Below are 107,479 nucleotides of genomic sequence, written 5' to 3' on the forward strand. Positions count from 1 at the left end.
CCCCCTTTCAAGGGCGCCGGGGCAACTCAGTGATGCTTCTCCAGATGGGCCAGCACGTTTTCCAGCCGGTCCACCAGTACCTTGTTAATGCTTTTCTCCAATACCCGGCCGAGTTCATCGTTGACCACCGCTTCCGCCAGTGGCCGGATGCGGGTGATGAATTCCGCCAGGGTGGCTACGTCCTCGCCCTGGGGCAGGCTGTTCTCGCCGTATTTGTCGTCCACCAGATGCTGGATGATCATGCCGATGAAGCGTTCGGCCAGTTTGTCCACCTCATGACGGACCAGGCGCACATGGGTGAGCACGGCATCCAGAGGCACCCCGGCTTCCACCAGTTCCTTGCCGGCGTTGTAGACGCGCGGGTAGGGTACGCGCAGGCGCATGCCCTCGGGAACGATGTAACCCAGGCTGACCGCCTTGGTCATGACTTCCGGGGTGATATCTTCGCCAAAGTCGTCGATCAGGTCCTGATAATCCACGTAGGAGGGCACCTGCGGATTGCGCCAGGAGGTCACCGCCACTTCCAGGCCGAGGATATCGTTGAGATCGCGGCCTTCTTCCCAGGCACTGAGCAAATCACGAATATTGTTCAGGGTGTAACCCCGTTCCAGCAGGGCGCCGATAATCTTCAGGCGAGCCAGATGGACATCGCTATAGATGCCGGTGCGGCCACGTTTCTCCGGCGGCGGTAACAGGCCGCGATCCTGATAGGCGCGCACGTTGCGCACCGTGGAGCCGGCCTCCCGGGCCAACTCGTCGATGGTGAATTCCTGGCGTTTCTCCAGGTCCGCGCTGGTGCCGCCCGCTGGCCGGAAGGCTTGCTGGCGCAGGGAGCGCAGCAGCGCGGCGGGGGTTTTTCGTGATGAGCTCATGGTGGCGATAATAGACTCTATGCCGTGGTGGTGCCAGGGATCCCGGCCTCCCTCAGGGCGTCAGATCCAGCCGCGCCAAGCGCCGCGCCAACGCCGGACTGAAGCGGCCCACCAGACGCATGCCGCTGGCCTCGGCGCTGACCGGCACTTCCGCGCGGTTTTCCTCCACCGCGGAGACAATGGCCGCGGCCACCCGGTCAGGAGTGAAGCCCCGGCGCCGGTAGAAACGCTCCGCTGACGCCCGGCGCCGATCCTGCTCTTCGTCGTTGGCGCCGACAAAACGGGTGCGGCCGGTGATCGGCGTATCGATGATGCCGGGGCAGATGGCGGAGACGCCGATACCCTGGTCCGCCAGTTCCGCGCGCAGGCACTCGGTCAGCATCAGTACCGCTGACTTGCTGGTGGCATAAGCAGGGAGAACTTTTGAGGGCAGGTAGGCGGAAGCCGAGGAGACATTGACGATATGGCCGGCCCTGGCCTGGTCGATCATTTGCCGGGCGAACAGCCGGCAGCCGTGGATCACGCCCCAGAGATTGACGTCCAGCACCTGTTTCCAGTCCTTCACGCTGGTATCCAGCAGCGGCCCGGCCAGTCCGATGCCGGCATTGTTCACCACCACATCCGGGGCGCCCAGTTCCCGTTCCACGTACCGTGCCAGCGCTTCCATGGAGCGGGCATTGGCGACGTCCGCGCGGCGGCCGAGGGCCTGGCCGCCGGCATCGATAATGCGTTGAGCGGTAAGTTCGGCGGCGCCGCCATCAATATCGGTACACAGTACCGTGGCGCCGCGGGCACCGAAGGCCATGGCGGTGGCTTCTCCGATGCCGGAACCGGCTCCGGTGATCACCACCAGTTTGCCGCTGTCCGGTTGCGGGGTCGCGGGTACCCGTGCCCGCCGCAGAGATGGGCTCTCCGGCGCCCCTTCAATGTGGGCGATGAACTCACGCAGGTAGCCAGCGGTGATGTTCGGGCGGGCCTGTAGCGGTCCCCAATGACCGGTATGCATCTCCCGGCGCCACAGCCGTTCGGTCCAGCGCGGCACTTCCTCAAGCAGTTCCGGGCCGACATAGCGGTCGCGCAGTGCCACCAGCAACTGCACGGGCACCCGGGTGTGGCGTTCCCGGGGATGCAGCAGGCACGGCAGCACGTTGGCGCGGTAGAGGGCGATACCGTTGATGCCATCACGGCGCTGGGTGGGGCTCGGCGCCACCCGCAATTGCTCGGTACGTCGCAGCAGATCCGGCCAGGCGCGATCCAGGCCCAGGCGCCATGCCATGGGGGCGAGGCCAGGCAGATGGAAAGCGCCGATGTACCAGCTTTTGGCCAATTGGCCGAAACCGGAAGCCAGGGAAGACCGGCGGCGCAGGCGTTGCCCCATATGGTCCAGGCAGGGCCCCGACAGGCTCGTGAACGAGGCCAGGCGGCGTTCGGCGTCCGTTTCGGTGACCGCCTCCCAGGACTGGATCGATCCCCAGTCGTGGGCCAGCAAATGCACCGGCTTACCGGGGCTGACCGCATCAATCACCGCGAACAGGTCCTCGCGCAGCTCGCTGAGACGGTAGGCGGAGATCGCCGCCGGGGCGGAGGAGGCGCCGGCGCCGCGCACATCGTACGTGACCAGATGCAGGTCCCCCCACAGTGCCTCGGCCAGCTTGTCCCAGGTTTCACTGTTGTCCGGATAGCCGTGCACCATGACCAGAACCGGACCGTCCGGGTTGCCGCCCTGGCGTACCGCCAGGTTGACGCCGTCTCGTACCACGGTTCGATGTTGCCACTGCATCATTGCCTGTCTCCCTGCGGATCGGATTCCTGAAGCAAACGGGCTTCATTGTCGCTCCTGGACTCGCGTGGGTAATTTGCCCCGGCGCCGGAGACCGGGGGCAGTACGCCCGGCCGACCCGTCATTTTGGCCTTAACGGAGCGATGGATGGCCCTGGTGCGGTGGCGCTCCGATTTGGTGCGCCACGATCAGAAAGCCCGGCTCGTGCCCCAGAGTGGGGTGGCGCCCCGCGCTTGCATGCAAGGCGGCTGAGCGGGGCGCTGCGGGGCTGTCAGAAATCCTTCCGGAAGGGCCGCGCGCCATCGCCCGACACCTTCAAAAAAAGCCTCCCGAAGCCCACCGGCATCTGGCCCGGAACCTGCATACACCCTGGTATTCATGTTAACCCGTAGGGGGCAATGTTCATGTACCGTCGCGATTTTTTAAAGGGTATCTCCGCTTTGTCCGTGGGTGTGGGGGCTCTGACTTTCCTCAAGAGCATGCCGGCGATGGCGGCCCGGAATGACACCCTGGTGGTGGTCACCGGGACCACCATCAACAGTCTGGACATACACCGCAGCGGCACTAACCGGCCCAGCTATCAGGTAGCGGTAAACTGCTACGACCGTCTGCTGACCTTCGGCCACAAACAGTTGGAAGACGGTTCTCTCAGCTACGATTACGACAATCTGCAACCGGAGCTGGCTGAATCCTGGGAGGTCTCCGGGGATGGTCGCGTCCTGACGTTCAAGATTCGCGACAACGCTCGTTTCTGGGATGGCAAGCCGGTCACCGCCGAGGATGTGAAATGGTCCTTTGATCGCGCCGTGACGCTCGGTGGTTTCCCCACCGCTCAGATGGCCGCCGGCTCCCTGGAAGAACCGGAGCAGTTCGAGGCGGTGGACGACAAGACTTTCCGCATCCATTTGCCGCACTCGTCCAAATTGACGCTGCCGGACCTGACCACGCCAGTGGCCATCGTCATCAATTCCCAAGCGGCCAAGGCGCACGCCACCGAGCAGGATCCCTGGGCCACGGAATACCTGCATCGTACTCCCGCCGGCTCCGGTGCGTTCAAGGTGGAACGTTGGGATTCCGGGCAGCAGCTGGTCTACAGCCGCAATGACGACTGGGCTTGCGGGCCGGTGCCGAAGATCCAGCGCGTGATTATTCGGGAGATTCCCTCGCAGTCCACCCGCCGCGCCTTGATCGAACGGGGAGACGTGCATTTCTCACAGAATATCCCGGCCAAGGATGCGCGCGAACTGGAGGCGGGCGGTAAGGCAAAGGTGGTCAGCACGCCGATCGAGAACTGTCTGCATGTGCTCTGCACCAATCTCAATTTCGAGCCGTTCCAGGATAAAAAGGTACGTCAGGCCATCGCCTATGCGGTGCCTTACGAAGCGATTTTCAACAATGCCGCCTACGGGCGCGGCGTGCCGATGTGGGGTGGGGATAGCGCCAAACCGGAAAGCATCACCTGGCCACAACCTTTTCCCTACAGCCAGGATCTGGAGAAGGCCAGGGCATTGATGGCGGAATCCAGCCACGCTGACGGTTTCTCCGTGCCACTGTCGTTCGATCTCGGCCAGGCGGACTGGGCTGAACCCACCGCGCTGTTGATCCAGGAAGCGTTGGGCAAGATCGGCATCAAGGTGTCGCTGAACAAGGTGCCGGGCGCCAATTGGCGAACCGTGGCACTAGTGGAGAAGTCACTGCCACTGCATCTGGAAAACTTCGGAGGCTGGTTGAATACGCCGGACTATTACTTCTATTGGGCCTACGTGAAAGGAAACCTGTTCAATTCCTCCAACTACGATAACAAGGAGATCGCGGAACTGGTGGATGAAACCCTGTTCATGGCCCAGGACGATCCCAGCTATGCGCCGAAGATTCGACGCATGATCGAAATCGCCATCGACGATGTGCCGCGCATTCCGCTGTATCAACCCTCGCTGAACGTGGCCATGCAACAGAACACCGGCGGCTACGAGTACTGGTACCACCGTCAGCTGGATGTGCGGCCGCTGACTCTGAAACAGGACTGAATCATGGTGCGTGTGCCCAAGCGCTTGCGGCTGGTGGGTTATCGCCTGCTACAGGCGATTCCGGTGTTGATCGGCATTGTCGTGGTGTCGTTTCTTTTGACCCGGGCGCTGCCCGGAGACCCGGCGGTTTATTTCGCCGGGCCGGCGGCGTCGGCGGAGTCCATCGAACAGATCCGCGTCAGCATGGGGCTGGACCGGTCGCTGCCGGTTCAGTTCCTTGCCTACGTGGGAGATCTGTTGCGTGGGGAGCTGGGGCAGTCCATTTCCACTGGTCAGCCGGTGCTGACCGAGCTGACCAGGCGTCTGCCGGCGTCGTTGGAACTGACCGGGTTCGCGTTACTGTTCTCGATAGCCGTGGCGATGCCATTGGGGATTCTGGCCGCCACCCGTCCCAACTCCTGGATCGACCACCTGTGCCGATTCGTGGTGACCGCCGGGGTATCGCTGCCCACTTTCTTTACCGGGCTGGCTTTGGTGTACCTGTTCTATTTTCTGCTGGGCTGGTCACCGGCGCCGATGGGGCGGCTCGATATTCTCTATTTGTCGCCGCCTCACGTTACTGGCTTCTATGTGATCGATGCGCTGATCGATGCTGATTTCGAGACAGCGCGTGCGGCGCTGGCGCAACTGATTCTGCCGGCGGTGACCCTTGGGTTATTCACTCTGGCGCCGATTGCCCGCATGACCCGGGCTGCCATGTTGCAGGTGCTGGAAGGGGACTTCATTCGCACTGCCCGGGCGGCGGGCCTTTCCAGCAATAAAGTGCTTTACAGCTATGCTTTGCGCAATGCCATTCTGCCGGTGATCACTACTTTGGGCATGGTGTTTTCCTTTGCTCTTGGCGCCAATGTGCTGGTGGAAAAAGTGTTCGCCTGGCCGGGTATCGGTTCCTACGCGGTGGAAGCGCTGGTGGTATCAGACTACGCCGCGGTGCAAGGCTTCGTGTTGTCCATGGCGCTACTGTTCGTGATTCTCAATTTGTTGATCGATGTGACCTACACCCTGGTCGATCCCCGTCTGGGTATGGAGGACTGATCCGATGTCACTTTCCTCGGTGAAGAATTTCACCCGCCATGCCCGTTATGTGATGACGGAAAATCCGGTGACCGCGCTGGCGGCGCTGCTTTTTCTGTTTATTGTCATCGCCGCCGTGGCCGGGCCCGCGCTGGTGCCTTACGACCCGATGGCCACCAACGGCGGCCGCGCGCTGCAGCCGCCATCCTGGAATCACTGGTTCGGTACCGATCATCTCGGTCGTGACGTGTTTTCCCGGGTGGTGGTGGCGACCCGTCTGGATCTGATGATCTCTCTGGCCGCGGTGGCCCTGGCCTTTGTTATCGGCTCCGCCATGGGGGCGGTGGCGGGCTACTTTGGTGGTTGGGCGGACCGCATCACCGGCAGGCTGCTGGATACCATCATGGCGTTTCCGCTGTTCGTGCTCGCCATGGGCGTGGTGGCGGCGGCGGGCAATACCATCGAAAACATCGTCTATGCCACGGCCATCATCAACTTGCCGTTCTACGCACGCATGGCTCGGGCGGAAGTGAATATCCGCCGCAATGCCGGCTTCGTGCAGGCGGCGCGCCTGTCCGGCAATGGCGACTGGCGCATTCTGGCTCAGCATATTTTTCCCAACACTCTGCCGCCGATGATGGTGCAAATCTCGCTCAACATGGGTTGGGCCATTCTCAATGCCGCGGGTCTTTCGTTCATCGGTCTGGGCGTGCGCCCGCCAACACCGGAGTGGGGAATCATGGTGGCGGAAGGTGCCAACTTCATCGTGTCCGGTGAATGGTGGCTGGCTTTCTTCCCCGGGGTGGCACTGATGCTGGCGGTGTTCACGTTTAATCTGCTCGGTGACGGTCTGCGCGATCTGGTCGATCCGCAGCGGCGTACTTGAGGTGAGAATATGAGCATACCGTTATTGGATATAAAAGCGCTCACCGTGGAATTCGGTACCCGTCGCGGCGTGGTGGACGCGGTGCGGCAGGTTTCGGTCACCGTGGCCAAGGGAGAAACCGTCGGCATCGTCGGGGAATCCGGTTCGGGTAAGTCGGTAACCTCTTACGCGGTGATGCGCATCCTTGATCGTGCCGGTCGCATCGCCGGTGGCAGTATCGTGTTCGGTGGTATCAATGTGGGCAAGGCCGATGAGCGCACCATGCGGGATCTGCGTGGCCGTGAGATGTCGATGATCTTCCAGAATCCGCGGGCGGCGCTCAATCCGATCCGTTCGGTGGGCCGTCAAATTGAAGACGTTTTGATCGAACACAGTCTGGCCACCCGCGCCGATGCCAGGGAAAAAGCCATCGACGTGCTCAAGGCGGTACGTATCAACGATCCGGAAAGCCGCTATCACGCCTATCCGTTCGAACTGTCCGGGGGCATGTGTCAGCGGGTGGTGATCGCCATCGCCCTGGCCTGCCGGCCGCGGTTGCTGATCGCCGATGAACCCACTACGGGTCTGGACGTGACCACGCAAAAGGCGGTGATGGATCTGATCCGTGAGCTCACCGCCGAGCGTAATATGTCGACCTTGCTGATTACCCACGACCTTGGTCTCGCCGCCGCTTACTGTGACCGCATCGTGGTGATGGAAAAAGGGCGCGTCGTCGAGGAAGCGGATACCGGCACCTTGTTCGCCAACCCCCGGCATCCCTATACCCGGCGGTTGTTGCAGGCGACACCAAGACTTGATTCAAAGGTGGCGGATCTGTTGCCGGAAGAGGATTCGCGCCGCCGTACACCGAGTACGCGCCCGCCTGGCGAAACGCTGCTGCAAATACAGGATCTGGTCAAGGTATTCCCCGGCAAGGACAAGGGCGATGAGTACCGGGCCGTGGACGGCCTGTCCTTCGAAGTACGCTCCGGTGAAAGCCTGGGGCTGGTGGGCGAAAGCGGCTGTGGCAAGTCCACCACGTCGTCGATGATCATGCGTTTGCTGGACCCCACATCCGGCCACATTCTGTTTAACGGTGAGGACATCGGCGCGGTGCCGGGAAAACGTTTTGCCGGCCATTCGGCCCGTGCCAGTCTGCAGATGGTGTTCCAGGACCCGACCGACAGTCTTAACCCCCGCTGGAGCGCGCGCCGCTCGATCAGTGATCCGCTGATGCGGCTTGCCAGTGTGGGCGGCTCCGCGTTGCGCGCCAAGGTGGAGGCAGTGGCGGAAATGGTGGGGCTGCCGGATCACCTGCTTGACCGCTTTCCCCATCAGCTCTCCGGCGGTCAGAAAGCGCGGGTGGGAATCGCCCGGGCGATTGCCCTGGAACCGAAGCTGCTGATTCTCGACGAGCCGACGGCGGCGCTGGACGTATCGGTGCAGGCAGTGGTGCTCAATCTGCTGGTGGAACTGCGCGAGCGTCTGGGTATGAGCTATCTGTTCATCAGCCACGATCTCAATGTGGTGCGGCTGTTGTGTGAGCGGGTGCTGGTAATGAAAGCGGGGCGGATTGTCGAGCAAGGGTCGGCTGAACACTTACTGGACCGTCCGGAACATCCCTATACCCGTGAGCTGCTTGCCGCTATTCCTCATCCGCCATCCTCCCCGCCCCGGGTTTCTTCGGAGAGCGAGGATTCGGTGATCGCGGCAAGGTGGCCATAGAAGCCCGCTCTGCTGTTAGAGCCTTACTCAACCCCCTTTCCGTGACCTGCGATATCCGTCCCACATACCCCATATGGGGTATGTGCGGCCGCTCTAAACTGTCTAGTCTTGCCCGGTAGCCGGAGGGAGCCCGCGGGGGTCCTTGGGGAGCCGGCTTTTCCAAAGCGTTCTGAAGTACGTCGCGCCGCGTTGCTTTATCCCCGCAGGCGATTGTCGGCCCGACCGTGTATACGGAGGCGGACAATAATGATCCGGAAGAGTTTGGTTGCCGCGGCGGTACTGGCCGGAATTCAAGGCTGTGCTCCAGTACAAGTGGATAATGTGGCCGGACAGGCCACCGTATATGAAGACCCAACCACATCCGGACGGGTACAGGGTGTGGGTATCGAATCACAGGACGTGGTGGCCATGACCGACCAGATGATGCGTGACATGCTCGCCAACCGCATTCTTGCGGCCCGCGACGTGCCGCCACGGATCATCATCGACAACGAGTATATGCGCAACGAAAGCTCGTCGATCATCAATACCAATCTTCTCACTGACCGCCTGCGCGTGGAATTGAACCGGGCCGCCAATGGCCGGTTGATCTTTGTCGGACGTCACTATGCCGACATGGTGGAGAAGGAACGGGCGCTGAAGCGGGATGGTGCCGTGGATGGAGGAACCATCCGCAAGACCCAGGCCACCGCGGGTGCGGATTACCGCCTTGGCGGGCGGGTCGCTTCCCTGGACGCAATGGATCGCAATACCCAGACCCGCTCCCGTTACCATCAGGTTACCTTCGAAATGGTGGACCTGGAGCTGGGCACCATCGTTTGGAGTGGCTCTTACGAAATGCGCAAAGCGGCTCAGGACAATGTGCTCTATCGCTAAACTGATGGCCGCCGGTGTGGCCGTTATGGCTCTCGCGGGCTGCGCCACCGGCCCCACTCAGTATCAGCCGCGAACACTTTCAGTGGCTCAGCAGGAAGTAGTGGACCAAAAGCCTCCATCATTGCGACCGCTGTACCGCGCACTATTTGAAGAAGGCCGCCGCAATGAGGTTCTCAATTTGATGGAAATCGGCGCGGCGGCATTTCATTTGCAGGAATATGATCTGGCCCGCGCCGCGTTCGACCAGGCCATTGTCAACATCGAAAGCGTATACGCGGACAACGATGCCGCACACCGGGCGCGCAGCCTTTGGTACGAGGAAGGAGAAAAGGAATTCAAGGGCGAGCCCTACGAGCGGAGCATGGTGTTCTACTACCGGGGTTTGCTGTTCCTGCGTGAGGGTGATTACGGCAATGCGAGGGCGGCTTTTATGAGTGGGCTATTGCAGGATGCCTTCGCCGAGGAAGAGCAGCACGCCACGGACTTTGCGTCCTTGATCTTCCTGGCGGGCTGGGCGGCGCGCCTGGATGGTAACGGCAGTTTGGCCAAACAGCACTTTGCCGAGTATCGGCGGCTCCGCCCGAATGGCCCCTTGCCGGATGACGACGACAACACCCTTGTCATTGCCGAAACCGGCAGTGCCCCGCGCAAGTTAGCTGACGGTGTTGGACACTATCAATTGGTCTACCGCCGTGGCCGTGAGATACAGACACAGGGTGCTCGCCTTGAAACGGCCGCTGTATCACAGTCGCTTTTCCCGATCGAGGATGTTTTTTTTCAGGCATCAACTCGGGGAGGGCGGACCGTGGACCGCATTATCGAAGGTAAGGTTCAGTTCAAGAAAAGTGCTGAGGCCACGGGTGATGCTCTGACCTCGGTCAGCGACAGCAGCGTGCTGGCCGGGCTCAGCACCAGTGCCGGCGGTGCGGTGGCGGCTGGCTTTCACACCATCACCGCCATCGGCGTGGCGGCGCAAGGATTGTCCGCTCGTTCGCGTACTCGGGCGGACACACGCTATTGGCGTCGGCTTCCCGATCAAATTCATCTGACCACCGTGCTAAGTGATCCTGTCAGCAACGGGTCGCGGATGGTGTTCCTGGATGCCGATGGTGCGCTGATGGTGGATAGAGTCGCCACCATAGCCGTCCATTACGACGGCAAAGGCAATGGCTTTGCCTTCGTCCGATCTACACCAGAAGGGGTCTCACCATGATGCGAACCAGATTGATGAATGCGGTTTGGGCGATGGGCTTGCTGTCTTTAATGGGCGGCTGTCAAAGCCCGGGGATGAGTAAAAAGGAGCTGAGCCAGCGCCTTGAAGAGCCCGGTTTCAATACCGTCGTCTTCGCCGACTACGACCTGAACCGGAACTTCAGCGAAGGGCTGTTCGGCCCGGATAAAGTGTTGCGCCTTTCCAGCGCGGGGCATGGCATTGGACACACGGATACAGGGACCTCTGAAGTCTGGCTGGAGCTGCGCAATCATACCGATCACAACTATGTAGTGGAGGCGAGAACCCGGTTTTTTTCCCAACAAGGCATACCGGTGGATGCCAAACCCGTATGGCAACGTTTGCCGGTACCAGCTAATTCCAGCGCGGTGTACCGGGAAAAATCCGTGGGCACGGAACGGCTGCAATATCGTATTGAAGTGAGGCAGGCACGATGAGCTGCGTTCAGGCTACGGTCTTGATGTTGGCGTTGGCGGGTATTGGCGCCGCGCTAGCACAGGATCATTCCGCCGCGCCGATGATGGCCCCGGCCAGATCCCCGCTGACGGAGCAGGGGTGGAGTGACTTAAGTACGCGGTCGGGTCGCATCAGTGATGCTGACTCTATTGTTGATCAATTCCGCGAGCGGTTTCCCGATCGCCCTCGTATCGCTGTGCTTTGGCACCAGGCGCTGTCCGACCGCGTCAGCGACTGGTATGGCTACCATCGGACCACGTTGGCCATGAGCGGAAAGTCTTCACAAAGCGACGGAAAAAAAAGGACGCAACAACAGGGAAATGTTGCCGCGGGTGTGCAATCGGAAACCCGTGGCGTGCCGGGTGAACGGCAAAAGGAAACCTCTTTCGCCTTACGGGATGGCCTGATCGGAACGTTCCAGTCGGCGGGGGCAAGCATGGTGGATGAGGGACTGGCGCGGCGTCTATCCGATAATGCCTTGGAGGATGGCACCTTCTCGCGCTTGTCTCCGGACCAGTTGCGCCTGCAGATGCGCGCACTGGCGGAATACGCCGACTATGTCCTGGAGTTAACCGCCGGCGATGGCAGTGATCCGGGGTATCGGGTGAGGGTCCTGTCCACGGAAAACGCCACGGTAGTGACAACGTTTTCAACCACGGCGGAACCTCCAGAGAGCGAGAAGGAATCGCATTGGGTGGTGACGTCCAGTGGCTACCAGAAACGTGATATGCCGGTATCACTGAGCCAGATAGGCCGAGAGTTAGCGTTGCTGACCATGGAAAGAATGCGGCCTTGAAAAACGATTACGACAACATTTCCTGAAAGGGCGTTATCATGAGAATGAAAGCCATCCTGCACGTATTGGGGTTCGTGCTTCTGGTTCAATTGACGGGCTGTGCATCATCACTGTCGCCAGCCGGCTCTGGTGCCATTGGCGCGGGGCTGGTGAAGCACAGAGGCTACCCGATGGTGGTTCGGATCAACCCTGGTTCGGTGGCGGAACAAAGTGGACAAATCCTGCTGGGAGATCTGATTCTGGCGGCGGCACCCACACCGGAATCTCAATGGGTCATATTGAAAGGCTACGGTCTTAACCAGGCAATCCATGTGATTCGTGGCGAACCCTATACTCGGGTAAAACTGAAACTGATGAACAATCAGGACTCACAAGAGCGCGAAGTGGTCCTGATACGAGGGCCGGAAGGCCGTGCTTCCGAGTTGACCTATCTTGAAGGGCAAAAGGGGTTGGATACACAAGGTGAGACGGCGGCCCCGGTTAATATCGCCGACCTGGTGATTTCGGATAACTCCGGGCCGTACCTCAGCCCTTATACCTCCGACGGTGTCACTGCAGAATGGGTGAATAAGGCGATCAACACCAAAATGGGGGAGGCCACGGGGTCCGCTGTTGGCGCCGCTGCCGGGGCTTACGCAGGGCGAAAGCTGATGGAGAATGTACCTGGGGGCGGTTTTTTTGGCAGCTTTCTGGGCGGCATGGCAGGGTCGAAAAGCGGTAAGGCGGTTGGCCGTGACGCGGCGATCAAGGCATCCGGGGGGTGGGAGTACATCCGTGCCACATCGGATCAGTCGTTCCACTCGGTCGGTGACATGGCGCGGTGGCTGGTGAATACACATGGCGGTAGTGCCAACTTCAAGGACGTGATTGACGCCGCTTCGCATGTCTATCCGGATCTGCAACCCGCGTTGGCAAGACAGCGATAATTGTTCTTAACTTGCATTCCGGTTGGGAGTGTGCCGGCTCGAATGTACCAGCTCTCTCTTTAAAAAAACCGCCGACGCACGTCGCATCACGTCGGCGGAAAGGCACCAGACCATCAATCCGTTGGAGCCGGCGGTTATCTAAACCGCCATGAAAACAGATTTGGTTTCCAGGTACGCATCCAGGGACTGCCGGCCCATGTCACGACCGAAGCCGGACAGCTTATAGCCACCGAACGGTACCGCGACGTCCAGCATGTTGTGGCAGTTGACCCACACCGTTCCCGCTTTGATTTTCGGTACCAGACGATGCACTCGCGACAGATCGTTGGACCAGATACTGGCGCCAAGCCCGTAGGGGGTATCGTTGGCGCGGCGGGCCACATCGTCCAGATCCTCATACGGTAGCGCCACCACCACCGGACCAAAAATCTCCTCCCGCACGATACGCAGATCGTCATCGGTACTGGCGAATACCGTGGGCTCGACAAAGTAACCGCTGCGACTGGCGCGCGCGCCGCCGGTCACCAGTTCCGCGCCCTGTTCACGACCCAGGTCGATATAACCGCACACCCGGTCCAGTTGTTCACGGGAGACCAGAGGTCCGAGATGGGTTTGCGGATCCAGCCCTGGCCCCATGGGCAGCGCCTTGGCCAGGTCCGCGAGTTCCGCCACCACGTTGTCGTACAGCTTTTTGTGTACGTAAAGGCGTGACCCGGCACAGCACACCTGACCGTGGTTGAAGAAAATCGCCTGGGCGGCGCCCTGGGCGGCCAGGGCCGGATCACAGTCGTCGAGTACGATCATCGGTGATTTACCACCAAGCTCCAGGGTGACCCGGGTCATGTTGTCCATGGCGGCGCGGCCGATCAGCTTGCCCACTTCGGTGGAACCAGTGAAACTCACCTTGCTGACCCCGGGATGAGCCACCAACGGAGCGCCGGCATCCGGACCGTCTCCGGTGATGATGTTCACCACACCATCGGGGAAACCGGCCTCCTGCAGTAGCGTGCCGAGATAAAGTGCGGTGAGCGGCGTCTGCTCGGCGGGTTTGAGAACCACGGTACAACCGGCCGCCAATGCCGGCGCTAACTTCCAGGTGGCGACCAGCAGCGGGAAATTCCAGGGTACCACCGCCGCCACCACGCCGACCGGTTCACGGCGGGTATAGGCGAAAAATTCGCTTTCCGGTGGAGCGAACGGTACCGAAACGTCCAGCGACGCGCCTTCGATCTTGGTGGCCCAGCCGGCCATGTAGCGGAAAAATTCAATACACAGAGTGATGTCCACTGCTTGCGCGATTTGCGCGGACTTGCCGTTGTCGATGGACTCGATCTCGGCCAGCACCTTGGCGTCGCGTTCGATCAAATCCGCCAGTTTGAGCATCAGGTTCTGGCGTTCGGAGGGGCGCATTCTTCCCCACGGGCCGTTTTCAAGGGCTTGCCCGGCGGCGCGTACCGCGCGATCCACATCGGTTTGCCCGGCGGCCGGAACGGTGCCGAGTACGGTTTCATCCGCCGGGTTGATCACCTCCAGACGTTGCCCTTCGACGGCTTCCACCCACTGGTCACCGATCAGCATGCGATGGTGGGTGGCTTCCAGAAAGGTCCGGGTGCGACTCTCAATGGTGTGACCGAATTCCGTCATCATATTCATGGCAAAAGCTCCCCGTGGCCCGGATAAACCGGGCCGTGTTGCTGTGTGAGTGATTGAAAAAAGTGGTATCGAGTTATTTCTTGGGTCTTATCGCGTCGGCGGTTCCTTGAATGAACGCCTTGATCTTCTCCACGTCTTCCGCGCTGAGTTTGCCGGTGAAGTCCGGCATTCCCCGCGACACAAAGGGGCCGTTGAAGACGAACTTGTCGAGATTTTCAATAAAGCTCTTGTCCACATAACCCAGATTGGGAATGTTGCCACCCTTGTCGACACCGGGGACGCCATGGCAGAACACGCAGTTGCTGACGTAAAGGTAAGTGCCTTCTTCCACCAGGGCCGGGTCGTACTTGACGCCGGTAAGAAGATTGCCGAGCTGGTGTTTCGTGAACTCCGGCATCTCCGCTTTGCCATTCAATTTGAAGGTATAAACGGTACCCGGTGTCGTCGTCTCCGAAGCGCGCTGAGTCTGGCCGAATACCCCGCCCCAGCCAGCGGCGATGGTGATGTACTGCTCGCCGTCCACCTGGTAGCTGATTGGCGCGGCAATTACGCCGGTACCCATGGGGGACTGCCACAGTACATCGCCGCTGCCGGCGTCGAACGCCATCAGCCTGGCGTCAGCGGTGCCCTGGAACACCAGGTTTCCGGCGGTGGACAGCGTACCGCCGTTCCAGGGCGCCACATGTTCATAACGCCAGCGCTCCTGCTGCTTGACCGGATCCCAGGCCAGCAGCCGGCCGAACGGTTTGCTGGAAGGTGTCTCGGCATTGATCAACATGCCGGTATTCCAGCCGATGCCGCTCATTGGTTGTCCCGGTTTGTTGCTGCCGTGCTCCTTCCAGTTTTTATCTTCCATCAGATTCAGCGGGATATTCTGCGCCGGAAAATAAGCCAGTCCGGTTTTCGGGCTGTAGGACATGGAATGCCAATTGTGTCCGCCGAAGGGGCCGGGGATAGCGTCAAAGGGTTTGTCCTCGGAGCGGGCTTCGGCGATCTCGATTGGCCGACCGTTCTTGTCATAGCCGGTGGCCCAGTTCACATCGACAAAGTTTTGCGCCGATATGAATTTGCCGTTGGTGCGATCCACGACAAAGAAGAAGCCGTTCTTCGGCGCATGCATGATCACCTTGCGCAGCTTGCCGTCAATTTTAATGTCGGCCAGGATAAGATCCTGGGTTGAGGTGTAGTCCCAGTTGTCCCCTGGTGTTTCCTGGTAGTGCCAGACGTAGTCACCGGTTTCCGGATTGATCGCCACGATGGAGGCCAGGTAAAGGTTGTCGCCGCCGGCGGGGCTGCGTTTGCGATGTACCCAGGGGTTTCCGTTACCGGTACCGATGTACATCAGGTTCAATTCCGGGTCGAACACCATGGAATTCCATACCGTGCCGCCACCGCCAGACTCCCAATACTTACCCTTGGGGTCCCAGGTCTTCGCCGCTTTGGCCATGGCTTCGTTTTCATACGGCTTGGCCGGGTCACCGGGCACGGTGAACCAACGCCATTTTTGCTTACCCGTCTCGGCATCGTAGGCGGTGATGTAACCGCGAACACCGAACTCCGCGCCGCCGTTGCCGATGATCACATTGCCGCGAAAGACGCGCGGTGCCCCGGTAACGGTATAGGGCCGGGAGCGGTCAATGATGGTGTCTTTTTCCCAAAGCTTCTTGCCGCTGTTGGCGTCCAGTGCCACCAGTCGCCCGTCCAGTGAGCCGACGAAAACCTTGCCCTTGTAAACGGCGACGCCGCGGTTCACCACATCGCAGCAGGCCTGGTACGCTTTCTCGCGGGGCACTTCCGGATCATAGCTCCACAGACGTTTGCCAGTCTTGGCGTCAAGAGCGTGCACCACACTCCAGGAGGCGGTTACGTACATGGTGCCATCCACCACGATCGGCGTGGCTTCAATGCCGCGCGTGGAGTTCAGATCGTAGGACCAGGCCAGGCCGAGCTCATCCACGTTCTTGCTGGTGATCTGCGTAAGTGGGCTGAAGCGGGTACCGGCGTAATCAAAACCATGGCTGGGCCAGTCCTTGCCACTGTCGCGGTTGGCGACTATGGAGGCCTCGTCCGGTCCGGCCTGGTCAGCCAGAACCGGCGTCGTGGCAAACAGGGACGACAGTAGTAACAGGGAGGGTATGGACGCCCTCCGGGATGCAAGCATCAAATTCATTTTCAGGTGCTCCTTTTCGTTTTTATCACGCTGCCTGTGAACGCACCGGTGCCGGAGCACCGGTGACGCTACTGATCAGAATGCCTTGAGAATTCTCAGGTTGAAACGATTGTTTTCCTTGAAACCATTTTCAACGGAAAGATCGCGCCCATAATTCGCCAGTAGCTGCACGGAAGGCGTGACGAACCAGCCACTGCCAATGGTCATCTTGGTGGTTCTGGAACGATCATCCTGGTCGGTACCGTTGATTTCGGTTTCCCCGCCGAAGGTGTGGGAAAGCCCGGCACGTAAATCCAGATTTTCACGTAGCTGATAGCGCAGGAAGGTCTGGACCTGGAACAGGGGGTCTTGCTTCAGTGTGTCCTTGTTTGCTCCAAAATCATCATTTTTTCCGTGCACGGTGACATCGGCGGCGATGTCGAGGAACACCTTCTCGGTGAGGCCGGTGATATAGCCCGCCTGCAGAGCGAACTTCCATCGGTTCTCGCCAAGGTTAAGCGCGTCGTCGTGGTCATAGGTGCCAGTAGGCACATAAACAAAAGGCGTAATACCAAAGTAGGTATTGGTTTCAGGTTTGTTCACCAACCAGACCGTGGCGGCGAGAATCAAATCGCCGAGACCATCGGCATCGCCCAGTGACTTGGTGTCGTCCTTCCCTTCCAGGTGGCCGAAGGGAAGCAGGAACTGGGGGTCAACGATGTAATCGCCAATTTTCGTGAAATGAACGCCGCGTAAAATGCCAACATGGGACTCGAGTCCGGCATCAATGGGTACGCGGTCGCCGTCACTGTAGAGGCGGTCGCGATCGGCGTACTGGTAATAGACCATGGCCAGATTGGTACCCGCGGGCAAGGCGGTGTAGTCGCCGGCGTCCACGTCCACGGCGTGGCTCTGGCCCGCCGCTACCGAGAGCGCGCCGACCAGCAGTGACAGGGCGGTCTTTTTCTTCGGTATGATGGGTTTTCGGGAAGCCGCTTTTACATTCTTGTCGTCGTTCATGAAATCGGTTCCTTGTTTCTGTTATTCGATAGAAAGCGTCGCAAAAAATAGAAGTCCTCAAAGGCGGACTGTCACCCTCGCGAACAGCCACCTCGTTGTTGTATTGCAGAGGGCGTGCCATACTTGTTTTTTTGGGAAAAATTAAAAAATACTGTGGATTGTCAGGTGTTTGAGAGACCCTGAAGCAGACCCTGAGTTCGTTGCCGGATAGATGGGTGTATCGTTTTGAAACAGTGGTGAGTACCGGCTGTATAACAACAAAACAGGATTCCGGAGAGCGCTATGCAAATTAACCCGTTCGACTTCGATCACCGTGTTAAAAAAGCCAGGCGATTGTTCGAGGAAGGCCGGGATGTGCCCCCCCAGCTACTGGACGATTCGGTGGTGCGCTCCTGGCAGCGCTCACGTCATCATGGACTGTGTCCCGATGATCGGGTCATCTTTAACGTCGTGTCCCGCACCGACGTGCGCCGCATTGGCGAGCATCATCATCTGTTATTGGATGACGTGGCGCCGGAAATGGAACTGTTGTTTCATTCATTGGGCCGCGCCAACTGGATCTTGGCCTGTATCGAGGCAGGGGGCGTGGTGATTCATGCCCTGGGTAACGAAAACCCGGCCTGTCGCGACCTCGCTCCGGCGCTGCGCGTTGGTGTCAATTTGAATGAATCCGTGGCCGGCACCAATGGTCCGGGATGCGCTCTCGCGGAGGGGCGCCCCTCGGTGGTATGCGGCAGCGAGCATTTTCTCGATGAGGCCCGTGTGTTTGCCTGTGCCGCCGTGCCGGTCCGGGACCCTTATGGTGAACTGGTGGCGGTGTTGGATGCGTCCCGGCGCCATGGCGGCCACCGCATTGGCATTCTGGAGCCGGTGGCGCTGGCCGTGCGGGCGATTGAAAACCGCATGATGCGGCGTATTGGTGGCGAGTTACGGCTGGCGATTCATTATCGCCCGGAACTGACCGATTCACCGATGCGCGGGCTGTTGCACTTTGACGGCGACGGCTGTCTGCTGGGCGCCAACCCGGTGGCCCGCCAGATGCTTGATCTCCCCATGGGGGAAGGTGGCGGCCGGCTGTGTTTCGAGACGCTATTCGAGGGGAGTATGGAGCGCGTCTGGACCGCCGGGAATACGCCGGTGGCTCTGTCCTGTCATGGCGGCTTGCAATTGTTTTGCCGGTTGGAGGGGCGGCCATCGCCGCGCTTTAGCGGCTTTTCTCCGTCGGGTCCGACGCCGGTGGGACAGCCTGACCCGCAAGCGCCTTTCCACGATGATCCCGGGGTTAACGGCTTGTTGCGCCAGGCCCAGCGGGCTTTCCACCATGATCTGCCGGTTCTGTTGCGCGGCGAGACCGGCACCGGCAAAGAGGTGATGGCGCGGTGGCTGCATCGTTCCGGGCCCCGTGCCGAGGGGCCCTTTGTGGCGGTGAACTGCTCGTCGATTCCGGCGGGTTTGATTGAATCCGAGCTGTTTGGTTACGAGGGCGGCGCTTTCACCGGTGCACGCAAGGGGGGCATGCCGGGTAAGTTCGAACAGGCCGACGGTGGCACGCTGTTCCTGGATGAAATTGGTGATATGCCACTGGAGTTGCAGGCGCGTCTTTTGCGGGTATTGCAGGAACGGGAGGTCACCCGGTTGGGGGCTACCCGTGGCACCGCGGTGCAATGTTCATTGATTTGCGCCACCCACCGGGACCTGGAACAAAGGGTGGCGGAAGGGCTGTTCCGTGAAGACCTGTTGTATCGCATTAACGGGTTGCAAATGCCGCTGCCGCCGCTGCGTCAGCGCCAGGATTTCGATGACCTGGTGCGGCACTTGCTGGCCGGGGAAGCACGGGGGGAAGAGCCGCCGGTGTTGTCCGAGGCAGCTTGGCGAGCGCTGCGGGGGCATTGCTGGCCGGGCAATATCCGTGAACTGCAACAGGCGCTGAGATTGGCGGTGGCGTTGTCGGAGGACGGTATTGTAACGGTGGAGCATTTGCCGGCTTCGCTTCGATCGCTGGCCGCGTCCTCATCGACGCGGCCTTCGGGGACCTTGCAACAGGCGGAATGTGAAACGGTGCGAGTGGCGCTGGCGCGACACAAAGGCAATGTTTCCGCCGCCGCGAAGGACCTCGGCATCGCCCGGGCGACGCTATATCGGAAAATGCGGCAGTTCGGCCTGGATTGAGCGAGGACGGATGTAAATCCAGCCTGTTGTTGATACAGAGGCTGACAGGAACAAGGCCTCCGGGTATGAGCTTGCTCAGTATTGGTTGGCAAGCCTGCTTCCCACAGAATGGCTACGAAGCCGCTGTGGGAAGCAGGCTGGCCAGCGAATCGGCCCGGACTGGAAGGGGACCGCTCTGGACAGTGGCCATATAAAAAAGCCGGCGCAGGCCGGCACAAGGCAGGGCCGCCGGGAGGCGGCCAAAAGGGGATTGGATCAGGCAGCGTCGGTAAGAACGTCGCCGAGCAATGCCTCGAACTGCTCCAGATACTGCCGGTTGTCGTGGTCCCACGGGTGGAAACCCGGTTTGAACCAGTCCAGCCAGGCCTTGGCGGTATAGCGGAAGATGCCTTTCTTGCCCAGACTGTGACGCAGCACCGAGCGCCAGCCTTTGGCGTCGAACAGACCGCCGGTAACGCGTACATTATGCGCGTAGAACGGCAGGAACAGGGCAAAGAACACAGCGGTGGAGATCACCAGGGTGGAGGTCCGCAGAGCGTAGGCGGACAGACGATCGTCGGTACCCACGGCCAGCTGATAGACGTCAAAGGCCACTGCTTTGTGCTCGGTTTCTTCCAGGGCATGCCAATTCCAAATAGCCTTGTAGCCGTCGTCCGCACCCTCCATGATTTCCGGCAGGCTGAGCAGCCCGTCGGCGAGAATCGCGGTAAGGTGTTCCAGGGCCACGGTGCCGGCCAGTTGGAAGGACTGAGGCGTGCGCTTCTGGATTTGCTTGAGCAGCGCTTCGACCAGTCGCTCCTGGGCTTTCAGGGGAACGCCGGCGTTGGCCACATGATCGTTGTACTCATCATGTTCACGGCCATGCATGGCTTCCTGGCCGATAAAGGCGGTAACCGCCTTTTTCAGCTCGGGATCCTGAACCAGCTCCCGGTAATTACGGACGCTGTCTATGAAAAAGCGTTCGCCGACCGGAAAAAACAGGCTCATGGTATTAAGAAACTGGCTGACATTGAGGCCGTCACGATGCCAAGTGAGGGCCTTCGCCGGATCCAGCTTGAAACGCAGGTTGCGGCGCGTCGGCAGAATTGAGATGGCCATAATCACGTACCTCTAATGAATGTTACATCACTCGATGATACAGTTGGCCCGGCCATCAGCAAGGCACTTCTAACAGCAGGGTTATGTCGTGACGGACAATAGACAAATCAAGGCAAATTGTTTACTTGATGCGCTGGTGGCGCACTTCCAGCGTACGTTGGCGCCGGAACAGCTGAATGTCTGGCTGGAGCAGGAGCTTGATTACCTGCTGGCCGAAGCCGGCCGGCTGCGTCTGGGAGAGGTAGTGACTCCGGAGCAGGTGATCACCACCGCGCACAAGTACGCGGCCACCATGGAACTGGGTGGCGGGGTGCCGGAACTGGTCGGCGAAATGATGGAGCGCCTGTACCAGAGTGGTACCGACAGTGATCGGTTGATCGGGGAACTGGTGGACGAGGACACCATCACCGCCACCGTGGACAAGCTGCTGGAAGTGCCGCTGTCCCGTCAGGGAATCACCTGGCTCAGCCACAACCCGGTGTTGCTGGCGCTATTGGCCGGCGGCACCCAGCTGGGTGTCAAAACCTGGCTGCATCAGGGGATACCCGAGGCAGTGCGGGGGCTGCTGGGACGCCGTGTGCCGGAGCGTTGGCGGGCCACCGCGGAGCTGCGCCTGCAGGACTGGTTGATGCGGCGGATGGAAGCGTTACTCAGTGATCCCTGGCTTTACAGCGACGAGAATCTGGCCTCGCTTCGGGAACTGATTCTGGAGGGCTGGCGCGAACTGTCCGAGCGACCGGTGGCGGAGCTGCGGGAGTTGCTGAGCAGCGAGGACATTCAGGAACTGTTCGTGATCGGCTATGACTTCTGGCGGCAGTTCCGGCACAGCGACTATTTCACCACTCTGTTGAGCGAGGGCGTGCACACCTTCTTCGACAAATACGGCAACAGTTCCCTGCTGGAGTTGCTTGAGGAAGTGGGGATCGACCGTGAGAGCATGCTGGACGATGCCCGCCGCTTCGCCCCGGGCGTGGTGCGGGTGTTGCGCGATAACGGCATGTTGGAGGCCTGGCTGCGCCGTCATCTGACGCCGTTCTTCGAAGCCCCGGAAACCCTGGCGATATTGGGCGACGAGCCGCCGGCCATCGATTGAACCGAAGCGCGGCCTGGGGACCACTGGGGTCCGCCATGGTCGAACAGCCCGCTTACACGCAACACGCAACACGCCAACACGCTAAAACGGAGCGCCGCCCGGCCGCTTCCCACAGCGACCCTGTAGCGCTTCTGTGGGATGCGTGTTGACACTCGAATCGGAACCGGCCGAATTCATCTCCCCGAACCAGCAGACGCGTCGGGGGCAGCGTGCCAGCGTGTTGCGTGCAGGCGTGTCAGCGACCAGTGGGCCGCCGACCGCGAAATTCGGGTTTAATCCGGATCACGACATCCGTCGTGGCGAAAGGTTGTGCTGATCGCGCAGCATGTCCCGTATTTTGTCTTCCTCAACCGGCCGGCTGATCAGGTAGCCCTGGATGCCGTCGCACCCCATGGCACGTAGAATTTCCAGATGCTGCGTGGTCTCCACTCCTTCCGCCACCACGCTCATGTTAAGGCTGTGCGCCATCTCGATGATGGCGCGGGTGATGGCGGCATCGTCCGCGTTCTGGGTTAAATCGGTGATGAAGGAACGGTCGATCTTCAAGGTGTCCACCGGAAAGCGCTTGAGGTAACTGAGCGAGGAATAACCGGTGCCGAAATCATCCAGCGACAGGCCGATGCCCCGTGAGCGCAGCCGTTCCAGCAAGGCGATATTCTGCTCCAGATCCTCCATGATCAGGCTTTCGGTCAATTCCAGTTCCAGCAGATGGGCGGGCAGGCCGGTGAGTTCGAGGATGCGGTCGATGACGTCGGCCAGATTGCCCTTGCGGAATTGGTGGGCGGACAGGTTCACCGATACCCGGATATCCCCCAGCCCCTGCTTGTGCCACTGGCGCGCCTGGCGGCAGGAGCGCTCCAGCACCAGTTCGCCGATGGCGGAGATCAGGCCGGACTCCTCCGCCAGCGGGATGAACTCCGACGGTGGCAGCAACCCCATGCTCGGGTGTTGCCAGCGCACCAGAGCTTCCACCGAGGACACCGCGTTGCTGGCCAGGTCCATTTTCGGCTGGTAGTGGACCACGAACTCGTTTTTGAAGATGGCCTTGCGCAGGCTGGTTTCCAGCGCCAGTTGCTCCACCGACGCCACCTGCATGCCGCTGCGGTAGAACTGGTAGTTGTTGCCGCCGCTGCGTTTGGCCTGATGCACCGCCATGTCGGCCTGGTTGATCATTGGCTGGGCGTCCATGGCGGTGGACGGGAACAGGCTGATGCCGATGCTGGCGCCCAGCAGCAGCTCGTGGCCGTCGATCAGGAACGGCTTCTTCATAGCGTTGATGATCTTCTGGCACAGAGCGCCGATTTGTGGCTCTCCGCCGCAGTTATCCAGCACCAGGGCGAACTCGTCGCCGCCGACCCGGGCCAGACTCTCCTCTCCGGGGCCGCATTGCGAGATGCGGTCGGCGGCCAGTTTCAGCAGGCGATCGCCGATTTCGTGGCCGAGCGATTCGTTGATCGGCTTGAAGCGGTCCAGGTCGATCATCAGCAGTGCCACCCGGGAGCGGTTGAGACGCCCCAGGGTGAGTGCCTTGTGCAACCGCTCGCGGAACAGAGTGCGATTGGGCAGGCCGGTCAGGCGGTCGTAGTTGGAGAGGAAGCGGACCCGTTCCTCCGCCTCCTTGCGCGAGGTGAGATCGGAAATCATGCCCACGTAGCGGATCACCCGCTGACGTTCATCGAGCACGCTGCTGATCTGCACCCATTCGGGAAAGATCTCGCCGTTGCGCCGGCGCCCGGTGATCTCGCCTTCCCAGAAGCCGTTGCGGCGCAGCCCCAGGCGGATGGTGTGGTAGAGATTGCGGTGGCGGCGGGCATGCTCGCTGTCGGCGATGCTCTTGCCGTTCATCTCTTCCTCGCGATAGCCGGTGATCTGCTCGAAACGGGCGTTGGCGGCGAGGAAGCGGAACTGCCGGTCAAGGATGAAGATGCCTTCCGGCGCATTCTCGAAGACGGTGGCGGCCAGACGTTGCTGTTCCTGGGCTTCGCGCTGAGAGGTGATATCGCGGCGGGTACCGATCATGCGGATGGCCCGGCCATTATCGTCCCACTCCACCACACGGCCGTCGTCTTCCAGCCAGCACCAGTGCCCTTGCTTGTGGCGTAGCCGGTAAATGGCGTGATAGCGATCGGTCTCGCCCTTGAAGTGGGCGACCATGCCGCGGCGGATGGTGGGAAAGTCGTCCGGGTGAACCAGCTGCTTGAGATCACCGAAGAAGTTGCCGAAGTATTCGTTCTCGTAGCCAAGCAGCCGGTCGAAATTGGTGTGGTAGTTGGAACCGGTGTTCAGGTTCCAGTCCCACAGGCCGATATTGCTGGCCTCCAGCGCCAGCTCCAGGCGCTCGCCGGTGGCGGTGAGCTCCCGATTCGCCACTTCCAACGCCCGGGTGCGCTCGCTGACCATGGATTCGAGCCGGTCGTTGGCCTCCTGCAGGCGTCGTCGCGCCTCCTTCCGCTCGCAAATCTCCTCGGCCAGCTTTTCGTTCAGCGCCTCGGCATTGGCACGGGCCCGGTCCAGGTAGTCGATCAGGGCGGTGTTGCTGATCTGCAGGTCCAGGGCACGGTGAGAGGTGCTGTTGATGTAACGGGCGGTGAGAAACAGAAAGCCGGCGATGGCAAGTAAAGTGGTGGCCAGGGCGGGATTGTCCGGTTGTGTCAGCAGCAATTGGGTAAAGGCGGGGGTCAGCAGCAGCGCCTGATAGCTCACCACGGTGAACAGATGGCTGCTGTAGGCGGCCAGCGCCACGATACCCAGACCAATGCCCAGGCAACCCAGGGTCAGCTGTGCATAGAACAGGGACTCGTCCGGGGTGGTGGACTGGAGGTTCAGCAGTAGGCCGCCAAGCCCCAGCAGCAGACCGGAGATCAGGACGAACAGCGAGATGTAACGGCGCAACTGGCGGTGGTCGGTATCCTCGTCCAGGTCCCAGGATTGCAGCCACAGGATGCGCGCCGCTATGAAGGTCAGCGTCAGCGCCGCCCATCCCAGCAGCAATAGCAGGGACACCGGCGTGGCCCAGTAGGCCGCCAGGGTGACCAGCACGGTGGCCGCTTCCAGCATGCTCATGCCACGCAAGCCGGCACTCAAGTGGCGGCACTGGGCACGCATCACCGCATGGCGGGAATGATCCATATGTTGCTGAGTTAACGTAGACACGGACTCGGGTTCCAGGCTCGTGGACGGCCTTTTTGTTTTGCAGTTTACCCACGCCAGTGCGGGAAAGGAAACCACGTAGGGAGCACCGCGCGTGCGATTGATCACGGATGCGTCGATTGCCGCAAAGCCAGCGCCGGCTTTCGCTGGTTCTGATAAACTCCAGGCCCATGGATGACGTAACCACACTTCTTGAAGGCCTCAACCCGGCCCAACGCGACGCGGTCGCCGCGGAAGACCGCCATTTGCTGGTGCTGGCCGGCGCCGGCTCCGGTAAAACCCGGGTGCTGGTGCACCGCATTGCCTGGCAGATCGCCACTGAACAGGCTTCGCCGTTCGGTATTCTCGCGGTCACCTTCACCAATAAGGCGGCGGCGGAAATGCGCGGCCGCATCGAACAGCTGCTGGCCATGCCCGCCGGCGGGATGTGGGTGGGCACCTTCCACGGCATCGCTCACCGTCTGTTGCGCTCGCACTGGCAGGAAGCGCGCCTGCCGCAGAGCTTCGAGATCATCGACGCCGACGATCAGCAGCGGCTGGTGAAGCGGGTGATCCGTGAATTGGGACTGGACGAGCAGCGCTGGCCGGCGCGCCAGGCCACCTGGTTCATCAACGGCCAGAAGGATGAGGGGCTGCGCGCGGCGCACATGGATGTCAGCGGCGGCGATCTGTTCGCCGTGACCATGCAGAAGATCTACCTGGCCTATGAGGAAGCTTGTGAGCGTGCCGGTCTGGTGGACTTCAATGAAATGCTGCTGCGGGTGCTGGAGCTGTTTCGCGACAATGATGACCTGCGCGGCCACTATCAGCGCCGCTTCCGCCATATCCTGGTGGATGAATTCCAGGACACCAACGCCATCCAGTACGCCTGGTTGCGGCTGCTGGCGGATGACCATAACGCGGTCACCATCGTCGGCGACGACGACCAGTCCATCTACGGTTGGCGTGGCGCCAAAATCGAGAACATTCATCGCTTCAGTCGTGACTTCCCGGACACCAGGGTGATCCGCCTGGAGCAGAACTACCGCTCCACCAGCACAATCCTGGAAGCGGCCAACGCGGTGATCGACAACAACCCGGACCGGCTCGGCAAGCAGTTATGGACCGAGGGAGGCAAGGGGGACCCGATTCGCCTCTATGCCGGGTTCAACGAGGTGGACGAAGCCCGTTTTGTCGCCGGCAAAGTGGAAAGCCTGGTGCAGCAGGGTACCAATCGCAATGACATGGCGGTGCTGTACCGTTCCAATGCGCAGTCCCGGGTGTTGGAGGAGGCGTTTCTGCAGGCCGGTATCCCTTATCGTATTTACGGCGGCCAGCGCTTCTTCGAGCGGGCGGAAATCCGTAACGCGCTGGCTTATCTGCGACTGCTTAACAACCGGCAGGCGGATGCCGCCTTCGAGCGGGTGGTGAACACGCCGACCCGGGGCATTGGCAACAAGACCCTGGAAGCGGTGCGCGAGCAGGCCCGCATGCGCGGTATTCCGCTCTGGGACGCGGCGGTGGCCACCGTCAATGAGCGCCTGCTCAGCCCTCGGGCCAGCAACGCCCTGCTGGCGTTCCTGCAATTGGTGGATCAAATGGCGGCCGACACCGAGGCGCTGGATCTGGCGGAAACCACCGAGCATGTGATCGCCGCCAGTGGCCTGCTGGATTTTCATGGTCAGGAGAAAGGCGACAAGGGGCAGCAGCGGGTGGAAAACCTGCAAGAACTGGTGTCCGCCACGCGCCAGTTCGGTGAGGGTGACGAGGAATCCGATCTGGATCCGCTCACCGCCTTCCTCGATCACGCCGCCCTGGAAGCCGGTGACGGTCAGGCGGAGGCATTCGAGGACGCGGTACAGATGATGACACTGCACTCCGCCAAGGGCCTGGAGTTCCCGGTGGTGTTCATCACCGGCCTGGAAGAAGGGTTGTTTCCCCATCAGATGTCCTCGGAGGAGCCCGGCCGGCTGGCCGAGGAGCGGCGGCTCTGTTACGTGGGTCTGACCCGGGCCATGCGCGAGCTGTATCTGACCTACGCCGAGAGCCGGCGCCTGTTCGGCAACGAGACCCTCAACCCGCCCAGTCGTTTTCTGCGCGAGATTCCCGGTGAGTTGGTGGAGGAAGTGCGGGTGCGGGCGGCGGTGAGCCGGCCGGTGGGCCGCCGCGGCACGGTGCGCCAGGAGGAGGCCAACGGTATCGGCCTGGGCGCGCGGGTGGTGCATCCCAAATTCGGAGAGGGTACGGTATTGCACTTCGAGGGGCAGGGGCCCAATGCCCGTCTGCAAATCAACTTCGATGGCGTGGGGACCAAATGGCTGGTCAGCCAGTATGCCCGCCTGGATGTGCTGTAGATGGACTTGCTGTAGCGTGCGGTAGACAGAAGTCCCATAGACAGCGATACCGTAAACAGAAATAAGATTCGTGCCCGATCATGGCGGGCACATACTTACAACAACCCGAAGGGGAGAGACTTACCAATGGACCGTCGCAAATTTGTTTCCGCCCTGGGCCTGGGGCTGGGTGCCGCCGCCTTGGCGGGCTGTGGCCAGGAAGAAAAACCGGCCGTGGCCGAACAGAACGCCACCGCTGGTGGTGAAAAGAAAGCCGAAGCCTTGAAATGGGATCTGGTCACCACCTGGCCGAAGAATTACCCCGGCCTTGGTACCGGAGCCAACCGCTTCGCGGAACGCGTCAATGCCATGTCCGGCGGCCGTCTGACGGTCAAGGTACACGGTGCCGGTGAGTTGGTACCCGCCACCGAGGTGTTTGACGCGGTCCGTTCCGGCAGTGCCCAGATGGGGCACTCCACGCCTTATTACTGGAAGGGCAAGCATCCGGCCACACCCTTTTTTACCACCATTCCCTTTGGTTTGACCGCCTGGGAAATGAACGGCTGGCTCAATTTCGGTGGTGGTCAGGCGCTGTGGGAAGAACTGTACGAGCCGTTCAACCTGCAGCCGCTGGCGTGCGGTAACAGCGGCACGCAAATGGCTGGCTGGTTCAACAAGGAAATCAATTCCGTCGATGACCTCAAGGGGTTGAAGATCCGCATGCCCGGCCTGGCCGGCGAGGTGATCAAGCGCCTGGGTGCGATCCCGGTGCAGATGCCCGGCGGCGAGGTGTTCACCTCCCTGCAGACCGGTGCCCTGGATGCCGCCGACTGGGTTGGTCCCTATAACGACCTGGCCTTCGGTCTCTACAAGGTGGTCAAGTACTACTACTACCCCGGTTGGCAGGAGCCGGGTTCGGCATTGGAGCTGATCATCAACAAGGACGCCTGGAACAGCCTGCCGGAGGACTTGCAGAACATCGTCCGTTCCGCCGCCGAGGCCGAGAACCAGCATATCCTGGACGAGTTCACCGCCCGCAACGCCGATGCGCTCAAGCAACTGGTCAATGAGCACGGGGTGCAGCTGCGCCGCTTGCCGGATGATGTCCTGATGGCGCTGAAGGACACCAGCGATCAGGTGATTGAAGAGGTGATCGCCGGGAATGAGCTGTCACGGCGTATCTATGAGTCCATCGTCGCTTTCCGCGATGCCTCCATGCCCTATCAGGAAATCGCCGAACAGGCCTTGCTCAACAGCCGTACCCTGGTGTTGAAGGACGCCTGACAGGCTGCTCCTACAATTGGAACTATGAAGCCGCTGTGGGAAGCTTGCTTGCAAGCGAATGGCCAACGGCCCGGAGGGCATTCGCGGCCGAGGCCGCTTCCCACGGCGGCTTCGTAGTTATCTCCCAATTCATGTCCCCAAGGCCCGCGCCCCCTTTCCTAGCGAGGCACGGCCCGGGTACGACCGCTGTCGTCGATGGCGACAAAGGTGAAGTGCCCTTCGGTAACCTTGGCCAACTCCCCGGTATCTTCCCGAATCCACACTTCCACCTGGATCTGCATCGAACTGCGGCCGATATCGAGCAGTTGGGTGTAGCAGCTCACCACGGCGCCTACTGGCACCGGGCGCAGGAACGCCATGGAATCCACCGCCACGGTGGCAATGCGCCCCTTGGCGGTGGCGCGGGCGGTTACCGAACCGGCCAGGTCCATCTGGGACACCAGCCAGCCACCGAAAATATCGCCGTTCCAGTTGGCGTTTTGCGGCATGGCAATGGTTTGCAGGGCCAGGGTGCCCTTGGGTTGGGGGATGTCGTCGCTGGGATCGGTCATCTTGTTATCCATATAGCAGGTGAGGCAGCCAGGTCGCCAGTTGAGGGAATAGCGCCAGGATACCGAGCATAATGATTTGGATGAAGACAAAGGGTACCACGCCCCGGTAAATATGGGTGGTACGGACTTCCGGCGGTGCCACTCCTCGCAGATAGAACAAGGCTATGCCGAAGGGCGGCGTCAGGAAGGAGGTTTGCAGGTTGAGGGCGATCATCACCCCCAGCCAGATCGGGTCCAGGCCCATGCCCAGCAGAATCGGCCCGACGATCGGCACCACCACGAAGGTGATCTCGATGAAGTCGAGGATGAAGCCGAGCAGGAAGATGATCACCATCACCATCAGGGTGGCGCCGAGAACACCGCCGGGCAGGGCATCGAACAGATGCTGCACCGCCTCTTCCCCGCCGAAGGCGCGGAACACCATGGTGAACAGGCTGGCGCCGATCATGATCATGAACACCATGGAGGTGAGCCGGGCGGCGCCGTGCACGGTCTCGCGCAAAATGGTGAAATTAAGATGACGGTTGGCGGCGGCCAGGATCAGGGTGCCGAAAGCGCCGACACCGGCTGCCTCGGTGGGCGTGGCCAGTCCGGCCAGGATCGAGCCCAATACGGCGAGAATCAGCAGCAGAGGCGGAATCAGGCCACCCAGCGCCGCCATCAGGCCGGTACGCTCATTGCCGTCGCCATCGTCGCGCTCCAGCGCCGGCACCTGCTCCGGCCGCAACAGGCTCACCGCCGTCATATAGATCAGGTAGAGCACGACCAGCACCAGCCCCGGAATCAGGGCACCGACGAACAGGTCGCCCACCGACACCGTTTCCAGGGCCCAGGCGCCCTGACGCAGTTGCGCCTCCTGGTAGGCGGTGGAAAGCACGTCGCCGAGCAGCACCAGGGCAATGGACGGGGGAATGATCTGGCCCAGGGTCCCGGTGGCGCAAATCAGGCCGGTGGCCAGGGAGGGCTGGTAGCCCCGGCGCAGCATGGTGGGCAACGTCAGCAGGCCCATGGTGACCACGGTGGCGCCGACGATGCCGGTGCTGGCGGCGAGCAAGGCCCCCACCAGAATGATGGAGAAACCCAGGCCGCCCGGCAGCCGCCCGAACAGCAGCCCCATGCTGGCCAGCAGCTTCTCCGCCACCCGCGACTTCTCCAGCATCACGCCCATGAACACGAATAACGGGACGGCGATCAGGGTGGTATTACTGATGATGCCGAACAGTCGGCCGGGCAGGAAGGTCAGGTCGTTTATCGAAACCATGCTGGTGGCCAGGCCGCCGACGGCGAACAACAGGGCGACACCGCCGAGACAGAAGGCCACCGGGTAGCCGCTGAGCAGTACCAGGCCCACGGCCAGGAACATGGAAAGCGGCAGAATCATGTCCATGGATGGGTCTCCTGGTCTTCGCGGTCCACGGGTTGAGGGGCTCCGGCCAGGGTCATGGCATGGCGCAACAGATCCGCCAGCGCCTGGATTCCCAGCAGTACGGGCATCACCAGCAGCAGACTCTTGAGTATGAAGACCAGGGGAAGGCCGCCATTGTCCGATTTCTCCAGCCCCGCCCAGCTGTGCACCACATAGTCCAGGCTCAGCGTGAAAATCGCCACGCAGATGGGCAGCAGCAGAAACAGCGTGCCCAGCAGGTTCACCAACGCTTGCCGGCGCGGACCCCAGTGCTGATAGAGCACGTCCACCCGCACATGCTCGTCCTGGGCCAGAGTGTAACCGGCGCAGAGCATGAAGACGGCGCCATGCAAATAAGTGATGCTTTCCTGCAGAGCGATGTTGCCGATGCCGAGTCCGTAGCGCATTACCACCACCAGCACCATCAGGAATACCATAAGCAGGACGCACCAGGAGACGGCTCTGCCGACGACGCAGGTCAGGTGGTGCAGGGCCCGCTGGAAATGGGCCAGTCTCGGGGAATGGAGGACGGTCACGTTGTTATGTCACTGATCAAGAATTCGGCGGCGATTATACGGATCAGGCCGCCCGGGGTCAGCCAACAATGGACATTTGGTGGCCAATTCCGGCCCGGCGGCCTGCCGGGTATGGCATTAGAGGGTAGTGCAACCGTCACCCGGATGTAATCTTGTTGTCATATACGGAATCTAGCATGCCCCCTGCCTGAAAGAACAAACCGGGGTGGATCAACGCCGGTGCCATGAAACCAGGAGGCTTACTGTGAACGTTAAACTGAAAGCGTCGATTGTTGGGGCCGCCGCTGCTCTGGCTCTCGCCACCGCGCCGGCGACCGCTATCGCCCGCGACACCATCTCCATCGTGGGTTCCTCAACTGTATACCCGTTCGCTACCACCGTTGCCGAGCGTTTCGGCCGTGGCGGCAACCCCACGCCCAAGATCGAGTCCACCGGCTCCGGCGGCGGTCTGAAGCTGTTCTGCCAAGGCGTTGGCACGGATACTCCGGATATCACCAACGCGTCCCGCCGCATGAAGAAGTCCGAGTTCGAACAGTGCCAGAGCAACGGCATCAAGGACATCACCGAAGTGGTTATCGGCTATGACGGTATCGTTATGGCCAACTCCGCCAAAGCCACCCATATCGACCTGACCCTGCGCGACATCTTCCTGGCACTGGCCAAGGAAGTGCCGGATCCCAAGGGTGGCGAGAAGCTGGTGCCGAACCCCTACAAAACCTGGAAGGAAGTGAACTCCTCCCTGCCGGACACCAAGATTGAAGTGCTGGGTCCGCCGCCGACTTCCGGTACCCGTGATGCCTTCAACGAACTGGCTATCGAAGGCGGTTGTAAAACTTTCGACTGGCTGAAGGCCATCAAGGACGAAGACAAAAACAAGTACAAGGCGATCTGCCGCAGCATCCGTGAAGACGGTGCCTATGTGGAAGCCGGCGAAAACGACAACCTGATCGTGCAAAAGCTGGTATCCAACCCGAATGCCCTTGGCGTATTCGGTTACTCCTTCCTGGATCAGAACCGCGGTAAGGTGCAGGGTGCCAAGATCAACGGCGTGGCTCCGGCCATGGAAGTGATCGCCAGCGGCGAGTACCCGGTATCCCGGTCCCTGTACTTCTACGTGAAGAAAGCGCACGTGGGCGTGGTTCCCGGTATCGAGGGCTACATCAAGGAATTCACCAGCGAGCGTGCCTGGGGGCCGGAAGGTTACCTGGTGGACAAAGGCATGATTCCGCTGCCGGATGACAAGCGCGCCGAAATGGCCAAACAGGCCCAGGGCCTGGCCAGCATGACCGGTAGCGAGCTGTAATTCAGGGAGTGCGGATCGCAAGGATGCGTCATCTCGAGCCCGGTGGTCTTGGCCATCGGGCTTTTTCGCCCTCTGGGCAGAAGGCGGTTTGTTGGCCAAAACCCGCGGGTTTTGGCGAGCAAACAATGATCTCGGAGTAGCTGAGCATGCAAACAGGCAATCTGTTGCTGTTGCTGATCGTGATGGTGGCACTGGCCTACTACCTGGGCCATCAGCGGTCACTGGCTTTGGCACGGCCGTTGGGGGGCATCCGTCACCTCCACTCCCTGCCGTTCTATTACGCCATGCGCGCGGCCCTGTGGTGCGCTCTGCCAGCGCTGCTGATATTGGGGGGCTGGCTGGCGTTCGACGATACCATTATCCGCCAGACGGTGATGCAGGGGCTTCCCGAGGCGCTTCGGCCGGACAGTGACGGCGCCCGGGGTCTGTTGCTCAGTCAGATCCAGAACGTCGCCAGCGGCGCGCTGTCCCCCGAGTCGGTGGACCCGGCCATCGCCGCCGCCGCCGAGCGTCTCAACAACCTGCGAACCACCAGTGCCATGGCGTTGACCGTGGTGGTGATCGCGGTGGGGCTGGTCGGCGCCGCCTGGGGCTGGGTGAAAATCGCGCCGCAACTGCGGGCCCGGCAGCAGGTTGAATCGATCCTGCGCGTGATCTTCATGTTGTGTGCCACGGTGGCGATTCTGACTACCGTGGGCATCCTGATGTCCGTGTTGTTCGAGTCGATCCGCTTTTTCCAGAAAGTGTCTCCGGCGGAGTTCCTGTTCGGGCTGCAATGGAGCCCGCAAACCGCATTGCGGGCCGATCAGGTGGCGTCCTCCGGTGCCTTCGGGGCGATTCCGCTGTTCGTCGGCACCCTTTTGATTTCCACCATCGCGTTATTGGTGGCGGTGCCGATCGGATTGATGTCGGCGATCTACCTCGCCGAGTACGCCCCGCCCAAGGTACGTTCGGTGGCCAAACCCATGCTGGAGATTCTCGCTGGTGTGCCGACGGTGGTGTACGGCTTCTTCGCCGCTCTCACGGTGGCGCCCTTTATTCGTGGCGTCGGTGAGAGTATCGGGCTCGACGTGGCCTCGGAATCGGCGCTGGCGGCGGGGCTGGTGATGGGGGTGATGATCATCCCGTTCGTATCCTCCCTGTCCGACGATGTGATCACCGCGGTACCCCAGGTGATGCGTGACGGCTCTCTGGGGCTGGGGGCCACCCGCTCCGAAACCATCCGTAAAGTGGTGTTCCCGGCGGCGCTGCCGGGGATCATGGGCGGCATTCTGCTGGCGGCGTCCCGCGCCATCGGTGAGACCATGATCGTGGTGATGGCCGCTGGTCTGGCCGCCAACCTGACCGCCAACCCGCTGGACGCGGTGACCACCGTCACGGTGCAAATCGTCACCCTGCTCACCGGAGACCAGGAGTTCGACAGCGCCAAGACCCTGGCCGCCTTCGCGTTGGGTCTGATGCTGTTCCTGACCACGTTGTGTCTGAACATTCTGGCGCTGCATATCGTCAAGAAATACCGCGAGCAATACGAATGATCGGGCCCAGGGCACCGCAGTGGAGAATCATCGCATGAGTAAAACCACCGAGCAGGTACGCAAATCCCTGGCCCGCCGATACCGCGCCGAGCGCCGCTTCCGGGCCTACGGGATTATTTCCATCGCCATCGGTCTGGCGGCGTTGGCGATTTTGTTCACCGATATCATCGGCAAGGGGCACAGTGCGTTCTTCGAGCACTACGTCAAGCTGGATATCACCTTCAACGAGCAAACGCTGGACATCGAAAACGCCGGTGATCCGGAGCAACTGAACTACGGCAACTATGACGGCATCGTCCGGGAGGCCCTCAAGGCGCGTTTCCCGGGGGTGACCGAACGTCTCCAGGTACGGGAGCTGAGCGCGTTGATGAGCATCGGCGCCGGCTATGAGTTGCGCGATCTGCTGAGGGAGAACCCTGAGTGGTTGGGTACCACCCAGACCTTGTGGCTGCTGGCGGACGATGACGTGGACCTGTTCCTCAAGGCCGGTGAGAAGGGCCGCGAGGACAGCCGCATGAGCGCGGAGCAGAAAGCCTGGATCACGGAACTGGAAGCGGCCGGCGATACCGAACGTCGCTTCAACGCCTCGTTCTTCTCCAGCGGGGACTCCCGTGAACCGGAGCTGGCGGGGATCTGGAGCGCGGTGGTGGGTTCCTTCTTCACCATGCTGGTGACCCTGTGTCTGTCGTTCCCCATCGGTGTGGCCGCGGCGATCTATCTGGAGGAGTTCGCGCCGAGAAACCGCTTCACCGATTTTATCGAGGTGAACATCAACAACCTGGCGGCGGTGCCCTCGATCATCTTTGGTCTGCTCGGTCTGGCGATCTTCATCAACCTGTTCGGCGTGCCGCGTTCGGTGCCGGTGCTGGGCGGTCTGGTGCTGACGCTGATGACACTGCCGACCATCATCATCACCAGCCGGGCCTCGATCAAAACGGTGCCGCCGTCGATTCGCGAAGCGGCCATGGGGCTGGGGGCCTCGCGCATGCAGGTGGTGTTGCATCACGTGCTGCCGCTGGCCCTGCCCGGCATGCTCACCGGCGCCATTATCGGCATGGCCCAGGCGCTGGGTGAAACCGCGCCGCTGCTGTTGATCGGCATGGTCGCCTTTATCGTCGACATTCCCACCGGCCCGCTGGATGCGTCCACGGTATTGCCGGTGCAGATTTACCTTTGGGCGGACAGCCCCGAGCAGTCCTTCGTGGCCATGACCTCCGCGGCCATCATGGTGTTGCTCGCCTTCCTGATCGCCATGAACACCTTGGCGGTTGTACTGCGTAAACGTCTCGAGCGTCGCTGGTAAGCGCCTCGCTAGCAGAGGAGATGACCGATGGACACCGCTGAGAAACTGGACAAGAACGCTTCCGGTCGGAATCATGCCGAGGAGCCGATGATCGACCTGGAAGAGCAGCCCATGCAGGAAACCCGATACCCGGAACACACCGTAGGCACGCCGTTCGTGGACGACCCGAAAATGCGTTTGCGCGACGTCGACGTGTTCTATGGCGACAACCAGGCGATCCACAAGGTCAGCCTGGACATTGGCAAGAATGAAGTGGTGGCCCTGATCGGTCCGTCCGGTTGTGGCAAATCGACTTTTCTGCGCAGCCTCAACCGTATGAACGACACCATCGATATCTGTCGTGTGACCGGTGAGCTGTTTCTGGAAGACCAGGATCTCTATGATCCGAAAATGGATGTGGTGGAGCTGCGTGCCCGGGTGGGCATGGTGTTCCAGAAGCCCAACCCATTCCCCAAATCCATCTATGACAACGTGGCCTATGGGCCGCGTCTGCATGGTCTGGCCAACAAAAAATACGAGCTCGATGAGATCGTGGAAACCAGTCTGCGCAAGGCCGGCCTGTGGGACGAGGTAAAGGATCGCCTGCACGCGCCGGGCACCGGTCTTTCCGGTGGACAGCAGCAGCGGTTGTGTATCGCCCGCACCATCGCGGTCAGCCCGGAAGTGGTGTTGATGGACGAGCCGTGTTCCGCGCTGGATCCGATCGCCACGGCCAAGATCGAGGAACTGATCGACGAACTGACCGAGTCCTACACCATCGCCATCGTCACCCACTCCATGCAACAGGCGGCGCGGGTGTCCAATCGGACAGCGTATTTCCATCTGGGTCGTCTGATCGAGGTGAATGACACCGAGACCGTGTTCACCAAGCCGGAACACGAGCTTACCGAAGCCTACATCACCGGTCGGTTCGGCTGACGCCCGGACGTTGAGGAGAGTGCCCCATGGATCGCACCTATTTTGGTCAACACAGCTCATCGCAGTTCAACGAGGCGTTGGAATCCATCCGTAACCATTTGATGGAAATGGGTGGTCTGGTGGAGAAGCAGGTCGTGGATGCGCTGGACGCGCTGCTGCGCGCCGACTCCGACCTGGCGGAAAAAGTCATGCAGGCGGAGGACAAAGTCGACAAGCTGGAAATCCAGATCGACGAAGAGTGTGCCCGGGTCCTGGCCCTGCGCCAGCCGGCCGCGTCCGATCTGCGCCTGATCATCGCGGTGACCAAGGCGGTGTCCGATCTCGAGCGGATCGGCGACGAGTCCGCCAAGATCGCCGCCATGGCGCTGCAATTGTCCGAGGAAGGCGAATCGCCGCGCGGCTATGTGGAAGTGCGTCATATCGGTAACCATGTGCGCAACATGCTGCGCGATACCCTGGATGCCTTCGCCCGCTTCGATGCCGACAAGGCTCTGGACGTGGCGGCGGAGGACAACGAGGTGGACCTGGAATACCGCTCGGCCATGCGTTCCCTGGTGACCTTCATGATGGAAGATCCGCGTGCCATTTCCCGCGTGCTCAACATCATCTGGTCGCTGCGGGCGCTGGAGCGCATCGGCGACCATGCCCGCAATATCGCCGAGCAGGTGATCTTCCTGGTGAAGGGCAAGGACGTCCGCCACATCTCCATGGACGAGATGGAAGAGAAGGTCAAAGGCTAAGACGCTGTCACGCAACACGCTTGCACGCGAATGAGGGGGGCGACCTTGCGGTCGCTGCTGATGTTGACCCTGGAGGAGGTTGACAGACGGTGGGGCGTGGCAACGCTATTATTTGCGTGTTGCGTGTTGCGTGTTGCGTGTTGCGTGTTGCGTGTTGCGTGTTGCGTGTTGCGTGTTTAATATATCCGTTATTCCGGATATACGGATTAAGCTATGAACCTGACCGTCACGCAACTATGTAAATGCCTTGCCGATGAGAACCGCCTGCGGCTCATGGCCCTGATGGAAAAGGAGCGGGAAATCTGCGTCTGCGATCTGGTTGCAGCCCTGGACTCGCCCCAATCCACGGTGTCCCGTCATCTGGCACAGCTGCGCCAGTGTGAACTGGTGGTGGCGCGCCGTGAGGGCACCTGGATGCACTACCGGCTCAATCCGGCGCTGCCGGAATGGGCGATCGCCACCCTCGACACCCTGTTGCCGCCCGCCCGGGAGCAACTGGGGATTACCCCCATCGACACGGCATGCTGCTAACCCTTAATTCTGGAGCGCGATCATGGCCATCCCTCTGAAGTTGCTGTTCCTGTGTACTGGCAATTCCTGCCGCTCGATCATCGCCGAAGCCCTGGCGAACCAGCTGGGCGAGGGGCGGATTCGTGCCGCCAGCGCTGGCAGCCGGCCCAGCGGCCAGGTGCATCCCCGTGCCCTGGCGGTGCTGGAACGTCATGGCATCCCGGTGGGCGAGCCCTCCTCCAAATCCATGGACGACTTGGAAGGCGAGCATTTCGACGCCATCGTGACGGTCTGCGACGCCGCCGCTGGCGAGTCGTGCCCGGTCTGGCTGGCGGATACCGCCAAATCCCACTGGGGGATTCCCGATCCGGCCACGGCGCAGGGCGATGACGCTGCCATCGACGCCGTATTCGAGGCCACCTACGAGCGGCTGCGGGGCCGCATCGAGGACCTGGTGGCGCTGGATCTCGAGAATCTGAACGCCCTGGGATTGACCGCGTCCTTGCAGAAAATTCATCGCTCCCACGGTGAACACTGATCATGCTGCTGGCGGTACTGATCTTCATCGCCACCCTGACGCTGGTGATCTGGCAACCCCGGGGGCTGGGTATCGGTTGGAGCGCCGGCGCGGGGGCCCTGGTGGCCCTGCTCACCGGTGTCATTCATCTCGATGACATTCCCGTGGTCTGGGACATCGTCTGGAACGCCACCTTCGCGTTCATCGCCATCATCATCATCAGCCTGATCCTGGACGAAGCCGGGTTCTTCGAATGGGCGGCGCTGCATGTGGCCCGCTGGGGCGGTGGCCATGGTGGCCGGCTGCTGGCGGCGGTGGTGTTGCTCGGTGCCCTGGTGGCGGCGGTGTTCGCCAACGACGGGGCGGCGCTGATTCTGACCCCCATTGTTTTTGAAATGCTGCTGGCGCTGGGATTCGGACCCGCCGCCACCCTGGCGTTCATCATGGCGGCGGGTTTTATCGCCGACACCGCCAGCCTGCCTCTGGTGGTCTCGAATCTGGTCAACATCGTCTCCGTGGACTTCTTCGATATCGGCTTCGGCGAATACGCCACGGTGATGGCGGTGGTGAATCTGGTGTCGGTTTCGGCGTCCCTGTTGGTGCTGTGGTTGTTCTTTCGCCGCGATGTGCCCGCAGGGTATGAGATAGCCAAGCTGCGCCAGCCTCGCGAAGCGATCAAGGACCCCAGAACCTTCCGGGCCGGTTGGTGGGTGCTGGTGCTATTGCTTGGCGGCTTCTTTTTCGCCGAGCCCATGGGAGTGCCGGTGAGCTTGATCGCGGGTATCGGCGCCTTGGTGCTGTTCCTGATTGCCCGTCATGGTCATCACATTTCCACCATGAAAGTACTGCGCGGCGCGCCCTGGAATATCGTGGTGTTCTCTTTGGGCATGTACCTGGTGGTCTACGGCTTGCGTAACGCCGGCCTCACCGATGCCGTCGCCGGGGTGTTGAACCAACTGGCACGGCAGGAGTTGTGGGTCGCCACGCTGGGCACCGGCTATATCGCCGCCGGGCTGTCCTCGATCATGAATAACATGCCCACGGTGCTGGTGGTGGCGTTGTCCATTGACGATAGCCAGGCCGGTGGCCTGGTACGCGAAGCGATGATTTACGCCAACGTCATCGGCAGCGATCTGGGGCCGAAAATAACGCCCATCGGCAGCCTGGCGACGTTGCTGTGGCTGCATGTTCTGGCCCGTAAGGGCATGAAAATCGGTTGGGGTTACTACTGCCGCGTGGGCATTGTCCTGACCCTGCCGGTGTTGACCATCACGCTGCTGGCTCTGGCCGGTTGGTTGGCGGTGCTGTCATAAGCGAGAAATGAAACATGAATGATTTGCCCAATGTGAAAGCGGACCTGTTCCGCATGCCGGACCGGCGGCAACTGGGCGCGGCCAGCACCCATCCGCCGCGCGTGTTGCTGCTGTACGGCTCCCTGCGGGAGCGTTCCTTCAGTCGTCTGGCGGTGGAAGAAGCCGCGCGTCTGCTTGAAGCCATGGGCGCGCAAACCCGCATCTTCGACCCCCGTGGCTTGCCGCTGCCCGATGCGGAACCGGCGGATCACCCCAAGGTGGCGGAGTTGCGCGATCTGGCCCAGTGGTCGGAAGGTATGGTGTGGTGCTCGCCGGAGCGCCACGGCGCCATGACCGGTATCATGAAGGCGCAGATCGACTGGATTCCGCTGGCCCTCGGCGGTGTACGTCCGACCCAGGGCAAGACCCTGGCGGTGATGCAGGTCTGCGGCGGTTCTCAGTCTTTCAATGCGGTGAACCAGTTGCGGGTGCTGGGGCGTTGGATGCGCATGGTGACGATCCCGAATCAGTCCTCGGTGCCGAAGGCCTTTCTCGAGTTCGACGATAATGATCGCATGAAACCGTCATCGTTCTATGACCGCATCGTCGACGTGATGGAAGAGCTGATGAAATTCACCCTGCTGGTGCGTGATCGCGGCGACTACCTCACCGACCGCTATTCCGAGCGCAAGGAAAGTGCCACCGAGGTGTCGGCGCGGGTGAATCAGAGAGCCATGTAGCGTCGACACAGCAATTCAGAGTTGGCTACAAGGCCACTGTGGGAAGCTTGCTTGCAAGCGAATGGCCAACGGCCCGGGGGCATTCGCGGCCAAGGCCGCTTCCCACAGGGGGCGAAAGGATCAGAACTCGGCGCGGCGTCGAACCGTCAGCGCCACCATGATCAGCATCCAACCGTTCAACAGCAATTCGATGGCGATGAACAGACCGATCACCCAAGCGCTGGATTCCGGCCATTCGGAGAAAATCATCCCGGCCAGCACCAGGCCCAGAACACCGGTCAGTGCCGGCAGCCAGGGCGAGATCGCAGCGCTCATCTGCCAGGCCAGCAGCAGACGCAGAATGCCGGTCAGAGCCAGGGCGATGGCGATCAGCAGCGTCAGGGCGCCGGCGGCGGCTTGCGGCTGCGACACCACGTACAGGCCCAGTAGGGTATAGAGCAGGCCGATGGCGAGAAACAACAGACTGCGCGGCAGGCCTGATGCGCGGAACGCCTGAACGATCTGCAGCACGCCGCCGAAGATCAGGATCGCCCCGAACCACAACACGCCAACCAAAGTGAACAACCCGACGGCGCCCAGGCCGAGAGTGCCCAGAATCACGAAAGCAATACCGAGGATCAGCAGCTCTTTCCAATGACGGGCCAGTTGCGCGAGCAGCGCGGAGGCGGGATCGGATGTCATGAGGCAGGTCTCCTAGCCAGGCCAGCGTTGGATGGCAAATCCGCAAGGCCCGCTCCGCGCGGGCCTGTTATCGATGGTAGCCGCTCTTCGGCATGACGCCTAGGGATACCATTGCGGCCGCTGGATCTCCACGTTGCGGCTGTCATCGCCGATCCACAGCTGCCCGTCCTGGATCATGGCCTGCAGGCGCATGCTTCGTTGCGCCAGTCCGGCCAGGGTGGTTTCGCTGTCAGTGGCGACATGACGAACGATGAGGTTATCGAAGCGGCGTACCTTGTTGGCCATGCTTTCCCACCACACTTGCGGCGCGCGCGGACCATAGCAATAGACCAGCACTTGCTCAGCCAGGCCGCAGGCCTTGCGCAGCCGTTTTTCGTCCGGCATGCCCAGCTCGATCCACAGCGCCAGGGTGCCGTCCGGGCTGCGCTGCCAAAGATCCGGCTCTTCGGTACTGGAGATGCCGCGGGTGAAAGCCAGATCCTCGTCGGCGTGCAGGGCGAACGCCATCAGCCTCAGCATCATGCGCGACTCGGTTTCCGAAGGGTGCAGCGCCAGCGTCAGGTCATGGGTGGCGTAATAGTCGCGATCCATATCGGAGACGGTGAGTTCGACTTTGTAGATGGTGGCTTTCAGTGCCATGACGACTCCAGCAAGGGGTTACACCAGTGCCCAGATTCCGAAAACGATGAACAGCGCCGCACTGATGCGGTGGGCCCAGCGTTCCAGGCGTTCGCCGGCCAGGCGGTGGGCGACCCAGATCACCGGCAGGTTGGCGGCGATCATACCGGCAGTGCTGCCCAACAGCACGGGCCAGAATTCCTGAAAGCGCACCGCCAGGGCCACCGTGGCCAGCTGCGTCTTGTCGCCGATCTCGGCGATGAAGAACAACACCAGAGCGGTGAGGAAGGGGCCGAATCGGGGATCCGCTTTGACCTCCTCGTCTTTGTCCGGGATCAGCATCCACAGACCAAGGCCAATAAAACCAGCGCCGAGAATCCAGCGCAGCCATTGTTCCGGAATGTGCGTGCTGAGCCAGTCACCGAACCACACCGACAGTCCGTGATTGATCAGCGTGGCGATGACGACGCCGGCGAGGATCGGCCAGGGTTTGCGAAAGCGGCAAACCAGCGCCAGGGACAACAGCTGCGTCTTGTCGCCGATTTCTCCCAGGGTAACCAGCACAGCGGAGGACAGAAAGGCTTCCATCAGCGCGTCTCCCCGGTGGACAAGGCAAGGCGGATGGCGTGGACCTGCCTGTTCTCAAGGCGCGCACGGCCTCGGGAAACTGGGTGGGTCATGGGTAGGACTCCGGGGGCGGGATGACAAACACGAGAGACACTGTCCACTCATCCCGCCCCGCGGTCTGTCAGCAGACAATGTCTCAGGTCTCGTCAATCCGAGGACACGGCCACCATGCGCATTGAGGCGCAACTGTGTTGATGACCGTCAAGGGCGGGGGGCCCAAGCGACTACTCCCCCAAGACGGCGCTAACCATAGCCGTCTTGGGGGAAGCTGGCAACACTATGACGGGTCAGAACAGCCAGCCGCCGATCAGCCGGTCCGGTGCCAGGGCGCCCAGGCCCGCTCCGACCAGACCCAGGTAAGCGCCCACGGTGAAGCGTTTGTGCCGCTCAATCCGTCGTTGGCGGGCGGCGATCAGTGATAACGCCAGACAGATCAGAATCCAGACCGACAACAAGTGGACCGGACCGAAGGTCCCCAGTATGGGCAGAAAGCTGTGGATGCCGAAGGACGACAAGGCCGTGACCGCCATGGCCAGTATCCAGATCCGGCCAAGCAGCCGGTGTTGGCCGCCTCCCTTTTGTGCCGCCAACTGTACCGCGCCAAAAAGCAGGGCGATTAACGCCGCGACCCAATGGACAGTGATCATGGTGCCCCTCCGGGCAAAAGTATATGCTGTGAACATTAGTTTGAAAGGCAAAGTTCACAGTGTCAACATTGGGTGTGAAAAAATGGAGAGAGGGAGTGCTTACCACCACGGAAACCTGCGTGAAACGTTAATTGAGGAAGGGATCGCGTTGCTGGCGGAGAGTGCTGGCGGTGATATCAGTCTGCGCCAGTTGGCGCGCCGGGTCGGCGTTACCGCCAATGCCACCTACCGTCATTTCGCCAATAAGAACGCGCTGCTGGCGGCGTTGGCGGCGGAGGGGTTCCGGCGTTTGCAGGAGGGGCAGGGGGAGGCCGTGCGCCTTGCCGATCCAGGGCAGGGACTGCGGGAAGCGGGACTGGCCTATCTCCGTTTCGCCTGGCGGCACCCGGCGCTGTTCCGCCTGATGTTCGGCCCCACGCTCAGCCATCAGGGGGATGAAGAGCTGACACGGGTGGCCGCGGCTTCCTTCCGGGCGCTGCGTTCCGCCGTGGCGGTGGCGCGGGGCGTGGACGAGGAGGCCGCTGGCGTGGAAGGCGCCACACTGAGAACCTGGGGCCTGGTACATGGACTGAGCCATCTGATGCTGGACGGCCAGTTCGGGTGGCGGGCCGAGTCGCCGCTGGCGGTGGCGGAACAGGCACTGACGGATGCGGTGGATGGACCACTATAATGGCGGCCCGCCAGGCCCTAACCGGAGACCCCGATGAGCGACGATCGTTTTCTTGATATCGAAACCAAACTGGCCTACCAGGAGGATCTGGTGAATGAGTTGAACCGCATTGTCAGCGGTCAGCAGCGTTCCCTGGATGAGCTGGAAAAGGTGTGCCAGCGTCTGGTGGAGCGGGTGGTGGAACTGAACGAGGAGCTCACCGCCCTGCGCATCCAGGACGCGCCGCCGCCGCATTATTGAGGTGATAAGGCATTCGCTGCCAAGGCAGCTTCCCACAGCGGCTTCGTAGCTCCCGTTGTGGGAAGCTGCCTTGGCAGCGAACGGTTTCAACTTGGGCGCTATTGCGCCAACGCGGTGGGTTTGCTCACCAGCCGCTCCTGCGGGAAATGGCAGGTAAAGACGCTGCCCTTGCCCAGTTCGCTGCGAATCTCCAGCCTTGCCCCATGACGGATTAGCACATGCTTGACGATGGCCAGCCCCAGGCCGGTACCGCCGGTCTGTGTCACCCGGCTGTTGTCGGGCCGGTAGAAGCGCTCGGTCAGGCGCGGAATGTGTTTCGGGTCGATACCGATGCCGTCGTCGGAGACGGAAAAATGGGCGCCTTTGTCGTCCTGCCACCAGCGGATCAGGATATGGCCGCCTTCCGGCGTGTACTTCACCGCGTTGGTGATCAGATTGCCGAAGGCGCTTTCCAGTTCCGCCGGGTTGGCCACCAGCCGGGCGGTCTCCGGTACTTCCAGAACAATCTCATGATGCTTGTCCGGCGCCAGTGCCAGGGCGCTCTCGCGCATGCGCTTGAGCATGCCATGCACGGTTACCGCCTGGTGAGTATTGTCGGTATTGGTGCTTTCCAGCCGCGACAGCAGCAGCAAGTCATGCACCAGGGCTTCCATGCGTTGGGACTGGTTGGCCATTTGTGACAGCGCCCGGCGTAACCGGGTTTGTTCTTCCGGCACGGTGTCCTGCAGTGTTTCCAGATAGCCCTTGAGTACGGTCAGCGGCGTTTTCAGCTCATGGCTGACGTTGGCGACGAAATCCTTTCGCATCTCTTCCAGGTGATGCAACCGGGTGACATCGCGGGCCAGGATCAACTGATCACCGACGCCGAACTCGGTGATACGGAATTGCAGGATACGGTTGTCGTCCACCGGCCCGGGGATTTCCAGCGGTTCACGAAAATCGCCCCGGGACAGGTATTCGGTGAAGCGGGGGTGGCGGATCAGGTTGGTGAGCGGCTGGCCGAGATCCTTTTCCTCGTTCAGGCCCATCAGCCGGTGCGCGGCGTGATTCCAGTATTCCAGGTAACCATGGCTGTCGATCAGCACCACCGCGTCTTCCAGCGCATTCACCGATTGCTGGGCGCGAAGAATGATGCCCTGCAGGTTCTCCTGCGCGCGCCTCTCCTGCTGAAACAGGTGTTCCAGCCGGGTATAGAACTCGCCCCACAGCCCGACGCTGTCCGGCGGTTCGGTATGCTCTTCGCGGATCAGCCAGGTGTAGAGGGCAAACAGCTGGCGGGTGCTCCAGATGATGTAGCCGAGCAGGCCCACCACCAGGGGCCAGACGTTCTGTACCGCCAAGGCCGCCACCAGCGACAGCGCGATCAGAACAATGATGCGGTTTACTTCCTTGGCCAGACTGCTTTTCATTGGCCGTTGCTTCCTCTCTGGGCCGTGGCGGAGGGAGAGGCCCGTTCCAGCCGGCGCGATCCGTGCCAGGGCCGTATCAGGACACCTGGGCGGATTTTACCGAAAAGCGATAACCAGTGCCCCGCACGGTCTGAATGAAACCATCAAAGCCATGGGGTGCCAAGGCTTTGCGCAGCCGGCGAATGTGCACATCAATGGTACGGTCCTCCACGTACACATTGGCGCCCCAGACCTGATCCAGCAACTGGGTTCGGGAATAGGCCCGTTCCTGATGGCTCATGAAGAACTCAAGCAGGCGGTATTCGGTGGGGCCCATGTCCACGGGGGTGCCGTGGGCGCTGATGCGATGGCTGACCGGATCCAGACACAGGCCCTGGACGTCGATTTCCTTCTCACCGGCGGCGGCGGAGGAGCGGCGCAGTACCGCCCGGATACGCGCGATCAGTTCGCGGGTGGAGAAGGGCTTGGTGACGTAATCGTCGGCGCCCACGTCCAGTCCCTGGATCTTGTTATCTTCCTCACTTTTGGCGGTGAGCATGATGATTGGCACTTCGCTGGTGTTGTCGTCCCGTTTCAGGCGACGAGCCAGTTCGATACCGCTTATCGAGGGCAGCATCCAGTCCAGCAAGACCAGGTCCGGCCGTTCGTCAACGATGCGTTCGTGGGCCTGCTGGGCGCTTTCGGCTTCGAGCACGTCGAAATCGGCCAGTTCGAGAGCCACGGACACCATCTCCCGGATGGCCGGCTCGTCATCGACAATGAGGATGCGATTTTTTGACATAGTTCGGTCTTCCGCTTTCCCGCCCGGATGTGGGGAGCCTCATTAGATGGCTTTTTTATGACATCTTGATGACAGATTTGCCAACCTTTTCGCCGCCGCTTACGGCATTGCGCCATGCGGCGGCGTTCTCGCGGGGGTCACAAATATTGCAGAAACAGGCCGACGAACACGCAGGCACCCACCCAATGGTTGTTGAGAAAGGCGTGAAAACAGGGCCAGCGCTCCCGATAGCGGATACGCCATTGCTGATGAACGAACAGGGCAAGGGCGCCCAGCAGGCCCAGATACCAGGGCAGGCCGAAGCCCAGGCGCAGCCCCACCAGCACCAGTCCGGCCAGAACCAGGCCCTGGAGAATGCCGATGATCACCTTGTCCAGATCCCCGAACAGAATGGCGGTGCTTTTGATTCCGATCTTGAGGTCGTCCTCGCGGTCGCACATGGCGTATTCCGTATCGTAGGCCACTGTCCACAGCAGATTGATGATGAACAGCAGCCAGGCGATCGGCGGCACGCTGGCGGTTTCGGCACCGAACGCCATGGGAATGGCCCAACTGAAGGCAGCGCCCAGCACCACCTGGGGCAGATTGGTGAAGCGCTTGGTGAATGGATAAAGAATGGCCAGTCCGAGCCCGCCGAACGCCAGCCAGAAGGTGAAGCGGTTGAGGAATAACACCAGGATCAGGGCGATGAACAGCAAGCCCACGAACAATCCCAGGGCCTGTTTGGCGCTCAGGGCGCCGGTGGCCAGCGGACGACCCCGGGTGCGCTCCACCGAACCATCGAAATCACGGTCGGCGAAGTCATTGATCACGCAGCCGGCCGCTCGCATCACGAACACCCCGAGCACGAAGATGGCGATGTTCTTCAGACTCGGCGTGCCGTCAGCAGCGATCCACAGTGCCCACAGCGTGGGCCACATCAGCAGCATGCTGCCGATCGGTCGATCCAGACGCATGAGCTGAATCCAGGGCCACAGCGACGGATAACGGTGTTCCACGAAAGCCAGCATGATTGTTCCTTCTATCTGTTCCCCGACCTATTGTTCTCCGACCAGGGGCCAGAGCGCGGGCAGAAAGTATTCCGCCACCAGTAACGGTCGTCCCCTTTTGACGAAACGGGTCTGGCGCCCCCAGCAGGGCCCGCGGCCGGCTGGCGACAGGCCATGACGGACCCACACCTGATCCCGATGCGCCTCGGGATAACGGTATAACTCACTGCCCAGCGAACGGCCACCCATATGCGCCAGATTGCGGTTGGCCCAGCGCAGACTGAGCAGCGGCAGGACGCTGCGGGCTTCCACCACCGGAGTGCCGCGCAGCATCAGGGTGACTTCCCGGATCAGCGCGATGCGGCGTCCACTCTGGTGCAATTGTTCGCGTTCATAAGTGGCGGGGACCGCCACCAGGGAGCGGGTGTGTTCCACATGAAAAGCGCCGTGGCGGCGCAGACGGACGGTCAGGGAACCGGGATCACCGAGCCAGTCGCGGATGAGCGGTGGGACGGTAAGACGATCCAGTGGGCGCCATTTCGGGTCGGCGTCCAGAGGTGAATTTGGCATAGTGTGACACTCCGCTCTCGACCGGCGGCGTGGACTATGGCGCAAGGCGGCGCGGGGAGCAAGAGAGCGGCACGAATCTGGCAGGGTCGCCGCCAGGATGGGGGTGGTGGTGGTGAGGTTATCGGCCCCGCCGCCATGGTGACATCCGTTGATGTCATTGATTTTTCAGGACGGCGTGGCTACGTTAGCGGGCCCCTGGTTTCCGGCCCCTGGCGCTGTCCGGGATACTGATCAACGAGGTATGACATGAAGAAATGGGAATGTGTGGTGTGCGGCTTCATCTATGACGAGGCGGAAGGGCTCCCCGAGGAGGGCATCGAGCCCGGCACCAAGTGGGAAGACATCCCCGACGATTGGGTATGTCCGGACTGCGGCGTCGGTAAGGAAGATTTCGAAATGGTGGAAATCTGAGCGACCGCCATTCCCGTCCCTGGCACCACCCTGGCACCACATAAGGAGCGCCAATGAAGCCCATCGTAGTGATCGGATCCGGTCTGGCCGGATTCAACGTGGTCAAGGAATTCCGCAAGCTGGACAAGGAAACGCCACTGGTGGTGCTGACCGCCGACGACGGCCGCAGTTATTCCAAGCCGATGCTTTCCACCGGTTTCACCAAGGAAAAAACCGCCGATGAACTGGCCATGGCCTCGCCGGAACAGGTTGCCGAGCAGTTCAATGTCACGGTGCGGACCCACGTTCATGTCGCCGGGATCGACGTCGACGGGCATCGGGTGCTGCTGCCGGACGATCACCTGGATTACAGCAAACTGGTGCTGGCGCTGGGCGCGGATACCTGGACGCCGCCGCTGGAAGGCGACGCCGTGGGCGAGGTGTTCTCGGTCAACGACCTGATGGACTACGGCCGCTTCCGCGAAGCCCTGCAAGGCAAGCGTCGCGTGACGATTCTCGGTGGTGGCCTGATCGGCTGCGAATTCGCCAACGATCTGAGCAACGGCGGCTTTGAAGTGGCCCTGGTGGAACCGATGGGACGTTGCTTGCCGCTGCTGTTGCCGCAAGCCGCTTCCGAGGCGGTGGGCCGGGGGCTTGAGACCCTGGGAGTGCGGTTCCATTTCGGTCCGCTGGCGCAGGCGGTACACCACGGCGATGACGACACCCTGATCACCGAATTGTCCGACGGCACCCGAGTGGAATCCGAAGCGGTGCTGTCCGCGATTGGCTTGCGTCCGCGCATCGATATGGCCAAGGAAGCCGGTCTGCGCACCAACCGGGGCATCCTCACCGACCGCACCCTGCGCACCAGCGCCGAGGACATCTACGCCTTGGGCGATTGCGCGGAAGTGGAAGGCCATGTGCTGCCCTATGTACTACCGCTGATGGCCGGCGCTCGTGCCTTGGCCAAGACCCTGGCCGGTGAGGAGACCGCGGTGAGTTACGGCGTCATGCCGGTGACCATCAAGACCCCGGCCTGCCCGGTGGTGGTCTGTCCGCCGCCGGCGGACCACGAGGGCGAATGGGAAGTGACGGAGCAAGAAAACAATGTGACCGCCCTGTTTCGCGGCACCGATGGCACATTGCTGGGTTACGCCCTCACCGGTGACGCGGTGAAGGAAAAGCTCAAACTCAACAAGGAGCTGCCGGCCCTGATGCCCTGACCGGGCCGGCCGCCGGCCGGGAGCGCATAATGAAGTTTCGTTTCGTATTGATGCTGCTCGGCTGGCGCCTGCGCTGGCTGGGTCGCCACAACGAGGGTTTCCGCCAGCAATTGGAGCACCGCGATGTGCTGATGCAATGGCGCACCTTTGATGGCCGGGTGGCCCGCTGGTATCACTTCACGCCGCAAGGCGTAAAGCACGGCGCCGGGTTGCATGGCGCCCCCACCATGACCCTGAATTTCCGCGATGCGGATTACGCGTTCCGCACCCTGCGTGCTTCCGGTAAGAGCCAGATGGTGTTCATGGAAGGCATGCAGGGCGGCGACATCAAGGTGGAAGGCGACCCCGGCCAATTGATGTGGTTCATGACCCTGATGAAATTCATCATGCCCGGGAAAAAGAAGCGCTGATTCCCTGAATAACACCCAGTGTCCCCGTCGGCGCGGATCGTGTCCGATTTATTCAAGACCACGGGCCTGGCGGCGGGTTAGGCTCGTTGGTTCCTGTTCCGGCATCTGGGAGAAGACCCGTGAAACCAAGCATCAAAGTCATCACCCTGGGCGTGGATGACCTGGATCGTTCCCTGACGTTTTATCGCGATGGCCTCGGTTTGCCCACGGAAGGCATCGTTGGCACGGAATTCGAGGATGGCGCGGTGGTGTTTTTCCATCTCGACGGTGGTCTGGTGCTAGCGCTGTATCCCCGCCCGGCCCTGGCCAGAGGGGCGGGTGTCCCGTTGGTGCCCGCCTCGGCCGGAGGGTTTACTCTGGCCCATAATGTGGGCTCGCCGGAGGAAGTGGACGAGGTGATGCGGCAGGCCGAGAAGGCCGGCGCTCACGTGACCAAGGCCGCGGAAAAAGCGTTCTGGGGCGGTTATTGCGGCTACTTCCAGGACCCGGATGGCCACCTCTGGGAAGTCGCCTGGAACCCGGATTGGGAAGAATAAGGACATTCCGGTAAACGGGCCTCTCTTGTCGGCGCTGTGTGACAAGGTCACCATAAGCGGCTCATTCCAAAGCAGCGCGGGCGGCACCTCATGGCGAATAGAAGCTATCTCTACGCGACCGACCGGATCCCCGCCCGGGCGCCGGATCACCCCAAGCCGGTGGTCCGGGGATTGTCCGAGTGGGGCTATGCGATTCCGCTCAGCTACCGGCTGCTGGTGTCCGTGGATACCGTGATGTGCCCCTCGATGATCTGGGAACTGGATGACGATCTGGCGCTGGCGGGGGATTACGACAAGGGCGTAACGCGGCTGTGTGAGTTCCTGGCGCGTATCGACTGGCCCGAGGCCGAGGCCCTGGTGGAAGAGACCAAAGCGTTTCTTTTGGCGCCGGAAAACCGTGCTGACCATGTAGTGCTGGAAGCGGCCGAGATATTGGATATGGCGGACCAGCCGTTGGCCGAGGAAAGCCGGGAGCTGCTGGCGGGGCTGGCGGATCTGGACGAGGAAATGGAACGCACCCTGCGTCATCTCAGTCAGGTTAAACCGTCGGCACCCGGACCGCTGGCGCGCATGCTCGGATTGAAACCGGCGGACCCGATCGCGCCGGTGCGCGAACTGGGGCTGGGCAACTGGTCCAACGTGCTCTACTTCGATTTCAGCGAGGACTGATCAGTCCAGCCGGCGTCCCGTACCACCTCTTCCAGCCAGTCCAGGCAGGCCCGGATCGCCGGGCGTTCACGCAAATCCTCGTGCAGTACCACCCACAGGGGCCGGCTCACCCTTATGGTTGGCTCTGCCGCCACCAGGCCGAGGTCGGCGTCGATCATTGGATCCGGCAGCATCGCCATGCCCAACCCCGAACGCACAGCCGCCTGAATACCGGTGAGACCGGCAATACGCGCCACCGGCGGATCCCGGAATACGCCGGCCATGGCCTGGATCTCTGGCAGATCGTCCCAGCCGCGATGGTAGGCGATCCAGCCCTGGGCGGAGCCCTGCTGCACCGAGGTGGCCAGCGTCAGCCCGAGGGCGCCCAGACGCCGGGCCACCAGATGCTCTTCCCGGGGACGGGCCAGACGCAGCGCCAGATCCGCGTCCCGGCGGGACAGGCTGACGGTGGTATTGGACGCCGCCAGTTCCAGGGTCAGCGCCGGGTGACGTCGATGCAGATCAATCAGCCGTGGCGCTAACAGCGCCTCCACGATCCAGGCCACCGAAGTCAGCCGTACCAGTCCTGATACCGTCCCCTGACCATGATCCGGGTCTGTCCGCAGCAGCGCCTGTTCCATGCGCTCCGCCACCCCCACCAGCCGTTCCCCCGTGGGCGTCGGCTGCAGGCCGTCCCGCCCGCGCAGAAACAAGGAGGTGCCCTGGCGTGCTTCCACGGCGGCGAGGCGGCGGGCCATGGTGGTTTCGTTCACCCCAAGACGGCGTGCCGCTTCGCGCAGGGTGCCGGAGCGGCTCAGGGCCAGCAGAAAACGAAAATCGTCCCAATCTTTCATGCCTGCATTTTTGCAGGTAAGGCTCGCAAAATACCAGCTTGGATCAGGCGAATACGCAGGTCACCATGAGGCCTCCTTGAATCCATGCGCTGACACGGGAGCACGCGATATGAGTAACGATAAGCCGGTAACCCTGAGAACCCTGGCCGGCGCACCAGCCTGGCAAACCCCGCAACGTGGCAAGGCGGCGGTGGTGATCATCGACGCCCAGGAAGTGTATGGCAGCGGCGCTTTGCCGCTCACTGGCCTTGATGAGGCCCTGACGCAGATCGAACGGCTGCGCGAACGGGCAGAGCAAATGGACTGGCCGGTGATCCACGTGGCCCATGAAGGCCCCGCCGGCAGCCCCTTCGACCCCGCTGGCGGCGGCGCCTTCCTGCAACGTGCCCAGCCCGTGGAAGGCGAGGTCGTGATCACCAAACCCCGCCCCAACGCCTTCTCCGACACGGACCTGGAACAGCATCTGCGCGACGTGGAGGGCCCGGTCCTGGTGGTCGGCTTCATGACCCACATGTGTGTTTCCTCCACCGTGCGGGCTGGGTATGACCTGGGCTTCGACATGGCGGTGGTCGCCGCCGCCTGCGCCACCCGCGACCTGCCCGCCACCCATGGCGCCGGCGTGGTCCCGGCCGAACAACTGCACAACGCGGCCCTGGCGGCGATGTCGGACGTGTTCGTGCCGGTGCTGGCGACGGTAGAGGAGGTCTGATCGGCCAGCGGGCCGGCGACTTCATAGCCCTGTGGGAAGCTGCCTTGGCAGCGAATCGCCGTGTCCGCGTGAATTGCCCCAATAGATAAGAGCTAATCAAACAACAACCTACCTTCCTGAGTATCGAAAATAACGAACTTACCGGTCGCCTGCAGCTTCTCATTGATGATCAGGTAATCGTTGAACAAATCCATGTCGGGATCGTCACCGGCCATCTCGAAGCGGGCCGGACAACCTTGAGACGGTACACCAAACTCAACGGCAATCTCATGGCTCTCTTCGATAACATGGGCATCGTCGTTCCAGTCGATATTGAGCGTTGCGCTATCCGTGGTGATACGTATGGCTTCAACGTCACGTTCGACGGTGGCTTCCCCGGACGCCACGACCTCCATGACGAGCGCATACAGTTGGTCCACGGTAAATGAAGCCTCCGGCTTCAACATGATAAGCGTGTCGTACATGATCTCTCCCCGGCGTCTGGTAGTGAACTCAACGAAGCCCGTCGCCTACCCGTTGATGTATAACCTATCTATTCATTGACCTTTCCACACCATTCCAAGGCAGTTAACTACCCAAGCTCCTGGGCAAGCCCGATGAGAATGCCTTCGGGACTCCGGATGTAACAGAGACGATACGTGTCTCCGAATTGCGCCACCGTGCCGACGAGTTCCGCGCCGTGTCTGCTGAGGCGGGCGAGCGTATCGTCGATGTCACTCACGGTGAACATGACACGCAGATAGCCGAGAGCGTTCACTGGGGCAGTGCGGTGATCGCTAATCACAGGCGGCGCCAGGAATCGGGAGAGTTCGAGCCGGCTGTGGCCATCCGGTGTACGCATCATGGCAATCTCGACATGCATGTCGCGCAATCCAGTGACGTCATCGGCCCAGCTTCCCTCGACAGGTGCGCGCCCCTCGAGTTCGAGGCCAAGTTCGCTAAAGAACTCAATGGCGGCATCGATGTCTTCGACCACAATGCCCACGTTGTCCATACGCTTGACGGTCATAATGTCTCCTTGGCGCGTGTTTCCGGAGTTAGTCCATGGAAGTGCAGAGAATGTAGGGAGCAGCCCTGTCTTTTGTCTATCTCGAGAAGGTTTGGGTCAACGGGGTCTGGCGGCGTTGGCACGACGCTTCCGCTCCTGCTTAACCACTTGTTCCTGCCGTTCCTCAAGAGAGTTGAGGCCAAGACATGCACGGCGCACATTGACGGCAGCGCGATCCTCAATGGGAAACGGTATAGGCCAGCCCTCTTCATCAGTATCGAACTGAGTGCCATAGTACTGAGGGTTCCCGGATAAAGTGCACACCCGATCCTGAAGGAATGCCAACTGCCAGCCTTCCGCATCGTCTCTGGAAACGGCTTCTTCCAAAAGACCCGCGCACTCGGCCATGAACTCCGGATCTGAAACGGAATGCTGAGCGATCAGCCACGTGGCCTTGGCACCGTCCTTCCCCACCAGTGACAATCCGGGCCTGTTTCCATGTTTCTTCTACTTAACGGTCTGATACCGCTACAGCAACAAGCGATACCGTATGTGGTTCACACCTATTTTTCAGGAAAATATCGGGTTACCTCGGTCCAGGGTATGAGACGATTTAGCTGGATCGTTTCGAATACCTGTTTGGCCTTCCTCTCGCTGCTCATCTGGGCCAGCAGGACCAGAGCGCCCTGGTACGATGGAATCCCGCCATTGCTGGAAATTCTGTTGCGATCAACGACAACATTGCGATCCTCGATCACATTGATTCTGGGGAATTCGCGCTGTAATTGTTTTTCACCACCAGCCCAAGTCGTCGCTGTGTAACCATCAAGCAAGCCCGCATGGGCGTACAAAAAGGCGCCAGAACAATTGCTTGCCAGCCAGGAAACATTTTTGGCCTGCTTTTTGAGGAATTCCGTTAAATCCTTGTTCTCGAAAAGGGTATCCATGACATAAGAGCTGGTTACGATCAGGGCATCCAATTCGGGGTTGTCATAGATCGTTGTGTCCACCGTCAGGCGTATGCCCTCCTCAGTGGTCACTACGGAGGCATCTCGATCCACTCCGATTAGTAACACCTTGTAATCCGAGAACCAGGATTTCCGCGTGGCAACGCCAAAGACCTCGGCTGGGGCTGTCACGTCACTGCTCAATACTTTGTCGTAGACCAGAATTCCGATGTGCTTTTGGGCGGCTATCGAAGGTGATGAGAACAAAAAGAAAGCAATCAATAAGATTTTGCCGGCCAGCTTCTTGCTCATAATATGTTGTCCTTTATCTGGCTTGTGAGTTCAGTGGCCTCAACACCTTGGGGCAGGTTCCGCGTTTCACCATTACCAAGGACTACCGAATCATGGAAGTGTACGGTCCCGGGTACCACGACTCGAGCATAAACCCCGAATTTGAGGTACGTTTGCCGCGCGATACGCCGTAGAATGCTCGGTTCCTCCGGCAAGTCGCTTTGCGTAGATGCCACCATGCCACAACGTTCGGTGGCAGCACACACTTCCAGTTCGATTTTCTCTCCCACGCGCAACCGCTTACCCAACCAAGTCTGCTCGACCAAATCAGCACCTGGAACGTCGATGACCAGGTTGGGGCGGAAGCGCCGGGTGTTCTTACCGCTTCCAAACCTTCCCTCGGTATCTCTAACGGTGAACAGGCGATCCCCGCCGACACCACGCTCCGTCATCCGAAGCGTTTTGCACCGATCGCCCAGCATCGATTTGACGGGATAACGCCACAGCTAGCCGACGGTTCCGATTGATGTCACTGGCGTCTCCATGTCATCTTTTACTGCGTAAGTAAGAGTATATTCAGAACGATACGTTGGCCTAAGAAGGTCAGGATTTTTTTGACTTTTGTGATCAAGTTGAACGGGCTTAACTATGTTATGCTCGCTTCTAACGCCTCAATAATCGGCTGAAAAAGCTCCGCTTTTTCTGATTAATCAAATCGCCAGGTTGCCATTCATGGGTGCCAAAACGGGCTTCTTTTATGTGTTCGGACCACACATCAACTCCGACACCTTTAGTCAAAGCAGCGATGATGGACGTAGCGCGCTGATTCAGTTCATAAACCGCTGTAATCAAGCCGTCCTTTGGCAGCTTAATGTTTTCATGCTCTTCGCCTTCATCGGGGTCGAGCTGCCTGAAATAGAAAAAAATATCGTCGGCCGCGACATGAATTTCCCAGCCCTGATCCGCATCCCAGTATACTTTGTCGGGATCATTGTAGGATTCAAGAGCAAAGAAGAAGCGCTGCATTTCATTTAGTGAATCATACCAAGGAAACGAGATTGTGCTTTCTTCATTCTTGTCCCGCAGCCAAAGCCGAATCCAGAAGTATGATCGAATAGAATTAAAGTCCTTTCCGTGGCTAGCGGCCTTTTCAACTATCTGCCTATAGAAGAGGGTCAACTCCTCTTCATGACCCATTACTTCAGACGTTCTGGCAATGGATTCCGCTTCTCGCTTGAAGCCCGGCAACTTGTTTTTATCCTCATACTCCTTGTTTTGAATTTGGGAAATATTATTTGGGTCGCCTGTGTAGAATGAATCCGAGATCAGAAATCCTATCTCGATATCAAGCGTATCGAGCTCTTTCGATCTTTGTTTCCAATCCATTTCTTTTGGCATGAATGTAACCTGTCTGCTAATCCGAGATAGTTTTGTTAATGGAACTCCTTCGCCACGGCCTGCAAGAAAAGACAAAGGAAAAGCCGGGCCTCGGGTTTACGAGCGCCACGTTCTTATTGCTTCAATGACCCGCTCTTTATGTAGGGACGAAATGTCACGCCCCTTGTAGATCGATTTGCTGACTTTGAGGATCGGTGCGCTGTTATGGATGTCCTCGGAAAGTCCGTTCAGATAATCCCGACCATGCCGCTGATACTCTTGCATTTCATCAGGCGTCAACTGGATGAGGACGTTATAGCTGACAAAGCTATGGTGACAGTTTACATCCAATAGCAGATCCCCTGAGTCTTCAAGAAGAAACCATCGATAGGGTTCGTGGTCGAGAACTTTCACGCTTGCCGCCTCTTGGTGTTCGAGTGAATGAGTCTGTGTCTGTGGGGGAAGATATGCCTTTCTTTTTACGAAAAACAGAAAATCATACAGTGATTAATTGTTAAAGGCCTTGGTCGCGAAATTCGATTTGAATGGTTTTTCTGATATTGGGGAAAATTAATCTGAATGCTATTTGGCCTTTGATGGTGTCATATACAGGTAAAAGTTCCTCTGCGATATTATTGCTTTGACCAATATTGATTGCTCGTATTGTGTTTTCTGGGACTTCAACGTCCAGAGATCTCCGGCCCGTTACGCCTTTGACCTTTAGTATTTTTGGGAATGGACGTTTACTTCCATGAGACTCCCTCGATTTACATTGCCCGCCGCCGCCAAACCCAGGCCATCAGCAGTCCCCGGCTGGCCATCCAGATATTCATCGCCAGCCACAGGCCGTGGTTGTCCAGCGGGCGGGTGAGCCACCAGACGGGGAAGAACAGCAGCGTGGCCACCAGCATGGTGTTACGCATTTCCCGGGCCAGGGTGGCGCCGACGAAGACGCCGTCGAGCCAGAAGCCGGCGCTGGCGGTGAGGGGCAGCAGCAGCATCCAGGGCAGGTAGTGGGTAGCGGTGTCGCGAATGGCGGACAGATCGCTGAGCAGGTGGATCAGCGGCACGCCGCCCAGGGCAAAGCCGATCAGGGCGATCGCCGCCACTATCAGTGTCCACAGTCCGGTGCGGCGTACCGCTTGATGAAGCTCCGTGGTCCGGCCTCGTCCCAGGGCGTCGCCCACCAGGGCCTCGGCGGCGTTGGCGAAGCCGTCCAGAGTGTTGCTCAGTAGCAGCAGAAAGGTGATCAGCACGGCGTTGGCGGCGAGGATGGTGTCGCCGAGACGGGCGCCCTGGGCGGCGAAAAAGAAGAACACTGTTAGCAGGGCCACGGTGCGCAGGAAGATATCCCGGTTCACCGCCATCAGCCGGATCATCGGCGCCGCCTGGAGCAGCAGGTGCCTTGGCAGGGCCCGCCAGGCTTCGCCAAAGATATGCCGACGCAGCCAGAACAGGCCGCCGGCGAGGCCGATGTACTCCGCCGCCGAGCTGGCCGCGGCCACGCCGCGCACATCGAAGTGCCAGACCTGCACCAGCAGCACATCCAGCAGGGCATTACTGCTGTGCATCAGCAGAGTCATTTTCAGCGGCACCCGGGTGTTATGCATGCCGATGGCGAAGCCGATCAGGGCGAAGTTGGCCAGCGCCGCCGGGGCGCCAAGAATACGCAGGTTGATGTAGTCCCTGGCCAGGGCTTGTACCTCGGCACTGCCGCCGAGTAGCCACAGCGACAGTTCGCGCAATACCGGCTGCAGCAGGATCAGGGCGACACCAATGGCGACGGAGAGAAGCAAGGCCCGCAGCAGTACCACCAGAGTATTGTCGCCGGCGCCGCGCGCCTGGGAGGTGAAGCCGGTGGTGCCCATGCGCAGGAAGTTGAAGGAGAAATAGAGGAACATGAACACGTTGCCGCCCAGGGCCACCGCCGCCAGGAACACCGGCGACGACAGATGGCCGACCACGGCGGTGTCCACCAGGCCCAGCAAGGGGGCGGTGGCGTTGGATAGTAGCAAGGGCCAGGCCAGCGCCCAGATACGCCGGTCCAGGTTGGCGTCGCGGTTCATGTCAGGCCGGTGGCCGGCGCAGTAGTGTGAGGACAAACAGCGCCGCGGCGGCTACCACGATGGACGGCCCCACCGGGGTGTCCGCGTACCAGCTCATCGCCATGCCCAGGGTCACCGACAGCAGTCCGAGCACGCTGGCGCGCATGGCCATTTGCTCCGGGGTGCTGGACAGGCGCCGGGCGCCGGCGGCGGGAATCACCAGCAGGGAAGTGATCAGCAATACGCCCACGGTGCGGATGGCGCCGGCGATCAGCAGTGCCAGCAGCAGCATCAGCAGCAAGCGGGTAAAGGCGACGGGCACGCCTTCCACCTGGGCCAGTTCCTCGTTCACGGTGATGCTCAACAGGGCGCGCCATTGCCAGACTACCAGGGCGATGATCAATGCCGCGCCGGCCCACAGCGCGAGCACGTCGTTCCAGGTCACCGCCAGCAGGTCGCCGAACAGATAGGCCATCAGGTCCACCTGCACGCTTTGTTGCACGCTCAGGCTGATTACCCCGAGGGCCAGGGTGGTATGGGCGACGATGCCGAGCAGGGTGTCTCCGGCGATCTGTCGTTGCTGCTGCAGGCCGGTCAAAGCCAGGGCGATGGAAAGGCAGGCCACCACCACTGCCAGGTACAGGTTCACGTCAAGGGCCAACGCGAGGGCGGCGCCGAGCAGGGCGCCGTGGGCCAGGGTGTCGCCGAAGAACGCCATCCGCCGCCATACCACGAACGAGCCCATGGGGCCGGAGACCAGAGCCACCGCCAGGCCGGCCAGCAGCGAGGGAAGCAACAACTCAATCATGGTGGTGCTCCCCGTGATCATGGTGTTCAGGATTATCGTGCACATGACCGTGCAGATCGTGGGCGTGATCGTGGTCGTGGGTGTACAGCGCCAGATTGGGGGTGCCGGCGCGGGGCCCGAACAACTCGTGATAGGCCGGGTCCCGGCTCACCGATTCCGGGGTACCAGAGCAGCACACGTGATGTTGCAGGCACACCACTTGATCGGTACGGGCCATCACCAGGTGCAGATCGTGGGAGATTAGCAGGATGCCGCAGCCGGTGCTTTCGCGCACCTCGCTGAGCAGGCCGTAGAGAGCGTCCTGGCCAGCCACGTCCACGCCCTGGGCCGGTTCGTCCAGCACCAACAGGTCCGGTTTGCGCAGCAGCGCGCGGGCCAGCAGCACCCGTTGCAATTCACCTCCGGAGAGCCGTCGCACCGCCCGGCGGCGCAAGTGGGAGACGCCGGTGCGGGCCAGGGCCTCGCGGCGGTGGCGGGTACGGCCCGGCGCGGCGAGCCAGAGGAAACGATCGACGGTGAGCGGCAGGCTCTCGTCCACTTGCAGGTGCTGGGGCATGTAGCCGATGCGCAGACCCGGTCGGCGCCAGACACGGCCATGATCCGGCGTTTGCAGGCCCAGCACGACGCGCGCCAGGGTGCTCTTGCCGGCGCCGTTGGGGCCGATCAGAGTGGTGATGCCGCCTGGATTCAGGGTCAGGGATACCCGCTCCAACACCGGCTCCGCGCCGAAGGAGAGGGAAACATCATCCAGTTGCACCAATGCCGTGCTCATAACGGGCCCATTCTTAAAAGCCGTGATGATATACTATTTCACTTGTTCCGAGGCGCTTGGCGTCCGGTTTTGCTGCTTTCGGGAATGCCCCATGCGCTGCTTCTTGTTGATCCTGCTATTCCTGGCGGGGTTGCCGGTTTCGTCACCGGTTGCCGCCGCCACCATTGTCGCCAGTGTCGAGCCGCTGGCCATGGCGTTGCGCCAACTGTATGGCGACCAGGCCGAGGTGGTCACGCTGCTGGCGCCGAATCAGAATCCGCATCATTTGTCGCTGTCGCCACGCCAGGCGCTGGCAGTACGGGACGCGGACCTGGTGGTGTGGCTTGGCGAGGACGCCGAGCCTCCGGTGGCGACGCTGATCCGGCGCCGCTCCGGTCCCAGTCTGGCGTTGGCGGATCTGCCGGGCGCCGAAGTACGTGACGGCACCGCCGGCCACGACCATACCGACGACCACGCCGGCCATTCGCACAGCCAGATCGATCCGCATTTGTGGCTGGGGGTGCTGTTGGCCCGGGCGCTGTCGGAGCAGGACAGGGTGCCCTTACCCGCGACGGAGCCAGGCCGCTTCATTGCCGCGCTGGATGTCGCCGAGCAGGCCATCGCCACGCGCCTGGCGCCGCTGCAACAGCGGCCCTGGCTGACCTATCATCACCCCTACGCTTATTTTCAACACCACTTCGGCCTGGCCGACCCGCTGGTGATCAGCGAGCAGTTGGGGGCGGGGCCGAGCAGCCGCCGTTTCGTCCTGCTGGCGGCAGGGATCAGCAAAAGCGATATTCGCTGCGCCTTGCTGGAGCCGGAAGCCCAGGGGCAGCTGGTGAAACGGCTGTGCCCGGAGTGTGAGCTGATCAGGCTGGATCCGTTGGGCCGGGACCACACCGACAGTGGTTACAGCGACTGGCTGGAACAGGTGGTCACCCCCGCCTTCTCCGCCTGCTTGCAAGCGGGACAGTGATATTGGCCCGGCCGGGCCCATTGAGCGCGGCGCCGAAACCGGTATGCTGATGCGCTTGTTTGAATAAGAGCAGAGCGGATGGGTGAGCAGGGACCGGCAGAAGGTATGGAGAGCGAGCGCCTCGCCCTGGCGTGCTGGGACTATGCCTGGCCGCTGGCGCGTGAGTACCGGTCTCTGGACCGTGTGCTGGATGAGACGTTAGCACGCGGTTTCAATGCTCTGCGCCTGGATCCTTTTCCTCATCTGCTGGCGGCACCGGCGCGCGGTGTCCACATGGACCGCTGCGAACTGGAGGTGGCCGCCGACCCGCGCCGTGACCTGTCCGCCAGCAAGGCCACCATCCGTATCCGCCGTGGTGTGAGACGGCTGCTGCAAGGTGCCGCCGACCGTGGCCTGTCGCTGTGGTTGCACAGCCATTTCCTGCCGGACTCCCGTGCCCGCCGGTCTTTCGTGCGGCGACCGGAGGATTTCGTCGATGTCTGGGCCCAGACCCTGGGACTGATCCGGGAATGGGATCTGCTGGACCGAGTGGTGGCGGTGGATTTTTGCCACCAGTTTCCCCAACCGCCAGCGGCCCACGGGTTGATTCGCCGGGTGTTCGGGCGGTCGCCGGAGCGGCCGCTGCCCCGGCATTGGAGCGAACGCGAGGAACGGTCCCTGGAAGCCTATCTGGTGGAAGTGCCCAGGGCGCTGCGGGCGTTGTTTCCCGGCGTGCGTTTCGGGGTCAGTTGCGGCGCCGGGCAAAGTGAGTATCTGCGGCAGATGGACACCGGAGAACTGGATTTCCTGGAACTGACGCTGTGGCTCGATGACGATCCCCGTTTTCGACTGGCCAGCGGCGAGCGTTTGCCGGTGCCCGGCCGGCTTGGCCGGATGCTGGCGCCGCCGGTACGGCAATTGCTGATGGAGGCCACCGGAGAACAGTGGCTGCGACGTCTGCACGATCAGTTGAACCGGCGGCTGGCGTTCGCCCGCCTGCGGCGCATGGAGCCGGTCCTCGGCGACGGTTATTTGCAGGTGTCCCGTTCACCCGCGTCGCTGCCCCGGGGCTGGGCGGCGTTCATTGAAGCCACCGTGGATCAGGCGCTCACCGCCGGGGTGTCGGTGATGACGCCGACCAGTCTGGCGCGGCCGCAGACGGCCTGGCTGTGGCGGGAGCAGGACTGGCTGGCGCGGCTCAACCAGCGTATCCGCGCCGGCGGCTAACGCCACCGGCATGTTTGAAGCAACCGGCTCGGCTTACCGGTTCCCGGGCAGGATTACAGACTGAGCGCGTTGAAGCGGTAGCCGAAAATGCGCGCGAATTCCGCCGGATCCTTGCTGCCTTGCCCCTCGGCATCGGCGGATACCGGCCCGGCTAGCCGGGACAGCCAGAAACGCAGTGCCGCCACCGCCAGGGCCAGTGACAGCACTTCCTCATCGTAATGGCCGCCGCCTTCCCGGTAACCAGCCATTAACGCCGCCTCGCGGCGTGGAACCGGCCGGCCATCGGCGGCCACGCACCAGTCATTCAGCGCCACCGCCAAATCGTATTCCGGCCGTTCCGCGCAGGCGTTGTAGAAGTCCAGCACGCCGCTCAGGTGGCCGTCGTCGAACAGCACGTTGTCGCGGAACAGGTCAGCGTGGACCAGCACCCCGGCGGGGGGCGTTTTTTTCCAGCGTTTCAGGATCTGAGCGGCCTGATGGACAGCGGCGTCCGGCAGCCGGGTGGACTGCTCCATGAAGCGGGCCAGCCGTTCCCGTTCATTGGGCAGGCGGCCCAGATCGTCAATCGGCGCCTGATGCAGTTGCGCCAGCACATGGCCGATCTGGCGGCAGTGTTCCACCTGCGGGGTCAGACAATGTTCGCCGCGCAGGCGCGGCATCAACACCGCCGGTTTGCCCTCCACCTCATGCACGGTGCGCCCTTTGCCATCGGCCAGTGCCGGCGCCACCGGCAGGCGAGCCAGAGCCAGATCGGAGACCACCTTGATGTAGGGGGCGAGCTCGTCTTCCTCGAATTGCTCGAACACCGTCAGCACCACCTCCCGGGGGCTGCCGTCGTACTGGCGGGCTTCGATCAGGAAAGTGCTGTTTTCAATGCCATGGCTGGCGGCGGTGGCCGATACCAGCTCCAGATTGTAATGCGCCAGCACCTCGGCGATGCGGCGTTGGGACACGGGCGTGTAGACGGACATGAACGTCTTCCTTGAAACACAGGGCACCCACTGGGGAGAGAGGGCACCCGAAAAAACGGCCGGGGATGACCGAGCCGTTTACATTGACCGATGGTATAACTCCCGCATTTCCCGGGCACGATTTGTAAAAAATATTTTACAAATTCCTCAAAAAGGATACGTCATGGCGTTACAACACACCCTGGAGCGGCATACCGTTCGCACTTTGATGAAACTTCCCGGCAGCGCCCTCGGGCGCCTGGCCGGCCTGCTGGAAAAGGTCGACCGCGGCCGCCTGGATCCCCGCCTGCGCCTGCTATTGGCGCTCGGCGACGGCCGCAAGGGGTTTCATCAATTGCCGTTACCCAAGGGCCGTGCCCTCTATGCCCAGATGATCGACATGCTCGATGTCGGCCGCGAAACGGTGGCCCAGGTCAGCGATCTGCGCGTTCCGGTGGCTGGCGGTGATATCCTGGTGCGTTTGTACCGCCCGGTGGCGGCGCCGATTCCGGCTCCGGCCATCGTTTATTTCCACGGCGGTGGTTTTACCATCGGTTCCGCCGCGGAATACGACCGTCTGTGCCGTTATCTGGCTAACCGTACCGGCGCCGTGATCCTCAATGTGGACTACCGGCTGGCGCCGGAGCATGTGGCGCCCACCGCCGCCGATGACGTAGTGGCCGCCTGGCGATGGGTTCTGGCCCAGGCTGACAAGCTGGGTCTGGATGACCAGCGACTTGCCGTGATGGGCGACAGCGCTGGCGGCAATCTGAGCATTGTCACCGCGCAGCAGGCGGCGCGGGAGGGGCTTATCAAGCCAAAACTGGTGGTGGCGGTATATCCGAAAACCGACGGTGAGACGAATTTCGAGTCGGCGGTGACCCTGGGGGGCGGTCAAGGCGGGCTGGACCGGGACATGATCACCTGGTTCCATCAACAATATCTGCCTGATGACAGCCTGGTGGACGACATTCGCATCTCGCCGCTGCGCAACCCGGAGCTGGAGGGCCAGCCGGAAACCATCCTGGTCACCGCCACCGATCCATTGCGCGACGAAGGCCTGGCCTATGGTGAGAAACTCAAGGCCGCCGGTGTCACCGTGGTCAATCTGGACTACCCGGAACTGGTGCACGGCTTCATCACCATGGGCGGTGCCATTCCCGCCGCCCGTAATGCGGTGAACGCCATCTGCCGGCAGGTGCGCGAGCGTCTCTGAGCCGGTTCGCCGCCAGAGCCGCTTCCCGCGGCGACTTTGTAGTCCCGGCTGTGGGAAGCGAGTTCACTCGCGAATGGCGGGCAGGACGTTCTCCGGTCGATTGGGCCCGAGCCTTCGCGTTACACTGTGGCCTTTCCTCACAGTGACCCAGGGACCCCCATGGCCGAGTCCAAACCGATCATTCTTGTCGACGGTTCTTCCTATCTTTATCGCGCTTTCCACGCCTTGCCGCCGCTGACCACCTCCAATGGTCAGCCCACCGGCGCGGTACGGGGCGTGGCGTCGATGCTGCGCAAGCTGATCAAGGACTACGACCCGGAATACATGGCGGTGGTGTTCGACGCCAAGGGCAAGACGTTCCGCGATGAACTGTTCGAGGAGTACAAATCCAACCGGCCGCCGATGCCCGACGAGCTGCGCGAACAGGTGCAGCCGCTGCATGATCTGATCCGCGCCATGGGGCTGCCGTTGATCGTCGAAGAGGGGGTCGAGGCGGACGACGTGATCGGCACCTTTGCCCGCCAGTTCGGCGGCGAGGGCAAGGACGTGTTGATCTCCACCGGCGACAAGGACATGGCGCAGCTGGTCAATGGCAAGGTCACCCTGATCAACACCATGACCGACACCTTGCTCGATGTTGACGGGGTGAAAAACAAGTTTGGGGTCGGCCCGGAGCTGATCATCGACTTCCTGGCGCTGATGGGCGACAAGGTGGACAACATTCCCGGCGTGCCCGGTGTCGGCGAGAAAACCGCTCTGGCCCTGTTGCAGGGGCTCGGATCGATGGAACGGATCTACGCCAACCTGGACAAGGTGGCGGAACTCTCCGTGCGTGGCGCCAAAACCCTGGGCAAGAAGCTGGAAGAGCATCGCGAGCAGGCGTTCCTTTCCTACAAGCTGGCCACCATCAAGGTGGACTGCGAGCTCAAGGAAGCGCTCAAGGACCTGAAAATGGGCGACCCGGACACGGAAGCCCTGACGCACCATTACCGCACTCTGGAATTCAAGGGATGGCTGGCGGAACTGCTGGAGGGCGAGGATCCGGCCGCCGGCGCTTCGGCGGTTGAGGGTGGAGGGGGAGAGCAGGGCGTCATTCAGCGTGACGGCTACGTCACCATCGTCGACGAGGCAGGGCTGGATGTCTGGGTGAAGAAGTTGGGCAAAGCCAAGGTGTTTGCCTTCGACACCGAGACCACCAGCCTGGATTACATGCAGGCACGTCTGGTGGGTGTGAGCGTGGCGCTGGCGCCGGGCGAGGCCGCTTATATTCCATTCGGCCACGATTACCCCGGAGCACCGGATCAGCTTGCCCGCGATCACGTGCTGGATACGCTCAAACCGATTCTGGAAGACGACAACGTCAAAAAGGTGGGCCAGAACCTCAAGTACGACATGAGCGTACTGGCGGTGGACGCGAACATTACCCTGCGCGGCGTGGCCTTCGACACCATGCTGGAATCCTATGTGCTGGATTCCGTCGCCACCCGCCATGACATGGATTCTCTGGCGCTCAAATACCTGGGCCACAAGACCATCAGTTTCGAGGAGATCGCCGGCAAAGGCGCCAAGCAGCTGACCTTCAATCAGATTGGCTTGGAGGAAGCCGGCACCTACGCCGCCGAGGACGCCGACATCACCTGGCGGCTGCACGAAGCACTGTGGCCGAGACTGGAGAAGGAAAAGCCCCTGGAGCGGGTATTCAAGGAAATTGAGATGCCGCTGGTGCCGGTGCTCAGCCGTATCGAGCGCAACGGCGCCTATGTGGACGCCGCCAAACTACGGCACCAAAGCCAGTATCTGGCCAAGCGCATGGCGGAGCTGGAAGAGAAAGCCTATGAGCTGGCGGGGCAAAAATTCAATCTGGGCTCGCCCAAGCAACTCGGTGAAATCCTCTACACCAAACTCGAAATTCCGGTAATCAAGAAGACCCCGAAGGGCGCGCCTTCCACCGCCGAGGCGGTATTGCAGGAACTGGCACTGGAATACCCGCTGCCGGAAGTGATCATGGGCTACCGGGAGGTGGCCAAACTGAAGAACACCTACACCGACAAGCTGCCGGAGCTGATCGATCCCCGCACCGGCCGGGTGCACACCTCCTACCATCAGGCGGTGGCGGCCACCGGACGGTTGTCTTCCAGCGATCCCAACTTGCAGAACATTCCGGTGCGCAGCGAGGAAGGCCGCAAAATCCGTCAGGCCTTTTCCGCTCCCCCCTCGGACGGTAAAGGGGCCCGCAAGATCGTTGCCTGTGACTATTCCCAGATCGAGCTGCGGATCATGGCTCACCTCAGTGGCGACAAGGGCCTGCTGGAGGCCTTCGAAAAAGGTCTGGATATTCACCGGGCCACCGCCGCCGAGGTCTGGGGCAAAACCGTGGATGAGGTCAGCGACAATGAGCGCCGCAACGCCAAGGCCATCAACTTCGGCCTGATCTATGGCATGAGCGCCTTTGGTCTGGCCAAGCAACTGCGCATACCGCGTGGCGAAGCGCAGGAATACATCGACCGCTACTTCGAGAAGTATCCGGGCGTGCGCCGCTACATGGATGACACCCGCGCCACCGCCGCCGACAAGGGCTACGTGGAAACCCTGTTTGGGCGCCGTCTGTATCTGCCGGAGATCAACAGCCGCAACGGCCAGCGCCGCCAGGCCGCCGAACGCACGGCGATCAACGCGCCGATGCAAGGCTCCGCCGCCGATATCATCAAACGGGCCATGGTGCAGGTCCACGATTGGCTCGATACCACGGACTTTGATGCCCTGATGATCATGCAGGTGCACGACGAACTGGTCTTCGAGGTGGCGGAGAAGCAGGTGGAATCCCTGGTCAAGGAAGTGCGCCAGCGCATGGAGGCCGCCGCCGGACTGAAAGTACCGCTGATCGTGGATGCTGGTATCGGTGATAATTGGGAAGAGGCGCATTGAGCCCCTCGGCCCCTGGGCACAATATCGCGAGCGATCCGCGACAACGGAACCTTTGATCTGGAGTCTCCATGGAATCTCATTTCTGGAAAGAACGGTGGCACAAGCGGGAAATCGGCTTTCATCTGCCTTTCGTGAACCCGGTACTCAAACGTAACCTGCCCGCCTTTGACTTGCCGGCCGGTTCCCGGGTGTTCCTGCCTCTGTGTGGCAAGACCCTGGACATGATCTGGCTGCTGGAACAAGGCCACCGGGTGGTAGGCGCCGAACTGAGCGAGCTGGCGGTGCGCCAGCTGTTCGAGGAATGGGGTGTGGAGCCCGAAGTGGACGACTGGGCCGGTGGGCGCCGTTGGCACCACGGAAACCTGACGGTGTTCCAGGGCGATTTGTTCGAGCTCACCGCTGAGCAATTGGGCCCGGTGGATCTGGTCTATGACCGGGCCGCTCTGGTGGCCCTGCCCGAGGCCATGCGTGCCCGCTATGCGCCCCATGTATGCGAGCTGTCCGGCGGTGCGCCGCAATTGCTGATCAGCTTTGAATACGATCCGGCGGAGATGGCGGGTCCGCCGTTCCCGGTGTTCGCCGAGGAAGTGCGGCAACGCTACCAGGCGCGCTACACCTTGCGGGAACTGGCCCGCCAGGAGGTCATCGAGACTCAGGATCGTTTCAAGGACGCTGGAGTGACGTCCTTCGTGCAAGTGGCGTGGAAGCTGAGCCCGCTGGTCGTTTGAGCGGGAGAGGCGTCACACGCCCTGAATATCCAGGGCGTTGTGAATCAGCACCACGCATTGGGATGCGAACAGCATTTTCGGGCCCAGGCTGATTTTCTCCGCCCCCAGCCGCTTGAGGCTGTTGAAGCTCTTCTTCGGCATGGGAATGTGGTCGGTGAGCAGAAAGCAGGGGTTGCCGGGGAAATCCACGCCCTGAATCGGCTCGCCTTTCTTGTCCATGACATAAAGCTGATAGTTGCTGGCCAGGTCCTGAACCAGCTTCTCGAAACTTAGCGTACTCACGGTAATACCCGGTGCCACTGCCCGGGTTTGTTCCTTGCTCATGCCCTGGGACACATCCAGGGCGGTGGCGATCCTGTCCAGTAACGCCTGTTCGTGGAAACCGCCGAGATCACGGATATCGTTAGCGGCGAACGCGATGGTGCGTGAATAGTCCTGGGTGCTTTCCAATACCAGGTAGATGGTGACGTCGTCGCGGTGGGACTGCGCAACGAACAGGGCGTTCATCAGACTGTGCGCCAGAATCTCGGTATGGGCGGCCTGCCCCACGCTCTCGCGCAGGCGGCTGCTGTCGGTGGGGGCGGCGCGGGCGCGCAGAACGAAGGCTCTCATGATCGTTGCTTCATGGTGACTGGGGCGGCCAGTGTCGGCGATTGTGGCGGGGGCGGCAACGCAAAGTGCATGCGAGAGAGAAGGGTTCTGGTGGTTCAGGCAACCTTGAAATCGATGGCCTGGACCTTGTCCAGATTGATCCGTTGCCGTGCCTGCCAGAGGTCGTAAAGGTCCTGCAAGGCCAGCCAGCTTTCCGGAGTTCGCCCCAGGGCTTTCGACAGGCGCAAAGCCATTTCCGGGCTCACGCCGCTGGCCCCGTTGAGGACACGACTGAGCGAGGAGGGAGAGATATCCAGCTTTGCCGCCAGCGCACGCACACTTAAACCGTGGGGTTCCAGGTAGACCTCGCGGATGAACTCACCGGGGTGTGGGGGATGATGCATGTTCATTAGTGATAATCCTCATAGTTCAACACATAGGCGTTGCCGTCCTTGAATTCAAAGGTCAGGCGCCAGTTTCCGCTTATCCGGATGGACCAGCGCCCCTTTGCTTTTCCTTTCAAGGGGTGCAAGGAGAAGCCCGGGATATCCATATCCTCAATGACCGTTGCGGTATCCAGGGCGGCCAGTTGCATCCTCAGACGCTTGGCATGAGTGGCTTGAACACCGGCGGTGGAGCCCGTGCTGAAAAACCGCTGCAGTCCTTTGTGGCGGAATGATTTGATCATGGTGATGGATTATAGGGTGTTGCGTGTTGCGCAACAAGGTTGGCTTCGCTCCTCTGGCAAACCCCGTATAATCTCCCGCGGGGCCGTCCTGGCCGGAATCAACTGAAGCAAGGAAAGAACCATGCCGTCCTTCGACATCGTTTCCGAAACCGATGAGGTGGCGCTGCGCCACGCCGTGGATAACGCCAACCGGGAGCTGGCCAGCCGCTTTGATTTCCGCGGCGTGGAAGCCAGTATCGAACAGAACGGGTTGTCGGTGACGCTGAAAACTGAATCGGAATTCCAGGTTCGCCAGCTCGAGGAGCTGTTCGCCAAGGCCTGTGTGAAACAGAACCTGAGCGCCGCCGGCGCCGACCGGGAAGACAAGCCGGTGCACAGCGGCAAGACCTTCTCACTGACCCTGGCCTTCAAGCAGGGTATCGACCAGCCCACCGCCAAGCAGATCGTGAAGATGATCAAGGACAGCAAGATCAAGGTGCAGGCGTCGATCCAGGGGGATCAGGTGCGGGTCAATGGCAAGAAGCGGGATGACCTGCAGCAGGTGATCGCCATGCTCAAGGAATCCAAGCTGGAGCTGCCGCTGCAATTCAATAATTTCCGCGACTGAAAGCGGGCCTCCTTTCACAACAGGAAACCGGATCATGTCCAATGCAACAGCGGCGGCCGCCAGAACATTAACGCTGGTATGGTTCGCGGCGCTGGCCGTGCCGCTGGCGGTGGGAATTGCTCTGCTCCTGCTGGTGACCTACGGCGGCTTTCAGCCCCTGGCGGAACTGGCGCCGCCGGAGACCGCGCGTATGGTGGCGGTGGGTGCCATGGCGCTGATGCTGGTGGTGGCGCGGCCGCTGCGTAACGTGTTGCTGGCCCCGGAGACGGTCGCCGGCCGGCCGCTCAAGGACGGCCAGGGCGCGGAGGGGCAGCAACTGGCCATACTGAAGGCGCGGGCCGGGGCCTTCTCGTTTCTGGGCGTGGTCGATCTGGTGTCGGTGCTGACGATCGCTCTGAGCCTGGCCCACGCGGATGTGGTGCTGGGGGTCTTCAACGGGATTTACAGCCTGATCCTGGCGGTGGTGGCGAAACCGGATTTCGCCGCTCTGATCGATGACGTGACCGCCGAGCTGCGTCGCCCTTCCTGAACACAACACGCCCGAGCGCGCATTCGTCGCCAAGGGACTTCTGAAAAACGTCATGCCGGACCCGATCCGGCATCCCCCCATGAATCACGCCCCGTGCAGAGGGAGATCCCGGATCAAGTCCGGCATGACGGGTGTTTTTCAGGGGTTCCCTGGAGGCTCTCCCCATTCGCCAGCAGACGGCGGATCGTCCTAATTGAACACTGTCCGAAACATCTTGTTAATGAACACCGTTTAATAAATCGGTCGTCCTGTGCCTAAATTAAACAACGTTCAAATAAGGGGAATGACAATGACACTCACAGGACGAACCTTCGGACATTGGTTGCTGGGACTGGCCTTGGTGATAGGAACGAAGATCGCGGCGGCGGCCGGGTTGATGACCCCGGCGGACGGCAGTGAGCCGCCGCTGAGCATCCGCGAGCAGCATGTCACCGTGGATGTGGAGGACGGTTACGCGGTCACCGAGGTGGAACAAGTGTTCCACAACCCCCACGACCGCGATTTCGAGGCCTGGTACAGCTTCCCGGTACCGCGCCAGGCGGCGGTGGCGGAGTTCACGGTGTGGATCGACGGCAAACCGGTCACCGGCGAGGTGCTGGAGAAACAAAAAGCCCGCGAGGTCTACGAGCAGGAGAAAGCCGCGGGCCGGGACGCCGGTCTGATGGAAAAGGACGATTACCGCACCTTCGACGTGTTCGTCAGCCCGGTACGGGCGGGCCAGGACACCCGGGTGCGGCTGGTGTATCTGCAGCCGACCTTCGTGGATACCGGTATCGGACGTTACGTCTATCCGCTGGAGGAAGGCGGCGTGGATGAAGAACGCATGGCGTTCTGGACCGCCAATGACAAAGTGGAGCAACACTTCACCTTCACCATGAATCTGCGCACCGGCTACCCGGTGGAGGCGGTGCGCCTGCCCAAGCATCCGCAGGCTCAGGTAGAACAACTGGGGCCGCAGCAGTGGCGAGTGACGCTGGACAGCCGTGCCGGCGCCAAGGCGTCAGCGGAACAAGGCGCGGCAGTGCCTGATGAAGGGGAAGACCCGGCCTCACCAGCGACGGCCTTCCGGCTTGACCAGGATGTGGCGGTGTACTGGCGTCACGCGGCGGATCTGCCCGGCAGCGTGGATCTGGTGGCCTATCGGGCCGCCGGCGCGTCACGCGGCACCTTCATGTTGAGCCTGACCCCGGGGGACGACCTGAAGCCGATCAGCACCGGCAGTGACTGGGTGTTCGTACTGGATATTTCCGGATCCATGCAGGGCAAGCTGGCGACTCTGACCGAAGGCGTCAGTCAGGCGCTGGGCAAACTGCGTCCCGGCGATCGTTTCCGCATTGTTCTGTTTGATGATCGCGCCACCGAGCTGACCAATGGCTATGTGGTGGTGAACCCGGAGAATGTGCGCCATTACGTGAAACGGGTCCAGGCCGTGGGTCCCCAGGGCGGAACCAATCTGTTTGACGGCTTGAAACTGGCGCTGCGGCCTCTGGACGCGGACCGGCCCACCGGTATCGTGCTGGTGACCGATGGTGTCGCCAATGTTGGCGTTACCGATCAGAAGAAGTTCCTCGAACTGCTCGAGACCCATGACATCCGGTTGTTCACTTTTGTCATGGGCAACAGTGCCAACCGGCCGATGTTGACCGCGCTCACCGACGCCAGCAAGGGCTTCGCGGTGAACGTTTCCAACAGCGATGACATCGTCGGGCAGATCCTGCTGGCCACCAGTAAGGTCACTCACCAGGCCATGAACAATGTGAAGGTGGACATCGACGGTGTGAAAACCGCTGATGTCACCCCTGAACGTTTGGGCACCGTATACCGGGGCCGCCAGATGGTGCTGATGGGACACTATTGGGGGCAGGGCCCGGCGGAGGTAACGCTTACCGCCGAGGTCGGTGGCGAGAAACGGCGCTACAAAACCCGTTTTGAGTTTCCCGCCAGCGGTGGCGACAACCCGGAACTGGAGCGGCTGTGGGCCTACGCGACGATTGAGGGGATGCAGCGCGAGTTGAATAACTTCGGTGACAACGCTGACCTGCGTAACGGCATCGTCGATCTGGGGCTGGAGTATGGTCTGGTCACCAACCATACCTCCATGGTGGTGGTGCGGGAAGACATGTTCCAGCAGTACGGTATTGACCGTGCTAACGCCAAACGCCGCGATATCGAACGCCTGGCCAAGGCCCAGCGTGAACAGCAGGCGCCGGTCTCCAATCGGGTTGACGGTTCGCAGCCGATGTTCAAGGGCCACCGGCCTTCCATGGGCGGTGGCGGTGGTGGCGGCGCCTTCGGCCCGCTGGCCTGGCTGCCGTTCCTGATTCTGTTGCTGGGGGGATGGTGGCGGCAGCGCCGCTGACACGCAACACGCTGGCACGCAAACACGCAAACACGCAAACACGCAACACGCAAACACCTGGTCCGCTGGCGCGGCCTTGCTCAGTATTCGCTGGCTTGCCAGCGAATCAGCGTGCCAGCGAACGCATGAGGCCCCATGGTCCATGGACCGCGATGTTTTTGCATCCCGCCGTTGTCGGGCTGAACCGTGATGCTGGGAGTGGTCACGGATAGCATGCTACATTGATGCGGATTTCCTGGCGCGGAGCGCGCCCTGGCTTCAACGACAACCAAGCGGGACCTGATCATGACTATATCCGTTGGCGATAAACTGCCCGACGTCACCATCAAAACCAATGGCGCCAAAGGACCGGAAGACTTGTCCACCGGTGATTTCTTCAAAGGCCGCAAGGTGGTTTTATTCGCCGTTCCCGGCGCTTTTACCCCCGGCTGTTCCGTGACACACATGCCTGGTTTCGTGGTGAACGCCGATGCCTTGCTGGAAAAAGTGGACGCCATTGCCTGCATGGCGGTGAACGACGCTTTTGTCATGGGCGCCTGGCAGCAGGACCAGAACGCCGAGCACATTACCATGATGGCGGACGGCAATGCTGAGTTCACCCGTGCCCTGGGGCTGGAATTGGACGCCAGCGGTGCCGGGCTCGGTATCCGCAGTCAGCGTTTCGCCCTGATCGCAGAGGACGGCGTGGTGAAGTATCTGGGCGTGGACGCCAAAGGCGTGGACAAGAGCAGCGCGGAAACCGTGTTGGCCGAACTGGGGTAAGGCCGTTTCCCCCGCGAGGCGGTGGGACAGCCTTTGCATCATGAATATTGTGTAAAAACACGGGTCCGGGCTCCGCCCAGAAATGGCGGGATCGCGTAGAATGCGGTCCTTTCATTCACGGACAGTTCCGGCTTTCAGGAAAAAGGTGGGTACATGGAGCAGATCAAGACATTTATAAATGAAAACCTGATGCCATACGCCTGGAGTTTCGCCATGGCAGTGGTGGTTTTTGTCATCGGTATCTGGGTGGCGAAGCGTATCGCCAACTGGTGCAAAGGGCTTTTGAACAAACGCCTGGATCCGACCGTGGCGAACTTCCTGGGGAATATCGTCCATATCCTGTTGTTCGTTTTCGTGGTGATCGCCGCGCTGGATCAACTGGGTGTGGAAACGACCTCGCTGGTCGCCATCGTCGGTGCCGCCGGCCTGGCGGTGGGTCTGGCACTGAAGGACTCCCTGGGCAATTTCGCCGCCGGAGTCATGCTGATTATGTTCCGGCCTTTCCGTGTCGGGCACTATGTGGAAGTGGCGGGCACCTCCGGCACCGTGAAGGAAGTCCGGATTTTCGCCACTATCCTCAACACGCCGGACAACAAAGTGGTGACGGTGCCCAACGGTCCGATCATCGCCGGCAATATCGTCAACTACTCGGAGATGCCCACCCGCCGTGTGGATATGGTGTTCGGGGTTGGCTATGACTCGGATCTGAGCAAGGTGAAGCAGATCCTGCAGGAAGTGATCGCCGAAGACGAGCGCTGTCTCAAGGATCCGGCCCCGACCATCGTGGTGTCCGAACTGGCGGATAGCTCGGTGAATTTCCTTTGCCGTCCCTGGGTGAAGAGTGCGGATTACTGGGCTGTGCTCTGGGATACTACCGAGAAGGTAAAACGCCGCTTCGATGAAGCGGGCATTAACATCCCCTTCCCGCAAATGGATGTGCACCTGAACAAGGTGGATGGCTGATTGTAGAGTGGCCGGCTGCCTGGTGGCGCCGGCCCGGCCGGGAGAAAAGCGATGAAAGTGTGGGGCCGTAAGGATTCCACCAACGTGAAAAAGGTGCTCTGGTGCGCCGACGAGCTGGGGCTGGAAGTGGAGCATCAACCACTCGGTGGCCGGTACGGCGGGCTGGACGAACCCGTGTATCGGGAAATGAACCCGAATGGCCTGATTCCCTGCCTGCAGGACGGCGACCTGGTGTTGTGGGAATCCAATGCCATTGTCCGTTATCTCGGCGCCCAGTACGGCGCGGGCCGGGTGTACGCCACCGATCCGAAACGCCGGGCCAACGCGGACAAATGGATGGATTGGGCTTCCACCACCCTGGTGGGCGCCTACAAGGACTGGTTCATCAATCGGGTGCGTAAGACACCGGAGACCCGTGATGCGGCGGCCATGGAACGAGGGCTGCGGTTTTTGCGCGAGCAACTGGCGGTGGTGGACCAGGCCCTGGCCAGACAGCCGTACCTGTCCGGTGATGACTTTGGCATGGGCGATATCCCGTTGGGCTGCCTGAGCTATCCGTGGTTTGAGCTGGATGACCAGCGCCCGCATCTGCCCCATCTGGAAGCCTGGTATCACCGTCTGGCCGAGCGTCCCGCGTATCGCCACCGGGTGATGATTGAGATCAGTTGATCCCCTGTCTTGTCCTGTTGGCCGTTCTGGCTGGCAGCCATCTTGGCTGAAGCAAAAATTCATTCGGCGCGCCGGTCAGAGCGCGCCAATCTTGTTGTTTTTTGCTCCACTCCGTTACGTGGGTCTCCTGATCTGTGAGACAAAAGTCACAGTTTGGTTACAGCCGCTGACAACGGAAACCGCGGGGTTACCTGGGGACGCCCCGTTAACATGACGTAAATCACATTCTACATTTTTTCATAGCCACCCTTTGTACATTCGTTCATTCGAGGTTCATCGGTTTTCAGGGGGACGGGGAGCTTAACCCTGGTCACTGGATGACCTGAATGTTTCGAACAATGGTTACTCAATGAGGGTGGAAGCGATGATTACGTCCATGGCAAGAGGCCTGCTACTGTGTTTGATGGTGGTCGCCCTGGCCGCCTGTGGTGGCAGTGGCGGTGGTGGTGGCGGTGGTACGCCGAACGATCCGAACAATCCGGGCAATCCGAATAACCCGGACAACCCCGATAACCCTGACGATCCGGACAACCCCGATAATCCGGATGATCCCGACGACCCGGATAACCCCGACAACCCTGACGATCCCGACGAGCCGACTCCGGAAGAAAAAGAAGAGTTGTTGACGCTGATCGACAGCGAAAACCACTTCACCCTTTCCGTATGTCCGGATGCCATGCTCGGTCACGATGAATCCGTGCTGGGCACTCTGCTGTCTCCGGTTGAGGTGCTGGCCTGCCAGAACGAAGCCCTGGAAAATATTTCCCTGGGTAATGACGACGTTCTCGGGCTGCTCTGTGCCAACGCCGTGGCCGAAACCGAATCCGGTTTGCTTGGTAGTGCTACCAACCCGGATTTCCTGCAAGCCTGCGTACTGGAAAGTGGCGTTTATCTGAAGGACACCATCACTGGTCTGCTTGATGGCACCAGCCCGTTGACCCAGGAATTGTGTCCGAGCTCGGATAACGTTGTGACCTGTCTGGTCGACGTGCTCAAGACCACACCGGAAACGGTACCGGCTGCTGTTGGCGAGGTGCTGGGCATTCTGGGTTGCGAAGACGTGCAGAATCCGCAGACCTGTCTGACTGGCGTGGCCAATAACCTGGCCAGCGGCGAACTGCTGCTTTCCACCGTGAATACCGTGTCTACCGCGTTGTGCCCGGTGGCCACCGGCGAAGAGTCCTTCAATCCGCAATCCTGTCTGACGGAAGTGCTGACCGGCGTGACTTCCATTGTTGGTCTGGAAAGCATCTGTGAAAGCAGCACGGAGTTGCCCGCGGGCTTGTCCGAGCTGGCGGGGCTGACCTGCTTGCTGGACATCGGTGATGGCCTCAGCCCGATCGCCGACGCCGTGGGCGGCATCCCGGTTCTTGGCGACCTGCTGGGCGGTCTGCTGGAAGGCGGCCTGCCGGTTCCGGGTGACGGTTCCGATCCGCTCACCGGCCTGCTGGAAAACCTGGGCATGCTGGGTGACCTGACCGGCGAGATTCCGGTACTGGGCGACATCATCGGCGGCATCCTCAGCGGTGACATCGGTGGCGACGGCGGCCTGCCGCTGGATCTGGAAGGTCTGCTGGGTGGTCTGAGCGGTGGCGATCTGGACGCTCTGACCGGCCTGCTGGACCAAGTACCGGTGCTGGGCGACGTGCTGGAACAGGTCCTGGGTGCGCTGACCTGTGAATCCGGTAATCCGCTGGAATGTCTGGCTGGTGCCGGTGACCAACTGTCCGGCCTGACCGGCCTGCTGGGTGAGATTCCGGTACTGGGTGACTTGCTGGATCCGCTCCTGAGCACCCTGTTCGGCCTGGCCGACGGCGGCCTGCCGGGTGGTGATGGCAACCCGCTGGATACCATTACCGGTGCCCTGGATCAGATCCCGCTACTGGGTGACCTGCTGAACCAGTTGCTTGGCACCCTTGGCGGCGGTTTGCCGGGTGGCGATGGCGGTTTTGAGCCTGACCTGTCCCTGCTGGAAGAAATTCCGGTGCTGGGTGATCTGCTCAGCGGCCTGCTGGGTGGTCTGACCTCTGGTGACGTGGACCTGGATGGCTTGTTCGGCGGTGTGATTGGCGCTGACGGTGGACTGGTACCGGCGATTGGCGACCTGCTTGAGCAGGTCCCGGCTCTCGGCGAACCGCTGGTGACCGTGCTGGATACCCTGGCTGGTACCGACGACAGTCTGCTGGAGAACCTGCTGAATCCGGTTCTGGATACGCTGGAAGGCATTCCCGGCCTGGGTGATCTGCTGGCCAGTCTGCGCGATGGCCTTCTGTGCGGGCTGCTGGGCGTGCTGTGCAGCGCTTAAGCCGATAACCCGTCAGATTGAAACGCCCCGGGAAGCGATTCCCGGGGCGTTTTCTTTGAGGTAAGCAGGGCAAAGGTGTCCCATCGTTATGGGACGGCCCGCTTCCCGTGGAAGGGACTACGGAGCCGCTGTGGGAGCTTGCTGGCAAGCGAATTCTTGAGGCTCAGTGGCGCCAATTTGCTTGCAGCCGCCCCGCCCGGCAAAGCCCCACTGCTGTCCCTAGTGCAGGCGTTCGTTCTCCGGACTGAAGCGATGTGGCGGCAGAGTAATGCTGAGCACCCTGGGGCCCAGCATCCGGGTTTCGCCCTGGTAGCGTTCGCCGCCGGTGACGGTGAATTCGAAGCTGTAACAACGCAGCAGGCACCAGCCCTGGCCCGGATCGCGGCGTATCCGCACACGGCGCAGCGCCACGGTTTCATCCAGCAACGACACGTCTTCCCTTTGGCAATACCGGCGGGTGGCCAGGAGGGCGCTTTCGCGAATCTTCTGGGCGCGCCAGAACAGGGCCGCGGCGATGCACAGGGCGCTGAGCAAAAGCAGGTCCGTGAGTTGCAGATTCATGTTATGTCCGTCAATTTGGTGATTACCCGGTATTCACTCCGGGTAAAAGCACGGTCAATGGCTCCTGGAAAGCCAAGCGAGGTGCTCATGCTGGCCTGGTTGAAACGCTGGTTCCACCGCCCCCCGTCAGCGCCGCCGGAGGCAGGCTCCGGTGCCGCCCATGCCGGTGACGAGCCGGAGGATCTGCATCGCGGCCGCCACCGATTGAAGGAACGGTACACCAGCCATTGGGATCTGGACTACCTTAGCGAGGATGAACTGGAGCAGTTGCTGGGCGGCGACGATGACCAGGACCGGCAGGATCGCCGCTGACCGGTCAATTCTTCAGCCGGTAGCCGGTTTTGAAGATCCAGTGAATCACCCCCACGCACAGCACCATGAACAACACGGTCATGCCCAGGCTGAGGCCGACGTTGACATCGGCGACACCGTAGAAGCTCCAGCGAAACCCGCTAATCAGATACACCACCGGGTTAAACAGCGTTATCGTCTGCCACACCGGAGGCAGCATATTGATTGAATAGAAAGTGCCCCCCAAAAACGTCAGTGGCGTCACGATCATCATCGGGATGATCTGCAATTTCTCGAAGCCGTCCGCCCACACCCCGATGATGAAACCGAACAGACTGAACGTCACCGCGGTGAGTACCAGAAACGCCACCATCCAGACCGGATGAGCGATATGGAAGTCCACGAACAACCGCGCGGTGGCGAGGATCAGCAGGCCGAGAATGATCGACTTGCTGGCCGCGGCGCCGACATAACCGGTGACGATTTCCACATAGGACACCGGCGCCGAAAGGACCTCATAGATGGTGCCCGAGAAACGCGGCATGTAGATGCCGAACGACGCATTGGAGATGCTCTCGTTGAGCAACATCAACATGATCAGCCCGGGAATGATGAAAGCGCCATAGCTGATGCCGTCGATCTCCACCATGCGAGAACCAATGGCGGACCCGAACACCACGAAATACAGCGACGTGGAAATCACCGGCGAAGCGATGCTTTGCAGCAGCGTGCGCCAGGTGCGGGCCATTTCGAACAGGTAGATGGCGCGAATGGCGTGGAGATTCATGCGGACTCCCTCCCGGGTGCGGTTTCATCAGGGCGCGATTCGTGGACCAGGTGCACGAAGATATCTTCCAGCGAACTTTCCCGGGTGCGCAGATCGCGGAATTCGATGCCGTTGTCCTCAAGTTGACGCAACAGCGGCGCGATACCGCTTTGCTCGTCACGGGCGTCGAACGTGAAGGTGATCTCCAGGCCGTCCTCGGACAGCGATAATGGTAGCGCCGACAGGGCTTCGGGGATGCACGTCAGCGGCGCCGCCAATTGCACATGCAGTTCGCGCTTGCCCAGCTTCTGCATCAGCGCGTTCTTTTCGTCCACCAGTACCAGCCTGCCATGATTGATCACGCCGATACGGTCGGCCAGTTCCTCGGCTTCCTGAATGTAGTGGGTGGTCAGAATGATGGTGACGCCACGGTCGCGCAGCTGCTCCACCAGTTGCCACATATCCCGGCGCAGTTCCACGTCGACACCGGCGGTGGGCTCATCCAGGAACAGAATCTCCGGCTCATGGGACAGTGCCTTGGCGATCATCACCCGTCGCTTCATGCCGCCGGACAGCGCCATGATCTTGTCATTGCGTTTATCCCACAAGGACAGGTCTTTCAGGATCCGTTCAATATGGGCCGGATCGCGGGGCTTGCCAAACAAGCCGCGGCTGAAGGTCACCGTTGCCCACACTGTCTCGAAGGCGTCGGTGGTGAGTTCCTGTGGCACCAGGCCGATCTTGCCGCGCGCCGCCCGATATTGGTGCTGGATATCGAAACCGCCGGCCAGCACGGTGCCGGCGCTGGGACGGACGATGCCGCAGATGATGCTGATCAGGGTGGTCTTGCCGGCGCCGTTGGGACCAAGCAAGGCGAAGATCTCTCCTTTACGGATGTCCAGGTCGAGGTGTTTCAGGGCCTGGAAGCCCGAGTCGTAGGTCTTGTTGAGATTTCTGACCGAGATAACCGTATCCACGGGGGCTCCTTGTGATGAGGCTTTGTTACTGGTCGAAGCGGTTCTAAGCAAATCGACGGTCCCGCGTTGCCGAGAACGAGAAACGACGATACCACCACGGTATTGCGAATTCAGAAAGAAAACGCTACAACCTCAAGCATTGTTAAGGTCAAAGGTGCATCATGGAAAGGCTCAATGCCGATAATGTGGGCAAGGCACTCACCGTGGGGCAGGTAGCGGAGCGTACCGGCCTGGCGGTGTCCGCCATTCATTTCTACGAAGCCAAGGGGCTGATCCAGAGCCGCCGCAGCAGTGGTAATCAACGGCGCTATACCCGTGACGTGCTACGGCGGCTGGCGGTGATCAAGATTGCCCAGCGCACTGGTATTCCGTTGGCCGAGATCGCCGAAGCGTTGGCCACCTTGCCGGAGGAGCGCACCCCCAATGCCAAGGACTGGGGGCGGCTATCGGCCCAGTGGCGTGAGGATCTGGACAAGCGCATCGAACGGCTGACCCTGTTGCGCGATCAGCTCAGCGGCTGCATCGGTTGTGGTTGCCTTTCTCTGTCCGCCTGCCCGTTGCGCAACCCCATGGACGAACTGGCGGAGGAAGGCAGCGGCGCCCGTCTGGTGGACCCGGACTGAACCGGGCTCACCGTTCCTGGCATTGGCTTTCCAGAATGTGCTGCTGGTTCTCCTTGTCGAGAATCGGGAACAGACTCCGGCTCACCCGGATCACGCCGACTTTCCAGGTGCGATCCGTCAGACAGACAAAATGGCGGGTGTCTCCGTCGCCTTCCCCATACAAAGTGCTTTCCTCGTGGCTCTCGGTGTAGCGGAACAGCGGTGTGCGATGGCCGGTGAACAGCACCATGGTACGGTCCCCGGGACCATGGTAGTAACGCACCTGGAAGTCCACGGCCGGTGGCGCCAACAGCAGCAGTAGCGCGCAAAGGGCCAGGCCCGTCGTCAACGTGAAGATCAGGCCCGGGCGCCGTCCGCGCAGCTGGCGAATAAACAGAATCATCACGAGGATCACGGACGCCGCCATCAGCAGGGCCAGTAGCCAGGGCAGCCCCCAGATCTGAGCGCCGGCGGCGCTAATGTCATCCCCCACGGTCCGGTAGCCCGGGGCCACATAGTCCCAATCCAGCAACAGCGACATCAGAGTCAGGGCGGTCCAGCCCAAGGTCGCCACAATGGCAAGAATCAGCCCCGGTGCCGGGCGGTACAGGGGCGATTCGACGGTGCGCTCATCGCTCATGGCGGCACTCCAGTGGTTCGCTGTAAATGTAGGTGCCGTCGGGTAGCACCACCTTGCAGGGGAGTTCCGCTTGTTCCAGGAACCGGTTGCGCTCGCGGGTCTGGCGCTTGAAGCCGCCAGGCGGCAGCATCAGGCCAAGCTGACAGACGTCCTCCGGTGGGCCGGCCATGTCCAGGCGGATCGGTTCGCCGCGCCATTGCCGGGCCAGATCGTAGAGCGTCTCCAGGGCGCTGTCGTGGCTCACCATCCAGGGCATGACGTACAGCGCCTGACACAGAGCGTTGGTGTCCCGTCTTGGTGTCAGCACGGCGGTGAACATGGGCACGATAGCCGGTAGGGGCAGAGTCTTTTCACTGAACTCGAACTGCTCATAGACTTTTCGTACGGCCTTGCTGTGTCGTTTGAAACGTTCTTCCCGGGGCAGCTTGTCCATTTCAGCGCCCAGCATTCTCTGCTGGTGGTTGAAAACTCCGGCACCGGTGGCCCGGCGCAGCAGTGTAATCACCTGTTCGGAAGGTTCCGGGTCGGTGTAGAAACGGGCCAGTGCCACGCAATCCCGGGAGTCTTCCGCCTGGCTGGGCAAATTGGGCAGATTGACACTGATAATGCGCCGGGACACATCGGTGGCGCCTTTCGGTGTCGTCGCCCAGAGCCGGGACAGAAACAACTGCAGCACGGCGCTGTCCGTTGGCACCGCGAGCCCTTGCTTTTTGAGAAAACCCGCGTAGTCCGCGTCGCAGTGGAGATTGGCCGCGGTGTAGTCGAATGCCCGGTAGCCGCCGGTCTCGCGCAGATGGGAGACGGACATCGGATCTTCCCCGCGCCAGCCGAAACCGGTGTCTTCACGTGGTATCTCCACCGGTACAAGGTTGGTCAGACCCAGTTTGAACAGGGCATAGCGTTGATACCATTGGGCGTCGCCGGGCTGCAACCAAGCCTGGACGTGTGGCCGGCTGCCGAGCACCAGAGCGATGTCCGCCAAGGTGAGCGGGGCCGGGGAGGCCGGATCGGTGTGCAGCAGTTTCGCCAACGCCCCGCGCAGTGGCTCGCCCACATCGGTCAGTTGCAGCGCGAGCCGGCCTTTCTCGGCGTGGTGTTGATCAAGCAAGGCCCTGGCCCCGTCGGCATCGCCCCTCACCAGAGCGCCTTCCAGCCCGTCCAATTGCGCCATCAATTGATGGCGGAAGCGCAGACATTCCTCGATTCCGCCGGTGCGCGACTCGGTCAGGGCCTCGGGCGTGCGCCAGCGATAACGCTGCTGGAAACGAAACAGGCCCCGGGCTTCCACCCGCTCTTCAATACAGGCCGTGGGGCCGGGAGCAGGCTCATTGAAGTTCACCAGCTCGGTGGTCATGGACTGACGCCGCCAGCCTTCACCCGCCAGTTCCGGCAGAGAGCGGAGCGATACGGTGATCCCTTCGCCGCTCCAGTCCTGCTGTACCAGTCTTATCGGCGAGGCGGCGAGCATCAGCAGGGCAGCCCCGCCCAGTACCAACAGCAGGCCGAGCAGACGGCGGCGCCATAGCAGCGTCAGCGCCAGGACCAGGAGAACGGCGGCAAAAAAGAGATCAACGCCGGCCTGGGCATAGCGGTCCAGGAAAAGCGGGGAGGCGGTCCTGGCGGTGGTCCAGGCCAGTCCCGCCAGGATGGCGGCCACGACCAGACACAGCAGGGCGGTGATGCGGGACCAGATGGGGGTGATGCGCATGCGGGCTCCTCTCCCTCAGCCCCGGTGAATAAGAGCCCTTGAGCAGGCTTCAGGGCGGCGAGGCGAATGGTATTGAATGATGGTCGCACTGGCCACCCGCTGCTGTCCCGGAAAGGTAAAAAGAGCATGCTATGCTGCATGGCGATGTCGAGTACCTTACATTGCGTGAGAACGGATGTTGGAGGGACCATGAGTATTCTGCAGCTTCCCCAGGCGGTGCCCACGGCGCTACTGATGGATTGGCACGCCACCCTGGTGGATACCCATGACGCCATGTATCACGCCATCGACGATGTGCTCCCCCGTCTGGAAGCACTGGGCCTGCGTGACCGGCTGTTGACCACTGAGCAGTCCAAGACGCTGGAAGACGCCCGTTTGGTCAAGTACGTCCGTGACCACCATCGACTGCATCCGAAAATCACCGCCCAGCGCAAAATCTCGCGCACCGATATCTTCGAAGTCCTGTTCGGTTCGGATCAGGACGCCAAGGCCCGCATCCACGCGGCTTTCGACGACTGCTACAAGAAGTACGTGGACGATGTTCATGCGTTGGAGGGGGATACCACCTCGCAACTGCGCCGGCTGCGGGAACTGGGCATCCCCATGGGCATCATCAGCAACCGTAAAAGGGACTATCTGGAGCACGAATTGAGCCGGTTGGAGGAGGGGGCCTGGATCGAGCTGTTCGACGTGATCGTCTGCGGTGACGACGTGGCCCACCGCAAGCCCGCCCCGGATATGATTCTCGAAGCCCTGCGACGGCTTGGGCAGGAGCCCGGTCCCACCTGCTGGTATCTGGGCGACAGCACCACCGACGTGATCGCGGGCAAGGAAGCCGGCGTCACCGCCGTGTTCTACAACGGCGCCCAGTGGTCGCAGTCCTGGCTGGACAAGATCTTCCCCGGTTCGCCACGCCACCCCCACCGCCCGGATGCGGTGGTGACCCGTTTCGGGGAGCTGGTGCGGCTGGTGCGTGACATGGTGGCCAACGGCAAACGGGTCCAGCGGGCGGCGGAAGCGGCCTTCACTCCTCCTGAAGGCAGACTTAGGGAAAACTGAATTGTCTCCATTGGCCCGGGCGGGCAGTGTGATAGAGCCGGCCCGACGGCACGGCCCGGTGATGACAACAACAATTCAGTGATTGGGGCCGTGGATGCGTGCTTGGGCCCCAGGAGAAGTACACTATGACTCTGACTGCCCGTACGGCCGGTTTGGCCGCCTTCTGTCTGACGCTGTTCAGTGGTATCGCCAGCGCCGCCAATTTGTCTTACTCCTCTCCGTTTCCCAGCAACCACACCACCGTGGCCAAGGGCATTGAGCCTTTCGCCAAAGCCGTGGAGGAGGCTTCCGGCGGCGAGGTCAAGCTGACCGTCTATTCCGGTGGCGTGATGGCCAAGGGGCCGGCGACGCTGTCCACTATTCAGCGTGGTATCGTCGACTCCGGCCTGGTGGTCCCGGCCTGGGTCACCAGCCAGATTCCGGCCACCGATACCATTGCCTCGCTGATGCTGGCGGTAAGCGACGCCCGTGTCGCCGCGGCCGCCGCCAACGAGTATTACCTGTTGAAATGCCCCGAGTGCATGGACGAACACCTCAAGCACAACGCCCGCCCGCTGGCGTACTATGGTTCCGCTCCGTACCACTTTGAATGTCGGCAACAGCTCGACGGCCTGGAAGATCTGGCCGGCAAGCGGGTGCGTGCCACCAGCACGCCATTGGTGAACTGGGTGGAGCAATTCGGCGCCACCATCGTCGCGGTCCCCACCGAGGACATCTATCAGGCGCTGCAGCGTGGACAGGCGGACTGCAACGTCGGCCCGCTGGCCTACATGCACACGCTCAATCTGAAGGAAGTGGTGAAGTGGGTCAGTGACATGCCGTTCGGTTCCTATTACGGCGCCACGGTCCTGGAAGTGAACGACAAAACCTGGAAAAAACTTTCTGATGACGAGCGCGCGGTGATCTCGTCCCAGTTGGCGAAACTGGTTCGCGACGTCACCGAAGGCTACGAAGATGATTCCGCCAAGGCGCGTTCCGAAGGCGAAGCCGCCGGCGTGGTATTCGCCAAGCCTTCCGAAACCGAGAGCAAGAAGCTGGCCGATCATGTCGATAGCGAATTCCAGCGGGTGCTGGCGCTGGCCAAGGAGCGTGGGGTTGGCGGTGATGACCCGGCCGCTTTTCTCCAGGGGTTCCTGGACACTCTGAGCAAATGGGAAAAACTCGTCGCCGACCTGGACGGTGACTACGATGCCTATCAGCAGGCACTGCAAGACGAAATTTTCTCCAAGCTGTAGCCGATAGAGCGACGGGCGGCGCCTTCACCGGTGGCCGCCGTGTCCTCCCTTTTCAAGACGCCCTTTCAAGCCTCTTTTTTAAGGAAATACAATGAAGGCTCTCGACCGTCTGCTGATGCGGTTGGTGCAGGGGTTCGCCCTGATCGCCGCCTGCGCCATGCTGGTGATGATGGGTCAGGTGACGCTGGATGTGTTGTTGCGCTGGCTCGCCAACCACCCCATCGATGGCACCCTGGAACTGGTCGCCAACTACTACATGGTGGCGTTGATTTTCCTGCCCCTGGGGCTGCTGACCTATACCCGTGATCACATCACCGTGGAGCTGTTTACCCGGCATATGGGCGAGCGCCCGCTAGCCGGGCTCGATCTGCTCGGTAACGTGGTGGCGTTGGTTTACGTCGGCGTCCTGATCTGGATGGGGGCGCTGGAAGCCTGGGATATGACCCTGATCGGTGAAACCTGGACCGCCGGTGTTGGCGAGATCGTGGTGTGGCCGGCCCGTTGGCTGGTACCCGCTGGCGGTCTGCTGATGGCGGCACTGTTCCTGCTGCACGCGGTGGATGACCTGATCATGCTCGTTGCCGGTCAACGCTCACTGGAGCCGATCAATCCGTTCTCCGCGTGGGACCAAGACGACACCGTGGCCTGAGGAATTTGTCATGACCGATATGATGATCGGCCTGAGCGGCGTCGGCATTCTGCTGCTGCTCATGGCTTTGCGTGTGCCCATTGCGGTGTCCCTGGGCGTGGTATCCCTGGGGGGAATCGTTGCCCTGAGGGGGGTCGACCCGGCGCTGGGCATGCTGCGTGCCATGCCCTATGAATTCGGCGCCAGCTGGACCCTGTCGGCGGTGCCCATGTTTCTGCTGATGGGGGCGTTCGCTTACCATTCCGGCCTGACCCGGCTGCTTTACGACGCCGCCCGGCTCTGGCTGATGCGGGTGCCCGGCGGGCTCGCCCTGGCGACCAACTTCGGCTCCGCCGGTTTCGCCGCGGTATCCGGCTCCTCCATGGCCACCACCGCCTCCATGGGGAGACTGGCGATTCCGGAGATGCTCCGCTATGGCTATGACCGAGGGCTCGCCACCGGCACCGTGGCCGCGTCCGGTACCCTTGGGGCGCTGATTCCGCCCTCGATCCTGTTCATCATCTATGGCTGGTACACCGAGCAATCGATCAGCAAGCTGTTCCTCGCCGGAGTGATTCCCGGTCTGCTCACCGCCGTTTTTTTCGCCTCCATGATCGTGATCCGCTGCTGGCTCAATCCGAAGTTGGCGCCGCAACGGCATGAGCAGGTGAGCTGGGCGGAACGCATGGCCAGTCTGCGCGCGGTATGGCCATTGCCGTTGTTGGTGCTGGGCGTGCTCGGCAGTATCTACGGCGGTGTCGCCAGCCCCACCGAAGCCGGGGCTCTCGGAGCCGCCATGACACTGGCCATTGCGCTGCTGCAACGGCGTTTGCCCTGGCGTGCCTTTTGCGCGTCGCTGGCGGAAGCTCTGCGTACCACCGCATCGATTTTCTTCATCGCCATCGGCGCGGTCATGCTGACCCGTTTCCTGGCCATGGCCGGTTTGTCCACCGGGCTGGTGGAACTGGTGACGTCCATGGATATGACCGTGGCCTGGGCCTTGCTGGCACTGGTACTGGTTTACCTGGTACTGGGTATGTTCCTCGATCCGCTGGGGGTGATGCTGCTGACCCTGCCGGTGTTCCTGCCAGTATTCCATGCCCTGAACATGGATCTGATCTGGATCGGCGTGCTGGTGGTGAAGCTGATCGAGGTCGGACTGCTGACGCCGCCGGTAGGCATGAACGTCTACGTGGTGAAGAGCGTGGTGGGTGACCAGGTGGCTTTGGGCACCGTGTTCAAGGGGCTGCTCTGGTTCCTGCTGTGTGAAGCGCTGCTGTTGCTGCTGCTGGGCAGCTTCCCGCAGCTGGCGCTATGGTTGCCGAATCTGGTGGGCTGAGAAAAAACAAGTATCGCATAACGCACACGCTGGGGGTGGCTGCAAGCCGATTCGCCGCCAAGGCAGCTCCCACAGCGGCTCCGTGGCCGTTGCTGCGGGAAGCGTGCTTGCTCGCGAATACGGCGTGAATTCATATCTCCAATTCCGTTAAGCCCCCGGTCCCGGCGTCGCCAGCAGGTAGTCCACCAACTCGCGGGCGAAGGTCGGTAATGCTTCCAGCTCCCGCACACAGATTTTCATCTCCCGTTCGGCCCAGGCGTCGGACAGTTCGATGACATGGATATCCATGGACCGGGCCAGCCGGCGCGCCGCGGAGCGGGGCAGCAGACCGATGCCGGCGTTCGCTTCCACCATGCGGCACAGCGCGTCGAAACTGGAAACCTGGACACGGATCTGGGTATCCAGGCCCAACTCGCTGGCCACCTGGGCCATAAAGGTGTGGATGGCACTGCCGGAGTGAAGGGACACGAAGTCGTGGCCCAGCGCTTCCTTGAAGGCCAGTCGCGCGCGGCTGGCCAGGGGATGGTTCAAGGCGGTGGTCAGCACCAGCCGGTCGCCGTGATAGGGAAGCGCCTGCAGGCCTTCGGTGGACACCGAGCCGGCGACGATGCCAATGTCGGTGGCGCCGTCCTGGACCGCCTTGACGATATCGTGGCTGAGCCGCTCCTGCAGATCCATATCCACCCGTGGATGGTCGGACAAGAATCGGCCCAGCGCGGCGGGCAGGAACTCGGTCATGGCGGTGGTGTTGGCGAACAGACGCACCCGGCCCTTGACCCCTTGTCCGTATTCCGCCAAATCGCCGAGCAGGCGCTCGCTTTGTTGCAGGATGCGCAAGGCGTTGCGCAACATGGCCTGGCCGGCGGGAGTGAGCGTCACGCCCTGGCTGGCGCGATTGAGCAGACGGGTACCGATGGCATCTTCCAGATTCTTGATGCGCATGCTCGCCGCCGCCAGGGACAGGCAGGAGCGTTCGGCGCCACGGGTCAGGCTGTTGGCTTCGGCGATATTGATGAACAGGCGCAGGTCCACCAGGTCGAAGAACAGCCGCTGCGTGGAGTTGGCCATCTCAGCTGAGCAACTGGCCGCCGTCCACCGCCAGCGTCTGGCCGGTGATCCAGCGCGCCTGCGGGGAAGCCAGGAACAGCACCGGTTCGGCGATGTCATCCGGCGCGCCAAAGCGGCCGAACGGGATGCCGGCCAGGATATTTTGATACAGCGTCGGATTATCGCGGCGGGCGTCGTCCCAGACTCCGCCGGGAAATTCCACTGACCCTGGCGCCACCGCGTTGACGCGGATACCGTCGCCGGCCAGCCGCAACGCCAGGCTGCTGGTGTAGTGGCTCACCGCCGCCTTTACCGCGGCATAGGGGGCGGTGCGCACGGAAGGATGGAATTGGGCGATGGAGGTCAGGTTGATGATCGCCGCCCGGGAGGATTCGCGCAGATACGGCAGGCTGGCGTGACAGGCGCGGACCGTGCCCATCAGATCCACGTTCACGCTCATGCCCCAGCCGCTCTCGTCGTCGCCGCGACCGAACGCCGACGCGCAATTGACCAGCACGTCGAGCCCGCCGAGAGCTTGCGCCGCGTCACGGATGTAGCCGTCGATAGCGGTCTTGTCGCCCAGGTCGCAGGTGGCCACATGCAGTTCCCACCCCTTGGCGGCGGCGTCCTGGCGCAAGGCACCCAGCGTCTCGGCGCCACGGGCGCAGACCGAGACCCGGGCTCCGGCCGCCGCGAACGCCAAGGCGATGGCGCGGCCGATGCCACGGCTGCCGCCAGCCACCACCACGCGCGTGTGGTTGAAATCGAATCCCATGGCTTTCTCCCGTTCCCGTTGATGTCGGCCAAACCGGGCCGAACAAAGGGGTACTGTACGCCGAAAGCCTTGAAATTTCCCTTTTGATCACCACCATCCCTCACCACGTCATGGACAAAATCCTTGAACACCCAGTCAACAGGCGGATCGTGCCGCCGCGCTGGAACTGATCGCGAATCCCGGAGGTGATTTGATGTCAGCACCGACGCTATCACGTCAATCTGTTCAATATACGCCCCGCTCACCAGCGGACCCTTATCCCACTCGTCTGGCGCGAACGCCGGACCAGCCCTGGCTGCAACGCCGCGAAGCGGTGGTCAAAGGCGACCCCGATCAAGGCCCTCTTTCGGCGCAACAACTGGACGCTTTCGAGACGCGGGGTTTCCTGTTCGAACCTGGTTTTCTTGATACGGAAGAAGTCCGGGCGCTGCGACGCGAAATGTCGTCACTGATGAACACGCCGTCGTTTCGCGGGCGTCCTTTCACCATCACCGAGCCGGAGAGCCAGGAAATCCGGTCGCTGTTCGCGGTGCACTTTCTGTCCGGGCGTTTCCGCCAACTGGCGGAGGATCCGCGCCTTATCGGGCGGGCCCGCCAGATTCTGGGCGGTGAACCCTATGTGCATCAGTCCCGGATCAACTACAAACCCGGCTTCAAGGGCAAGGGGTTCAACTGGCATTCGGACTTCGAGACCTGGCACGCGGAAGACGGCATGCCGGCCATGCGCGCGGTCAGCGCCTCCATCGTGCTCACCGACAATCACACTTTCAACGGCCCTCTGATGCTGATCCCCGGCTCGCACAAAGTGTTCGTACCCTGTGTCGGTGAAACCCCGGAAAATCATCATGAACAATCATTGCGACGGCAGGAGATCGGTGTTCCCGGCGAGGCGGTGCTGGCGGAGTTGATCCGGCGGCATGGTATCGAGGCACCCACCGGCGCCGCCGGTGGTCTGCTGCTGTTCGACTGCAACACGCTGCACGGTTCCAACGCCAATATGTCGCCGGACCCGCGCAGCAATGTGTTTTTTGTCTATAACCGCCGTGACAATCGTTGCCGGGCGCCGTTCGCCGCGCGCCGCCGGCGCCCGGAGTTTCTGGCCCACCACCCGGATCGGGAATGGGCGCCGGACCTCTGATGCCGGACCAAGTTCCCACAGGGCGACTTCGTAGTTCATTGCCGTGGGAAGCGGCCTTGGCCGCGAATGCCTCGGGGCCGTTGTTCATTCGCTTGCCAGCAAGCTTCCCACAGCGGCTTCGTGGCATGATCTGTGGGAACCAGCCTGCTGGCGAATGGCACGCTGTAACCGCGTCTAGGTGCTCCGTTTATTCGTCCCGATGCTTGAAGAACCGCTGGATACTGGAGAAATCCAGGCCGCCGTTCCCGGCGCTGGCGTGCAGACCGTAAAGGCTTTTCGCCAAAGCGCCCATGGGCGTGGCGGACTTGCTCGCCAGCGCGGCTTCCAGCGCCAGGCCCAGGTCCTTGTTCATCAGGTTGACGCCGAAACCGCCCTGATAGTTGTTGCTGGAAGGCACGCCCTCCATGACTCCGGGCCACGGATTGTAGACTTCCAACGACCAGTTGCGGCCGGAGCTGGCGAACATGATGTCCGACAGGACCTTGGGATCGAGGCCGTGATCGACGCCCAGCTGCAGGGCCTCCGCGGTGCCGATCATGTGGATCGCCAGTAGCATGTTGTTGCAGATTTTCGCCACTTGCCCGGCGCCGTTGTCGCCGGCGCGAAAGATCTTGCTGCCCATGCACTCGAGCACCGCGCGGGCGCGCTCCACCGCATCTTCGGGGCCGCCGCAGATGAACGTCAGGGTGCCGGCCTTGGCGCCGCCGACGCCGCCGGATACCGGGGCGTCGATCATCACCCGGCCGCTGTCGGCGGCGGCGGCGGCCAGCTCGCGGGCGGTGGCGGCATCGATGGTGGAGCAGTCGATGATCAGACTGTCCTGGCCGATGGCGTCGAGAATGCCGTTGTCTCCCAGATAGAGCCCCTTGGCCGCGGCACCGGAGGGCAGCATGCTGATCACCACCTCGGCGTTTTCCACTGCCCGTGCAGGTGAGTCAGCGGCGCTGGCGCCGGCGTTCACCGCCTCTTGCAGCAGGGCGGGCACCAGATCAAAGGCGGACACCTCATGACCGGCCTTGACCAGATTGGCGGCCATCGGCCCGCCCATGTGTCCGACACCAAAAAACGCGATTCTCATAATTATTCCTCCAGCTGCTGAAGCCGGCGCGGTGCCCGTTTCGCAGGTCTCTTTTACAAGTCCGCTAACGGATCGGGTACGCCGGGAAGTTGATAAAATTCCGCCAGGTAGGCCGGGGTGATCTCGGCAACCGAGCGGTGTTTGAAATGGGGTTGTCCGTCCTTGTCGATCAACAGCGCGCGCACGCCTTCCTGAAAATCACCGTGCAACGTGCACTGCACCGCCACCCGCCATTCCATACGGAACACATCAGCCAGCGTCATGTCGGCGCCCCGGTGCCAGTTTTCCCATACCAGAGCGGCGGTTTGCGGGCAGCCTTTGGCGAGCGTCGCGGCGGCTTTGCTCAGCCAGCGGTCTTCACTGTCGAGACCGGTGATGGCCTCGACCACATAGCTCGGATCGTCGCTATCGCAAAGCCGATCGATCTCCCCACGGTGCTGGCTGACCGGGCTTTCCGGCAGGTCCCCGGCGGTCAGGCTGAATCCGGCCAGCAGCGCGCTGACCTGGCCGTCGTGATGTCGCGCGTCATCGTTCCAGTTCAGTTCGTTGAGCGCGGTCATCACCGCGGTCTTGCGCTCATGGGCGATAGCCACGTCACCCAGACCGATGGCGAGCCCGTCACTGACGTTGATGTTGGCGCCGGTCAGTCCCAGGAACAGGCCGACCTTGCCGGGCATGCGGCTGAGGAAGTAGCTGCCGCCCACATCCGGAAACAGGCCGATGGTGATTTCCGGCATGGCGATGCGCGCGGTTTCGGTCAGCACCTTGTGCGAGGCCCCGGCCAGCAGACCGAGGCCGCCGCCCATGATGATGCCGTTGCCCCAGCAGATCAGCGGTTTGCCAAAAGTGTGCAGGCGATGGTCCAGCCGGTATTCGCGGCCGAAGAAGGCTTCCGCGTACCGGTTCCGTTCTCCCTGCGATGTATCCACCATGCTTTGGTACAGGCGCACGATATCGCCGCCGGCGCAGAACGCCTTATCGCCGTTGGCGTCCAGCCAGACCGCCTGGATCGTGTTGTCGGTCTGCCAGGCGGCAAGTTGCTCCTCCAGCAGATCGATCATTTCCAGGGACAGGGAGTTGAGGCTTTTGGGTGCGTTCAGAGTGGCACGACCGATCCGGCCGTGATCGCCTTCCAGAATCTCGAATGTCACCAGGGCCTTGCTGTCACTCACAGTGCTCTCCATCAACAGGACTCCATCAATTGATTGCGTCGCGCGGCATTATCCCGGTCGTTCACAGGAACGCCAGGTCGCCCAGCACGCGGCGGGCAATAATCACCCGCATGATTTCGTTGGTGCCCTCCAGAATCTGATGCACGCGGGCGTCACGCACGTAACGTTCCAGCGGGTATTCCTTGATGTAGCCGTAGCCGCCATGCAGCTGCAGCGCCTGGTTGCAGACGTCGAAACACAGATCGGTGGCGAGCCGCTTGGCCATGGCGCAGTACATGGACTTGTCGGCGTCGCCCTGGTCCAGCTTCCATGCCGCCAGCCGCACCATCTGCTGTGCCGCCACCAGATGGGTGGCCATGTCGGCGAGGGTGAACTGGGTGTTCTGGAACTGGCTCAGGGCCTGGCCGAACTGTTTGCGTTCCTGTACGTAGCCTTGCGCCTGATTGAGCGCCGCGGTGGCGGCGCCCAGGGAGCAGCTGGCGATGTTGATGCGGCCGCCATCAAGGCCGGCCATGGCGATCTTGAAACCCTGGCCTTCTTCACCGACGCGGTAGCGCTCGGGAATGCGCGCGTCTTCCAGGATCACCGCCCGGGTGGGCTGGCTTTTCCAGCCCATCTTGTCTTCGTTGCGGCCATAGCTGACGCCGGGGGTGTCCGCCGGGATGGCGAAGCAGGTGACGCCGCCGGCGCCGCTGCCGCCGGTGCGTGCCATCAATACCAGTACATCGGTGTCGCCGGCGCCGGAAATAAACGCCTTGGCGCCATTGAGCACATAGTCATCGCCATCTTTTTTGGCGCTGGTGCTCAGGGATGCGGCGTCGGAACCGGCGTTGGGTTCGGTGAGGCAGTAGGACGCCAGCTGCTCCCCGCTCATCAGACCGTCCGCCCATTGTGCCCGCAACGCATCGGAACCGAAGTTCGACAGCATCCAGGTGGCCATGTTGTGGATGGTGATGAAGGCGGTGGTGGAGGTGCAGCCGGCGGCCATTTGCTCGAAGATCAAGGCGGCATCAAGCCGGCTCAATCCCATGCCGCCATGATCGGGGTCGCAGTACAGCGCGCAGAAGCCGAGTTCTCCGGCCCGTTTGATGGTGTCCTTGGGAAAGGTACTGTGTTCATCCCATTCGGCGGCGAAGGGCGCCAGTTCTTTTTCGGCGAACTGACGGGCGGTATCGCGGAACGCCTGTTGTTCTTGGTTGAGGGAGAAATCCACGGTATCGGTCTCCGCTGTTGGCGGGCGGGCCCGCTCTCTCATGCCGGTACGGGTGAGGGAGCGGGCCGGCCGGCGAGGTTATTTCAGATGGATGGTCATGTTCGGGCCACTGTGGGTGGCGTCGGCGATGTCGTCCTCGAACCAGCGGCTGGTGACGGTCTTGGTCTCGGTGTAGAACCGCACCGCCTGCTTGCCGTAAGCGTGCTGATCACCGTAGAAGGACCCCTTCCAGCCGGTGAAGCTGAAGAACGGCAGCGGCACCGGTATCGGAATGTTGATGCCGACCTGACCGACTTCCACTTCATGCTGGTATTTACGGGCGGCGGCGCCGCTGGCGGTGAAGATGGAGGTGCCGTTGCCGTAGGGGCTGTTGTTGACCAGCTCGATGGCTTCTTCCAACGTGTCCACGCACACGCAGCACAGTACCGGGCCAAAAATTTCTTCGTTGTAGATGCTCATTTCCGGCTTCACGTCGGTGAACAGCGTGGGGCCGACCCAGTTGCCATCCGGCAGGCCGTCCACGGTGCAGTCGGAACCGTCCAGCAGGCAGGTGGCGCCTTCTTCCTTGCCCTGTTTGATCAGGGTAAGGATGCGCTCCCTGGCTTTCGGGCTGATCTGCGGGCCGTAGGCGGCGCCGGCGTCGTCCCAGGCACCGGGGCGCACCTTGGCGAACTCGTCCTTGATGTCGTCGATCCACTGTTTGGAATCACCGACGAACACCGCCACGCTGATCGCCATGCAACGCTGGCCGGCGGCGCCGCAGGAGGAGCCCACCAGATTGCCGACCACCTGGCTCTTCTGCGCGTCCGGCATGATCACCATGTGATTCTTGGCACCAGCGAAACACTGGGCGCGTTTCAGATGCTCGGTGGCGGTGCGATAGACATGCTGACCCACCGGCACCGAACCGACGAAGGACACCGCCTTGATCTCCGGATGGGTGAGCAGGGTATCCACTTGCTGTTTGCCGCCGTGCACCACCTGCAACACGTTCTTCGGCGCGCCGGCTTCCAGGAACAGTTCCGCCAGCAGATTGGGGGTCATCGGGTCCTGCTCGGAAGGTTTGAGCACGAAGGTATTGCCGCAGGCGATGGCCATCGGGAACATCCACAGCGGGATCATTGCCGGGAAGTTGAACGGGGTGATACCGGCGCAAACACCCAGCGGCTGGATCCAGGAATGGGTGTCGATGCTGCGGGCCACGTTCTCCACCGTTTCGCCCATCATCAGCGACGGGATGTTGGCGGCCTGCTCGACCACTTCGATGCCGCGCCAGACGTCGCCCTTGGCGTCCTCGAAGGTTTTGCCGGTTTCCTTCGCCAGCACCTTGGCGATGTCGTCATGGCGTTCTTTCAACAGGGCCTGATACCGCATCATCAGCCGGGCCCGTTCGGTCACCGGCACTTCACGCCATTCCTCGAACGCGGCCTTGGCGGCGGCGATCGCTTGCTCCATTTCCTCGCCGGTGGCCGCCGGGGCCTCGCACAATACTTCCTGAGTGGCCGGATTGGTGACGGGAATCCAGGTGTCGGTGGCACTTTGCGCGAACTCACCGTTGATCAGTTGAGGCAGTCGGGTGGACATAACGCTCTCCAAATAATTATTAGGGGTATAACGGGCCACGCGCGCCGAGCCCGGCCGCTCCTTCGGAGCGAGGTGGCACCATCATGCTGCTGCACGGGGTGGCGTTTCCAACAGTATGGCTATTGTGTATCACAGGGCGGGGGACGGTAAGATAGCGGCAATTGACTATACCTGGATAAAATTGCGCTTATGAGCGACATTCTTACCCCGCCGGTGGAAACCTCCCGCTGGCCATTGCCGAAGACCGGTCGGCGGGTGGTGATCCCCCATACGCTGGTGGCGGAGCTGGCGGAACATCCGCTGTGCCGGGATTGCATGCCCCATGGCGTCGGGTTCTATCCCGCCGCCGCAGGCCACCATATGGGCCGTGCCGAGCCTCGGGATCATCTGGTGATTTATTGCCTGTCGGGATCCGGCGTGGCGGAGCTGGAAGGGCGGCGCAAGCCGGTGCGGGCCGGGGACGTACTGTTGCTGCGGGAAGGCCAGCGTCACCGTTACCGGGCCAACCCTCAGGACCCCTGGACCATCTATTGGGTGCACCTGGGCGGTGCCGAGGTGGATACCTATTTCAACGAAATCCTCAGCGCCCCGGACGGCTTCACCGCCACCGTCGGGCAGCACTCGCGGCTCACCGAGGATTTGGAGCTGCTGTTGACCACCGTGACGCGCTTCCGTCCCCATCACTTGATTTACGCCGCCAATCTGCTCAAGAGCCTGCTCTCGTTCATGGCATTGATGCGACGGCAGCGTCAGGCCCGCAACGTGGCGTTGGATTTGCCGCGGATCCAGGCCTGGTTGCAGGCCCATCTGCACCAACGCATCGAGCTGGAACAACTGGTCAGTGCCACCAGCGAACTGTCGCTTTATCATTTTATCCGCGAATACAAACGACAGACCGGGCAGACGCCGATGCAAGCGTTCCAGCATTTGAAGATCACCCGTGCCTGCTATCTGCTCGACATCACCGATCTCAGTATCACCCAGGTGGCCGCCGATCTCGGCTACGACGACCCCTATTATTTCTCGCGCCAGTTCAAGAAAGTCATGGGGGTGGCGCCGAGGGATTACCGGCGAGAGAGATCGGAACGGTGACCGGGGGCGTGAGCTATTCGCTGGCAAGCCAGCTTCCCACGGACGGGTCTACGAAGCCGCTGAGGGAAGCTGGCTTGCCAGCGAATCAGCCTGCCAGCGGGCTGTTTCACAATTGTGGAGTACTAATGGGCCACGGACCGCCATGTCACTTACGCCGCCACTGCAGAAACGCTTCTCCTGCCTGAGCCACCGCCTCGCGCAGCGCCTGCCGGCGTTTCTCGTCCTGATGGCGAGTGCTTTGCTGCAAGGCTTTCTGTAGTGCGTGGCGTTGGCCGCGGGGCAGGGTATCGAGCCAGTGACTGTCGGCGTTGTCCAGGGCCAGCGGGTCGCGGCCGGCGTGATTGCGATCGGTGATCAGGTACCAGTGTTGCAGGGCGCGGCCGAGCACCACGTAGCCGAACTGCGGGTCACGCAGTGGTCCGAAGCGCGCCTCGCGGCCGCCGGAGGACAGCGGACCCAAATTCAGACGGTCCAGTTTGCTGGAATAGTAGAGACTGCCGGCGGCACCGAGCACGCCGCCGATCAACGCGCCGGCACCCAGCGTGTGGCCGGCGGTGAGGGCGTCCACGCCGGCACCACCCAGAGCGCCGGCGCCGAACCCGGCGGTGGCCAGATAGGCCCGGCTGACGCCCCAGGCCCGGCGCTCCCGTTCGCTGAACAGGTCATGCCCGGGCTCCCATTCCAGGTGCTGTTCCTGCCGTTGCAGATGGTGGTGCTGATAAAGCTGTTCCACCTCACGCCGCAGCCGCAGCTCCCGTTTGCGTTGCCAGTCCTGCCAGCTTTGCCGTAACCGGACCTCCAGGACGGAGCGGCTGGCGTCTTCGCCGAGGCGGGCGCTTTCGGCATGGCCGAGCATATCGCCGAGGGCATCGGCGATCAGCGCCCAGGCCCGCTTCCGGCGGTGCCGGCGTTGCTCCCGAAGATGTTCGACGGCCTGGTCCAGAGCGGTTTCCCACTGCGGTGCCAGCTGTCCGAAACTGCGCAGCAGACGCAGGTGGGTTTCGAACGGCGCGGTGACCGCGTTGAAGTCGCGGACGATGCGGAAGTACTGCCCCAGGGCGGTACGCCATTGCTCGCCGTGGTCGTCATCGCCGATGCGGTTGATCAACGCCAGACTGGGCTGGCCGGTCCAGCGCAGAATTTCCATCTCCGCCTCGTGCTCCTGATGATAGGGCACTGAACCGTCCACCACATAGATGATGCCGGCGCCGTCGAGAATCGGTGTCAGCAGTTCGCACTCGTCGTGAAAGCGCGGATCGTCGCGGTGCTGATTGACGAAGGCGCGTACCGTGTCGGGCCGGTCCGAGGCGGAGTGGCTGTGCGCCTGTAACCAGGCCAGCACCCGGCGGGGGCGTTGGAACCCGGGGGTATCGATCAGTTCGTAGAGCAGGTGGCCGTCCACGCTCAGCGGGTAGCGCTCGCTGTCACGGGTGGTGCCCGGCTCCAGGGCGATGGCGACGGCGTCGTTCTGTGAAAGCGTGGCGACGATGCTCGACTTGCCCTTGTTGGGGTGGCCGACCACGGCGAAGCGGGGTGCGGTGGTCATGAGGGCACCTCCGGGACGCGGCACAGACGCAAATGGGGATGTTGCCGCCGGTCCACGAACCGGCGCCATTGGGCCAGGGTGGCGTCGGATAAAGTACCGCCCGGATCGGTGGTCAGGGGAACCAGCGCGATCACGGTGTCCTCGCCCCACTGTTGGCGGGCGTCATCGAGAAAATCCGCCAGTTCGCCGGTGGGTGGTTCCCAGCCCTGGGTCAGGACCAGTACCGGTTCGCGCCTCTGGCCGGCCTGCTCCAGCACCGCCCGATCATGATCCAGGCTGGCGCTGCCGCCTGCTTCCAGCCGCAATGGGGCGCGCTCCCCGCCGACGAGCGCACCGAACAGCGCGTCATCGGCGAGGCCGGCGCCAGCCCAGTGGATCACCGTGCCGCTCTCCGGCAGCACGCCATCGGCCGCCTTGCCCTGGTCCAGTGCCGGCGCCGGGGTGGCATTGCTGGCGCCGGTGTCCACCCAGGGTTGTTCAAAGCGTTGACGCAGGGCCGCCATGCCGGGGTGCCGGGCCAGCAGACGCTTTGCCCGCCAACGCAACTGGGCACGGCCCAGGGCCAGAAACACCAATCGGGGCAGCACCACGTAGACCAGCCAGACCATGGCCAGGAACGCCCACCAGGCGCCGAGCCGGGCCGGGTCGGCGGGTGTCTGATCGCTGATCCGGAAGAACCGGGATTGATCCACCAGTTCCAGCGATGGTACCGCCACTGGCAGCCATTGCCGCCATGGCCAGGCCAGAGCGTGGGTGAGTTCGTGGTAGCCCGGGGCGGAGGTTTGCAAGGTGGTGCTCCAGCCGAACGCCAGGTCGCGCACCACCACCTGCACCAGCAGAGTCAGCAGTGCGGCGATCGCGAACGCGAGCCCACCGCTGTGCGCGACCCGGGCCGCCAGCGGCGGTTGCAGATCATGCAGGGCGGAAGGTGTGGCGCCGGCCTGGTCCAGCAGCCGCCCCCAGGGGCGCCAGCCGATTCCCGCCTGCACCGTGGTCAGGACCGCCAGCGCCAGTTGCAGGGCCGCGAAGCCGAGCAGCAGGGTAACGTTGATACGCTGGCTGCCATCGTAATAAAGCAGCCCGAGCATGGTAAGCACGCCGAGTACCGCGCCGCCGAGAACGAACAGCACGCGGGCCCGCCGCCAGCTGCGCAGACGGGGATCGTGGCCGCCGCTGGCACGGTCGGCGCCCAGGGTGCGTAACCAATCCTCGGGGAGTGGCGTGGCGCCGTCCCGCTGTCGCGCCTGCAGCGCCAGTTGGCGATCCCGGCGATGAAGAAAGTCCGGGCTCTGGCGCTGATCCCGCTGGTATTGATCATCGAAGTCCAGCAGCAGGCGCAAAGGGGAGTAGGGCAAGGTAGGCGTCCGTTCCGGGGTTACCGTGATGTATCGAGCAGCAGGATCACCGTCTTACCGGAATGGTGTAGCTGATGTCGTCCTGACCGCAGGCGCCGCAAGCGTTGCCGAATTCACCCTGGTCCTCGCCCGCGGCGTTGAAACCGTTCACCGGATTGTAATCCATGGTGCAGACGGTGGGGCGCGGATCCGGACAGGCGGTGGCACCTTCGGGCAGATTCGCGGAGGGGGTGCTGGCGCAACCGGTGGTGAACAGGGCGGCCGCGACCGTGACGAACAGAATGCGGTGCATGTGATTCTCCTTGCTTCAAACAGCTACATACAAACGGGCCCGGCGTCAGCCCATGAATCGGTCGCCGGTAATTCGGTGGTCGCCAGCGGGCGCCACCGAACCGATAGTGTAGTACGAGATATGGCGATGGCGACAATGGCTGATTGGAGGCGCCGTATTTTCAAGTAACGATTTCATGGCATACTGCGGACTCACTGAGTCACGACCGAAGCGATGAATTGCTGTCTGCCTGATTCCGCTCACACCCACAGCCCGGTGGATTGTCCCCGCCGCGGCCGTCGGCCCTATTTCCCCGATCCGCCGGTCGTTTTCGCTTAATCTCCCGTTATAGACGGTTCTCCCGTACTCTTGGGTGTTCCACGCCCGAAACGACAAATCGACGGATAGTCTATGAATCTTGGGTTTCTGGTTTTGCTGCCCTTTCTTGGGGCGGTGCTGCCGCCGCTGGCCGAGCGGTGGCGTTTTTCACGCCCGGCGCTGGCCTGGGCGGCGGCCTTGCTGCCTTTGGTGGCGCTGGGGCTGCTGTGGTTCCATGGCCGCCGGGTGTTCTCCGGTGAGACGGTACGTCAGTTAGTACCCTGGATGCCGGATCTCGGCCTGAATCTGGCGTTTCGCCTGGACGGCCTGGCGCTGCTGTTTTCGCTGTTGGTGCTGGGCATCGGCCTGCTGATCATTCTTTACGCCCGTTACTATCTTTCCGCCAACGAGAAGGCGGGGCGTTTCTACTCTTTCTTGCTGTTGTTCATGGGCGCCATGATGGGGGTGGTGACCAGCAACAATCTGCTGCTGTTGGTGGTGTTCTGGGAACTGACCAGCCTCAGCTCCTTTCTGCTGATCGGGTTCTGGTATCACCAGACCGATGCCCGTAAAGGCGCGCGCATGGCGCTGGCGGTCACCGGCATGGGAGGGCTGGCCCTGCTCGCCGGCGCCATCCTGATCGGTCAGGTGGTGGGGTCCTACTCCCTGGACGATGTTCTGGCCAATGGTGACCTGATCCGTGGCCACGCGCTTTACCCGCTGATTCTGTGTTTGGTGCTGTTGGGGGTGTTCACCAAGAGCGCTCAATTCCCGTTCCATTTCTGGTTGCCTCACGCCATGTCGGCGCCGACGCCGGTCAGCGCCTACCTGCACTCCGCCACCATGGTGAAAGCCGGGGTGTTCCTGCTGGCGCGTTTGTACCCGGCGCTGTCCGGCACCGACCTTTGGTTCTTCCTGGTCACCGGCGCCGGTCTGGCCACGTTGCTGTGGGGGGCCATCTGGGCGCTGTTTCAGCATGACCTCAAGGGGCTGTTGGCCTATTCCACCATCAGCCATCTGGGCCTGATCACCATGCTGTTCGGCCTCAATGCGCAACTGGCGGCGGTGGCGGGGGTGTTCCATATCATCAATCACGCCACCTTCAAGGCATCGCTGTTCATGGCGGCGGGGATCATCGACCACGAGACCGGTACGCGCGACATGCGGCGTATCAACGGCCTGTGGAAGTACATGCCGTACACGGCGGTACTGGCGATGGTGGCATCGGCGGCCATGGCCGGGGTGCCGTTGTTGAACGGCTTCCTGTCCAAGGAGATGTTCTTCGCCGAGACCCTGGATTCCGGCCAGTTGGGAAGTCTGAGCTGGATTCTGCCGCTGGGCGCGGTACTCGGCGGGGTGTTCTCGGTGGCCTATTCCGCCCGCTTCATTCATGACGTGTTCTTCAACGGCGAACCCATCGATCTGCCCAAATACCCGCCCCATGAGCCGCCGCGCTACATGAAGGTGCCAGTGGAAGTGCTGGTGACCTTGTGCCTGGCGGTGGGGGTCCTTCCCTCGCTGACGGTGGCGGCGCTGCTGGAAGTGGCCGCCCGTGCCACCCTCGGCGGCACCTTGCCGGACTATCATCTGTCCATCTGGCACGGTTTCAACGTGCCGCTGATGATGAGCATCGTGGCCCTGGTGGGCGGCGTGCTGGTGTACAGCCAGCGGCATAGGCTGTTCGCGCTGAATGACCGCCTGCCCCGTCTCGACGCCAAACTGGTGTTCGAAGCCTGCATTCAGTCCCTGGCCAGGTGGGCGGCCACCGTCAGCAACACCCTGCGCAACGGTTCCCTGCAGAGCTATACCGCCTGGTTGCTGGCGGTGGTGGCGTTGGTGCTGGTGACGTCGGTGACGCGGGAGCTGCTGGCCGGTGGCGGCCGCGAGATGCTGCCGCTGGATGGCGTGGCGTTGCTGTGCGGTGGCATGTTGATCGTCGCCGCGATTCTCACCACCGCGCTGCATCGCCACCGGATGACCGCGATCATGTGCCTGAGCGTGGTGGGGCTGGTGGTGTCGCTGATGTTCGTGCGCTTCTCCGCGCCGGACCTGGCACTGACTCAGTTGTCGGTGGAAGTGGTCACCATCCTGCTGCTGATGCTGGCGATGTACTTCCTGCCGGTGCGCACCCGTCGGGAATCCTCCATGCCGCGTATCGGCCGGGACGTGGTGTTGTCGGTGCTGGTGGGCGGCGGTGTCGGCATTCTCGCTTTCATGATGATGACTTCCGGGGTCGATTCGATCAGCCCGTTCTTCCTGGAAAACGCCAAGCCCGGCGGCGGTGGCACCAATGTGGTCAACGTCATTCTGGTGGACTTCCGCGGTTTCGATACCTTCGGCGAGATCATCGTGCTGGGGATCGCTGGCATGGGCATTTATGCCCTGCTCAAGGATCTTGAACTGTACTCACCACGGACCGACTCGCTCGGGCGGCCCTGGGCCAAGGACGCCCACCCGCTCATTCTGGTCACCATTTCGCGGCCGCTGCTGCCGCTGGCGTTGATGATCTCGGTGTATATCTTTTTGCGCGGGCACAATCTGCCCGGCGGCGGTTTCATCGCCGGTCTGATTACCTCGGTGGCGCTGGTGCTGCAGTACGTGGCGTCCGGGGTGGCGTGGATGCATCGCCGCATCCCCGGTGATTATCACCCGGTGGTCGCGCTGGGCGTGTTGCTGGCCGGGTTCACCGGCGTCGGCGCCTGGTACTTCGGCCATCCGTTCCTGACCAGCGCGTTCTGGCATGTGCATTGGCCGGTGGTGGGCGAGTTCGAGGTGGCCACCGCCATGCTGTTTGATACCGGGGTGTTCCTGACCGTGGTGGGCGCCACCCTGCTGATTCTCGCCAACCTGGGCAAATTGTCGTTGCTGGACGACAAGGGAGGGGTTCGCTAATGGAAGCATTGGTCGCGATCATCATCGCTGTCCTGGTGGGGAGTGGTGTGTACCTGGTGCTGCGGGCGAGAACCTTCCCGGTGATTCTGGGACTGACCCTGCTCAGCTATGGCGCCAATCTGTTTGTGTTCATTTCCGGCCGGCTCAAGCTGGATCAGGTGGCGGTGGTGGGGCAGAGCGCCGATCCCACCGACCCCTTGCCTCAGGCTTTGGTGCTGACCGCCATCGTCATTGGCTTCGCCATGACCGCCTTTCTGGTGGTGCTGGCGCTGCGCGCGCAGGGGGAATTGGGGTCGGATCACGTCGACGGCCAGCGCGATGAGCTGTCCGGCGAGCACCTGGATGAGCAACGGCAAGAGGAGTCCCGCTGATGTCGAACTGGATCATGGCTCCGATTCTGATTCCCGCCCTGGCGGCGATGATGCTGCTGCTCGAGGTGCGTGAACGCCACTGGCTGCGCCGGGTTACCGGGCTGGCCGCGACGCTGGCGCTGGTGCCGGTGAGCATCCTGCTGTTCCGGCAAGCCGCCACCGGCGATATTCAGGTGTATTCGCTGGGGGACTGGCCGGCGCCGTTCGGCATCGTGCTGGTTCTGGATCAGCTGAGTGCGCTGATGGTGCTGCTGACCTCGGTGCTGGCGGTGCCGGCACTGCTCTACGCCAGCCATGGCGACGATCGCCTGGGCCCCAACTTCCACTCGCTGTTCCAGATGCAGTTGATGGGCATCAATGGGGCCTTTCTTACCGGCGATTTGTTCAATCTGTTCGTGTTTTTCGAGGTCCTGCTGATTGCTTCTTATGGATTGGCGCTGCATGGGCGCGGGCCGGCACGGGTGCGCGCCGGGTTGCACTATGTGGTGCTCAATCTGATCGGTTCCGCGGTGTTCTTGCTGGCGCTGTCACTGATCTACGGTGCCACCGGTACCCTCAACATGGCGGATTTCGCCGCGCGGGCCGCCGAACTGGAAGGCCCGGCATTGACCCTGGTGAAAGTGGCCGGTTTGCTGCTGTGTGTGGTGTTCGGTCTGAAGGCGGCGCTGTTTCCGCTTTACTTCTGGTTGCCGGCCACCTACGCCAGCGCCACCGCTGGCGTCGCCGCGTTGTTCGCGGTGATGACCAAGGTGGGCATCTATGCGTTGCTGAGGGTGCATGGCCTGGCGTTCAGTGACGGTGCCCTGGCGGGCCTGGGGGACATGGCGCTGTGGGTGGTGTCCTTGTTGACCTTGGGACTGGCCATGGTGGGGGTGTTTGGCGCCCGCCGACTGGGGGAACTGGTGGCTTACCTGGTGGTAATGTCGGTGGGGACGCTGGTGGCGGCCCTGGCCTGGGGTACTGAAGAGGCGATCAGCGGCGCGCTGTTTTACTTGCTTCATTCCACCTTGATCTGTGCCGGCCTGTTTCTGCTCGCCGATCTGGTTTCGCGGGGGCGGGGAGAGGTTGGCGACGCCCTGATGGCGGGGCCGCGTCCGCCGGCGGCGGGCCTGCTGGGGGCGCTGTTCTTCATCGGTGCCGTGGCGGTGGCGGGGTTACCGCCGTTGTCCGGTTTTCTCGGCAAAGTGATGCTGTTGCAGGCGGTGCCCGCGCCCTTGTACTGGCTGCTGCTGTTGGCGGGTGGCCTGCTGGCGGTGGTCGGCCTCAGCCGCGCCGGCTCCACTTTGTTCTGGCGCGCCGGAGAGCCGACGGCGAATGTGGTGCTGAACAAGGGGCGGTTGGCCGCGGTGATCGTTTTACTGGCCATGGCACCGGCGATGGTGCTGCTGGGTGGGCCGTTGTCGGCGGTCACGGAATCGGTCGCGGCCCAGTGGGCGCAGCCGGATCTGTATATCCACGCGGTCCTGGGCTATCCGGGAGGTGCACAATGATCCGCAAACTTTACCCGTTCCCGACTCTGAGTGTGTTTCTGCTGCTGATGTGGCTGCTGCTCAGCGGCTTCAGTGCCGGCCACCTGGTGCTTGGCATGGTGCTGGCGACGGTGCTGCCGCTGGGTACCCTGCCGTTCTGGCCCAATGTGCCGAGGCTGCGCAATTTTCACAAACTGGTGCTGTTCGTGTTGATGGTGCACTGGGACATCGTCGTCGCCAATCTGTCGGTGGCCCGGCGCATTCTGGGGTCGCCGAAGAATTTGCGCCCGGCGTTCGTCGAGGTGCCGCTGGACATCAAGGACGACTTCGCCATCACCCTGCTCACCAGTACGGTGTCGTTGACGCCGGGCACGGTCAGCGCGGACATCAGCGCCGATGCCAGCCGTATGCTGGTGCACGCCCTGCATGTTGAAGACGAGGCGGTACTGGTGAGCCAGATCAAACAGCGCTACGAGCGGCGTCTCAAGGAGATCTTCGAATGTTAGAAACGGTCATCGCCATCGCGTTCGGACTGTTCGTGGTGGCCCAGCTGTTGAATCTCTACCGTCTGCTGCGGGGGCCGAGCCTGCCGGATCGGGTGCTGGCGCTGGACACCATGTACGTGAACAGCATCGCGCTGATCGTGCTCTATGGTTTGTCCAGTGGCAGCAAGCTGTATTTCGAGGCGGCCATGCTGATTGCCCTGATCGGGTTTGTCAGCACCGTGGCCGTGGCCAAGTACATGACCCGTGGCGACATCATCGAATAAGCCGCGAAGGAGCTTGAATGGATATCGTGATCGAATACATCACCGCGATCTTCCTGCTGATTGGCGGGGTGTTCGCGCTGATCGGTTCCCTGGGACTGGTGCGGTTGCCGGATTTCTTCCTGCGTCTGCATGGTCCGACCAAGGCCACCACGCTGGGCGTGGGTGGCACCATCATGGCGTCCCTGGTGTACTTCTCCTGGAGTGAACACACCCTGCACCTCCATGAGATTCTGATTACTCTGTTTCTGTTTATTTCGGCACCGGTGTCGGCGCACATGCTGGCCAAGGCGGCCATGCACCGGGAGCTCAAGTACCGCGAGGACACCCGCGGCAAGCCCTGGAAGCAGTAGCGGCCTAGAGGCCGTTGTTCATCGCCACGGTATTGCTACGGAGCCGCTGTGGGAAGCTTGCTTGCAAGCGAATGGGCAACGGCTCAGAGACATTCGCGGCCAAGCGGAGCGCCGCCCGGGGCGCTTCCCACAGCGGCTCCGTAGTGGCCTCGGAATTTATGCAAAAAAAGGGGACACAGCGGCCTTCGTGCGGGAGCCCTCGGGCCAGCCTGTGATCCCCATCATGAAATTTGTAAAAGATGGAACCGGCAGGAACTTTCGTTGAGATGGAACCGTCTTAATTTACAGCTACGGACTGGTAACCCCCGATCCCCCAGTACCCTCGCCGGTTCGTAGCTTCTGGACACCCCAGCCTCTTCCCCAGGAGGCTGGGGCGGCAAGCCTCCCTGGCAGCGAAGTCGTTCCCTTCCCCCCCAATTGCTGCCAGGGATTTTTTTTTGTAACCCGCCTTCCATGGCGGTCACCCTGCCGGGCCGTTGCTGACGCAACGTCAAAAATTGCTCCCGGCGATTTTTTGCCCGAAATCCAGGTTCCGGACTTCCCCCCTTCTTTTATGACCCCCGTCTCCGGCGGTCACACCCTTCCCTGGACCTTGGCGGGGGCACCGCCCTGAATCGCCCCCCAGCGATGTGTTGGCGGTACCCGTTTCGATGCCCCGGTCCGGGCCGGTATTGCACCCAGATAAGGAGCAAGGGCTGTGCCAGTTTCGTGGGGCCGAGAAAAATGCCTTTAAATCAAAGAGTTGGTGCTCACTGCCGGGGCGTGACCGGAAATGCTCTGGGTCGGGAGGCCGACAAAATTGGGCACCGGGTGACACAAATGGGCAGTTTCGGTCAGATTCCGGAAGAGGCGTCGTCCTCGATTCGCAGCCACTCGGCCAGTTGGTCCCAGGCCTGCTCGCAACCCTGCCCGGAGGTAGCGGAAAACAACTGCACCCGCAGGGGCGCGCGATGGTCCTTGAGGGTCTTGGTGACCTGCATCAAGGCGCTTTTGGCGGCGCCGAACTTTAATTTGTCCGCTTTGGTCAGCAGGATCAGCAGGGGCATTCCGGAGCGGGCGGACCATTCCAGCATCAACTGGTCGAATTCCCGGAGCGGATGGCGGATGTCCATCAGCAGCACCAGGCCGGCGAGGCATTCACGGCGCGCCAGGTAGTCGTCCAGATGCTCCTGCCATTGCATGCGCACGGCTTTGTCCACCTTGGCGTAGCCATAGCCGGGGAGATCCACCAGCCGGCGTTGCTCGTCCAGGGTGAAAAAGTTCAGCAACTGGGTCCGGCCCGGTGTTTTGGAGGTGCGAGCGAGACTGCGTTGGCCGGTAAGGCGGTTGATGGCACTGGACTTGCCGGCGTTGGAACGCCCGGCGAACGCCACCTCCAGGCCCTCGTCGGGGGGGCACTGGTCGACGATTTGCGCGCTTTTCAGGAAAGCGGCCTGGTGCAAAAGACGTTGAGCGGGATGCAATGGCATGGCGGTCCGGTCACGAGCATCAATGAAGGGCATCGCCCTGTCTCCGCGAATACCCATGCATAAACGAGGGATATGACGGAGGCGAGCCCGTAGTATATAATGCGCGCCGTCACGCGTGTGGCGCGTGGCGGGATTTCTACAGGTGTTTGTCTTTAAAGGCAAATTTAGAGACGCGCCTGTCGCCAGCATGACGCCAGCCCATTGGGAGGTATTGCATGAAGGGTTTGCTCGCGGGGTTCGCCCTGATGTTCATGGCCGTGGGCGCCAGCGCCGCCACGGTGCAGGAGCGTTACGATCAGAGCTGCACTTACTGCCATAGCACCGGGGCCGCCGGCGCGCCCAAGACCGGGGATCAGGCCGCCTGGGAATCGCGTATGGAGAAGGGCATGGATACGCTGGTGAAGCACGTCAAAGAGGGGTTCAAGGCGATGCCGCCGGGCGGCATGTGCAGTGACTGCTCCGACGAAGAATACCGCGCTCTGATCGAGCATATGACAAAATAACACGCTGCTTTAAAGGAAGGGCCATGAAGTGTCTTAAGCTGTTCGTGCTGCTAGCCGCTACGGCGGTTTCCCATGCCATGGCAGCCGGTGATGTTGATGCCGGCAAGGAAAAATCCCAGCCCTGCGCGGCCTGTCATGGCCCTGACGGCAACTCCCCTTCCGGTGAATGGCCCAGCCTCGCCGGACAGGGCGAAAAATACCTTGTCGAGCAGATTCAGGCGTTCAAGGCCGGCGACCGGCAGAACGCGCTGATGGCGCCGATGGTGGCCAACCTCAGCGAACAGGACATGGCCGACCTGGCGGCGTACTTCTCCGCCCAGACCATCAAGGTGGGGCAGGCCGATCCGGAGTTGGTGGAAGAAGGCGAGCGGATCTATCGTGGTGGCGTGATCGCTGATGGCATCCCGGCTTGTTCCGGCTGTCACGGCCCCGCCGGTGAAGGTGTCGACGCCGCCGGCTTCCCGTCCCTGGCCGGTCAGCACGCCCAGTATCTGGAAATCCAGCTGAAGGCGTTCCGTGCCGCCGGCCGGGGTGATCTGGGGGACAATGTGGTCAAGCGCACCAATGACCCGCAGGAAATGATGCGTACCGTGGCCGCCAAGATGAGCGACGCGGAAATCAAAGCGGTAGCCAGCTTCCTCAATGGGTTGTCCACCGGAGAGTGATCCCGCTCCCGCGTGAGAAGAAAGGCAGCTTCGGCTGCCTTTTTTATGGTTCATCGCGGTTTAGCGG

106 protein-coding genes are annotated in these 107,479 nt (G+C 61.7%); 58 read left to right on the forward strand and 48 right to left on the reverse strand.

Annotation, left to right across the window (positions count from 1 at the left end; genetic code table 11):
* Positions 1 to 26 precede the first annotated feature (26 nt).
* Together A6D6_RS01035 and A6D6_RS01040 are read right to left on the reverse strand one after the other, a co-directional pair.
* Entirely contained in the window at positions 27 to 872 is an 846-nt protein-coding gene (locus tag A6D6_RS01035) for a MerR family transcriptional regulator (RefSeq protein WP_133491094.1), read from the reverse strand.
* A 52-nt stretch (positions 873 to 924) separates the two neighbouring features.
* On the reverse strand, positions 925 to 2,655 hold the full coding sequence (locus A6D6_RS01040; protein WP_159659681.1) for an SDR family oxidoreductase: 1,731 nt from the start codon (positions 2,653 to 2,655) through the stop codon (positions 925 to 927).
* A gap of 401 nt (positions 2,656 to 3,056) precedes the next feature.
* Between A6D6_RS01040 and A6D6_RS01045 the strand changes: the two genes are divergently transcribed.
* From A6D6_RS01045 to A6D6_RS01085, 9 genes are all read left to right on the forward strand, one after another.
* Positions 3,057 to 4,679, forward strand: a complete 1,623-nt coding sequence (locus A6D6_RS01045; protein WP_133491092.1) for an ABC transporter substrate-binding protein — start codon at positions 3,057 to 3,059, stop codon at positions 4,677 to 4,679.
* Between the two features lie 3 nt (positions 4,680 to 4,682).
* Positions 4,683 to 5,714, forward strand: coding sequence for an ABC transporter permease (locus tag A6D6_RS01050; RefSeq protein WP_133491091.1), 1,032 nt, complete (start codon positions 4,683 to 4,685; stop codon positions 5,712 to 5,714).
* A gap of 4 nt (positions 5,715 to 5,718) precedes the next feature.
* Complete coding sequence (locus A6D6_RS01055; protein ID WP_133491090.1) at positions 5,719 to 6,579, forward strand: ABC transporter permease; 861 nt, start codon at positions 5,719 to 5,721, stop codon at positions 6,577 to 6,579.
* A 9-nt stretch (positions 6,580 to 6,588) separates the two neighbouring features.
* The gene (locus A6D6_RS01060) at positions 6,589 to 8,283 is read left to right on the forward strand and encodes a dipeptide ABC transporter ATP-binding protein (RefSeq protein ID WP_159659682.1); all 1,695 of its coding nucleotides are present in this window, start codon (positions 6,589 to 6,591) and stop codon (positions 8,281 to 8,283) included.
* A gap of 246 nt (positions 8,284 to 8,529) precedes the next feature.
* Positions 8,530 to 9,159: an LpoB-related protein gene (locus A6D6_RS01065; RefSeq protein ID WP_014996696.1), complete on the forward strand. Its 630-nt coding sequence runs from the start codon at positions 8,530 to 8,532 to the stop codon at positions 9,157 to 9,159.
* Positions 9,160 to 9,184: 25 nt separating this feature from the next.
* Positions 9,185 to 10,372, forward strand: a complete 1,188-nt coding sequence (locus A6D6_RS01070) for a COG3014 family protein (RefSeq protein WP_236563932.1) — start codon at positions 9,185 to 9,187, stop codon at positions 10,370 to 10,372.
* A complete protein-coding gene (locus A6D6_RS01075; protein ID WP_051015562.1) occupies positions 10,369 to 10,827 on the forward strand; it encodes a putative periplasmic lipoprotein in 459 nt (152 codons plus the stop codon). The genes A6D6_RS01070 and A6D6_RS01075 overlap by 4 nt, the downstream gene beginning before the upstream one ends.
* Positions 10,824 to 11,642 (forward strand): hypothetical protein, encoded by an 819-nt coding sequence (locus A6D6_RS01080; RefSeq protein ID WP_159659683.1) that lies wholly within the window; start codon positions 10,824 to 10,826, stop codon positions 11,640 to 11,642. The genes A6D6_RS01075 and A6D6_RS01080 overlap by 4 nt, the downstream gene beginning before the upstream one ends.
* Before the next feature lie 44 nt (positions 11,643 to 11,686).
* Complete coding sequence (locus tag A6D6_RS01085; RefSeq protein WP_041717175.1) at positions 11,687 to 12,568, forward strand: PDZ domain-containing protein; 882 nt, start codon at positions 11,687 to 11,689, stop codon at positions 12,566 to 12,568.
* Between the two features lie 138 nt (positions 12,569 to 12,706).
* Here the strand turns inward: A6D6_RS01085 and A6D6_RS01090 are convergent, their stop codons facing one another.
* From A6D6_RS01090 to A6D6_RS01100, 3 genes are all read right to left on the reverse strand, one after another.
* The gene (locus A6D6_RS01090; RefSeq protein ID WP_179746621.1) at positions 12,707 to 14,221 is read right to left on the reverse strand and encodes an aldehyde dehydrogenase family protein; all 1,515 of its coding nucleotides are present in this window, start codon (positions 14,219 to 14,221) and stop codon (positions 12,707 to 12,709) included.
* A 73-nt stretch (positions 14,222 to 14,294) separates the two neighbouring features.
* Complete coding sequence (locus A6D6_RS01095) at positions 14,295 to 16,391, reverse strand: PQQ-dependent dehydrogenase, methanol/ethanol family (protein WP_159659684.1); 2,097 nt, start codon at positions 16,389 to 16,391, stop codon at positions 14,295 to 14,297.
* A gap of 75 nt (positions 16,392 to 16,466) precedes the next feature.
* A complete protein-coding gene (locus tag A6D6_RS01100) occupies positions 16,467 to 17,390 on the reverse strand; it encodes a transporter (RefSeq protein ID WP_097058881.1) in 924 nt (307 codons plus the stop codon).
* Between the two features lie 282 nt (positions 17,391 to 17,672).
* On the opposite strand from A6D6_RS01100, the gene A6D6_RS01105 reads away from it, so the two are divergent.
* Complete coding sequence (locus A6D6_RS01105) at positions 17,673 to 19,559, forward strand: sigma-54-dependent Fis family transcriptional regulator (protein ID WP_080531786.1); 1,887 nt, start codon at positions 17,673 to 17,675, stop codon at positions 19,557 to 19,559.
* A 255-nt stretch (positions 19,560 to 19,814) separates the two neighbouring features.
* Here A6D6_RS01105 and A6D6_RS01110 read toward each other — a convergent pair whose 3' ends face one another.
* Positions 19,815 to 20,657, reverse strand: a complete 843-nt coding sequence (locus tag A6D6_RS01110; protein ID WP_159659685.1) for a metal-dependent hydrolase — start codon at positions 20,655 to 20,657, stop codon at positions 19,815 to 19,817.
* A gap of 88 nt (positions 20,658 to 20,745) precedes the next feature.
* Between A6D6_RS01110 and A6D6_RS01115 the strand changes: the two genes are divergently transcribed.
* A complete protein-coding gene (locus A6D6_RS01115; protein WP_097058884.1) occupies positions 20,746 to 21,750 on the forward strand; it encodes a hypothetical protein in 1,005 nt (334 codons plus the stop codon).
* Positions 21,751 to 22,032: 282 nt separating this feature from the next.
* On the opposite strand, the gene A6D6_RS01120 is transcribed toward A6D6_RS01115, so the two are convergent.
* Positions 22,033 to 24,903: a sensor domain-containing protein gene (locus A6D6_RS01120; RefSeq protein WP_236563933.1), complete on the reverse strand. Its 2,871-nt coding sequence runs from the start codon at positions 24,901 to 24,903 to the stop codon at positions 22,033 to 22,035.
* A 167-nt stretch (positions 24,904 to 25,070) separates the two neighbouring features.
* On the opposite strand from A6D6_RS01120, the gene uvrD reads away from it, so the two are divergent.
* Positions 25,071 to 27,233, forward strand: coding sequence for a DNA helicase II (gene uvrD, locus A6D6_RS01125; RefSeq protein WP_159659686.1), 2,163 nt, complete (start codon positions 25,071 to 25,073; stop codon positions 27,231 to 27,233).
* Between the two features lie 126 nt (positions 27,234 to 27,359).
* The gene (locus tag A6D6_RS01130; protein ID WP_133491080.1) at positions 27,360 to 28,496 is read left to right on the forward strand and encodes a TRAP transporter substrate-binding protein; all 1,137 of its coding nucleotides are present in this window, start codon (positions 27,360 to 27,362) and stop codon (positions 28,494 to 28,496) included.
* A gap of 158 nt (positions 28,497 to 28,654) precedes the next feature.
* Here the strand turns inward: A6D6_RS01130 and A6D6_RS01135 are convergent, their stop codons facing one another.
* From A6D6_RS01135 to A6D6_RS01145, 3 genes are read right to left on the reverse strand one after another with little or no spacing between them, the layout of a single operon-like run.
* Positions 28,655 to 29,047 (reverse strand): acyl-CoA thioesterase, encoded by a 393-nt coding sequence (locus tag A6D6_RS01135; protein WP_014996682.1) that lies wholly within the window; start codon positions 29,045 to 29,047, stop codon positions 28,655 to 28,657.
* A gap of 4 nt (positions 29,048 to 29,051) precedes the next feature.
* The gene (locus A6D6_RS01140) at positions 29,052 to 30,434 is read right to left on the reverse strand and encodes a TRAP transporter large permease (RefSeq protein WP_159659687.1); all 1,383 of its coding nucleotides are present in this window, start codon (positions 30,432 to 30,434) and stop codon (positions 29,052 to 29,054) included.
* The gene (locus tag A6D6_RS01145; RefSeq protein WP_133491079.1) at positions 30,425 to 30,889 is read right to left on the reverse strand and encodes a TRAP transporter small permease subunit; all 465 of its coding nucleotides are present in this window, start codon (positions 30,887 to 30,889) and stop codon (positions 30,425 to 30,427) included. Before A6D6_RS01145 ends, A6D6_RS01140 begins: the two co-directional genes overlap by 10 nt.
* 343 nt (positions 30,890 to 31,232) lie before the next feature.
* Between A6D6_RS01145 and A6D6_RS01150 the strand changes: the two genes are divergently transcribed.
* The 9 genes from A6D6_RS01150 (at position 31,233) to arsH (ending at position 39,846) form a co-directional block, all read left to right on the forward strand.
* Positions 31,233 to 32,291 carry a PstS family phosphate ABC transporter substrate-binding protein gene (locus tag A6D6_RS01150; protein WP_201303671.1) on the forward strand — a complete coding sequence of 353 codons (1,059 nt, stop codon included), beginning with the start codon at positions 31,233 to 31,235 and terminating at the stop codon, positions 32,289 to 32,291.
* 146 nt (positions 32,292 to 32,437) lie between these two features.
* Positions 32,438 to 33,826 (forward strand): phosphate ABC transporter permease subunit PstC, encoded by a 1,389-nt coding sequence (gene pstC, locus A6D6_RS01155; protein ID WP_133491078.1) that lies wholly within the window; start codon positions 32,438 to 32,440, stop codon positions 33,824 to 33,826.
* Between the two features lie 34 nt (positions 33,827 to 33,860).
* Positions 33,861 to 35,129: a phosphate ABC transporter permease PstA gene (pstA, locus tag A6D6_RS01160; protein WP_159659688.1), complete on the forward strand. Its 1,269-nt coding sequence runs from the start codon at positions 33,861 to 33,863 to the stop codon at positions 35,127 to 35,129.
* 27 nt (positions 35,130 to 35,156) lie between these two features.
* A complete protein-coding gene (pstB, locus tag A6D6_RS01165; protein ID WP_097058889.1) occupies positions 35,157 to 36,047 on the forward strand; it encodes a phosphate ABC transporter ATP-binding protein PstB in 891 nt (296 codons plus the stop codon).
* 26 nt (positions 36,048 to 36,073) lie between these two features.
* The gene (phoU, locus tag A6D6_RS01170) at positions 36,074 to 36,787 is read left to right on the forward strand and encodes a phosphate signaling complex protein PhoU (protein ID WP_022997310.1); all 714 of its coding nucleotides are present in this window, start codon (positions 36,074 to 36,076) and stop codon (positions 36,785 to 36,787) included.
* A 213-nt stretch (positions 36,788 to 37,000) separates the two neighbouring features.
* The gene (locus tag A6D6_RS01175) at positions 37,001 to 37,318 is read left to right on the forward strand and encodes an ArsR/SmtB family transcription factor (protein WP_159659689.1); all 318 of its coding nucleotides are present in this window, start codon (positions 37,001 to 37,003) and stop codon (positions 37,316 to 37,318) included.
* A gap of 22 nt (positions 37,319 to 37,340) precedes the next feature.
* Entirely contained in the window at positions 37,341 to 37,835 is a 495-nt protein-coding gene (locus A6D6_RS01180) for an arsenate reductase ArsC (protein ID WP_159659690.1), read from the forward strand.
* Positions 37,836 to 37,837: 2 nt separating this feature from the next.
* Positions 37,838 to 39,127, forward strand: a complete 1,290-nt coding sequence (locus A6D6_RS01185) for an arsenic transporter (RefSeq protein WP_159659691.1) — start codon at positions 37,838 to 37,840, stop codon at positions 39,125 to 39,127.
* Between the two features lie 14 nt (positions 39,128 to 39,141).
* Positions 39,142 to 39,846 (forward strand): arsenical resistance protein ArsH, encoded by a 705-nt coding sequence (gene arsH / locus A6D6_RS01190; protein WP_133491073.1) that lies wholly within the window; start codon positions 39,142 to 39,144, stop codon positions 39,844 to 39,846.
* A gap of 120 nt (positions 39,847 to 39,966) precedes the next feature.
* On the opposite strand, the gene A6D6_RS01195 is transcribed toward arsH, so the two are convergent.
* The 4 genes from A6D6_RS01195 to A6D6_RS01210 form a co-directional block, all read right to left on the reverse strand.
* Positions 39,967 to 40,527 carry an HdeD family acid-resistance protein gene (locus tag A6D6_RS01195; RefSeq protein WP_159659692.1) on the reverse strand — a complete coding sequence of 187 codons (561 nt, stop codon included), beginning with the start codon at positions 40,525 to 40,527 and terminating at the stop codon, positions 39,967 to 39,969.
* Positions 40,528 to 40,626: 99 nt separating this feature from the next.
* Positions 40,627 to 41,166, reverse strand: a complete 540-nt coding sequence (locus A6D6_RS01200; protein WP_159659693.1) for a YaeQ family protein — start codon at positions 41,164 to 41,166, stop codon at positions 40,627 to 40,629.
* 18 nt (positions 41,167 to 41,184) lie between these two features.
* Positions 41,185 to 41,733, reverse strand: coding sequence for a TMEM165/GDT1 family protein (locus A6D6_RS01205; RefSeq protein WP_133491070.1), 549 nt, complete (start codon positions 41,731 to 41,733; stop codon positions 41,185 to 41,187).
* Between the two features lie 326 nt (positions 41,734 to 42,059).
* Positions 42,060 to 42,419 carry a DUF2306 domain-containing protein gene (locus A6D6_RS01210; RefSeq protein ID WP_133491069.1) on the reverse strand — a complete coding sequence of 120 codons (360 nt, stop codon included), beginning with the start codon at positions 42,417 to 42,419 and terminating at the stop codon, positions 42,060 to 42,062.
* An 82-nt stretch (positions 42,420 to 42,501) separates the two neighbouring features.
* Between A6D6_RS01210 and A6D6_RS01215 the strand changes: the two genes are divergently transcribed.
* Both A6D6_RS01215 and A6D6_RS01220 read left to right on the forward strand, forming a co-directional pair.
* Positions 42,502 to 43,089: a TetR/AcrR family transcriptional regulator gene (locus tag A6D6_RS01215; RefSeq protein WP_236563934.1), complete on the forward strand. Its 588-nt coding sequence runs from the start codon at positions 42,502 to 42,504 to the stop codon at positions 43,087 to 43,089.
* A 33-nt stretch (positions 43,090 to 43,122) separates the two neighbouring features.
* Positions 43,123 to 43,329, forward strand: a complete 207-nt coding sequence (locus tag A6D6_RS01220) for a SlyX family protein (protein ID WP_133491068.1) — start codon at positions 43,123 to 43,125, stop codon at positions 43,327 to 43,329.
* A gap of 98 nt (positions 43,330 to 43,427) precedes the next feature.
* Here the strand turns inward: A6D6_RS01220 and phoR are convergent, their stop codons facing one another.
* The 4 genes from phoR to A6D6_RS01240 form a co-directional block, all read right to left on the reverse strand.
* Positions 43,428 to 44,738, reverse strand: a complete 1,311-nt coding sequence (gene phoR / locus A6D6_RS01225) for a phosphate regulon sensor histidine kinase PhoR (protein WP_133491067.1) — start codon at positions 44,736 to 44,738, stop codon at positions 43,428 to 43,430.
* 76 nt (positions 44,739 to 44,814) lie between these two features.
* A complete protein-coding gene (gene phoB, locus A6D6_RS01230; protein WP_133491066.1) occupies positions 44,815 to 45,519 on the reverse strand; it encodes a phosphate regulon transcriptional regulator PhoB in 705 nt (234 codons plus the stop codon).
* A gap of 137 nt (positions 45,520 to 45,656) precedes the next feature.
* Positions 45,657 to 46,529, reverse strand: coding sequence for a 4-hydroxybenzoate octaprenyltransferase (gene ubiA / locus A6D6_RS01235; protein ID WP_133491065.1), 873 nt, complete (start codon positions 46,527 to 46,529; stop codon positions 45,657 to 45,659).
* A 27-nt stretch (positions 46,530 to 46,556) separates the two neighbouring features.
* Positions 46,557 to 47,078 carry a chorismate--pyruvate lyase family protein gene (locus tag A6D6_RS01240; RefSeq protein ID WP_133491064.1) on the reverse strand — a complete coding sequence of 174 codons (522 nt, stop codon included), beginning with the start codon at positions 47,076 to 47,078 and terminating at the stop codon, positions 46,557 to 46,559.
* A gap of 246 nt (positions 47,079 to 47,324) precedes the next feature.
* Here A6D6_RS01240 and rd point away from each other — a divergent pair, with 246 nt between their 5' ends.
* The 5 genes from rd (at position 47,325) to A6D6_RS01265 (ending at position 50,306) form a co-directional block, all read left to right on the forward strand.
* On the forward strand, positions 47,325 to 47,489 hold the full coding sequence (gene rd, locus A6D6_RS01245) for a rubredoxin (RefSeq protein WP_022997295.1): 165 nt from the start codon (positions 47,325 to 47,327) through the stop codon (positions 47,487 to 47,489).
* 53 nt (positions 47,490 to 47,542) lie between these two features.
* On the forward strand, positions 47,543 to 48,691 hold the full coding sequence (locus tag A6D6_RS01250; protein ID WP_159659694.1) for an NAD(P)/FAD-dependent oxidoreductase: 1,149 nt from the start codon (positions 47,543 to 47,545) through the stop codon (positions 48,689 to 48,691).
* A 29-nt stretch (positions 48,692 to 48,720) separates the two neighbouring features.
* Positions 48,721 to 49,101, forward strand: a complete 381-nt coding sequence (locus A6D6_RS01255) for a hypothetical protein (protein WP_159659695.1) — start codon at positions 48,721 to 48,723, stop codon at positions 49,099 to 49,101.
* A 119-nt stretch (positions 49,102 to 49,220) separates the two neighbouring features.
* Positions 49,221 to 49,637: a VOC family protein gene (locus tag A6D6_RS01260; RefSeq protein ID WP_159659696.1), complete on the forward strand. Its 417-nt coding sequence runs from the start codon at positions 49,221 to 49,223 to the stop codon at positions 49,635 to 49,637.
* Positions 49,638 to 49,727: 90 nt separating this feature from the next.
* Positions 49,728 to 50,306, forward strand: a complete 579-nt coding sequence (locus A6D6_RS01265) for a DUF7822 domain-containing protein (protein ID WP_159659697.1) — start codon at positions 49,728 to 49,730, stop codon at positions 50,304 to 50,306.
* Here A6D6_RS01265 and A6D6_RS01270 read toward each other — a convergent pair.
* A complete protein-coding gene (locus tag A6D6_RS01270) occupies positions 50,282 to 51,139 on the reverse strand; it encodes a LysR family transcriptional regulator (protein WP_159659698.1) in 858 nt (285 codons plus the stop codon). The genes A6D6_RS01265 and A6D6_RS01270 overlap by 25 nt on opposite strands.
* Before the next feature lie 109 nt (positions 51,140 to 51,248).
* Between A6D6_RS01270 and A6D6_RS01275 the strand changes: the two genes are divergently transcribed.
* Positions 51,249 to 51,848: a cysteine hydrolase family protein gene (locus A6D6_RS01275; protein WP_159659699.1), complete on the forward strand. Its 600-nt coding sequence runs from the start codon at positions 51,249 to 51,251 to the stop codon at positions 51,846 to 51,848.
* A 92-nt stretch (positions 51,849 to 51,940) separates the two neighbouring features.
* Here the strand turns inward: A6D6_RS01275 and A6D6_RS01280 are convergent, their stop codons facing one another.
* The 10 genes from A6D6_RS01280 to znuC form a co-directional block, all read right to left on the reverse strand.
* Positions 51,941 to 52,312 carry a hypothetical protein gene (locus A6D6_RS01280; RefSeq protein ID WP_159659700.1) on the reverse strand — a complete coding sequence of 124 codons (372 nt, stop codon included), beginning with the start codon at positions 52,310 to 52,312 and terminating at the stop codon, positions 51,941 to 51,943.
* A gap of 107 nt (positions 52,313 to 52,419) precedes the next feature.
* Positions 52,420 to 52,857, reverse strand: a complete 438-nt coding sequence (locus A6D6_RS01285) for a VOC family protein (RefSeq protein ID WP_159659701.1) — start codon at positions 52,855 to 52,857, stop codon at positions 52,420 to 52,422.
* 96 nt (positions 52,858 to 52,953) lie between these two features.
* On the reverse strand, positions 52,954 to 53,310 hold the full coding sequence (locus A6D6_RS01290) for a DUF6624 domain-containing protein (protein ID WP_369412791.1): 357 nt from the start codon (positions 53,308 to 53,310) through the stop codon (positions 52,954 to 52,956).
* Between the two features lie 89 nt (positions 53,311 to 53,399).
* The gene (locus A6D6_RS01295) at positions 53,400 to 54,095 is read right to left on the reverse strand and encodes a DJ-1/PfpI family protein (RefSeq protein WP_159659702.1); all 696 of its coding nucleotides are present in this window, start codon (positions 54,093 to 54,095) and stop codon (positions 53,400 to 53,402) included.
* On the reverse strand, positions 54,092 to 54,580 hold the full coding sequence (locus A6D6_RS22110) for an MOSC domain-containing protein (RefSeq protein ID WP_369412792.1): 489 nt from the start codon (positions 54,578 to 54,580) through the stop codon (positions 54,092 to 54,094). The genes A6D6_RS01295 and A6D6_RS22110 overlap by 4 nt, the downstream gene beginning before the upstream one ends.
* Positions 54,581 to 54,737: 157 nt before the next feature.
* Entirely contained in the window at positions 54,738 to 55,472 is a 735-nt protein-coding gene (locus A6D6_RS01305) for a hypothetical protein (protein WP_133491054.1), read from the reverse strand.
* A gap of 96 nt (positions 55,473 to 55,568) precedes the next feature.
* Complete coding sequence (locus A6D6_RS01310; RefSeq protein WP_133491053.1) at positions 55,569 to 55,865, reverse strand: hypothetical protein; 297 nt, start codon at positions 55,863 to 55,865, stop codon at positions 55,569 to 55,571.
* Between the two features lie 353 nt (positions 55,866 to 56,218).
* On the reverse strand, positions 56,219 to 57,517 hold the full coding sequence (locus A6D6_RS01315; protein WP_159659704.1) for an MATE family efflux transporter: 1,299 nt from the start codon (positions 57,515 to 57,517) through the stop codon (positions 56,219 to 56,221).
* A gap of 1 nt (position 57,518) precedes the next feature.
* A complete protein-coding gene (gene znuB, locus A6D6_RS01320; RefSeq protein WP_133491051.1) occupies positions 57,519 to 58,304 on the reverse strand; it encodes a zinc ABC transporter permease subunit ZnuB in 786 nt (261 codons plus the stop codon).
* Positions 58,297 to 59,076 (reverse strand): zinc ABC transporter ATP-binding protein ZnuC, encoded by a 780-nt coding sequence (gene znuC, locus A6D6_RS01325; RefSeq protein WP_133491050.1) that lies wholly within the window; start codon positions 59,074 to 59,076, stop codon positions 58,297 to 58,299. Before znuC ends, znuB begins: the two co-directional genes overlap by 8 nt.
* Before the next feature lie 91 nt (positions 59,077 to 59,167).
* On the opposite strand from znuC, the gene A6D6_RS01330 reads away from it, so the two are divergent.
* Positions 59,168 to 60,031, forward strand: coding sequence for a metal ABC transporter substrate-binding protein (locus A6D6_RS01330; RefSeq protein ID WP_159659705.1), 864 nt, complete (start codon positions 59,168 to 59,170; stop codon positions 60,029 to 60,031).
* A 78-nt stretch (positions 60,032 to 60,109) separates the two neighbouring features.
* A complete protein-coding gene (locus tag A6D6_RS01335) occupies positions 60,110 to 61,237 on the forward strand; it encodes a cellulase-like family protein (RefSeq protein WP_159659706.1) in 1,128 nt (375 codons plus the stop codon).
* 53 nt (positions 61,238 to 61,290) lie between these two features.
* On the opposite strand, the gene A6D6_RS01340 is transcribed toward A6D6_RS01335, so the two are convergent.
* Positions 61,291 to 62,208 carry a homoserine kinase gene (locus A6D6_RS01340; RefSeq protein WP_133491047.1) on the reverse strand — a complete coding sequence of 306 codons (918 nt, stop codon included), beginning with the start codon at positions 62,206 to 62,208 and terminating at the stop codon, positions 61,291 to 61,293.
* Between the two features lie 163 nt (positions 62,209 to 62,371).
* Between A6D6_RS01340 and A6D6_RS01345 the strand changes: the two genes are divergently transcribed.
* From A6D6_RS01345 to tmpT, 3 genes are all read left to right on the forward strand, one after another.
* Entirely contained in the window at positions 62,372 to 63,403 is a 1,032-nt protein-coding gene (locus A6D6_RS01345; protein ID WP_159659707.1) for an alpha/beta hydrolase, read from the forward strand.
* A 159-nt stretch (positions 63,404 to 63,562) separates the two neighbouring features.
* Positions 63,563 to 66,328, forward strand: a complete 2,766-nt coding sequence (gene polA / locus A6D6_RS01350; RefSeq protein ID WP_133491045.1) for a DNA polymerase I — start codon at positions 63,563 to 63,565, stop codon at positions 66,326 to 66,328.
* Between the two features lie 68 nt (positions 66,329 to 66,396).
* Positions 66,397 to 67,056 (forward strand): thiopurine S-methyltransferase, encoded by a 660-nt coding sequence (gene tmpT / locus A6D6_RS01355; RefSeq protein ID WP_133491044.1) that lies wholly within the window; start codon positions 66,397 to 66,399, stop codon positions 67,054 to 67,056.
* A 12-nt stretch (positions 67,057 to 67,068) separates the two neighbouring features.
* Here tmpT and trmY read toward each other — a convergent pair whose 3' ends face one another.
* The 3 genes from trmY to A6D6_RS01370 all read right to left on the reverse strand — a co-directional run bounded on the left by trmY (position 67,069) and on the right by A6D6_RS01370 (position 68,335).
* Positions 67,069 to 67,668 carry a tRNA (pseudouridine(54)-N(1))-methyltransferase TrmY gene (gene trmY, locus A6D6_RS01360; protein ID WP_133491043.1) on the reverse strand — a complete coding sequence of 200 codons (600 nt, stop codon included), beginning with the start codon at positions 67,666 to 67,668 and terminating at the stop codon, positions 67,069 to 67,071.
* A gap of 95 nt (positions 67,669 to 67,763) precedes the next feature.
* A complete protein-coding gene (locus tag A6D6_RS01365) occupies positions 67,764 to 68,057 on the reverse strand; it encodes a HigA family addiction module antitoxin (protein WP_014996637.1) in 294 nt (97 codons plus the stop codon).
* On the reverse strand, positions 68,057 to 68,335 hold the full coding sequence (locus A6D6_RS01370; protein WP_159659708.1) for a type II toxin-antitoxin system RelE/ParE family toxin: 279 nt from the start codon (positions 68,333 to 68,335) through the stop codon (positions 68,057 to 68,059). The genes A6D6_RS01365 and A6D6_RS01370 overlap by 1 nt, the downstream gene beginning before the upstream one ends.
* Before the next feature lie 121 nt (positions 68,336 to 68,456).
* Here A6D6_RS01370 and A6D6_RS01375 point away from each other — a divergent pair, with 121 nt between their 5' ends.
* The 7 genes from A6D6_RS01375 (at position 68,457) to A6D6_RS01410 (ending at position 76,529) form a co-directional block, all read left to right on the forward strand.
* On the forward strand, positions 68,457 to 68,942 hold the full coding sequence (locus tag A6D6_RS01375) for a YajQ family cyclic di-GMP-binding protein (RefSeq protein WP_133491042.1): 486 nt from the start codon (positions 68,457 to 68,459) through the stop codon (positions 68,940 to 68,942).
* A gap of 34 nt (positions 68,943 to 68,976) precedes the next feature.
* Complete coding sequence (locus A6D6_RS01380; protein ID WP_133491041.1) at positions 68,977 to 69,471, forward strand: hypothetical protein; 495 nt, start codon at positions 68,977 to 68,979, stop codon at positions 69,469 to 69,471.
* Positions 69,472 to 69,760: 289 nt separating this feature from the next.
* Complete coding sequence (locus tag A6D6_RS01385; RefSeq protein WP_159659709.1) at positions 69,761 to 71,830, forward strand: VIT and vWA domain-containing protein; 2,070 nt, start codon at positions 69,761 to 69,763, stop codon at positions 71,828 to 71,830.
* Positions 71,831 to 72,115: 285 nt separating this feature from the next.
* Positions 72,116 to 72,592: a peroxiredoxin gene (locus tag A6D6_RS01390; RefSeq protein ID WP_133491039.1), complete on the forward strand. Its 477-nt coding sequence runs from the start codon at positions 72,116 to 72,118 to the stop codon at positions 72,590 to 72,592.
* 189 nt (positions 72,593 to 72,781) lie between these two features.
* On the forward strand, positions 72,782 to 73,555 hold the full coding sequence (locus A6D6_RS01395; protein ID WP_236563936.1) for a mechanosensitive ion channel family protein: 774 nt from the start codon (positions 72,782 to 72,784) through the stop codon (positions 73,553 to 73,555).
* Positions 73,556 to 73,606: 51 nt separating this feature from the next.
* Positions 73,607 to 74,224, forward strand: coding sequence for a glutathione S-transferase family protein (locus A6D6_RS01400; RefSeq protein WP_133491037.1), 618 nt, complete (start codon positions 73,607 to 73,609; stop codon positions 74,222 to 74,224).
* 376 nt (positions 74,225 to 74,600) lie between these two features.
* On the forward strand, positions 74,601 to 76,529 hold the full coding sequence (locus A6D6_RS01410; protein WP_236563937.1) for a hypothetical protein: 1,929 nt from the start codon (positions 74,601 to 74,603) through the stop codon (positions 76,527 to 76,529).
* A gap of 219 nt (positions 76,530 to 76,748) precedes the next feature.
* On the opposite strand, the gene A6D6_RS01415 is transcribed toward A6D6_RS01410, so the two are convergent.
* Complete coding sequence (locus A6D6_RS01415; RefSeq protein ID WP_159659712.1) at positions 76,749 to 77,090, reverse strand: DUF3301 domain-containing protein; 342 nt, start codon at positions 77,088 to 77,090, stop codon at positions 76,749 to 76,751.
* A gap of 87 nt (positions 77,091 to 77,177) precedes the next feature.
* Between A6D6_RS01415 and A6D6_RS01420 the strand changes: the two genes are divergently transcribed.
* Positions 77,178 to 77,402 (forward strand): hypothetical protein, encoded by a 225-nt coding sequence (locus tag A6D6_RS01420; protein ID WP_133491035.1) that lies wholly within the window; start codon positions 77,178 to 77,180, stop codon positions 77,400 to 77,402.
* Between the two features lie 4 nt (positions 77,403 to 77,406).
* Here the strand turns inward: A6D6_RS01420 and A6D6_RS01425 are convergent, their stop codons facing one another.
* Both A6D6_RS01425 and A6D6_RS01430 read right to left on the reverse strand, forming a co-directional pair.
* The gene (locus tag A6D6_RS01425; RefSeq protein ID WP_133491034.1) at positions 77,407 to 78,168 is read right to left on the reverse strand and encodes an ABC transporter permease; all 762 of its coding nucleotides are present in this window, start codon (positions 78,166 to 78,168) and stop codon (positions 77,407 to 77,409) included.
* Complete coding sequence (locus tag A6D6_RS01430) at positions 78,165 to 79,124, reverse strand: ABC transporter ATP-binding protein (protein ID WP_133491033.1); 960 nt, start codon at positions 79,122 to 79,124, stop codon at positions 78,165 to 78,167. The genes A6D6_RS01425 and A6D6_RS01430 overlap by 4 nt, the downstream gene beginning before the upstream one ends.
* Positions 79,125 to 79,285: 161 nt before the next feature.
* Here A6D6_RS01430 and soxR point away from each other — a divergent pair, with 161 nt between their 5' ends.
* Positions 79,286 to 79,747 (forward strand): redox-sensitive transcriptional activator SoxR, encoded by a 462-nt coding sequence (gene soxR / locus A6D6_RS01435; protein WP_133491032.1) that lies wholly within the window; start codon positions 79,286 to 79,288, stop codon positions 79,745 to 79,747.
* 7 nt (positions 79,748 to 79,754) lie between these two features.
* Here soxR and A6D6_RS01440 read toward each other — a convergent pair whose 3' ends face one another.
* Positions 79,755 to 80,366 carry a hypothetical protein gene (locus tag A6D6_RS01440; protein ID WP_159659713.1) on the reverse strand — a complete coding sequence of 204 codons (612 nt, stop codon included), beginning with the start codon at positions 80,364 to 80,366 and terminating at the stop codon, positions 79,755 to 79,757.
* Entirely contained in the window at positions 80,356 to 82,074 is a 1,719-nt protein-coding gene (locus tag A6D6_RS01445) for a hypothetical protein (protein ID WP_159659714.1), read from the reverse strand. The genes A6D6_RS01440 and A6D6_RS01445 overlap by 11 nt, the downstream gene beginning before the upstream one ends.
* Positions 82,075 to 82,263: 189 nt before the next feature.
* Here A6D6_RS01445 and A6D6_RS01450 point away from each other — a divergent pair, with 189 nt between their 5' ends.
* The 4 genes from A6D6_RS01450 (at position 82,264) to A6D6_RS01465 (ending at position 86,335) form a co-directional block, all read left to right on the forward strand.
* The gene (locus A6D6_RS01450) at positions 82,264 to 83,133 is read left to right on the forward strand and encodes an HAD family hydrolase (protein WP_080531762.1); all 870 of its coding nucleotides are present in this window, start codon (positions 82,264 to 82,266) and stop codon (positions 83,131 to 83,133) included.
* Between the two features lie 125 nt (positions 83,134 to 83,258).
* Complete coding sequence (gene dctP / locus A6D6_RS01455) at positions 83,259 to 84,368, forward strand: TRAP transporter substrate-binding protein DctP (protein ID WP_133491029.1); 1,110 nt, start codon at positions 83,259 to 83,261, stop codon at positions 84,366 to 84,368.
* Between the two features lie 91 nt (positions 84,369 to 84,459).
* Positions 84,460 to 85,017, forward strand: coding sequence for a TRAP transporter small permease subunit (locus A6D6_RS01460; protein WP_097059080.1), 558 nt, complete (start codon positions 84,460 to 84,462; stop codon positions 85,015 to 85,017).
* A gap of 10 nt (positions 85,018 to 85,027) precedes the next feature.
* Entirely contained in the window at positions 85,028 to 86,335 is a 1,308-nt protein-coding gene (locus tag A6D6_RS01465; RefSeq protein WP_133491028.1) for a TRAP transporter large permease, read from the forward strand.
* Positions 86,336 to 86,482: 147 nt separating this feature from the next.
* Here the strand turns inward: A6D6_RS01465 and A6D6_RS01470 are convergent, their stop codons facing one another.
* The gene (locus A6D6_RS01470) at positions 86,483 to 87,403 is read right to left on the reverse strand and encodes a LysR substrate-binding domain-containing protein (RefSeq protein WP_080531761.1); all 921 of its coding nucleotides are present in this window, start codon (positions 87,401 to 87,403) and stop codon (positions 86,483 to 86,485) included.
* A 1-nt stretch (position 87,404) separates the two neighbouring features.
* Positions 87,405 to 88,157, reverse strand: coding sequence for an SDR family NAD(P)-dependent oxidoreductase (locus tag A6D6_RS01475; RefSeq protein ID WP_159659715.1), 753 nt, complete (start codon positions 88,155 to 88,157; stop codon positions 87,405 to 87,407).
* 193 nt (positions 88,158 to 88,350) lie between these two features.
* Here A6D6_RS01475 and thpD point away from each other — a divergent pair, with 193 nt between their 5' ends.
* Positions 88,351 to 89,295: an ectoine hydroxylase gene (thpD, locus tag A6D6_RS01480; protein ID WP_159659716.1), complete on the forward strand. Its 945-nt coding sequence runs from the start codon at positions 88,351 to 88,353 to the stop codon at positions 89,293 to 89,295.
* Between the two features lie 187 nt (positions 89,296 to 89,482).
* Here thpD and mmsB read toward each other — a convergent pair whose 3' ends face one another.
* The 4 genes from mmsB to A6D6_RS01500 all read right to left on the reverse strand — a co-directional run bounded on the left by mmsB (position 89,483) and on the right by A6D6_RS01500 (position 94,342).
* Positions 89,483 to 90,373 carry a 3-hydroxyisobutyrate dehydrogenase gene (mmsB, locus tag A6D6_RS01485; protein WP_159659717.1) on the reverse strand — a complete coding sequence of 297 codons (891 nt, stop codon included), beginning with the start codon at positions 90,371 to 90,373 and terminating at the stop codon, positions 89,483 to 89,485.
* A gap of 53 nt (positions 90,374 to 90,426) precedes the next feature.
* The gene (locus tag A6D6_RS01490; RefSeq protein WP_236563938.1) at positions 90,427 to 91,545 is read right to left on the reverse strand and encodes an enoyl-CoA hydratase/isomerase family protein; all 1,119 of its coding nucleotides are present in this window, start codon (positions 91,543 to 91,545) and stop codon (positions 90,427 to 90,429) included.
* A 61-nt stretch (positions 91,546 to 91,606) separates the two neighbouring features.
* A complete protein-coding gene (locus tag A6D6_RS01495) occupies positions 91,607 to 92,758 on the reverse strand; it encodes an acyl-CoA dehydrogenase family protein (RefSeq protein ID WP_133491023.1) in 1,152 nt (383 codons plus the stop codon).
* 78 nt (positions 92,759 to 92,836) lie between these two features.
* On the reverse strand, positions 92,837 to 94,342 hold the full coding sequence (locus A6D6_RS01500; protein WP_133491022.1) for a CoA-acylating methylmalonate-semialdehyde dehydrogenase: 1,506 nt from the start codon (positions 94,340 to 94,342) through the stop codon (positions 92,837 to 92,839).
* A gap of 189 nt (positions 94,343 to 94,531) precedes the next feature.
* Between A6D6_RS01500 and A6D6_RS01505 the strand changes: the two genes are divergently transcribed.
* Positions 94,532 to 95,434, forward strand: coding sequence for an AraC family transcriptional regulator (locus tag A6D6_RS01505; protein ID WP_133491021.1), 903 nt, complete (start codon positions 94,532 to 94,534; stop codon positions 95,432 to 95,434).
* Positions 95,435 to 95,579: 145 nt separating this feature from the next.
* Here the strand turns inward: A6D6_RS01505 and A6D6_RS01510 are convergent, their stop codons facing one another.
* Genes A6D6_RS01510 through A6D6_RS01520 form a run of 3 tightly spaced genes read right to left on the reverse strand, consistent with a single transcriptional unit; the run spans position 95,580 to position 98,627 of the window.
* Positions 95,580 to 96,980, reverse strand: a complete 1,401-nt coding sequence (locus A6D6_RS01510) for a GTPase/DUF3482 domain-containing protein (protein WP_159659718.1) — start codon at positions 96,978 to 96,980, stop codon at positions 95,580 to 95,582.
* Complete coding sequence (locus A6D6_RS01515; protein WP_159659719.1) at positions 96,977 to 98,335, reverse strand: DUF2868 domain-containing protein; 1,359 nt, start codon at positions 98,333 to 98,335, stop codon at positions 96,977 to 96,979. Before A6D6_RS01515 ends, A6D6_RS01510 begins: the two co-directional genes overlap by 4 nt.
* A gap of 46 nt (positions 98,336 to 98,381) precedes the next feature.
* Entirely contained in the window at positions 98,382 to 98,627 is a 246-nt protein-coding gene (locus A6D6_RS01520) for a hypothetical protein (protein ID WP_133489786.1), read from the reverse strand.
* Positions 98,628 to 99,017: 390 nt separating this feature from the next.
* On the opposite strand from A6D6_RS01520, the gene A6D6_RS01525 reads away from it, so the two are divergent.
* The 6 genes from A6D6_RS01525 to A6D6_RS01550 are packed head-to-tail and all read left to right on the forward strand — an operon-like array spanning position 99,018 to position 104,775.
* Positions 99,018 to 101,816 (forward strand): monovalent cation/H+ antiporter subunit A, encoded by a 2,799-nt coding sequence (locus A6D6_RS01525; RefSeq protein ID WP_159659720.1) that lies wholly within the window; start codon positions 99,018 to 99,020, stop codon positions 101,814 to 101,816.
* Positions 101,816 to 102,187 (forward strand): Na+/H+ antiporter subunit C, encoded by a 372-nt coding sequence (locus tag A6D6_RS01530; RefSeq protein WP_133489788.1) that lies wholly within the window; start codon positions 101,816 to 101,818, stop codon positions 102,185 to 102,187. The genes A6D6_RS01525 and A6D6_RS01530 overlap by 1 nt, the downstream gene beginning before the upstream one ends.
* Entirely contained in the window at positions 102,187 to 103,677 is a 1,491-nt protein-coding gene (locus A6D6_RS01535) for a monovalent cation/H+ antiporter subunit D (RefSeq protein ID WP_133489789.1), read from the forward strand. The genes A6D6_RS01530 and A6D6_RS01535 overlap by 1 nt, the downstream gene beginning before the upstream one ends.
* On the forward strand, positions 103,674 to 104,162 hold the full coding sequence (locus A6D6_RS01540; RefSeq protein WP_133489790.1) for a Na+/H+ antiporter subunit E: 489 nt from the start codon (positions 103,674 to 103,676) through the stop codon (positions 104,160 to 104,162). The genes A6D6_RS01535 and A6D6_RS01540 overlap by 4 nt, the downstream gene beginning before the upstream one ends.
* On the forward strand, positions 104,156 to 104,425 hold the full coding sequence (locus tag A6D6_RS01545; protein ID WP_133489791.1) for a K+/H+ antiporter subunit F: 270 nt from the start codon (positions 104,156 to 104,158) through the stop codon (positions 104,423 to 104,425). The genes A6D6_RS01540 and A6D6_RS01545 overlap by 7 nt, the downstream gene beginning before the upstream one ends.
* 17 nt (positions 104,426 to 104,442) lie before the next feature.
* The gene (locus tag A6D6_RS01550) at positions 104,443 to 104,775 is read left to right on the forward strand and encodes a Na+/H+ antiporter subunit G (protein WP_014996601.1); all 333 of its coding nucleotides are present in this window, start codon (positions 104,443 to 104,445) and stop codon (positions 104,773 to 104,775) included.
* Between the two features lie 833 nt (positions 104,776 to 105,608).
* Here A6D6_RS01550 and yihA read toward each other — a convergent pair.
* The gene (gene yihA, locus A6D6_RS01555) at positions 105,609 to 106,244 is read right to left on the reverse strand and encodes a ribosome biogenesis GTP-binding protein YihA/YsxC (protein ID WP_133490218.1); all 636 of its coding nucleotides are present in this window, start codon (positions 106,242 to 106,244) and stop codon (positions 105,609 to 105,611) included.
* 215 nt (positions 106,245 to 106,459) lie between these two features.
* Here yihA and A6D6_RS01560 point away from each other — a divergent pair, with 215 nt between their 5' ends.
* Both A6D6_RS01560 and A6D6_RS01565 read left to right on the forward strand, forming a co-directional pair.
* Positions 106,460 to 106,747, forward strand: a complete 288-nt coding sequence (locus A6D6_RS01560) for a c-type cytochrome (protein ID WP_133489792.1) — start codon at positions 106,460 to 106,462, stop codon at positions 106,745 to 106,747.
* A gap of 23 nt (positions 106,748 to 106,770) precedes the next feature.
* Complete coding sequence (locus A6D6_RS01565) at positions 106,771 to 107,412, forward strand: c-type cytochrome (protein WP_133489793.1); 642 nt, start codon at positions 106,771 to 106,773, stop codon at positions 107,410 to 107,412.
* The last annotated feature ends 67 nt before the right edge of the window (positions 107,413 to 107,479 follow it).

This window comes from Alcanivorax xiamenensis, from assembly GCF_009846745.1.
Taxonomy (GTDB): domain Bacteria; phylum Pseudomonadota; class Gammaproteobacteria; order Pseudomonadales; family Alcanivoracaceae; genus Alloalcanivorax; species Alloalcanivorax xiamenensis.

Excerpts from the sequence above, each read along its gene's own strand:
- A6D6_RS01460 (WP_097059080.1), top strand. The coding sequence starts at position 84,460 with ATGAAGGCTCTCGACCGTCTGCTGATGCGGTTGGTGCAGGGGTTCGCC.
- A6D6_RS01475 (WP_159659715.1), bottom strand. The coding sequence starts at position 88,157 with ATGGGATTCGATTTCAACCACACGCGCGTGGTGGTGGCTGGCGGCAGC.
- A6D6_RS01345 (WP_159659707.1), top strand. The coding sequence starts at position 62,372 with ATGGCGTTACAACACACCCTGGAGCGGCATACCGTTCGCACTTTGATG.
- znuC (WP_133491050.1), bottom strand. The coding sequence starts at position 59,076 with ATGAGCACGGCATTGGTGCAACTGGATGATGTTTCCCTCTCCTTCGGC.
- pstB (WP_097058889.1), top strand. The coding sequence starts at position 35,157 with ATGGACACCGCTGAGAAACTGGACAAGAACGCTTCCGGTCGGAATCAT.
- A6D6_RS01085 (WP_041717175.1), top strand. The coding sequence starts at position 11,687 with ATGAAAGCCATCCTGCACGTATTGGGGTTCGTGCTTCTGGTTCAATTG.
- A6D6_RS01110 (WP_159659685.1), bottom strand. The coding sequence starts at position 20,657 with ATGGCCATCTCAATTCTGCCGACGCGCCGCAACCTGCGTTTCAAGCTG.
- A6D6_RS01370 (WP_159659708.1), bottom strand. The coding sequence starts at position 68,335 with ATGATCAAATCATTCCGCCACAAAGGACTGCAGCGGTTTTTCAGCACG.
- rd (WP_022997295.1), top strand. The coding sequence starts at position 47,325 with ATGAAGAAATGGGAATGTGTGGTGTGCGGCTTCATCTATGACGAGGCG.
- A6D6_RS01080 (WP_159659683.1), top strand. The coding sequence starts at position 10,824 with ATGAGCTGCGTTCAGGCTACGGTCTTGATGTTGGCGTTGGCGGGTATT.
- A6D6_RS01265 (WP_159659697.1), top strand. The coding sequence starts at position 49,728 with ATGGCGAATAGAAGCTATCTCTACGCGACCGACCGGATCCCCGCCCGG.
- A6D6_RS01280 (WP_159659700.1), bottom strand. The coding sequence starts at position 52,312 with ATGTACGACACGCTTATCATGTTGAAGCCGGAGGCTTCATTTACCGTG.
- trmY (WP_133491043.1), bottom strand. The coding sequence starts at position 67,668 with ATGAGAGCCTTCGTTCTGCGCGCCCGCGCCGCCCCCACCGACAGCAGC.
- A6D6_RS01565 (WP_133489793.1), top strand. The coding sequence starts at position 106,771 with ATGAAGTGTCTTAAGCTGTTCGTGCTGCTAGCCGCTACGGCGGTTTCC.
- A6D6_RS01470 (WP_080531761.1), bottom strand. The coding sequence starts at position 87,403 with ATGGCCAACTCCACGCAGCGGCTGTTCTTCGACCTGGTGGACCTGCGC.
- A6D6_RS01240 (WP_133491064.1), bottom strand. The coding sequence starts at position 47,078 with ATGCCAAATTCACCTCTGGACGCCGACCCGAAATGGCGCCCACTGGAT.
- A6D6_RS01075 (WP_051015562.1), top strand. The coding sequence starts at position 10,369 with ATGATGCGAACCAGATTGATGAATGCGGTTTGGGCGATGGGCTTGCTG.
- A6D6_RS01270 (WP_159659698.1), bottom strand. The coding sequence starts at position 51,139 with ATGAAAGATTGGGACGATTTTCGTTTTCTGCTGGCCCTGAGCCGCTCC.
- A6D6_RS01050 (WP_133491091.1), top strand. The coding sequence starts at position 4,683 with ATGGTGCGTGTGCCCAAGCGCTTGCGGCTGGTGGGTTATCGCCTGCTA.
- A6D6_RS01550 (WP_014996601.1), top strand. The coding sequence starts at position 104,443 with ATGGATATCGTGATCGAATACATCACCGCGATCTTCCTGCTGATTGGC.
- A6D6_RS01420 (WP_133491035.1), top strand. The coding sequence starts at position 77,178 with ATGCTGGCCTGGTTGAAACGCTGGTTCCACCGCCCCCCGTCAGCGCCG.
- A6D6_RS01295 (WP_159659702.1), bottom strand. The coding sequence starts at position 54,095 with ATGAGCAAGAAGCTGGCCGGCAAAATCTTATTGATTGCTTTCTTTTTG.
- A6D6_RS01525 (WP_159659720.1), top strand. The coding sequence starts at position 99,018 with ATGAATCTTGGGTTTCTGGTTTTGCTGCCCTTTCTTGGGGCGGTGCTG.
- A6D6_RS01425 (WP_133491034.1), bottom strand. The coding sequence starts at position 78,168 with ATGAATCTCCACGCCATTCGCGCCATCTACCTGTTCGAAATGGCCCGC.
- A6D6_RS01415 (WP_159659712.1), bottom strand. The coding sequence starts at position 77,090 with ATGAATCTGCAACTCACGGACCTGCTTTTGCTCAGCGCCCTGTGCATC.
- A6D6_RS01200 (WP_159659693.1), bottom strand. The coding sequence starts at position 41,166 with ATGGCACTGAAAGCCACCATCTACAAAGTCGAACTCACCGTCTCCGAT.
- A6D6_RS01305 (WP_133491054.1), bottom strand. The coding sequence starts at position 55,472 with ATGCCAAAAGAAATGGATTGGAAACAAAGATCGAAAGAGCTCGATACG.
- phoR (WP_133491067.1), bottom strand. The coding sequence starts at position 44,738 with ATGAAAAGCAGTCTGGCCAAGGAAGTAAACCGCATCATTGTTCTGATC.
- soxR (WP_133491032.1), top strand. The coding sequence starts at position 79,286 with ATGGAAAGGCTCAATGCCGATAATGTGGGCAAGGCACTCACCGTGGGG.
- A6D6_RS01535 (WP_133489789.1), top strand. The coding sequence starts at position 102,187 with ATGTCGAACTGGATCATGGCTCCGATTCTGATTCCCGCCCTGGCGGCG.
- A6D6_RS01175 (WP_159659689.1), top strand. The coding sequence starts at position 37,001 with ATGAACCTGACCGTCACGCAACTATGTAAATGCCTTGCCGATGAGAAC.
- A6D6_RS01335 (WP_159659706.1), top strand. The coding sequence starts at position 60,110 with ATGGGTGAGCAGGGACCGGCAGAAGGTATGGAGAGCGAGCGCCTCGCC.
- A6D6_RS01215 (WP_236563934.1), top strand. The coding sequence starts at position 42,502 with ATGGAGAGAGGGAGTGCTTACCACCACGGAAACCTGCGTGAAACGTTA.
- A6D6_RS01530 (WP_133489788.1), top strand. The coding sequence starts at position 101,816 with ATGGAAGCATTGGTCGCGATCATCATCGCTGTCCTGGTGGGGAGTGGT.
- pstC (WP_133491078.1), top strand. The coding sequence starts at position 32,438 with ATGCAAACAGGCAATCTGTTGCTGTTGCTGATCGTGATGGTGGCACTG.
- A6D6_RS01380 (WP_133491041.1), top strand. The coding sequence starts at position 68,977 with ATGTCCAATGCAACAGCGGCGGCCGCCAGAACATTAACGCTGGTATGG.
- A6D6_RS01220 (WP_133491068.1), top strand. The coding sequence starts at position 43,123 with ATGAGCGACGATCGTTTTCTTGATATCGAAACCAAACTGGCCTACCAG.
- tmpT (WP_133491044.1), top strand. The coding sequence starts at position 66,397 with ATGGAATCTCATTTCTGGAAAGAACGGTGGCACAAGCGGGAAATCGGC.
- yihA (WP_133490218.1), bottom strand. The coding sequence starts at position 106,244 with ATGCCATTGCATCCCGCTCAACGTCTTTTGCACCAGGCCGCTTTCCTG.
- A6D6_RS01055 (WP_133491090.1), top strand. The coding sequence starts at position 5,719 with ATGTCACTTTCCTCGGTGAAGAATTTCACCCGCCATGCCCGTTATGTG.
- A6D6_RS01140 (WP_159659687.1), bottom strand. The coding sequence starts at position 30,434 with ATGGACATGATTCTGCCGCTTTCCATGTTCCTGGCCGTGGGCCTGGTA.
- A6D6_RS01465 (WP_133491028.1), top strand. The coding sequence starts at position 85,028 with ATGACCGATATGATGATCGGCCTGAGCGGCGTCGGCATTCTGCTGCTG.
- A6D6_RS01040 (WP_159659681.1), bottom strand. The coding sequence starts at position 2,655 with ATGATGCAGTGGCAACATCGAACCGTGGTACGAGACGGCGTCAACCTG.
- phoU (WP_022997310.1), top strand. The coding sequence starts at position 36,074 with ATGGATCGCACCTATTTTGGTCAACACAGCTCATCGCAGTTCAACGAG.
- A6D6_RS01205 (WP_133491070.1), bottom strand. The coding sequence starts at position 41,733 with ATGGAAGCCTTTCTGTCCTCCGCTGTGCTGGTTACCCTGGGAGAAATC.
- A6D6_RS01545 (WP_133489791.1), top strand. The coding sequence starts at position 104,156 with ATGTTAGAAACGGTCATCGCCATCGCGTTCGGACTGTTCGTGGTGGCC.
- A6D6_RS01395 (WP_236563936.1), top strand. The coding sequence starts at position 72,782 with ATGCCATACGCCTGGAGTTTCGCCATGGCAGTGGTGGTTTTTGTCATC.
- A6D6_RS01045 (WP_133491092.1), top strand. The coding sequence starts at position 3,057 with ATGTACCGTCGCGATTTTTTAAAGGGTATCTCCGCTTTGTCCGTGGGT.
- A6D6_RS01400 (WP_133491037.1), top strand. The coding sequence starts at position 73,607 with ATGAAAGTGTGGGGCCGTAAGGATTCCACCAACGTGAAAAAGGTGCTC.
- A6D6_RS01195 (WP_159659692.1), bottom strand. The coding sequence starts at position 40,527 with ATGACATCCGATCCCGCCTCCGCGCTGCTCGCGCAACTGGCCCGTCAT.
- A6D6_RS01505 (WP_133491021.1), top strand. The coding sequence starts at position 94,532 with ATGAGCGACATTCTTACCCCGCCGGTGGAAACCTCCCGCTGGCCATTG.
- A6D6_RS01065 (WP_014996696.1), top strand. The coding sequence starts at position 8,530 with ATGATCCGGAAGAGTTTGGTTGCCGCGGCGGTACTGGCCGGAATTCAA.
- A6D6_RS01315 (WP_159659704.1), bottom strand. The coding sequence starts at position 57,517 with ATGAACCGCGACGCCAACCTGGACCGGCGTATCTGGGCGCTGGCCTGG.
- A6D6_RS01185 (WP_159659691.1), top strand. The coding sequence starts at position 37,838 with ATGCTGCTGGCGGTACTGATCTTCATCGCCACCCTGACGCTGGTGATC.
- A6D6_RS01390 (WP_133491039.1), top strand. The coding sequence starts at position 72,116 with ATGACTATATCCGTTGGCGATAAACTGCCCGACGTCACCATCAAAACC.
- A6D6_RS01520 (WP_133489786.1), bottom strand. The coding sequence starts at position 98,627 with ATGCACCGCATTCTGTTCGTCACGGTCGCGGCCGCCCTGTTCACCACC.
- A6D6_RS01375 (WP_133491042.1), top strand. The coding sequence starts at position 68,457 with ATGCCGTCCTTCGACATCGTTTCCGAAACCGATGAGGTGGCGCTGCGC.
- mmsB (WP_159659717.1), bottom strand. The coding sequence starts at position 90,373 with ATGAGAATCGCGTTTTTTGGTGTCGGACACATGGGCGGGCCGATGGCC.
- A6D6_RS01510 (WP_159659718.1), bottom strand. The coding sequence starts at position 96,980 with ATGACCACCGCACCCCGCTTCGCCGTGGTCGGCCACCCCAACAAGGGC.
- A6D6_RS01500 (WP_133491022.1), bottom strand. The coding sequence starts at position 94,342 with ATGTCCACCCGACTGCCTCAACTGATCAACGGTGAGTTCGCGCAAAGT.
- ubiA (WP_133491065.1), bottom strand. The coding sequence starts at position 46,529 with ATGCTGGCTTTCGTGGAACACCGTTATCCGTCGCTGTGGCCCTGGATT.
- dctP (WP_133491029.1), top strand. The coding sequence starts at position 83,259 with ATGACTCTGACTGCCCGTACGGCCGGTTTGGCCGCCTTCTGTCTGACG.
- polA (WP_133491045.1), top strand. The coding sequence starts at position 63,563 with ATGGCCGAGTCCAAACCGATCATTCTTGTCGACGGTTCTTCCTATCTT.
- A6D6_RS01100 (WP_097058881.1), bottom strand. The coding sequence starts at position 17,390 with ATGAACGACGACAAGAATGTAAAAGCGGCTTCCCGAAAACCCATCATA.
- A6D6_RS01440 (WP_159659713.1), bottom strand. The coding sequence starts at position 80,366 with ATGAGCGATGAGCGCACCGTCGAATCGCCCCTGTACCGCCCGGCACCG.
- A6D6_RS01410 (WP_236563937.1), top strand. The coding sequence starts at position 74,601 with ATGGCAAGAGGCCTGCTACTGTGTTTGATGGTGGTCGCCCTGGCCGCC.
- A6D6_RS01340 (WP_133491047.1), bottom strand. The coding sequence starts at position 62,208 with ATGTCCGTCTACACGCCCGTGTCCCAACGCCGCATCGCCGAGGTGCTG.
- A6D6_RS01450 (WP_080531762.1), top strand. The coding sequence starts at position 82,264 with ATGAGTATTCTGCAGCTTCCCCAGGCGGTGCCCACGGCGCTACTGATG.
- A6D6_RS01095 (WP_159659684.1), bottom strand. The coding sequence starts at position 16,391 with ATGAATTTGATGCTTGCATCCCGGAGGGCGTCCATACCCTCCCTGTTA.
- A6D6_RS01070 (WP_236563932.1), top strand. The coding sequence starts at position 9,185 with ATGGCTCTCGCGGGCTGCGCCACCGGCCCCACTCAGTATCAGCCGCGA.
- A6D6_RS01540 (WP_133489790.1), top strand. The coding sequence starts at position 103,674 with ATGATCCGCAAACTTTACCCGTTCCCGACTCTGAGTGTGTTTCTGCTG.
- pstA (WP_159659688.1), top strand. The coding sequence starts at position 33,861 with ATGAGTAAAACCACCGAGCAGGTACGCAAATCCCTGGCCCGCCGATAC.
- A6D6_RS01105 (WP_080531786.1), top strand. The coding sequence starts at position 17,673 with ATGCAAATTAACCCGTTCGACTTCGATCACCGTGTTAAAAAAGCCAGG.
- A6D6_RS01210 (WP_133491069.1), bottom strand. The coding sequence starts at position 42,419 with ATGATCACTGTCCATTGGGTCGCGGCGTTAATCGCCCTGCTTTTTGGC.
- A6D6_RS01135 (WP_014996682.1), bottom strand. The coding sequence starts at position 29,047 with ATGACCGATCCCAGCGACGACATCCCCCAACCCAAGGGCACCCTGGCC.
- A6D6_RS01275 (WP_159659699.1), top strand. The coding sequence starts at position 51,249 with ATGAGTAACGATAAGCCGGTAACCCTGAGAACCCTGGCCGGCGCACCA.
- A6D6_RS01035 (WP_133491094.1), bottom strand. The coding sequence starts at position 872 with ATGAGCTCATCACGAAAAACCCCCGCCGCGCTGCTGCGCTCCCTGCGC.
- A6D6_RS01130 (WP_133491080.1), top strand. The coding sequence starts at position 27,360 with ATGGACCGTCGCAAATTTGTTTCCGCCCTGGGCCTGGGGCTGGGTGCC.
- A6D6_RS01385 (WP_159659709.1), top strand. The coding sequence starts at position 69,761 with ATGACACTCACAGGACGAACCTTCGGACATTGGTTGCTGGGACTGGCC.
- A6D6_RS01445 (WP_159659714.1), bottom strand. The coding sequence starts at position 82,074 with ATGCGCATCACCCCCATCTGGTCCCGCATCACCGCCCTGCTGTGTCTG.
- A6D6_RS01560 (WP_133489792.1), top strand. The coding sequence starts at position 106,460 with ATGAAGGGTTTGCTCGCGGGGTTCGCCCTGATGTTCATGGCCGTGGGC.
- A6D6_RS01255 (WP_159659695.1), top strand. The coding sequence starts at position 48,721 with ATGAAGTTTCGTTTCGTATTGATGCTGCTCGGCTGGCGCCTGCGCTGG.
- A6D6_RS01330 (WP_159659705.1), top strand. The coding sequence starts at position 59,168 with ATGCGCTGCTTCTTGTTGATCCTGCTATTCCTGGCGGGGTTGCCGGTT.
- A6D6_RS01145 (WP_133491079.1), bottom strand. The coding sequence starts at position 30,889 with ATGGTATTCCTGATGGTGCTGGTGGTGGTAATGCGCTACGGACTCGGC.
- arsH (WP_133491073.1), top strand. The coding sequence starts at position 39,142 with ATGAATGATTTGCCCAATGTGAAAGCGGACCTGTTCCGCATGCCGGAC.
- A6D6_RS01180 (WP_159659690.1), top strand. The coding sequence starts at position 37,341 with ATGGCCATCCCTCTGAAGTTGCTGTTCCTGTGTACTGGCAATTCCTGC.
- A6D6_RS01090 (WP_179746621.1), bottom strand. The coding sequence starts at position 14,221 with ATGAATATGATGACGGAATTCGGTCACACCATTGAGAGTCGCACCCGG.
- A6D6_RS01285 (WP_159659701.1), bottom strand. The coding sequence starts at position 52,857 with ATGACCGTCAAGCGTATGGACAACGTGGGCATTGTGGTCGAAGACATC.
- A6D6_RS01060 (WP_159659682.1), top strand. The coding sequence starts at position 6,589 with ATGAGCATACCGTTATTGGATATAAAAGCGCTCACCGTGGAATTCGGT.
- znuB (WP_133491051.1), bottom strand. The coding sequence starts at position 58,304 with ATGATTGAGTTGTTGCTTCCCTCGCTGCTGGCCGGCCTGGCGGTGGCT.
- phoB (WP_133491066.1), bottom strand. The coding sequence starts at position 45,519 with ATGTCAAAAAATCGCATCCTCATTGTCGATGACGAGCCGGCCATCCGG.
- uvrD (WP_159659686.1), top strand. The coding sequence starts at position 25,071 with ATGGATGACGTAACCACACTTCTTGAAGGCCTCAACCCGGCCCAACGC.
- A6D6_RS01365 (WP_014996637.1), bottom strand. The coding sequence starts at position 68,057 with ATGAACATGCATCATCCCCCACACCCCGGTGAGTTCATCCGCGAGGTC.
- thpD (WP_159659716.1), top strand. The coding sequence starts at position 88,351 with ATGTCAGCACCGACGCTATCACGTCAATCTGTTCAATATACGCCCCGC.
- A6D6_RS01250 (WP_159659694.1), top strand. The coding sequence starts at position 47,543 with ATGAAGCCCATCGTAGTGATCGGATCCGGTCTGGCCGGATTCAACGTG.